The 111534-nt window shown below is 63.2% G+C and carries 100 protein-coding genes, 1 tRNA gene and 1 pseudogene; 38 read left to right on the top strand and 64 right to left on the bottom strand.

The window, feature by feature from the left end:
- Positions 1-72: 72 nt before the first annotated feature.
- Together KKP04_RS07515 and KKP04_RS07510 are read right to left on the bottom strand one after the other, a co-directional pair.
- Positions 73-2244, bottom strand: a complete 2172-nt coding sequence (locus tag KKP04_RS07515) for a TonB-dependent receptor (RefSeq protein WP_215028665.1) — start codon at positions 2242-2244, stop codon at positions 73-75.
- A 366-nt stretch (positions 2245-2610) separates the two neighbouring features.
- Positions 2611-3018 carry a biopolymer transporter ExbD gene (locus KKP04_RS07510; protein WP_215028662.1) on the bottom strand — a complete coding sequence of 136 codons (408 nt, stop codon included), beginning with the start codon at positions 3016-3018 and terminating at the stop codon, positions 2611-2613.
- A gap of 578 nt (positions 3019-3596) precedes the next feature.
- On the opposite strand from KKP04_RS07510, the gene KKP04_RS07505 reads away from it, so the two are divergent.
- Both KKP04_RS07505 and KKP04_RS07500 read left to right on the top strand, forming a co-directional pair.
- Positions 3597-5624 (top strand): ATP-binding protein, encoded by a 2028-nt coding sequence (locus KKP04_RS07505; protein WP_215028660.1) that lies wholly within the window; start codon positions 3597-3599, stop codon positions 5622-5624.
- A gap of 7 nt (positions 5625-5631) precedes the next feature.
- On the top strand, positions 5632-6006 hold the full coding sequence (locus KKP04_RS07500) for a hypothetical protein (protein ID WP_215028658.1): 375 nt from the start codon (positions 5632-5634) through the stop codon (positions 6004-6006).
- A 44-nt stretch (positions 6007-6050) separates the two neighbouring features.
- On the opposite strand, the gene KKP04_RS07495 is transcribed toward KKP04_RS07500, so the two are convergent.
- On the bottom strand, positions 6051-7310 hold the full coding sequence (locus KKP04_RS07495) for a type II CAAX prenyl endopeptidase Rce1 family protein (protein WP_251133964.1): 1260 nt from the start codon (positions 7308-7310) through the stop codon (positions 6051-6053).
- A gap of 330 nt (positions 7311-7640) precedes the next feature.
- Here KKP04_RS07495 and KKP04_RS07490 point away from each other — a divergent pair, with 330 nt between their 5' ends.
- On the top strand, positions 7641-9668 hold the full coding sequence (locus KKP04_RS07490) for an acyltransferase family protein (RefSeq protein WP_215028648.1): 2028 nt from the start codon (positions 7641-7643) through the stop codon (positions 9666-9668).
- Positions 9669-9737: 69 nt separating this feature from the next.
- Here KKP04_RS07490 and thrS read toward each other — a convergent pair whose 3' ends face one another.
- Complete coding sequence (gene thrS, locus KKP04_RS07485; protein WP_215028647.1) at positions 9738-11660, bottom strand: threonine--tRNA ligase; 1923 nt, start codon at positions 11658-11660, stop codon at positions 9738-9740.
- A 213-nt stretch (positions 11661-11873) separates the two neighbouring features.
- Between thrS and KKP04_RS07480 the strand changes: the two genes are divergently transcribed.
- From KKP04_RS07480 to KKP04_RS07470, 4 genes and pseudogenes are all read left to right on the top strand, one after another.
- Positions 11874-12272: an NADH:ubiquinone oxidoreductase subunit NDUFA12 gene (locus tag KKP04_RS07480; RefSeq protein ID WP_215028644.1), complete on the top strand. Its 399-nt coding sequence runs from the start codon at positions 11874-11876 to the stop codon at positions 12270-12272.
- Positions 12262-12483, top strand: a pseudogene (locus KKP04_RS15500) (class I SAM-dependent methyltransferase); the annotation flags it as partial. The gene KKP04_RS07480 and the pseudogene KKP04_RS15500, both read left to right, overlap by 11 nt.
- 43 nt (positions 12484-12526) lie before the next feature.
- Positions 12527-13048 (top strand): trans-aconitate 2-methyltransferase, encoded by a 522-nt coding sequence (locus KKP04_RS07475; protein WP_251133963.1) that lies wholly within the window; start codon positions 12527-12529, stop codon positions 13046-13048.
- 253 nt (positions 13049-13301) lie between these two features.
- On the top strand, positions 13302-13739 hold the full coding sequence (locus KKP04_RS07470; RefSeq protein ID WP_215028642.1) for a DUF2155 domain-containing protein: 438 nt from the start codon (positions 13302-13304) through the stop codon (positions 13737-13739).
- Here KKP04_RS07470 and aat read toward each other — a convergent pair.
- The 6 genes from aat to KKP04_RS07440 form a co-directional block, all read right to left on the bottom strand.
- Entirely contained in the window at positions 13637-14329 is a 693-nt protein-coding gene (aat, locus tag KKP04_RS07465; RefSeq protein WP_215028640.1) for a leucyl/phenylalanyl-tRNA--protein transferase, read from the bottom strand. The two genes, KKP04_RS07470 and aat, sit on opposite strands and share 103 nt — an antisense overlap.
- 47 nt (positions 14330-14376) lie before the next feature.
- Positions 14377-15717: an acetyl-CoA carboxylase biotin carboxylase subunit gene (gene accC, locus KKP04_RS07460; protein ID WP_215028633.1), complete on the bottom strand. Its 1341-nt coding sequence runs from the start codon at positions 15715-15717 to the stop codon at positions 14377-14379.
- Between the two features lie 12 nt (positions 15718-15729).
- Entirely contained in the window at positions 15730-16194 is a 465-nt protein-coding gene (gene accB, locus KKP04_RS07455) for an acetyl-CoA carboxylase biotin carboxyl carrier protein (RefSeq protein WP_215028631.1), read from the bottom strand.
- Positions 16187-16654 carry a type II 3-dehydroquinate dehydratase gene (gene aroQ / locus KKP04_RS07450; protein WP_215028629.1) on the bottom strand — a complete coding sequence of 156 codons (468 nt, stop codon included), beginning with the start codon at positions 16652-16654 and terminating at the stop codon, positions 16187-16189. Before aroQ ends, accB begins: the two co-directional genes overlap by 8 nt.
- 99 nt (positions 16655-16753) lie before the next feature.
- Positions 16754-17581: a DsbA family protein gene (locus KKP04_RS07445; RefSeq protein ID WP_215028627.1), complete on the bottom strand. Its 828-nt coding sequence runs from the start codon at positions 17579-17581 to the stop codon at positions 16754-16756.
- A gap of 35 nt (positions 17582-17616) precedes the next feature.
- The gene (locus tag KKP04_RS07440; RefSeq protein ID WP_215028625.1) at positions 17617-18990 is read right to left on the bottom strand and encodes a M48 family metalloprotease; all 1374 of its coding nucleotides are present in this window, start codon (positions 18988-18990) and stop codon (positions 17617-17619) included.
- 171 nt (positions 18991-19161) lie between these two features.
- Between KKP04_RS07440 and KKP04_RS07435 the strand changes: the two genes are divergently transcribed.
- Positions 19162-20358, top strand: coding sequence for a pyridoxal phosphate-dependent aminotransferase (locus tag KKP04_RS07435; RefSeq protein WP_215028622.1), 1197 nt, complete (start codon positions 19162-19164; stop codon positions 20356-20358).
- A gap of 93 nt (positions 20359-20451) precedes the next feature.
- Here the strand turns inward: KKP04_RS07435 and KKP04_RS07430 are convergent, their stop codons facing one another.
- Positions 20452-20898 (bottom strand): hypothetical protein, encoded by a 447-nt coding sequence (locus tag KKP04_RS07430; RefSeq protein ID WP_215028619.1) that lies wholly within the window; start codon positions 20896-20898, stop codon positions 20452-20454.
- 408 nt (positions 20899-21306) lie between these two features.
- Here KKP04_RS07430 and KKP04_RS07425 point away from each other — a divergent pair, with 408 nt between their 5' ends.
- Positions 21307-21849 carry a hypothetical protein gene (locus KKP04_RS07425; RefSeq protein WP_215028617.1) on the top strand — a complete coding sequence of 181 codons (543 nt, stop codon included), beginning with the start codon at positions 21307-21309 and terminating at the stop codon, positions 21847-21849.
- A gap of 224 nt (positions 21850-22073) precedes the next feature.
- Here the strand turns inward: KKP04_RS07425 and rpsO are convergent, their stop codons facing one another.
- The 4 genes from rpsO to KKP04_RS07405 form a co-directional block, all read right to left on the bottom strand.
- Entirely contained in the window at positions 22074-22343 is a 270-nt protein-coding gene (gene rpsO / locus KKP04_RS07420) for a 30S ribosomal protein S15 (RefSeq protein ID WP_215028615.1), read from the bottom strand.
- A gap of 36 nt (positions 22344-22379) precedes the next feature.
- Complete coding sequence (gene truB / locus KKP04_RS07415; RefSeq protein WP_215028613.1) at positions 22380-23306, bottom strand: tRNA pseudouridine(55) synthase TruB; 927 nt, start codon at positions 23304-23306, stop codon at positions 22380-22382.
- A gap of 23 nt (positions 23307-23329) precedes the next feature.
- Positions 23330-23716, bottom strand: a complete 387-nt coding sequence (rbfA, locus tag KKP04_RS07410) for a 30S ribosome-binding factor RbfA (protein WP_215028611.1) — start codon at positions 23714-23716, stop codon at positions 23330-23332.
- An 83-nt stretch (positions 23717-23799) separates the two neighbouring features.
- Positions 23800-24930 carry an anhydro-N-acetylmuramic acid kinase gene (locus KKP04_RS07405; RefSeq protein ID WP_215028609.1) on the bottom strand — a complete coding sequence of 377 codons (1131 nt, stop codon included), beginning with the start codon at positions 24928-24930 and terminating at the stop codon, positions 23800-23802.
- A gap of 128 nt (positions 24931-25058) precedes the next feature.
- On the opposite strand from KKP04_RS07405, the gene tyrS reads away from it, so the two are divergent.
- The gene (gene tyrS / locus KKP04_RS07400) at positions 25059-26321 is read left to right on the top strand and encodes a tyrosine--tRNA ligase (RefSeq protein ID WP_215028607.1); all 1263 of its coding nucleotides are present in this window, start codon (positions 25059-25061) and stop codon (positions 26319-26321) included.
- A gap of 166 nt (positions 26322-26487) precedes the next feature.
- Here the strand turns inward: tyrS and KKP04_RS07395 are convergent, their stop codons facing one another.
- Entirely contained in the window at positions 26488-30156 is a 3669-nt protein-coding gene (locus tag KKP04_RS07395) for a DUF3971 domain-containing protein (RefSeq protein ID WP_215028605.1), read from the bottom strand.
- 270 nt (positions 30157-30426) lie between these two features.
- Between KKP04_RS07395 and KKP04_RS07390 the strand changes: the two genes are divergently transcribed.
- Both KKP04_RS07390 and KKP04_RS07385 read left to right on the top strand, forming a co-directional pair.
- Entirely contained in the window at positions 30427-30915 is a 489-nt protein-coding gene (locus KKP04_RS07390) for a peroxiredoxin (RefSeq protein WP_215028603.1), read from the top strand.
- 321 nt (positions 30916-31236) lie between these two features.
- Positions 31237-31608 (top strand): polymer-forming cytoskeletal protein, encoded by a 372-nt coding sequence (locus tag KKP04_RS07385; protein WP_215028601.1) that lies wholly within the window; start codon positions 31237-31239, stop codon positions 31606-31608.
- Positions 31609-31870: 262 nt separating this feature from the next.
- On the opposite strand, the gene KKP04_RS07380 is transcribed toward KKP04_RS07385, so the two are convergent.
- From KKP04_RS07380 to KKP04_RS07340, 9 genes are all read right to left on the bottom strand, one after another.
- The gene (locus tag KKP04_RS07380) at positions 31871-32221 is read right to left on the bottom strand and encodes a YbjQ family protein (RefSeq protein ID WP_215028599.1); all 351 of its coding nucleotides are present in this window, start codon (positions 32219-32221) and stop codon (positions 31871-31873) included.
- A gap of 125 nt (positions 32222-32346) precedes the next feature.
- Positions 32347-34782 carry a DNA topoisomerase (ATP-hydrolyzing) subunit B gene (gene gyrB / locus KKP04_RS07375; protein WP_215028598.1) on the bottom strand — a complete coding sequence of 812 codons (2436 nt, stop codon included), beginning with the start codon at positions 34780-34782 and terminating at the stop codon, positions 32347-32349.
- Positions 34783-34831: 49 nt separating this feature from the next.
- Complete coding sequence (gene recF, locus KKP04_RS07370; protein WP_215028687.1) at positions 34832-36022, bottom strand: DNA replication/repair protein RecF; 1191 nt, start codon at positions 36020-36022, stop codon at positions 34832-34834.
- Between the two features lie 249 nt (positions 36023-36271).
- Positions 36272-37393, bottom strand: a complete 1122-nt coding sequence (gene dnaN / locus KKP04_RS07365; RefSeq protein ID WP_215028596.1) for a DNA polymerase III subunit beta — start codon at positions 37391-37393, stop codon at positions 36272-36274.
- 91 nt (positions 37394-37484) lie between these two features.
- Positions 37485-38984: a chromosomal replication initiator protein DnaA gene (gene dnaA, locus KKP04_RS07360; RefSeq protein ID WP_215028595.1), complete on the bottom strand. Its 1500-nt coding sequence runs from the start codon at positions 38982-38984 to the stop codon at positions 37485-37487.
- Between the two features lie 74 nt (positions 38985-39058).
- On the bottom strand, positions 39059-39292 hold the full coding sequence (locus tag KKP04_RS07355; protein WP_215028593.1) for a hypothetical protein: 234 nt from the start codon (positions 39290-39292) through the stop codon (positions 39059-39061).
- Positions 39293-40039: 747 nt separating this feature from the next.
- Positions 40040-40312 (bottom strand): 30S ribosomal protein S20, encoded by a 273-nt coding sequence (gene rpsT, locus KKP04_RS07350; protein ID WP_215028591.1) that lies wholly within the window; start codon positions 40310-40312, stop codon positions 40040-40042.
- A 231-nt stretch (positions 40313-40543) separates the two neighbouring features.
- Complete coding sequence (locus KKP04_RS07345; RefSeq protein WP_215028584.1) at positions 40544-41815, bottom strand: CCA tRNA nucleotidyltransferase; 1272 nt, start codon at positions 41813-41815, stop codon at positions 40544-40546.
- On the bottom strand, positions 41802-42545 hold the full coding sequence (locus tag KKP04_RS07340) for a CoA pyrophosphatase (RefSeq protein ID WP_215028582.1): 744 nt from the start codon (positions 42543-42545) through the stop codon (positions 41802-41804). The genes KKP04_RS07345 and KKP04_RS07340 overlap by 14 nt, the downstream gene beginning before the upstream one ends.
- Positions 42546-42713: 168 nt before the next feature.
- On the opposite strand from KKP04_RS07340, the gene KKP04_RS07335 reads away from it, so the two are divergent.
- The 4 genes from KKP04_RS07335 to KKP04_RS07320 are packed head-to-tail and all read left to right on the top strand — an operon-like array spanning position 42714 to position 49650.
- A complete protein-coding gene (locus KKP04_RS07335; RefSeq protein WP_215028580.1) occupies positions 42714-43706 on the top strand; it encodes a MoxR family ATPase in 993 nt (330 codons plus the stop codon).
- A gap of 16 nt (positions 43707-43722) precedes the next feature.
- Positions 43723-44679 (top strand): DUF58 domain-containing protein, encoded by a 957-nt coding sequence (locus KKP04_RS07330; protein WP_215028578.1) that lies wholly within the window; start codon positions 43723-43725, stop codon positions 44677-44679.
- Complete coding sequence (locus tag KKP04_RS07325; RefSeq protein WP_215028576.1) at positions 44676-47552, top strand: DUF4159 domain-containing protein; 2877 nt, start codon at positions 44676-44678, stop codon at positions 47550-47552. Before KKP04_RS07330 ends, KKP04_RS07325 begins: the two co-directional genes overlap by 4 nt.
- Positions 47553-47559: 7 nt before the next feature.
- Complete coding sequence (locus KKP04_RS07320) at positions 47560-49650, top strand: hypothetical protein (RefSeq protein ID WP_215028574.1); 2091 nt, start codon at positions 47560-47562, stop codon at positions 49648-49650.
- A gap of 17 nt (positions 49651-49667) precedes the next feature.
- On the opposite strand, the gene KKP04_RS07315 is transcribed toward KKP04_RS07320, so the two are convergent.
- The 11 genes from KKP04_RS07315 to KKP04_RS07265 form a co-directional block, all read right to left on the bottom strand.
- Positions 49668-50249 carry a plasmid pRiA4b ORF-3 family protein gene (locus tag KKP04_RS07315; protein WP_215028572.1) on the bottom strand — a complete coding sequence of 194 codons (582 nt, stop codon included), beginning with the start codon at positions 50247-50249 and terminating at the stop codon, positions 49668-49670.
- 19 nt (positions 50250-50268) lie between these two features.
- Positions 50269-51561: an NADH-quinone oxidoreductase subunit NuoF gene (nuoF, locus tag KKP04_RS07310; RefSeq protein ID WP_215028570.1), complete on the bottom strand. Its 1293-nt coding sequence runs from the start codon at positions 51559-51561 to the stop codon at positions 50269-50271.
- A 2-nt stretch (positions 51562-51563) separates the two neighbouring features.
- Complete coding sequence (gene nuoE, locus KKP04_RS07305; protein ID WP_215028568.1) at positions 51564-52589, bottom strand: NADH-quinone oxidoreductase subunit NuoE; 1026 nt, start codon at positions 52587-52589, stop codon at positions 51564-51566.
- Positions 52590-52688: 99 nt separating this feature from the next.
- The gene (locus tag KKP04_RS07300; RefSeq protein WP_215028566.1) at positions 52689-53174 is read right to left on the bottom strand and encodes a hypothetical protein; all 486 of its coding nucleotides are present in this window, start codon (positions 53172-53174) and stop codon (positions 52689-52691) included.
- A gap of 251 nt (positions 53175-53425) precedes the next feature.
- The gene (locus KKP04_RS07295; RefSeq protein ID WP_215028563.1) at positions 53426-53704 is read right to left on the bottom strand and encodes a hypothetical protein; all 279 of its coding nucleotides are present in this window, start codon (positions 53702-53704) and stop codon (positions 53426-53428) included.
- A gap of 119 nt (positions 53705-53823) precedes the next feature.
- A complete protein-coding gene (locus KKP04_RS07290; RefSeq protein WP_251133961.1) occupies positions 53824-55071 on the bottom strand; it encodes an NADH-quinone oxidoreductase subunit D in 1248 nt (415 codons plus the stop codon).
- A gap of 41 nt (positions 55072-55112) precedes the next feature.
- A complete protein-coding gene (locus KKP04_RS07285) occupies positions 55113-55766 on the bottom strand; it encodes a class I SAM-dependent methyltransferase (RefSeq protein WP_215028561.1) in 654 nt (217 codons plus the stop codon).
- Between the two features lie 113 nt (positions 55767-55879).
- A complete protein-coding gene (locus KKP04_RS07280) occupies positions 55880-56497 on the bottom strand; it encodes an NADH-quinone oxidoreductase subunit C (protein WP_215028560.1) in 618 nt (205 codons plus the stop codon).
- Between the two features lie 8 nt (positions 56498-56505).
- Complete coding sequence (locus KKP04_RS07275; protein WP_251133960.1) at positions 56506-57060, bottom strand: NADH-quinone oxidoreductase subunit B family protein; 555 nt, start codon at positions 57058-57060, stop codon at positions 56506-56508.
- A gap of 95 nt (positions 57061-57155) precedes the next feature.
- Positions 57156-57521 carry an NADH-quinone oxidoreductase subunit A gene (locus KKP04_RS07270; RefSeq protein ID WP_215028558.1) on the bottom strand — a complete coding sequence of 122 codons (366 nt, stop codon included), beginning with the start codon at positions 57519-57521 and terminating at the stop codon, positions 57156-57158.
- Between the two features lie 97 nt (positions 57522-57618).
- Complete coding sequence (locus KKP04_RS07265; protein ID WP_215028556.1) at positions 57619-59553, bottom strand: ATP-binding protein; 1935 nt, start codon at positions 59551-59553, stop codon at positions 57619-57621.
- Between the two features lie 482 nt (positions 59554-60035).
- On the opposite strand from KKP04_RS07265, the gene KKP04_RS07260 reads away from it, so the two are divergent.
- The 3 genes from KKP04_RS07260 (at position 60036) to KKP04_RS07250 (ending at position 63516) form a co-directional block, all read left to right on the top strand.
- Positions 60036-60218: a hypothetical protein gene (locus KKP04_RS07260; RefSeq protein WP_215028554.1), complete on the top strand. Its 183-nt coding sequence runs from the start codon at positions 60036-60038 to the stop codon at positions 60216-60218.
- A gap of 3 nt (positions 60219-60221) precedes the next feature.
- Complete coding sequence (locus KKP04_RS07255) at positions 60222-60833, top strand: GNAT family N-acetyltransferase (RefSeq protein ID WP_215028552.1); 612 nt, start codon at positions 60222-60224, stop codon at positions 60831-60833.
- Positions 60834-61119: 286 nt separating this feature from the next.
- Complete coding sequence (locus tag KKP04_RS07250; protein ID WP_215028549.1) at positions 61120-63516, top strand: hypothetical protein; 2397 nt, start codon at positions 61120-61122, stop codon at positions 63514-63516.
- Here the strand turns inward: KKP04_RS07250 and KKP04_RS07245 are convergent.
- The 5 genes from KKP04_RS07245 to KKP04_RS07225 form a co-directional block, all read right to left on the bottom strand.
- Entirely contained in the window at positions 63470-64273 is an 804-nt protein-coding gene (locus tag KKP04_RS07245) for a ChbG/HpnK family deacetylase (RefSeq protein WP_215028548.1), read from the bottom strand. The two genes, KKP04_RS07250 and KKP04_RS07245, sit on opposite strands and share 47 nt — an antisense overlap.
- 5 nt (positions 64274-64278) lie before the next feature.
- Complete coding sequence (locus tag KKP04_RS07240; protein WP_215028546.1) at positions 64279-64662, bottom strand: GtrA family protein; 384 nt, start codon at positions 64660-64662, stop codon at positions 64279-64281.
- Entirely contained in the window at positions 64662-65705 is a 1044-nt protein-coding gene (locus KKP04_RS07235) for a glycosyltransferase family 2 protein (protein ID WP_251133959.1), read from the bottom strand. Before KKP04_RS07235 ends, KKP04_RS07240 begins: the two co-directional genes overlap by 1 nt.
- Before the next feature lie 214 nt (positions 65706-65919).
- Positions 65920-66522: a superoxide dismutase gene (locus KKP04_RS07230; protein WP_215028545.1), complete on the bottom strand. Its 603-nt coding sequence runs from the start codon at positions 66520-66522 to the stop codon at positions 65920-65922.
- Positions 66523-66815: 293 nt separating this feature from the next.
- Positions 66816-67238: a DUF1489 family protein gene (locus tag KKP04_RS07225; RefSeq protein ID WP_215028543.1), complete on the bottom strand. Its 423-nt coding sequence runs from the start codon at positions 67236-67238 to the stop codon at positions 66816-66818.
- 158 nt (positions 67239-67396) lie between these two features.
- Here KKP04_RS07225 and KKP04_RS07220 point away from each other — a divergent pair, with 158 nt between their 5' ends.
- The gene (locus KKP04_RS07220) at positions 67397-67630 is read left to right on the top strand and encodes a hypothetical protein (RefSeq protein WP_215028541.1); all 234 of its coding nucleotides are present in this window, start codon (positions 67397-67399) and stop codon (positions 67628-67630) included.
- 19 nt (positions 67631-67649) lie between these two features.
- On the opposite strand, the gene cysK is transcribed toward KKP04_RS07220, so the two are convergent.
- From cysK to ppdK, 4 genes are all read right to left on the bottom strand, one after another.
- Positions 67650-68618: a cysteine synthase A gene (cysK, locus tag KKP04_RS07215; RefSeq protein WP_215028539.1), complete on the bottom strand. Its 969-nt coding sequence runs from the start codon at positions 68616-68618 to the stop codon at positions 67650-67652.
- A 332-nt stretch (positions 68619-68950) separates the two neighbouring features.
- Entirely contained in the window at positions 68951-70054 is a 1104-nt protein-coding gene (locus KKP04_RS07210) for a cell wall hydrolase (RefSeq protein WP_215028537.1), read from the bottom strand.
- A gap of 130 nt (positions 70055-70184) precedes the next feature.
- A complete protein-coding gene (locus tag KKP04_RS07205; protein ID WP_215028535.1) occupies positions 70185-71147 on the bottom strand; it encodes an ArgK/MeaB family GTPase in 963 nt (320 codons plus the stop codon).
- 122 nt (positions 71148-71269) lie between these two features.
- Positions 71270-73972, bottom strand: a complete 2703-nt coding sequence (ppdK, locus tag KKP04_RS07200) for a pyruvate, phosphate dikinase (RefSeq protein ID WP_215028533.1) — start codon at positions 73970-73972, stop codon at positions 71270-71272.
- A gap of 803 nt (positions 73973-74775) precedes the next feature.
- Here ppdK and KKP04_RS07195 point away from each other — a divergent pair.
- The 6 genes from KKP04_RS07195 (at position 74776) to hemN (ending at position 81419) form a co-directional block, all read left to right on the top strand.
- Positions 74776-75075 carry a hypothetical protein gene (locus KKP04_RS07195; protein WP_215028530.1) on the top strand — a complete coding sequence of 100 codons (300 nt, stop codon included), beginning with the start codon at positions 74776-74778 and terminating at the stop codon, positions 75073-75075.
- 22 nt (positions 75076-75097) lie between these two features.
- The gene (locus tag KKP04_RS07190; RefSeq protein WP_215028527.1) at positions 75098-75487 is read left to right on the top strand and encodes a hypothetical protein; all 390 of its coding nucleotides are present in this window, start codon (positions 75098-75100) and stop codon (positions 75485-75487) included.
- A 79-nt stretch (positions 75488-75566) separates the two neighbouring features.
- Positions 75567-76121, top strand: coding sequence for a hypothetical protein (locus KKP04_RS07185; RefSeq protein WP_215028525.1), 555 nt, complete (start codon positions 75567-75569; stop codon positions 76119-76121).
- 229 nt (positions 76122-76350) lie between these two features.
- Entirely contained in the window at positions 76351-78483 is a 2133-nt protein-coding gene (locus KKP04_RS07180) for a heavy metal translocating P-type ATPase (RefSeq protein ID WP_215028524.1), read from the top strand.
- Positions 78484-79407: 924 nt separating this feature from the next.
- Positions 79408-80067 (top strand): bacteriochlorophyll 4-vinyl reductase, encoded by a 660-nt coding sequence (gene bchJ / locus KKP04_RS07175; RefSeq protein WP_215028522.1) that lies wholly within the window; start codon positions 79408-79410, stop codon positions 80065-80067.
- Positions 80064-81419, top strand: coding sequence for an oxygen-independent coproporphyrinogen III oxidase (hemN, locus tag KKP04_RS07170; RefSeq protein ID WP_215028520.1), 1356 nt, complete (start codon positions 80064-80066; stop codon positions 81417-81419). Before bchJ ends, hemN begins: the two co-directional genes overlap by 4 nt.
- 153 nt (positions 81420-81572) lie before the next feature.
- Here hemN and KKP04_RS07165 read toward each other — a convergent pair whose 3' ends face one another.
- The 12 genes from KKP04_RS07165 to KKP04_RS07110 form a co-directional block, all read right to left on the bottom strand.
- The gene (locus KKP04_RS07165) at positions 81573-82031 is read right to left on the bottom strand and encodes a GFA family protein (RefSeq protein WP_215028518.1); all 459 of its coding nucleotides are present in this window, start codon (positions 82029-82031) and stop codon (positions 81573-81575) included.
- A 150-nt stretch (positions 82032-82181) separates the two neighbouring features.
- Positions 82182-82790, bottom strand: coding sequence for an RNA 2',3'-cyclic phosphodiesterase (gene thpR, locus KKP04_RS07160; RefSeq protein WP_215028516.1), 609 nt, complete (start codon positions 82788-82790; stop codon positions 82182-82184).
- 160 nt (positions 82791-82950) lie between these two features.
- A complete protein-coding gene (locus tag KKP04_RS07155) occupies positions 82951-83754 on the bottom strand; it encodes an alpha/beta hydrolase (protein ID WP_215028514.1) in 804 nt (267 codons plus the stop codon).
- A 108-nt stretch (positions 83755-83862) separates the two neighbouring features.
- Positions 83863-84882, bottom strand: a complete 1020-nt coding sequence (thiL, locus tag KKP04_RS07150) for a thiamine-phosphate kinase (protein WP_215028512.1) — start codon at positions 84880-84882, stop codon at positions 83863-83865.
- A gap of 53 nt (positions 84883-84935) precedes the next feature.
- A complete protein-coding gene (nusB, locus tag KKP04_RS07145) occupies positions 84936-85493 on the bottom strand; it encodes a transcription antitermination factor NusB (RefSeq protein ID WP_215028509.1) in 558 nt (185 codons plus the stop codon).
- 96 nt (positions 85494-85589) lie between these two features.
- The gene (gene ribH / locus KKP04_RS07140; protein ID WP_215028507.1) at positions 85590-86054 is read right to left on the bottom strand and encodes a 6,7-dimethyl-8-ribityllumazine synthase; all 465 of its coding nucleotides are present in this window, start codon (positions 86052-86054) and stop codon (positions 85590-85592) included.
- The gene (gene ribB, locus KKP04_RS07135) at positions 86051-87211 is read right to left on the bottom strand and encodes a 3,4-dihydroxy-2-butanone-4-phosphate synthase (protein ID WP_215028505.1); all 1161 of its coding nucleotides are present in this window, start codon (positions 87209-87211) and stop codon (positions 86051-86053) included. Before ribB ends, ribH begins: the two co-directional genes overlap by 4 nt.
- Positions 87208-87810 carry a riboflavin synthase gene (locus tag KKP04_RS07130; protein WP_215028503.1) on the bottom strand — a complete coding sequence of 201 codons (603 nt, stop codon included), beginning with the start codon at positions 87808-87810 and terminating at the stop codon, positions 87208-87210. Before KKP04_RS07130 ends, ribB begins: the two co-directional genes overlap by 4 nt.
- A gap of 3 nt (positions 87811-87813) precedes the next feature.
- Entirely contained in the window at positions 87814-89007 is a 1194-nt protein-coding gene (ribD, locus tag KKP04_RS07125; protein WP_215028501.1) for a bifunctional diaminohydroxyphosphoribosylaminopyrimidine deaminase/5-amino-6-(5-phosphoribosylamino)uracil reductase RibD, read from the bottom strand.
- Positions 89004-89483 (bottom strand): transcriptional regulator NrdR, encoded by a 480-nt coding sequence (gene nrdR, locus KKP04_RS07120; protein WP_215028499.1) that lies wholly within the window; start codon positions 89481-89483, stop codon positions 89004-89006. The genes ribD and nrdR overlap by 4 nt, the downstream gene beginning before the upstream one ends.
- A 38-nt stretch (positions 89484-89521) precedes the next feature.
- Positions 89522-90823 carry a serine hydroxymethyltransferase gene (gene glyA / locus KKP04_RS07115; protein WP_215028490.1) on the bottom strand — a complete coding sequence of 434 codons (1302 nt, stop codon included), beginning with the start codon at positions 90821-90823 and terminating at the stop codon, positions 89522-89524.
- Positions 90824-91003: 180 nt separating this feature from the next.
- Positions 91004-92539 (bottom strand): hypothetical protein, encoded by a 1536-nt coding sequence (locus tag KKP04_RS07110; RefSeq protein ID WP_215028481.1) that lies wholly within the window; start codon positions 92537-92539, stop codon positions 91004-91006.
- Between the two features lie 510 nt (positions 92540-93049).
- On the opposite strand from KKP04_RS07110, the gene KKP04_RS07105 reads away from it, so the two are divergent.
- The 4 genes from KKP04_RS07105 (at position 93050) to KKP04_RS07090 (ending at position 95580) form a co-directional block, all read left to right on the top strand.
- Positions 93050-93580, top strand: coding sequence for a septal ring lytic transglycosylase RlpA family protein (locus KKP04_RS07105; protein WP_215028479.1), 531 nt, complete (start codon positions 93050-93052; stop codon positions 93578-93580).
- 358 nt (positions 93581-93938) lie between these two features.
- Positions 93939-94331, top strand: coding sequence for a hypothetical protein (locus KKP04_RS07100; protein ID WP_215028477.1), 393 nt, complete (start codon positions 93939-93941; stop codon positions 94329-94331).
- Between the two features lie 158 nt (positions 94332-94489).
- On the top strand, positions 94490-95329 hold the full coding sequence (locus KKP04_RS07095) for a DNA/RNA non-specific endonuclease (protein ID WP_215028475.1): 840 nt from the start codon (positions 94490-94492) through the stop codon (positions 95327-95329).
- The gene (locus KKP04_RS07090; protein ID WP_215028473.1) at positions 95329-95580 is read left to right on the top strand and encodes a hypothetical protein; all 252 of its coding nucleotides are present in this window, start codon (positions 95329-95331) and stop codon (positions 95578-95580) included. The genes KKP04_RS07095 and KKP04_RS07090 overlap by 1 nt, the downstream gene beginning before the upstream one ends.
- Before the next feature lie 72 nt (positions 95581-95652).
- On the opposite strand, the gene KKP04_RS07085 is transcribed toward KKP04_RS07090, so the two are convergent.
- Positions 95653-96912 carry a hypothetical protein gene (locus KKP04_RS07085; protein ID WP_215028471.1) on the bottom strand — a complete coding sequence of 420 codons (1260 nt, stop codon included), beginning with the start codon at positions 96910-96912 and terminating at the stop codon, positions 95653-95655.
- A gap of 283 nt (positions 96913-97195) precedes the next feature.
- Between KKP04_RS07085 and KKP04_RS07080 the strand changes: the two genes are divergently transcribed.
- The gene (locus tag KKP04_RS07080; protein ID WP_215028469.1) at positions 97196-98659 is read left to right on the top strand and encodes a patatin-like phospholipase family protein; all 1464 of its coding nucleotides are present in this window, start codon (positions 97196-97198) and stop codon (positions 98657-98659) included.
- Between the two features lie 232 nt (positions 98660-98891).
- On the opposite strand, the gene KKP04_RS07075 is transcribed toward KKP04_RS07080, so the two are convergent.
- The 3 genes from KKP04_RS07075 to mog form a co-directional block, all read right to left on the bottom strand.
- Positions 98892-99602, bottom strand: coding sequence for a lactate utilization protein (locus KKP04_RS07075; RefSeq protein WP_251133958.1), 711 nt, complete (start codon positions 99600-99602; stop codon positions 98892-98894).
- Complete coding sequence (locus KKP04_RS07070) at positions 99595-101037, bottom strand: LutB/LldF family L-lactate oxidation iron-sulfur protein (protein WP_215028466.1); 1443 nt, start codon at positions 101035-101037, stop codon at positions 99595-99597. The genes KKP04_RS07075 and KKP04_RS07070 overlap by 8 nt, the downstream gene beginning before the upstream one ends.
- A 190-nt stretch (positions 101038-101227) precedes the next feature.
- Complete coding sequence (gene mog / locus KKP04_RS07065; protein ID WP_215028464.1) at positions 101228-101749, bottom strand: molybdopterin adenylyltransferase; 522 nt, start codon at positions 101747-101749, stop codon at positions 101228-101230.
- A 122-nt stretch (positions 101750-101871) separates the two neighbouring features.
- Between mog and KKP04_RS07060 the strand changes: the two genes are divergently transcribed.
- On the top strand, positions 101872-102309 hold the full coding sequence (locus tag KKP04_RS07060) for a molybdenum cofactor biosynthesis protein MoaE (RefSeq protein ID WP_215028462.1): 438 nt from the start codon (positions 101872-101874) through the stop codon (positions 102307-102309).
- Between the two features lie 55 nt (positions 102310-102364).
- Here the strand turns inward: KKP04_RS07060 and KKP04_RS07055 are convergent.
- Positions 102365-102440, bottom strand: a tRNA-Asn gene (locus KKP04_RS07055).
- 261 nt (positions 102441-102701) lie between these two features.
- On the opposite strand from KKP04_RS07055, the gene KKP04_RS07050 reads away from it, so the two are divergent.
- Positions 102702-103919 (top strand): DUF563 domain-containing protein, encoded by a 1218-nt coding sequence (locus KKP04_RS07050; RefSeq protein WP_215028460.1) that lies wholly within the window; start codon positions 102702-102704, stop codon positions 103917-103919.
- A complete protein-coding gene (locus tag KKP04_RS07045) occupies positions 103919-104563 on the top strand; it encodes a DNA-3-methyladenine glycosylase (RefSeq protein WP_215028458.1) in 645 nt (214 codons plus the stop codon). Before KKP04_RS07050 ends, KKP04_RS07045 begins: the two co-directional genes overlap by 1 nt.
- A 126-nt stretch (positions 104564-104689) precedes the next feature.
- Here KKP04_RS07045 and KKP04_RS07040 read toward each other — a convergent pair whose 3' ends face one another.
- Positions 104690-105208, bottom strand: a complete 519-nt coding sequence (locus KKP04_RS07040) for a ferritin-like domain-containing protein (protein ID WP_215028456.1) — start codon at positions 105206-105208, stop codon at positions 104690-104692.
- 108 nt (positions 105209-105316) lie between these two features.
- Positions 105317-106378, bottom strand: coding sequence for a class I SAM-dependent methyltransferase (locus tag KKP04_RS07035; protein ID WP_215028454.1), 1062 nt, complete (start codon positions 106376-106378; stop codon positions 105317-105319).
- Positions 106379-106484: 106 nt separating this feature from the next.
- Here KKP04_RS07035 and KKP04_RS07030 point away from each other — a divergent pair, with 106 nt between their 5' ends.
- The 4 genes from KKP04_RS07030 to KKP04_RS07015 all read left to right on the top strand — a co-directional run bounded on the left by KKP04_RS07030 (position 106485) and on the right by KKP04_RS07015 (position 111516).
- A complete protein-coding gene (locus KKP04_RS07030) occupies positions 106485-107198 on the top strand; it encodes an NAD-dependent deacylase (protein WP_251133957.1) in 714 nt (237 codons plus the stop codon).
- Positions 107199-107277: 79 nt separating this feature from the next.
- Positions 107278-109623 carry a heavy metal translocating P-type ATPase gene (locus KKP04_RS07025; RefSeq protein WP_215028451.1) on the top strand — a complete coding sequence of 782 codons (2346 nt, stop codon included), beginning with the start codon at positions 107278-107280 and terminating at the stop codon, positions 109621-109623.
- Between the two features lie 219 nt (positions 109624-109842).
- Complete coding sequence (locus KKP04_RS07020; RefSeq protein ID WP_215028449.1) at positions 109843-110211, top strand: hypothetical protein; 369 nt, start codon at positions 109843-109845, stop codon at positions 110209-110211.
- A 189-nt stretch (positions 110212-110400) separates the two neighbouring features.
- Positions 110401-111516, top strand: a complete 1116-nt coding sequence (locus tag KKP04_RS07015) for a beta-ketoacyl-ACP synthase III (RefSeq protein WP_215028447.1) — start codon at positions 110401-110403, stop codon at positions 111514-111516.
- The last annotated feature ends 18 nt before the right edge of the window (positions 111517-111534 follow it).

The following is a 111534-nucleotide window of genomic DNA, read 5'->3' as shown; positions in this document are numbered from 1 at the left end:
TGCGATCCGCCCCGCGCACAAAGCTCGTCATCGAATCCTCCTCGCCGCCTTGCGAGGAGAGTCTAGGCAGATTCACTGTTCCAAAGCTGGACTTCTCACACAACCTCGGCCGAAACCGAACGAGTAGTTCGGCGCGCCGGGAAGCTGTTTCCCGCTGGTGCGAAGGTAGTCGTTCACCTTGCTGCCATTCTTCGTGCCGTATGCCTCAAGCGAGTTGTCGAGCATCTCGGTGCGGATCAATTCGGCGGAAATATACGGCCGGAGGTTGTAGATCGGCCGCAGCCCAAGCTCTGCGTTGATGCCGTAGTTAATGACATCGCCCGCATTAACGGTAACTTGCTGACTGGCGCCGTTCACATCGTAAATGTTGGTCGAAACCTGGTAGTTCTGGAACGTGCCATAGAACGCAGTGACAGACGTCGCGAACGTCGTGCCCTGATAGCGATGGCCGATTTCGAAGGACTTGCCCTCTTCCATCGGGACCGTCGAGTTGAGGATGTAGTTGCCGGCCGGCGTCAGCGTGTAGTTCGGCGGCGAGCGGAAGGAGGTCGCGAAGTTCGCGAAAACCGTGTTGTCCTTGTCGATCTTGTAGCGGACGCCCGCGGTCGGGAGCGTCGCCGTGTCGTAGAGGCTCTGCTCGACGCCACCCGGCAGCCGGTTGTCAACGGTGCGGTCGACCCAGACCTGCTTCACGCCGTACATGACCGTCAGCTTTTCCGTCGCCTTCCAGGTGTCGCCGAGGAAGACCATGTTGGTCATGGTATCCGTCTGCCAGTTGCGCTTCTGTATCTGGCCGTTCGGGCAGGTGGTGCCGAGACCGGTCACGAGATTTGTGCAGGCCGCGCCCGTGATGTCCGAGACGCTGATCCCGCCCGCATCCGCGAAGTAGTCAGAAACAGTTCCGTTCGCATTCAGTCTGGCATAAGGCCCCCACTGGTGGTGCATCGCATATTCGAACCAGTGGCCTGCCACAATCTGGTGGTTGCCGTAGTCATATGTAAACTTATTGATGACACCGGGGCGATGCGTCTCGGTGATCGACGGGTTGTAGAAACGGATGTTGTCGGTCGTGCCGCCGCCGTTGATGTCGCCCGTTACGTTGATATTGCCCCAGGGGGCGAATGAGGGGAGGCCGGTTGTCTCCGAAATCGTCTGGGTGCCGCCGCCACTGCCGTAGCCGTACCAGTAGTACGGAATCGTGTCGAACTTCAAATTTGATGAGAGAGTGAAGTTTGATGGCGCGCTCAAGATCAAGTTCTTGAACGGGTTCATAGCATAGCCATAGTAGTTCGAGACAAATCCGGGAGCAACCCCAGGAGAGGTCTTGTAGCCCCAAGCGCTATAGGGCTGGCCTGACTGCGCTTTCGTCGGGTTCCTGTAAAAGTTGTTCAGCGCATCGTTGTAGATCGCCGCGAAGCGGATCGTGTTGCCGGGCGACAACTCCCACTTCGCTTTGAAGTCAATGTGCTCGCGGTCGTCGCTGCCTGGCCCGATCCAGTGATCCTTCGAGAGTTTCGAGTAGCTGACATAGGCGCTGACGCCGTTGATCTCGCCCGACTCGATGCGGGTGAAGGTGCGCAACAGGGCGTCGGAACCGGCCGAGAAGGAAGCATAAGCGCCTGCGTCCTTCGACGGATCGCGCATGTAGATGTTGATCACGCCGCCTGCGGAGCCGACATGCGGCGAGTCGAGATCCGGCGACCCTTGCGCGATGGAGATTTGCTGGATGTTCTCGGAGTCGACGTATTCCTGCGGGTAAAGAGCGTAGTTACCCGAGTCGTTCACCGGCATGCCTTCGATGGTCATGCCGACGTGGTCCGAGTTGAAACCGCGCAGGCGGATGTTGCCGCCGTTGAGGCCCGTGTTATCCGAACTCGACTGGATGACGCCCGGCAGAAGATTGATCATCTGATAGGGGTTCGAGGTCGGCGACTGCTTGTCGATGGCGTCGCGCGTCACGGTGGAGCGCGTCTTCGTCGCCTGTTCGAGGATCATGTAACCGCCGCCGATGTCCTGGCGCGTCACGCCGCCGGGCGTAACCTTGACTTCGGTGCTGGTGCCGGTGCCGCCCGGAGCGGTCGCGGATGCCGTGGTCTGGAGAAGCGCGCCGTAGTCGGTCGGCGACGCGGTGAGGCCCGGCTGTGCGAGCGCAACGGTCGGACGTCTGAAGGCAGGAGCGGAAGGCCGATGCCTCCTTTTCGCGCGCTGCCTCGCGTGCTTGTTGCTGCGCCGCGGCCACTCCATCGGGATCGATGAGCGGCTCCGGTGGCACAGGCGACTCCTCTTCCGTCGGTGTGGCGGCTGGAGTGTCCGCAATGGGTGCCGTTTCCTCGGGCGGCGGCGGAGGAGGAGGCGGCGGCGGGGGAGGTGGCGTGACCTCCTCGGGCGGCTTGACCTCTTCCGATGGCGGCGGCGCGGCCGCGCTCTCCTCCTTCGGTTCCTCTTTCGGCTCTTCCGGCGCTGCTTCGAGAGAAATCTCCACCGGCTCGCCTGCCCCCAGAACCGGGCCGGGAAGCGCCGGCCGCGAATGAAGAACGAGCCCGATCGGGACCGCAGCGATTACGATCCCCGAAGTGTTGCTGATGATTTCGGTGCGCTCTCTCATCCATATCACTTTGGCCGCGCAACGATCTGAGCGCTGGCGACGCCTGCCAGCTTCAGGGCGTCGAGAACACTGACAACGTTTTGCAATGCGGCGCCCTCGTCGCCTGCGATGACGACGGCAAGTTTCTTGTTTGGCTCTTCGAGGGCTCGCAGGCGGTCAGGGAGGTCGGCAATGTCGATCGGCTCCCCATCAAGGAAGATCTTGCCGTCGCGGTCGATACCGACCATCGAGCGTTGGCGCTCCGTCACTTGATCTGGGGAAGCAGAACTTGGCGGCTTTATCTTAAGGCCGAGCGCCGGAAGAACGTTGATGCTTATGAGAACAAAGAACACAAGGAGAAACATCATCACATCGATCATCGGAATGATCTCGATGCGTGCATGTTGACGCCGTTTTTCTGGCCAGTTTCTCATGCCCATTGCCGGTAAACCGGTCCCCACCTTTGCCCGACTGTAAAACAGCCTGAGGGGCATGACAGAGGTGTGAACGATTTTTAACAGGCCAATGACGTGGCCGAATTGTCATAGCTTGGAGAAGGCGTGAAGCGGCACGTCGGCCCGCCGACCGAGCTTGGTATGCAAGCAAGCGGCGCCTTTTGGAGGGGACCGCGTGGGTCTACCCGGGTTAACTCGCGTATTGCCTGATGCGAGAAGGAGGTCGATCCGCTGTGGAAAGCGGCAGGCGCGCGGAACTGCGCACCTCCTTGTTGAGCGCACTCCAAGAGAGGAAATGCGCGACGCCCATCCGATCTATGGCGACACACGGGTTTCCCGCTAACTCGACCCCGGCCCAGCACCCACGGCAGCGCGATTAACCCATTTGTCAGCGTGCATGAACCCTCGCGCGGTCTTATGCTAAACAAAGACCGAGGTGATTCATGCAGCCGTCCGCGAGACGCTTCCTGTCCGGGTTCGAAGAAAAGTCTGCGATTCAGCAAGACCATGCGATGCCGTCTATCCTTGAGGAACTGATGGCCTCTGCACGGAACTGCATGGCTTTACTCAATGAATGCGGCGCTATTCTTTCCATCAATCAGTGGGCCTGCGACGCGATGGCCCTTGGCGCAACCGGGGAGATCGAAGGCCAGCCGTGGCACAGGCTCTGGCCGGAAGACGTTCAGGCGCAGGCGGAGCAGTTGCTTGCAAACGCACGTGGAGGCAAGCGCGCAACCGCGATATTGTTTCGCTCTGCCGGGAGGATTTCGACGACACGCGATGCGCCTTCGCTGTCATGGTGGGCCGTTACGGTCTGCCCCATATCCGACGCGTCATGGACAACGGCACGCTTCCTTGTCTTCGCCCACAGCCTCGGCGGAGGCCCCGTCTCGCAGGCCGATGAGTCTTCCGCTCTGATCGCGGAGCACCGCGCGACGCTCATAGGCCTTTCACGCCAGCTCTCGGAGGAGTCGAAGCGACTCGCCGAAACGCGGAAACAGGTGACGCAATCGGAGAAGCTGACGCTTCTCGGGCAATTCGTCGGCAGCGTGGTTCATGACATCAATAACGTTCTCACCGTCATGGCGAGTGCCTCGCGCTTCATGAAAAAGGGCGACCCGACGAAAGCGGCGGCGGCGCTCGAACATGTCGACGCCGCCATCGCCCGCGGCGCGACGCTCGTGCGGGAACTGCTCGACTTTTCCAGAGCCGATCCGGAATCCTCGGAACTCGTCCATCTCGACGGCATCCTTTTCGAAGATGCGGACCTTCTCCGCCATCTCGCAGGCGCCGGCGTTACCATCGATTTCACTTGCGAAGACGATCCGTGGCCCGTTCTCACATCGCGGGGAAGACTTCAGGCGGCGGTCTTCAACCTCGTCGCCAACGCGCGCGATGCCATGCAAGACGGCGGCCGTTTGAGCATTTCGGTCGCGAATTGCCGCGCCAACGAAAGACCGCTCGGGCTTGCCGCAAACGACTACGTCGTGATTTCGATCGCCGACACCGGAAAGGGCATGACGCCGGAAGCCCTTGCACGGGCAGGCGAGCCTTTCTTCACGACAAAGGCCAAGGGCAAGGGCAGCGGACTTGGCCTCGCCTCGGCCTACAGTCTCGCGGAACAGGCGGGCGGCAGCGTCCGCATCGACAGCGCGCCGGGCCTCGGAACACGGGTCTCCCTCTATATGCCGCGCGCCGCCCTATGTGACGCCAAACCCGCGGCGAAGTCGGGGCTCGAAGCCGATCTCCATGGCGACGCTCACATCCTTCTTGTCGAAAGCGACGGCTCCGCCAGGGCAACGCTCGCCTCCTTGCTCCGACGACTGCGATACACCGTGTCCGAGGCCGGGGGGCCGGATCAGGCTGCGGCCGAAATGATGGCGAACAGGCCCGATCTCGTCGTATGGTCGCTCGATCCCGCCTTGCGAAAAAGCCTCGATCTGCTGGAGTCGCACGAAGGCGGCGCGCCGCCGTTCATTTACACCGCAGAGGCGCGGGCGACCGCCCGCATTCCATCGGGCGGAATCCTTTTGCGCAAGCCCCTGCCGGAAGACTTGTTCGGCCGCGCCGTGCTGGAGAAGCTCGCACGCATTCCGCCCGCTATCGTGCCCGATGAAGCGCTCAGGCTCGCTGACAGGGTTCGAGAGAGGGTCCGCGGCGCGCGCGTTCGAACGATTTACGAACTCTGGCGCACGGTTCTCGCCGAAAAGGCCCGCCTTCCTTTGCTGGCCGAAGCACGCATTTTCGAAGCGCGGGATATGGCCGACACGTTTCTCGTTGAAGTTCTGGGCGAGTGGTCCAGCCCATCCTTCCGCTTTTTGCGCGTTGGAAGCGCGTTGAGCCAAAGATATGGCGCTCCCCTTGAAGGTTTAATGCTGGGCGATGACGCTGAACACGCCTTCAGTCCGATCGCGCGCGCGTACAAGAGATGCCTTAAGGGCGTCGCCTATTTCGATTACGCGCGTGTCTCGCTTGCCGAGGGCAAATTGACGCTTTTCGAACGATTGGTCTTGCCTGTTTCCGACAACAATCAGACTATTACTCATCTTTTCGGCATCGCAACCTTCGCCGACTTGGACCCTTGAGGCCACCATGCCCGTTTCGTTCGCCGATCCGAAGATCGCCCGAAAGCTCGAAGCGCTCTCCGACGAGGAGCGGCATGACCTACCCTTCGGCGTGATAAAACTGGATACAAGCGGACTCGTCGTTTTCTTCAGCCGGACGGAGGCACGGCAATCGGGGTGGAAGAAGCGGCCAGCGATCGGCATTGACTTTTTCGTCAACATCGCGCCGTGCATGGCTACGCCCGAGTTCAAGGGCCGCATCGACGAAGCCGCCCGTCATGGCGTGGTGGATTTCGAACTGGGTTGGGTCGGCGATTTCGACGATCCGAACGGCGAAATGACTGTTCGTATTCAGTCGGCGGCGGATGGCGGCCTCTGGATCTGTCTCGAGCGGCCGGAATAAGGCCGTCGCCATCGTTCAGCGTGGAAGAAACGTTCGCGACCCGCTCAGGGCGAAAGCCTCTCGACCATTGTTTCCACCCCGAACAGAAACATACCCGAGCCGCCGATGAGAATATGCGACACCGTGGCCGCCATCAGCGAATTGGTGCGCGCGAAGATCCAGCCCCACAACATGCCGGGCAGGAACGCGGCGAGAGCGAAGGCGAGACTGATATGCGCATGCGCGGCAGCGAAAACGAGGTTCGAAGCGAGGATCGACGCCCAGCGGCGCTTGAATTCGCTGCCATGCAGGAAGGCGTAGAGCGGTGCCTGAATGCCGGAGCGCGCAACGAACTCCTGCATCGGCGTCAGCAACAGATAAACCGTGAGCGCGATCCAGTACCATGCCGAATCCGTCTCGGTCTGCCCGCCGACCTGGACATTCGCGCCATCGATCAGCGACACGTCGGCGAAGCTCTCCGTCGTGTGGATCAGAACCCACTTGATCCCTATGAAGAACACGATAAAAAGCAGCGACATTCGCAATGAATAAGCCAGCGCCGGGCGCCAGTTGCGGAGCTGGAGACCGAAGAAGCTCAAAGGAAAGCCGCTGGTGGCGATTATAGGAATGAAAGACAGGCTGAAAAGCAGGATGATCAGCGGCGACAGCGCGAAATTTGCATGCGCCAGGCTCTTGAAGCCCGGCAGGAAACTGAGCGTCAGCGTGTAGCAGGACAGGAGGCACAGTGTCGTCACGACGATATGTCCGACGCCATTGCGGTAGGCCGAGAACTCGTTTTCCAGTTGCAGCGTGCTGACGCGCAGCGACACCGACTCATCTGCATGCCGCGCCATGTGATGGCGAAGTTTGCTCGTCACGATCTCCCGAAGGCGCCTCGTGGTTCGTCGCCGGGCCGAACCGCTGAGGTCGAGCACGGCGACCGTTGCCTCAACCGTAGCCGTGAACGACAGGGCGCTCGGCTTTCCATCGACAAAGGATAGCTCGCCGAAAAGATCGCCGCGGCGCATGAGCCCGATTTCGTAGGATGTGGGCTGTCCTTCGATAGGCGAAAGGCCGAGTTTCGTGGCGGCCACCTGACCTTCGATGACAATGAAAAGTTTACCGGGGTTTCTTTGCCCCTCGGAAAGGATTTCCCGGCCTGGCTTCAAGCGTTTGAACTTGATGTGCGGAAGGATGAGCCTGATTTGTTGCCGCGTAAGGCTCGAAAACAGAGGATTTCGGGGAATCTCTATAGAGTTGTTCTTGACCTTCGCGTGAAGGCGAGGCAGGGCCGGAGCGGCCAGAGTGTTTGCCAATTCAACCATATGCTCCCAAAACCGTTCTTCAGATCCAGTCTATCGATTTCTCCAGTGTATGCTCTTCAAAACCACGCAATGATAAAACGATCCCCGCGCATGCCTGTTATGCTTGGTATCCTACCAAGAGTAGCTGAACCGGACGGCCTTCGCGTTCACATTTCATTGCAATTTGACCGATGACGCGCGCGGCGCGCAGGCTTACGTCTTATTGCGATGCGTAACATTGCGTGTCGCGCAAGACACTTGTTCGGCACAAGCTTCGCTTCGTTGCGCTTCGCCGCTTGTTTGAAGCCCCAAGGCTTCATAGGCTTCCCCGCGTTTTGGGGGAGCTTTTTTATGATCACCTATCGTTCGGAGATTGACGGTTTGCGTGCCATCGCAATCGCGTCAGTCGTGCTACACCATTCAGGAAGCCAGCTTTTTTCAGGCGGCTATGTCGGGGTCGATGTCTTCTTTGTGATCTCCGGCTTTCTCATCACTTCGATCATTGCGAAAGCGAGGGCCGAAGGAGACTTTTCTTGGGTGGGATTCTACGCCCGGCGCGCTCGGCGGATTTTGCCTGCACTTTTCGCGCTGTTGGCGGCAGTGGCCGTGGCAAGCCTCGTTATTCTTGCGCCAACCGACCTGATCCAATATGGCCGTATGCTCATTTATACGATCCTATTTGTCTCGAATTTTCGGCTTGCTGCGGAACAAAACTATTTCAACCCAACATCACAAGATAATCCGCTCCTCCACATGTGGTCGCTATCGGTGGAAGAGCAGTTTTACCTGTTCTGGCCAATCATTTTAGTCGCTGCGGTCTCTCTCTCGCCACGCAGAGAGAGACTGATTGTGTGGTCACTGGCAGCGTTGTCGCTCGTCACGGCCATCTTGCTGTTGCACTTCATGCCGAAGTCCGCGTTTTATCACCTGCCTTCACGGGGTTGGGAGTTGCTCGCGGGCGCCCTGATCGCACTCGGGCATCTGCCGAGGATTGGATCGAAAGCGGTTGCTACGACCCTTTCGGTTCTTGGTGTTGTGCTCATTGCCGTGCCGGTCGTGGCATACGACGCCTCCACTCCGTTCCCGGGATTTTTTGCCGTTCCGCCAGTCCTTGGTTGCGCCCTCGTCATCTTCGCGGAAGGTCAGCATCGCAGTCTCATCGGGAAAATACTCAGTCTCCGCCCGATCGTGGCTCTTGGCCTGATTTCTTATTCCCTCTATCTCTGGCATTGGCCGATCCTCGCCTTTCCACACTATCTCCTGAAGCGCGAGTTGACGGGCCAGGAAACCGCTATCCTGGTCGCGATTGCTACGCTGATCGCCTTTCTTTCCTGGCGATATGTCGAGCAGCCCTTCCGAAAAGCCCAGGGAGGCGCCCTCATCGCGTCTGAGCCCGCAAGCGGGTTCAGATGGTCGTTCAACCGCTCTGCCTACGGCGGCGGAGCCATTGCCGTCGCGCTGATCGCCTTTGGCAGTTACGTGCAGGAATCGCGGGGAGCGCTGTGGCGTTTTCCAGCCGACATCGAACGCTTGGTGAAGGCAATTCCTCAACGGAACGGGCGAGATTGCACGCATGTAGAAGCCATTGAGCCTCGGCTGTCGAGGTGCGAGTTAGGCGCGCCGGCTTCCACGGTCAGCACCGGCGTCATTATATGGGGCGACTCGCACGCAGAACATTTCCGACCGCTCTTGAAGGCAGTTTACGGCGATGCAGCGGCTTATACCCACCGCGGATGCCAACCTTTACTCGACGTTTATGTGGCATCGGATGAAGATCGTGGAAGAGGCTGTTTTAAAAGAAAAAAAATCGCTTTCAATCGCATTCTTGCCGAAAATCCTAGAGTTGTGGTGATAGCGGGATACTGGCTGTATGCGAGCCGTTATCCTGTCGTCAGAACTTTGGACCAAGCGGTCGATGCTACATCTTCCCGCCTGAATTTCGAAGCGAGCCTGAAAGAAGAAATCAGGCGTCTCACCGACAGAGGAACCAAGGTCATCCTTATGGGCCAGGTTCCCGTTTTGAGGTTTGGCCTCAGGGAATGCCCGCCCGTTTTTCGCTTTTTCGGACGCGAGATCGAGAAGTGCCTCTACGTTCGTCGGCGGGACGCGGAGCGGGATTTGAACTATGTAAACCGAGTTTTGGCATCATTGGCGGTCGAGAACCCAATGGTAAAAGTGTTCTGGCCCGTGCCGGGTCTTTGTAAGGAAGACAAATGTCGTGTCGCGAAGGATGCTAAACCATTGTACGTAGACAGCAACCACTTGACGCCCATTGGTGCAATGTCTCTTGTCGACCTTTTCAAATCAACGATCCCGCCCGATTTCATCCAGCTGAAAAATACAAACGCCGCTTCGCTCACTCACCCGGTCGCGAATTGATCGGGGTTTGTGCGACGCACAAAAAAGGCCGGGGCGACCCGGCCTTTTCGCTCAATTTCCTGTTCGACGCTACCGCCGCAGATCCGGCGGCACGGCCTCGGCCGCGATCCGAGCGACGGCCTCGTCGAGCGGCAGCGTCTCCTGCGCCTGCGATCCGAGCCTGCGCACGGACACGGTCCGCTCCTCCGCTTCGCGCTTGCCGACGACGAACATCACCGGCACCTTCGCGAGGCTGTGCTCGCGCACCTTGTAGTTGATCTTCTCGTTGCGAAGATCGGTCTCGGCGCGAACGCCCGCCGCAGCAAGCGCCGCTTCGACGTCGCCCGCATAGGCGTCTGCGTCGGAAACGATGGTCGCGACCATCGTCTGCACCGGCGAGAGCCACAGCGGCAGATGCCCGGCGTAGTTCTCGATCAGGATGCCGATGAAGCGCTCAAGGCTGCCGAACAGCGCGCGATGGATCATCACCGGCGTATGTTTCGCGCCATCCTCGCCGATGTAGAACGCCCCGAGCCGTACCGGCAGGTTGAAGTCCAGCTGAATCGTGCCGCACTGCCATTCGCGGCCGATGGCGTCGCGCAGCGTATATTCCAGCTTCGGCCCATAGAAAGCGCCTTCGCCGGGGTTGAGCGTATAGGGCTCGCCCGCCGCTTCTACAGCGGCCTTCAATGCAGCTTCCGCCTTGTCCCACACCTCGTCCGAGCCGACGCGCTTCTCGGGCCGCGTCGATAGCTTGATAACGACATCCTCGAAGCCGAAGTCGCGATAGATCGACAGCAGCAGCTCGTTGAGATGCACGCATTCTTCGGTGATCTGCGCCGGCGTGCAGAAGATGTGTGCGTCGTCCTGCGTGAAGTGGCGTACGCGCATGATGCCGTGGAGCGCGCCCGACGGCTCGTAGCGGTGCACCTTGCCGAACTCGGCGATGCGCAGCGGCAAATCGCGGTAGCTCTTCAGCCCGTTCTTGAAGATCTGGATGTGGCCGGGGCAGTTCATCGGCTTGCAGCAGAACACGCGCTCGTCGGGCGTTTCGGTCGTGAACATGTTCTCGCCGAACTTCTCCCAATGGCCGGACTGCTCCCAGAGCTTCCGTTCCATCATGTCGGGCGAGTTCACCTCGACATGGCCGCTCGCATGCTGGCGGCGGCGCATGAACGCGATGAGCGCCTGAAACACCGTCCAGCCCTTCGGGTGCCAGAACACCGAGCCCGGCGCTTCTTCCTGAAGGTGGAACAGGTCCATCTCGCGGCCAAGGCGGCGATGGTCGCGCTTCTCGGCTTCCTCAAGCATCGTAAGATAGGACTTGAGCTGCTCGTCGCTCGCCCACGCCGTTCCGTAGATGCGCTGAAGCTGCTCGCGGCTTGAATCGCCGCGCCAGTAGCTGCCCGCCAGCCGCATCAGCTTGAACGCCTTGCCGACCTTGCCGGTGGACGGCAGATGCGGGCCGCGGCACAGGTCGAGCCAGTCGCCCTGCCGGTAGATCTTGAGTTCCTGATCCTCGGGGATCGCGTCGATCAGTTCGACCTTGAAGCCCTCGCCTTCCGCCGCGAAGAAGTCCTGCGCCTTGGCGCGCGACCACACTTCCTTCACGAAGGGCTTATCGGCCGCGATGATGTCGCGCATCTTCGCCTCGATCTTTTCGAGGTCGTCGGGCGTGAAGCTTTCTTCACGGTAGAAATCGTAATAGAAGCCGTTCTCGATGACGGGGCCGATGGTGACCTGAGTGCCGGGGAAAAGCTCCTGCACGGCCTCGGCCATCACATGGGCGGCGTCGTGGCGGATGAGTTCCAGCGCTTCCGCGTCGTCGCGTGTCACGATCCTGACGCGCGCGTCGGCCGCGATCGGGTCGGCGAGGTCGGCAAGCTGCCCGTCGAGGGCAACCGCGACGGCCTTTTTCGCCAGCGATTTCGAGATGGATGCGGCGAGGTCCGCGCCGGTGATGGCGGCGTCGAATGAACGTGCGGAACCGTCGGGGAAAGTCAGCGTAATCATGGTGCCTCTCACTCCCGCCTACATGCGCGGGTAAGATGTTGGGATGGCCTCGTATTGGCGTTTGCGCCGCGCGATGTCAAGACCGGGCGGTGGGGGAGGGGGCTTGCACAACCTTTCGGGACAGCCCGGAGCGATGCGTCGCTTCTCGAAGCGAATAGGTAGACGCCCGCGCGTGATTCGCGTAAAAGGCACGGTCAAAGACCGAGGGTACGCATGGGCTGGTTCAGCGATATTTTTACCTGGTGGAACGGCGCGACGCTGTCTACGAAGCTCTACACGAATGCGCGCGGACTCTTCGTTGGCGAAGACGAGCAGGGCAATCGCTATTACCAGGACGCAAGCGGCACAGGCACGGCAGGCAAGCCGCGCCGCTGGGTGATCTACAAGGGCTATGCCGAACCGAGCAAGGTTCCGCCCGGCTGGTTCGGCTGGCTACACTATATCGTCGACACGCCGCCGACCGAGGAAACCTATCACGCGCGCCCTTGGCAGAAGCCGCATGAGCCGAACCTGACCGGGACGCCGGCGGCCTATCGTCCGCAGGGAAGCCTCGTCGGCGAGATGCGCCGGCCGAAGGGCGACGGCGATTACCAGCCCTGGAATGCCGAGTAAGACACCAAGCCATGCGCGCGCGGCCGTCGGCGAGCAGAGCTGGAGCGCGGCGGGATATGAAGAAAACGCGCGCTTCGTCTCCGACCTCGGCGCGGACATCCTGTCGTGGCTCGATCCGAAGCCGGGCGAGCGCGTGCTCGACATCGGCTGCGGCGACGGCGCGCTGACCGAGAAGATTGCAAAGCGCGGCGCGTCGGTTCTCGGCATCGACACAAGCGCAGAGCTACGCGCCGCCGCCGCTGCGCGGGGCCTCGATGTGCGCGCCATGGACGGGCATCGACCTCCCCCGCGAATTCGACGCCGTGTTCTCGAATGCGGCGCTTCACTGGATGACCCGCGCCGAGGTTGCCGTTCAAGGCGTCAGCGGCGTACTCAAGCCCGGCGGGCGCTTCGTCGCGGAGTTCGGCGGCTTAGGTAACGTTGCCGCCATCGTGACCGCGCTTCGCTCGGCGGCGCGTTTCTTCGGAGGGAATGCAGAGCTTGCGCATCCCTGGTATTTTCCGAGCCCGCGCGCTTATGAAGCGCTTCTCTACAAGAACGGCCTCATGTGCGAGCGCATCGAACTCGTGCCGCGCCCCACGCCGCTCCCGACGGGTGTCGAGGGCTGGCTCATCACCTTCCGCAAGCCGTTCTTCGACCAGTTCGAGGGGAAGATTCGCGACGCAGCGCTGGCGCATGCGGTCGAGTTGCTGCGGCCGAGCTTGCGTGACGAAGAAGGGCGCTGGTGGGCCGATTATGTGCGCCTGCGCGTCGCCGCCAGACTTTTGCCGCGATAGGGCGCTTGTGTCGCTTGCCGCATCCCACTTGAACGCGATTGGACACCGGCTCGACGCGGAAGGATGCGGCTTCGATCGGCCTTCAGGCGTCAAATCGATTTGGATTTAACGCGAGCTGATCTATTGGTGAACGTGGCCGCCACACCGCTGGCGGTTCGGAAGATCGATCGCGCCCGGAAATGCCGGACGCCGATCACAACAAGAACTCAAGGTGTCGGCGCGCGCCGATGCTTCAACTTTCCAGGCTATCCGGATGACCATGAATGCGCGGCAGATAGCTGTTTCGACCGTCCTCGCCGGTTTTGCTTTCGTGGCATCTGGCGCTCCGGCGTCCGCCGACAGGATCACCAATTCAATCGCGGTGTTCGCGGCGCTCGACAAGGTGACGGGCCGCGTTCAGCCGCTCGAAATACCGATGGGGCGAACGGCGAGGTTCGGCGCTCTGACGATCACGCCGCGCGCCTGCTACACGCGGCCTTCCACCGAACCGCCGCTCACAAGCGCCTTCATCGAGGTCGAGGAGGTCGTTCTCGACGGATCCTCGCATCGCATTTTCACGGGATGGACGTTCGCGGAAAGCCCTGGGCTTCACGCGGTCGAGCATCCCACCTTCGACGTGTGGCTGACGAGTTGTAAAACACCCTCGGCAGACATATCGGACGGAAGGCGGTCGAACGCGCCGAAGCCCTGAAGCGCCTGCTCCAGCCGCCGGTGGAACGCCGCGCGACTGATTTCCTGAGCGCCGAATTGCCGCAGGTGATCGGTGACGAATTGCGTGTCCAGCAGGCAGAAATCGCCATAGCGCAGCCTCGCCGCGAGATAGACGAGCGCCACCTTCGACGCGTCGGTTTCGTAGGAGAACATGCTCTCGCCGAAGAAGGATCGCCCGAGCGCCACGCCGTACAATCCGCCGACTAACTTGCCATCGCGCCATGTCTCGATGGTGTGGCAGTAACCCATGTCGAAGAGATCGGCGTAAAGGTCGCGGATGCGCCTGTTGATCCAGGTGGTGCGGCGGCCCGCGCGCGAGGACGCGCAGCCTTCGATCACCCCGTGATAGTCGCTGTCGACGCGGACCTCGAACTTGCCTTGCTTGATAATGCGGGCAAGCCGGCGCGGCACGTGCAGCGCATCGAGGGCAAGGATGCCGCGCCGCTCCGGTTCGATCCAGTAGAGCGTCGTATCGTCGGCGCTCTCAGCCATTGGAAAGATACCGCAGGCATAAGCCTTGAGCAGAACCTGCGGCGTTATTTCGATACTGAGATTAGAGGGCGATCCCATGGTCCGCGAACCTGCCTTTTCGTCGCGTAAGAACCCGTCCCTTTAATCTAGTGCTTGTGGAGATATTTTTCGAGCCAATGAATATCGTACACCCCGTCGACGATGTCCGATTGCTGAATCAAGGTTGAAAACAGCGGGATCGTCGTCTCGATACCGTCGATCACGAATTCGCCGAGCGCGCGGCGCAGCCGCATGAGGCATTCATTGCGGTTCTTGCCGTGAACGATCAGCTTGCCGATGAGGCTGTCGTAATAAGCCGGGATCGTGTAGCCCGCATAGACGCCGGAATCGACGCGCACGCCCAGGCCCCCCGGCGGGTGGAAGTAGGATATCTTGCCGGGCGACGGCCGGAAGGTGGACGGGTTTTCCGCGTTGATGCGGCATTCGATGGCGTGACCGTCGAAGCGGACTTCCTCCTGCGTGAAGGAGAGGCCAGCGCCCGCCGCGATCTGGATCTGTTCGATCACGATGTCGATGCCCGTGACCATCTCCGTCACCGGATGCTCCACCTGAAGGCGGGTGTTCATCTCGATGAAGAAAAATTCTCCGTCCTCGTAGAGGAATTCGACCGTACCGGCGTTGCGGTACTTCAGCTTGCGCATCGCGCGCGCGACCGTCTCGCCGATCTCCTTGCGCTGCGCTTCATTGAGCGCGGGCGAGGGCGTTTCTTCGAAGATTTTCTGGTGGCGGCGCTGAAGCGAGCAATCGCGTTCGCCGAGATAGACGGCGTTGCCCTTGCCATCGCCGATCACCTGAATTTCGATATGGCGCGGCTTCGAAAGGTAGCGTTCGAGATAAAGCGCATCGTCTCCGAAAGCGGCCTTGGATTCAGCGCGCGCGGTCGAGAGCGCAATCGGCAGCTCCGCTTCCGTGCGCGCGACCTTCATGCCGCGTCCGCCGCCGCCCGCCGCTGCCTTGACGAGGACCGGAAAGCCGATTTCGCGGGCGATGGCGATGGCTTGCTCGTTCGTCGTGACAGCGCCGCCGGACCCGGGCACGACCGGGATGCCGAGGGCTTTCGCGGTTTCCTTCGCGCGGATCTTGTCGCCCATGAGCCGAATATGCTCGGGCGTGGGACCGATGAATGCGATACCGTGCTCTTCGAGGATCTCGGCGAAGCGCGCGTTCTCGGACAAAAAGCCGTAGCCCGGATGCAGCGCGTCGGCACCCGTGATCTCGCAGGCCGCGAGGAGGCGTGGAATGTTGAGGTAGCTTTCGCTCGCCGCCGGCGGGCCGATGCATACACTTTCGTCGGCGAGACGCACATGCATGGCGTCGGCATCGGCCGTGGAATGCACGGCGACCGTCTTGATGCCGAGTTCCTTGCAGGCGCGCTCGATGCGAAGTGCGATCTCTCCGCGATTGGCGATCAGGATCTTGTCGAACATGAGCCTGCCGCCTTATTCTATGATCATGAGCGGTTCGCCGTATTCGACGGGCTGCCCGTTCTCCACCAGTATGCGCTTGACAGTGCCCGAGCGGGGTGCGGCGATCTGGTTCATCGTCTTCATGGCCTCGACGATGAGAAGCGTATCGCCCTCGCGCACCTGCGAGCCGACCTCGACAAAGGTCGATGCGCCCGGCTCCGGGGACCGGTAAGCGGTGCCGACCATCGGGGACGTCACGACGCCCGGATGATTTTCGAGATTGGACGCTGGCGCGCCGCCTCCGGGGCCGACGCCGGCAGTGGCGGGCGGCGCGTAGCCGGAAGGGACGAGATGCGTCGGCACACTGAGCGTGCGCGCGACGCGGACGCGAAGGTTGTTTTCCTCGATCTCGATTTCGGTCAGGCCCGTTTCGGTCAAAAGCAGGGCGAGGTTACGAATCAGATCTTCATTCGGATATTTGCTGGCCGTCTCAGGCATGGGGACTCCGGTTGATTGGAGCGGAGGATTTCAGGATCTCCGCCACCGCGTCGAGCGCGAGCCCGTACCCTTGCGCGCCAAGTCCGCAGATGACCCCGGTTGCGGCCGAAGACACATGGGAGTGATGGCGAAAGGCTTCGCGCTTGTAAATGTTGCTCAGGTGCACCTCGATGATCGGGAGCGAAAGCGCACGCAAAGCGTCATGAATTGCGATCGATGTATGCGTGTATGCGCCCGCGTTCAGAATGAGGCCAGACGCCGCATGGCGCGCCTCCTGAACCTGGTCGACCAGCACGCCTTCATGGTTCGTCTGCCGAAAATCGATGGATAGATCCAGCGCGGCCGCGCGGTTGCGCAAGTCTTCCTCGATGGTCGCAAGCGTCCTGCCGCCATAAATCTCCGGCTCGCGTTCGCCGAGGAGATTGAGGTTCGGGCCGTTGAGGATGAAGATCGGCTTCAAGGCAACAGGTCCAACGATTTGGAAAAAGGAAAAGGCGCTCAAGCCGGGCGAACCCGGCCGCGCTCTTGTTAACAGCTTTCGTATCCGAGCGCAAAAGCGTCAGGACTTTTTCTCGCCCTTTTCACCGGTGGTGGAGGCGGCTTCGGCGCAGGCCTTGCAGCCATCCTTGCGCGTATCGTCGACGCTCCGCTTCAGCGTGTCGAAATCGGCGGCGCCCGGTGTGACCTTGTCGCCGACGACGAAGGTCGGCGTTCCATCAACGAACATGCGCTTGCCGATCTCGCCGATCTTTGCAACGAGCGCTTCCGTTTCGGGAGATGCACTATCCGCCTTTACCTTCTCCATGTCGAGGCCGATCTGTTCTGCGACCTTGAGCGCGCTTTCCTTGTTGGCGCGGCCAGCGGCGAGCATCGCCTTGTGGAAGTCGAAATATTTGCCCTGCTTCGCGGCGGCGAGGGCGATCTTGGTGGCCTCGGTCGAACCTTGCGACAGGATGGGATATTCCATGAACACCACCTTCACCTTCGTGTCGGCGTCGAGAAGCTTCATGATCTGCGGCAGGGCGTGGCGACAGTAGCCGCAATTGTAGTCGAAAAACTCGACGAGCGTGACATCGCCCTCGCCGATCGTGAGCGGCGCGAGTTCGGATTTCAGGCTCGCGAGGCTCCGATAAAACTCGGGCATGCGCGAACGCGTGGCTTCGCCGCGCTTGGCTTCGGCCTTCTTTTCGAAGGCGTCCTGAACTTCGAGCAGGATTTCCGGGTGTGAAACGAGATAGTCCTTCACGATTTTTTCGATGGACCGCGTCTGTCCCTCAGTGAAATTGTCCGACTGCGCGAAGGCCGCGATCGGGCCCGCGACGGAAAGGGACAGGGCCACGGCCGCCGGGATGGCAAGCGCGGCGGCTCTTTTCATGATCGTTTTCATCAATGTCTCCGGGATTTCCGTTCTCGTGGTAGCGGCTAACCACGTACCTTTTCCATCTTGAAGTTCACGATGTCATCAGCCTTGATCCATCCGGGCGACCCGGCGGCAAGACCGTTCTTCGCGCGCTCCGCCATCATCTTCGCCACCTTCACATCGCCCCTGTGAAACGCGGCCTGCGCCGAGGCGAGGTCGGCTTCCGCGAAGCGTCTGAGCTTGCTGTAAGCCTGTGCCTGAAGGCGATAACCGAGATAGGACTGCTCCTCCGCTACCATTCCGACGCGCAACAGTTGAAGCGCTTCCTCAGCGCTGCCGCTGCCGCTTTCGAGGATCGCCTGCGCAAGCTCGATGCGCATGAAAGCAGACTTCGGAGCGAGGGACACCGCCTTGCGGAACGGCCCGACAGCTTCCTTCGCCCTTCCGCTTTCGAGGAGAAATGTGCCTTTGAGTTCGTGAAACCAAGGGTTCCGAGGATGCTGGGCGATAAGTTGGTCGAGTGCGGGCGCGGCCGCCGGATAGCCACCGGTGTGAAATTTCATGATGGCGCGCGCGTAGCGAGCAGGCAAGCCGTTGTCATTATACTGGCGCAAGACCGCCTGCGGATTGTTCTTCCATGTATAAGCCGCGATCTTCGCCCGCACGAGATCGTGCCGAAGCTGGAGTTGCGCGGAATCCTTCCGGTCGAAGTAAGGGCTTTTCTTCGCGATTTCCTCAAGCTGCGCGATACGTTCGGCGGGCACCGGATGCGTCTGGATATAGGGATCGACGCGGGTGTTGCCGAGCGACTGGTTCGCGAAATGACGGAAGGTCTTCAGCATGCCCGCGGGCGATTGCTGAGACTTGGTCAGATACTCGACACCGGCCTGGTCGGCGGCGGATTCCTGCGCCCGCCGATAGGAGAGGATCGAGCGCATCAGCACCTGCGAGCCGCCCATCATCATCGCGGAGCCGCCCTGCGTTACCTCGCTGCTGCCGCTCGCCGCGCCTCCGACCATGGTGCCGATACTCAGCACCTGCAACATGAGCGCCGCCGTCTGCATCTTGGCGATCTGCTGCCTCAGGCCGGTAATGTGGCCGCCCTTGATGTGCCCGGTTTCATGGGCGATGACCCCGATGATCTGGTTCGGCGTCTCGGATTGCAGGATCGCGCCGGTGTTGATGAACATGTTGCGCCCGTCGACGACGAACGCATTGAAGCTCCCGTCGTTGACGAGATGAACCTTGATATTGTTGCCGGAGACGCCGGCCGCGCGGAAGATCGGCGCGGTGTAATCGGCGACAAGCGCCTCGGTTTCGGCGTCGCGGATGAGGCTGATCTGTTGCGCGGAGGCCGGAGCGCTCGCAACCGCCGCGAGAATTGTCGCTGACGCGGCCAATTTTCTCAGGCGTGAAATCGTTTGTGGTAAAGCCATGGAATTTCCACCCCGGTGGCGCCGCTTCCGAAAGTTACCGAGCCGGCGGATCTGCATCGAATGAAAATTTTTGCGGAAGAATCGCGGTGAAATTCGGGCGTAAGGATGACGCGGGCGCGGCTCGCGCTTGCGGCTCCTGGCCAAGAGAGGTTCGCGAAAGGATGGAGAACGATGGCGGACGAAAATCAGACCATCAAAGAAACGCTCGTTCGAGACGCGCTTTCGTCGTCGCGTCGCAGCGCCATCGGCGCTTTCGTCGTCATGGACGTGATGCGCGAGGCGAACCGGCTTCAAGCGGCGGGAGGCGACATCATCCACATGGAGGTTGGCCAGCCGGGCACGCCCGCGCCGCGCCGCGTGCGCGAGGCCGTCAAGCGCGCGATTGATGAAGGCCCACTCGGCTACACGGACGCGCTCGGGCTTCCGGCGCTTCGCGAGCGCATCGCGCGGCATTATGCCGATGCCTACGGCGTCGACGTTTCGCCGTCGCGCATCGTGGTGACGACAGGTTCGTCGGCGGCCTTCGTGCTGGCGTTTCTCGCGCTTCTCAACCCCGGCGAGGGGCTTGCGCTGCCGCGTCCCGGCTATCCGTGCTATCGCCAGATCGCGCGCGTGCTCGACCTCGTGCCGGTGCCTGTCGCGGCGGGCGCGGCGACAGGCTACGCGCCGACGCCGGATGCGCTTGCCGCCGCCTTCCGCGATCGCGGCGCGCGCGCCGTGGTTCTGGCAAGCCCCGCAAATCCGACAGGCGCGGCCCTTGCTCCGGCCGATCTCGGCTGCCTCGTCGAGACCGCGCGCGAGGCGGGTTCGTGGTACGTCTCGGACGAAATCTACCACGGACTGACCTATGGCGCTCCGGCCGCGACCGCACTCGCCTTCTCGGACGACGCCATCGTCATCAACAGCTTCTCGAAATATTACTCCATGACCGGCTGGCGTGTCGGCTGGATGGTGGTGCCGGAGCGCCTCGTGCGGGTGTTCGAGCGCGTCGCGCAGAACCTCTACATTTCGACGCCCGCCGTTTCGCAAGTGGGCGCAATTGCCGCCTTCGACGCGGTCGAAGAACTGGAAGCATACAAGGCCGTGTATGCAAGGAGCCGCGACCTGCTTCTGGAAGAACTGCCGCGCGCAGGCTTCGGCCACCTCGCGCCCGCCGACGGGGCCTTTTACCTGTATGCGGACGCAAGCGGCATTACCGACGATTCAGCCGCTTTCGTGCGCCGCATGCTGGCAGAGACGGGTGTCGCGGCGACCCCCGGCGTCGATTTCGACGAGGAAGACGGGCGGCGCTTCATCCGCTTCAGCTATGCAGGGCCGTTCGAGCGCATGCGCGAGGCGGCGGCGCGGCTTAAGGCGTGGGGGCGCTGACGGCATGGAGGGCTGAAAGCAGGCCGCCGAAAAATGAAAACTCGAAAGAAGGGCCGCGCGGGCGTCGGGCGTGCCTCGCGGCCCCTCTCGCTGTCACCGGGCCCAGGCCGGGCCGGTGTTTTCGAGCGCGACCACGCATGGCTGCGCAAGCTCCGCTTTTTTCTGCGTCAGGCATTGGCGCACTTGTCCCTGCACATGCTCGATCTCGGAGCAGAATTTCGCGATTTCCGTCATGCAGAGGCTCGCCACCGGGCCGCTCCCCGGACCGCGATCCGAGCCTGTCGACTCGACTGCCGTAAGGCAGGGCTCGGCCAACTCCCTGATCTTGCCCGCGAGGCAATCGCGCTGACCGGCGGCAGGGACTTCGGCGCAGTGCTTTTCGATATCGGGGGAACAGAGCTTCGTGACGATCCCCTGCCACATACCCATACCGCCACCCATACCCATTCCGCCGCCCCTGCCCATGCCACCTTGTGCCGCTGCCCCGGTCGCAAGGGCGAGGCCGAGCGCCGCCAAAAGTGCTGTCTTTGCGAATTTCATGGAAACCCTCCTGTCGCTGCAACGCCGAGAGCGTGCGCCCCAGACTGTGAGGCTTTGCTGATCGGGGATGTCAGCGATTTGTCAGTTTTGAGCATGCGGGCTCGAAAACCCGCTTCATGCAACCGGCGCGTTTGCGTAAACCCGCCTTGTTGAATTGAACACCTCACCGCGCCTTTACCTGTGCAGCGTGGGCTGCGGCGTTTCGAAGCGCCGGGTGCGAGGGAGACCGCGTTCCGCCGCGAAGCGCGGACAGGTCCGGATGGCCGCGCCGAAGCGACGCGCCTTTTCACTCTTCGGACGCTTCGGCCTTGAATGGATGGGCTTTCCCGCCTTTATGGTGAGCGATCAGGCTCGGCGAACAGCCCCTGCTGCGACCGGGCCACGGCGTTCCGAGATGAGGCACACACGTTGAATTTTCAGGATCGCTTTTCGCGGCCGGGCGCGATTGCCGCCCTGATCGAAAGGCTGAACGCAGAGCTTCTTTCCCATCCGAGCGCGACCGATACGCTCGACCGCTGGTGCCGGTCGTCGGGGCGGCTGCCGGACGCGGCGCTCGCGGCCGAAGTGCATCGCGATGGCGCGCGGCGGGAGCTGACCGGCGAAGAATGCGCGCGCCTCGCCGTCTCGTCGGGCGATGCGGTGCGCTATCGCCTCGTCCGCATCTTCTTCGGCGACAAGTTCCTGTCCGAAGCGGAAAACTGGTACATTCCCGCGCGGCTTTCCGCGGAGATGAACCGCCTTCTCGAAGAAACGGAGACGCCGTTCGGGCGCGTGGTCGAGGATCTCGATTTCCAGCGCGAAACGCTGTCGTCGGATGTGCTCTGGACGCCCGAGGCCGACGCGCCCGCGCCGATTCTTCGCCACTGCGCGATCTTGTCGAACGGCGCCACGCCGATTTCGCTCGTCGTGGAGACCTACCAGCCGGACGTCCTGTTCTTCCATCGACCATGAGGGCGATTTTGCGGAACTCGACGCACGCAACTCATAAGGTCATGGATACGGCGCGCAGGCCAGCGGTTGAAGAGCTGGCGGGGTGGCAACCCGGGCTGTAGCAGGGATGTTCCTTGTTCGGCTGACCGGCGACGGTGCGGATGGTTTCCGACCGTGACCCATACAGAAAAATGGCCGGGCGCTGAACCCGGCCGTGGCTTCGGTAGCCGACTCTGGCGTCGCCCCTAACGGCGGATACCGACGCGGCCGATGATTTCGCGATAGCGCGCTTCGTCCTTGCCCTTCACATAGTCGAGCAACCGGCGGCGCTGGCTGACGAGCTTCAGAAGCCCGCGGCGCGAGTGGTTGTCCTTCTTGTGGGTCTTGAAGTGTTCGGTCAGGTTCGAAATCCGCTCGGAAAGAACGGCGATCTGAACTTCCGGCGAACCGGTGTCGCCCGGCTTCGTGGCGTATTCGGTTATCAGCGCGGACTTGCGCTCTGCGGTAATCGACATCGGTGATCTCCGTTGTTTTTGTGTGCCTGAAAAGGCTTATGCGGGGATGTTGAAGACCCTGATCGGATGCATTTCGCCGCGCTCCACCTCGCCAATGGCGATGAGAACCCCGCGAGAGGTTGCAAAGATCGGGCCTGTCAGGATTGGTGCCGTCGCCCCTCTGATGAGGATGGACTGCCCCCGCTTCAGCCTGGCCGCATCGTCTCCGTTCACGGCGAGCGCCGGGATGCCGTCCAGCGCCGTCTCGACAGGAGCGATCGTGCCCATGAGAGCACCGAAGCCGTCGGCACTATTGCTCAGGTTTTCGAGCGTTTCCAGCGAAATCGCATTCTCTTCGTGGAATGGGCCGACGCTCGTGCGCCGGAGCGCCGCGATGTGCCCGAAGCAGCCGAGCGCGCGGCCCAGATCGCGCGCGATGGAGCGCACATAGGTACCCTTGCCGCAGTCGCAGTAAAGGCGCGTGAGATCGGGCGAAATCGTCTCCTCGATTTCAAGCTCGTAGACGGAAATCTGCCGCGGCTGAAGCTCAACCACTTCGCCGTCGCGCGCGAGGTCGTAGGCGCGCTCGCCATCCACCTTGATGGCCGAATAGCAGGGCGGCGTCTGCATGATGTCGCCGATGAACTGCGGCAACGCCGCCTGCACCTGTTCTGCGGTCGGGCGAGCATCGCTCGTGCGCACGGGCTTGCCTTCGGCGTCGTCGGTGTCGGTCTCGATGCCCCAGCGGATCGTGAAGTCGTAGGACTTTTCGCAATCGACCACATGCGCGACCGTCTTCGTGGCCTCGCCGAACGCGATGGGCAGTACGCCCGTCGCCAGCGGGTCGAGCGTGCCGGCATGGCCGACCTTCCTCGGGTGGAACAGCCGCTTGAGGCGCGAGAGCGCCTGATTCGACGTAAGCCCTTGCGGCTTGTCGAGAATGAGCCAGCCGTTAATCTCGTTGCCCTTGTTGCGGCGCGCCATCGCTTTTCGCTTCTCTTGAAATTCTATTTGAGATCGCGGGCGACGTCAGGGGAGCGCAGCAGTTCGTCGATGCGCTCCGCCGCATCGAGTGCGTGATCGGCCCGAAATACAAGCTCCGGGACATATTTCAACTCGATGCGCCTTGCAAGCTCGCCACGCAAAAAACGCGTATGACGGTTGAGCGCCTTGGCGATGACATCGCCCGGCTTGCCGCCGAGCGCGCTTGTGAACACGGTGGCATGCTTCAGGTCGGGGCTAACCCGCACTTCGGCGACGGTGATGATCTGGCCCTTAAGCTCGGCGTCATCGATGTCTTCCAGACGGAAGATTTCGGCCAGCGCATGGCGCAGCAACTCGCCCGCGCGGAGCTGGCGCTGCGACGGGCCTTTTGAATCGTTTGTCGGTTTCATGACGGGAAAGTACGCGATTTTTGCCGTGAAACAAGCGGGTGCAGGCGGGGCTTTCCGCCGATTGTGTTCGGCGCCGTCCGCGATCAGCCCTTCGGTGATCCGGATTCGGCGACAACGCCCCCAACAACCGGCCCGCTCGCGCCCGTCGTCTTCGGAAAGCTCGCGGGCAGGCCCTTGAGGCGGCGCACGGCGAGGAAGGCGAACGCCTGCGCCTCCATGAAGTTCGTGCTGAACCCGGCGTCGTCGGCGGTCTGGACGAGAGGTGCTGGATCGACCGCGCCGAGCACCCGGCGCAGGCCCGCCATGATGTAGGGGTTGTGTGCGCCGCCGCCCGAGATGATCCATGTCTTCGCGCGTTCGGGCATGAAATGGCGCGCTGCCGCGATGCAGGCGACAGTGAAAGCTGTAAGCGTGGCCGCGCCATCGGCGGGACTGAGCCCCTCGACCTCGGTGAGCTTGAAGGAAAGGCGGTCGAGCGATTTCGGCACCGGCTTCGTGAGGAACGGATCGCGCAGCAGCTTCTGCAACACGTCCGCATTCACCTTGCCTGACAGCGCGAGTTTGGCATCCTCGTCGTAGGGCTTGCCCTTATGGCGCAGCGTCCAGTCGTCGATGAGGCAATTGCCCGGTCCGGCATCGAAGGCGATCATGTCTTCTTCGCCGCCTTCGGGGATATAGCTGATGTTGGAAATGCCGCCGATGTTGACGAACACGGCGGGAAGCGGCAATCCGGCTTTGAGCGCAAGCGCGCGGTGATAGATCGGCACGAACGGCGCGCCTTCGCCGCCCGCTTCCACATCCGCCGCGCGAAAATCGTAAACCACCGGAATGCCGAGCGATTCGGCCATGCCGCGGCCGTCGCCGATCTGGATCGTCAGGCCTTTCTCGGGCTTGTGAACGACTGTCTGACCGTGGAAGCCGATGACGTCGATCTCGCGCAAGTTCAGCCCGCGAATGGACGCGAACGCCTTCACGCAGGCGATGTGCTTCTGCGTGACCATGATTTCGGCGACGGACAGCACGCCGCTGCGGTCGCTGCGGTTGGCGATGCCGACGGCGGAGGCGAGAGCCTCGCGCAGAAGCTGGCCTTCCACCGTGTCGTAGGAGAATTCGTTGCCCGGCCCGAAAGCCTCGACCGTCTCGCCGTCCGTGTCGATCAGCGCGACGTCAACGCCATCGAGCGAGGTGCCGCTCATCAGCCCGATCGCCTTCATTTCCCACCGCCTCGTTGCTTCGCCAGTCAACCGAATGTTGACGCCCCGCCTCAATGCCTTACATGGTTCTGCCTTGCTAGCACGCATGAAAAGCGCCTGTCGAGGTGGGCAGCGCGGAGGAGATGACCATGGCCGCATCCGCAACTCACACGGACTTCGTAGAGATCCTGAAGGGGCGCGGCTATCTTCATCAGGTCTCCGATGAAGAGGGGCTGCGGAAGCGCGCGGCCGAGGGGCGGATCACAGCCTATATCGGCTTCGATTGCACCGCGCCGAGCTTGCATGTCGGTCATCTCATCTCGATCATGATGCTGCGTATCTTGCAGAAGAGCGGCCATCGCCCGATCGTGCTGCTCGGCGGCGGAACGACGAAGGTCGGCGATCCGTCGGGCAAGGACGAGCAACGCAAGATTCTCTCTCAGGCCGATATCGACTTCAACAAGGCGAGCCTCAAGACCGTTTACGAGCGCTTCCTCACCTTCGGCGACGGCCCCGCCGACGCGATCATGGCGGACAATGACGAGTGGCTGTCCGGCCTGCGATACATCGAATTCCTGCGCGACTATGGGCGGCATTTCACCATCAATCGCATGCTCACCTTCGATTCCGTGAAGCTCCGGCTCGACCGCGAGCAGCCGCTGACCTTCCTCGAATTCAACTACATGCTGCTTCAGGCTTACGACTTCCTGGAATTGTCGCGCCGCTACGGCTGCGCGCTCCAGATGGGCGGCTCGGACCAGTGGGGCAATATCGTCAACGGCATGGAGCTTGGGCGGCGCGTGGACGGCCGCGAGCTGTTCGCGCTGACGACGCCGCTTCTGACAACGTCGTCGGGCGCCAAGATGGGCAAGTCGGCGGGCGGCGCGGTCTGGCTCAACGCCGACCTTCTGAGCCCTTACGAATACTGGCAATATTGGCGTAATACCGAGGACGGCGACGTGGGCCGCTTCCTGAAGCTGTTCACGGAAATGCCGCTCGACGAGATCGCTCGGCTTGAGGCGCTTCAGGGCGCGGAAATCAACGAGGCGAAGAAGATCCTCGCAACCGAGGTGACGGCGCTGCTGCACGGTCGCGAGGCGGCGGAGGCTGCCGCCGATACGGCGCGGCGCGCTTTCGAGGAAGGCGCGGCGGCGGAGGGGCTTCCGACGGTGGAAATACCGCGTGGCGAACTCGCCGAGGGCGTCGGCATCCTCAACGCGGCGGTGAAGGCCGGGCTTGTCGCCTCCACCAGCGATGCGCGGCGGCAGATCAAGGGCGGCGCGCTGAAGGTGAACGATGTCACCGTTACCGACGACCGCGCGAGCTTGTCGCTTGCCAATCTGGATGCGGAGGGCGTCATCAAGCTGTCGCTCGGCAAGAAGCGCCACGTGCTGTTGAAACCCACGCAATAGGCGGTCGCACCCGAAACGGGGAAGATCTTTCCAGCAAGCCGCAACAGCGCGCGCCGGCGGCGGCCTACCGCCTCGTACCGCAAATCAGACGCGGCACGAGGCTGTAGGTTTCTGTTGTCGATCAGCTTTTCTGCGTCGAATCGAGTCCGGTTAAACGCAGGCTGATCTACCGCACTTTCGCCGGGGTCCGCTGCTGCGTCTGAGCCTGCGGCGTTTGCGGCTGTGGCTGCACCGGCTGCGCGGGCGCGTTCTCGAATTCGAAAATCTGGCGCAGGAAGCCGGGAGCGAGCATCGACACCGGGTTCACGATCACGTCCGGGTTCGAAGTCCGCCCCTGCACGGCGAAGGTGATGCCGAACACGCCCTCGTTTTCGCGTCCCTTGAGGAGGTCGCCCAGAACCGGCACGACGCCCAGCACGGCATTGAAGCCATAGAGCGGGACATAGGTGCCGGAAAGCGCGAGTATCTCCCGCGAAAAATCGATCCGCCCGCGCATCGTCGCACCGATCACCGGGCCGTTGATCGCCGCATCGTGCAGTTGGAACTGGCTTTGCGCGATGGAGAACGGCACCACCATACGGTCGAACTGGAACACGTCGCCTGCGTAGACCTGCTGCGGCTGCTTCGCATCCGGCCTGTAGCGCGCGCCTTCCTTTGCCGCTTGCGACACCACACGACCCACAACCTGGTCGCCCACAACAGCGAAGCGGCGGACTTCCAGCGTGCCGCTCTTGTCCGCGCCCCCGCCGCCATCGAGGCTCATGCGAAGGCTCATCGTTCCGCCTCGCATCGCGCCGTAGAAGCCGACAAGCCGGAAAGCGGAACCGGCATCGGTCGCATCCGACGACAGGATGCGGGCGTCGCGGGTGCGCTGGTCCACATGCACCGCCACCGGCGACTCCCCGTTGAGCCTGCCCGCCGCTTCGATATAGGTGAACTTGCCGCCCCGCCGTCTGGCGTCGACGATGACGGATTTCACGTTCGTGTCGTAGTAGCCGAACACCGTCTCGATTTCGACGTTCAGGTCGAGGCCGGGCTCGTCCTTCAGCGGCGGCGGTTCCTTGTCGGCGATCTTGCCTGCACTCAGCAGCGCCTTGAAGAACTGCCGACCGTCGAACGACGCACCCTTCGCCTGCACCTTCAGGATATTCTGCGGCGTGAGTTCGCCAGCGATGGAAAGGTGGGTGAGGGCGTTCGTTGAAAAGTCGGGAAAGCTGAACGACGAGAGCCGATGCTTGTCATTCATGACGGCGCGGCCGTTGATGGCGATGCCGTCGCCTGTCATCGTGAAATTGTCGAACAGCATGGAATTGTCGTTGCGTCGAATGACGTCGCAGGCGACGGTCGCCTTCTGGCCGGGGGGCTTGCGCCAGCCGATGGCCGTGAGAAACAGGTCAGCGTTGGTGAGGTTCGCTTCCATCATGATTTTCGGCGGGCCGTCGCGCTGCATCGCGATCGCGAGCGCCACGGGCAGATCGCCTTTCACCATGTGATTGACGTTCAGGCCAAGCTCGTGGCGCGCCTTCTCGTTGAGGATCGAGGCGAGGCGAAGCGTCGGCTGTTTCTCCGGCGGGGCGTCGAAAATACGCTGCCACACGAGAGTGACCGGAACGCCGTTCACGCGGATCTCGCCGTTGGCGCCGATGGCCTTTTCCGAGATATCGAAATTCACCGCGCCGCCATTGACGGCCACGCCACCGGGAATCGCGCCGGAGCGAATGTCGGACACGCGGCTTTTCCCGGTGATGGACATCTGTTCGAACTTGAGATCCATCAAGAGCGGAAATTTGACATCGAACGACGCCTGCATCTGGCCGTTGACGAGCGATGGCTTGAAACCGACTGCTTTCACGTAGCCGAGCGGCGGCTGGTCGAGGAGTTCCAGCACGGCCGCAACTTCGCCGCCTCCCTTGAAGCGGATGTCGGCGTCGGGAAACTCGGGGCGCAGATCGTCGATGAGGAGTTGGCCGTCCGTGAATGTGACGACCTTGCCGCTCGGCACTTCGATGCGCGCCTCGCCGGGAATGTCGTAGATGAATCGGCGCCCCTTGACACGCAGTTGCGTGTCCCGCGTTTCGATGGGGGGCAGCCCCTTGATGTGGTAGATTTTTGCGCCGGAAAGCCCCATGCGCATCGAAACCCCGCTCTCCGGGACATCCCCGCCGTCGTCCAGCGCGGCGATTTCGTCTGCCGAAAGGTTTACGGCAACGGTTCCGCCCGTGACCTGCGCGACGGGCAGGTTCGTGCCGGCCCACTCCCGCGCGCCGTTTGCCATGAAGACGGGCCAGATCGCTTTCAGGAAGGAGAACGGCATCGGCGATATGTCGCCGACGAGCGAAATCGGCCCCCCCGATCTGACGCGCGAAGCCCGCCCCGAAAACGCCAGCCGCGACGCACCACTGCCAAGTTCAAAGCGGTTCAGCGCGACCGAGTCTGTTGCCTCGTCATAAGCAGCCTCGATCTTGAAAACGTCGAGCGCCACGGGTGCCACCGCGTATTGCGGTGCGGAAAGCCGCGTACCCCGGCCGTCGAAATCGGCGCGCCACAGAGCTTTTCCCGTGCCGGGATCGGTTTCCCGCGCTATTCGCCCGGAAACGGTCAACAGGCTTTCGTCCCAGCGCATCTCCATGGGACGGACGATGACCGCTTCGCTCGCCTTGTCATATGAGACGCGCAAGGTGCCGCCATCGATAATGGCCGGATGCTTCTGGTCGAACGGCGCAAAGAAACGACCCGCGCCGAGCCGGATTTCCGCCTCGCCCCCGGTGAGCCCGCCATCATATCCGATGTCGAAATGCGCATCGCCGCTGACGGGAAGCTCGATAAGCTTCAATGCATCGAGAGACGGCCAGCTATCCCAGATCGTCTTCGGCACGACATCGCGGACCGAGGCAGTCACCTTGTAGCGTTTCTCGTTCGGGCGGTTTTCGGCGGTGAACGACGCATGCCACACCGCGCCGTTGCGTTCGAGCGCCAGCTTGCCGTCGACAATGCTCTTGCTGCCGCGTTCGTTCAGGTTGAGCTGGAAATCCGCGACACGCCATGTCGACACGCTGTTTTCATTGGCGAAGTAAACGATAGCATCTTGAAGACCGATGCTCTTCAACGCTTGGGACGATGCGCCTCGCTTGCCGATGGCGGCAAACAGGCGCCGGAGAATGGGTTCCGGATCCAGGGCAAACGGACGCGGCTCGGCGAGGTGGAGGCCCTGACGCGCGAGTTGATGAACGCCCGCCACTTCGGGAGATTGCGGCGCGATTTCGGAGGTTTGCCACCCGTCGCCCAAGCCGGCCTGGCTTGCGCCCCAGCCCTGGCCGGAGGCAGGAGTCGTTTCGGGTGTCAGCGTCAGCCCTCTGCCCGGGAGATTGAATATCAGGATCTTGGGGCCGAGCAGTTTGATCTGCGAGGGTGCGAGGGCGAGCTTGAGAAGGGATGTCTCGCTCAGATCGACAGAGGCGAGCGGAGCCTTGGCGATTTCCTGATTGTTCTCGTCGACGACGCTGACGTCGGCGAGGCGGAATTCGAGCCCCCAGCTCGAAGACAGCCGCAGGATCGCGTCGCCGACACGCAGCGAATAGCCGTCGAGCTGCGCGTTGAGCCGGTCCTGCACGGCGGGCACGAGAAAGGCGAACGAGATCGGCCCGGTCAGAAGCTTTGCGTAGAGCGCCCCGACCGCTAGAGAAAACATGAGCGCGAACACGGCGGACAAGCGCCATCCCACACGAAAGGAATGCCGTGAGGCTGTCTTGACCGAGCCCGGTATGGCGTCGGCGAGCACCTTGCCGCCTTTCGACAGACGAGAAAGCTGGACCTGCGCTTTGAAAGGTATCGCCAAATTGCGTCCTCGCCTTTCGGGGACGAGTTCATGGTGCGGCTTTTTCGATGAAAAACGGTCATCCATCGTGTTTCGACTGGATCATGCGAAGAGACCATACCGCCCGCATGCCGCTTCTCCCCCAATTAGCTTCAAACGGGGGTGTTGCCCCGCGTGTATCTTTCGCATCCCCCACGTGTCCGGCGACAATCCGGCAGGATGCGGCGAGACTTTTCTTTTTGGCATTTCGCCTCTATAGACCGGGAAAAGAGACGAAAGGAAGGCCCGCCCATGCTTCAGAATGGTGATTTGGCTCCTGATTTCGCGCTGCCCGACGCCGAGGGCATGACCGTGACGCTACACGGTCTGAAGGCACCCTATAAAGTTGTGTATTTCTATCCGAAGGATAATACGAGCGGCTGCACCGCCGAGGCGCGAAGTTTCACCGAGTTGAAGGATGCGTTCGACGCTGCGGGCGCGGAGATCGTCGGCATCTCGCCCGACAGCGTGAAGAGCCACGCGAATTTTCGCGACAAGCACGGGCTTCGCGTGATGCTTCTGTCGGATCAGGAGAAGGCCGCGATCGAGGCGTTCGGCGTCTGGGTCGAGAAGAAGATGTACGGGCGTGCCTATATGGGCGTCGAACGCGCCACATTCCTGATCGGCCCGGAGGGGAAAATCCTCGCAAGCTGGGGAAAGGTGAAGGTGCCGGGGCATGCCGAGGCCGTGCTCGATGCGGTGCGCAAGGCGGCTGACATGCAGCAAAAAAACTTTGCCTGAGTCAAAAAAGGCACGATTTCGCCGCGAAGTCCGTGCCGTCTGCAACGAAGCCATGATCGGCGTTGAAATGGTGAAGATGCCGCTCTAAAAGGTTAAGCGCCCGCCGCGCATCGCCTCGGAGTCGCGTTGATGTTCAGTAAAAAGCCAGAGACCGATATGAGCAATTTCGATTCGCAAAAGCCGATAACGAAAACAACGAGCAAAGCCATTGGCGGTCAACCCGCGCAAGGATTGGCGCCGCTCGGAAGCCCGGCCTCCCAGGTTTCCGCCGGACAGCCCGTCTATGCGCCCAAGCCGCCGATCTTCAGGGGACCAGACCGCATGGCACCATCCATCATCGGAGAAGACCTGACCGTCACGGGCAACGTGCTCTCGCGTGGCGAGGTTCAGGTCGACGGCCAGATTCAGGGCGACGTTCATTGCTCTTCGCTGATCGTCGGCGAAAAGGCGCAGATCACGGGCGGCATCGTGGCGGAAGACGTGATCGTGCGCGGTCGCGTCATGGGCTCGGTGCGCGGCAACCGCGTGACGCTCCAGGCTTCGAGCCATGTCGAAGGCGACGTTTTCCACAAGTCGCTCGCCATTGAGCAGGGCGCCTTCTTTGAAGGCAAGTCGCGCCGGTCGGAAGATCCGATCGCCACGGCTCCGCGTCTCGAAGGCATGAATTCGCCGACCTCGCAGGCCGCCGAGTAAAATCGGGCTTATCTCTCTGGCATCGGCGCGCGGGCTAGCTCCGCGTGCCCTTTCGCGTTTCGGCGCGGCCATGAACTGGCGGTGGTGGAGTTATTCGGCTCGCCGCCATCGCGCGCCTGCTCACGGGCGTGGCTGGCCGACCGCAAACGTCGCAAGCGCCACGCCTTGCGCTCCCACATCACGACAGTCACGCGCTTTTGGAGCTGCGGCGAGGCTCAGGCACCGGTGCGCCTCCCCTCCCCCGCCACTCTTCGGGCTTTGGTTAAGCAATCTCCCGAGAGCCGTCATCCGAACCGACGTCGGAAAGAAATGTGAAACCCGTCCCGTACACGGTGACAGCGGCGCTGCCCTGAACGATGAACGGGTTCGAAATGCGGACGGCGAGCACCCCATCGTAGCCCTTTGCGGCGGCCTTCTCTTTCAGAAGCTCCAGCGCGTCCGTCGTCGCACGGTCTAGAAGCCGCTCATAGCGCAGCATTTTACCGCCCACTGCGTTGGTCACCGCCTCGCGCGCATCGCGTAAAATGTTCGCGGCAAGCACGATGGTCGCGTGCAGGAATTCGCCTTCCGCGATGCGCCGCCCGGAAAGAGCTTCCACCGTATAAACTTGCATGCATCCCCCGAGCATTATTACGAGAACTACACTTGCACAACGGGAGTCGGACCAAGCGGCGCCGGGGGAAGATGTGGGCACGCTGACCATCGTCACCGTGTTCGCGCCCTCCTCCGCCGCCGTCGTCAAATGTCCAGATTCGACACCGACAGCGCGTTTTGCTGGATGAACTCGCGGCGCGGCTCCACCACGTCGCCCATAAGCTTGGCGAAAATCTCGTCCGCGTCCGCAAGTTCGCCGAGCTTCACCTGAAGGAGGGTGCGCACGTTCGGATCGAGCGTCGTCTCGCGAAGCTGCTCCGGGTTCATCTCGCCGAGGCCCTTGTAGCGCTGCATGGTGATGCCTGCGCGACCGGCTGCGAACACGGCGTTCAAAAGGTCGCGCGGCCCGTGCAGCGGCGTTTCCGTGCCCTTGCGCTCCAGCACGGTCTTGCCGGAAAAAAGCTCCGCGAATTCCGGGTGATAGGAGTGCAGCTTGCGTGCGTCGGCCGAATGCGACAACGCGCTGTCGATGGCGTGTGCCTCGCGGACGCTTCTCACTTCGCGCTCGAACACGAAGCCGTTGTCCGCGCCGCGCCTCCACGACCAGCCCTGTTCCGCCTCCTCGGACAGCGCTTTCATTCGCTCGACCACCGTGTCGGCGAGCCGCGCGGCCTCGTCTGCGTCCTCATCGAGAAGCTTCGGATTGAGAAGGCCCGCGATGGCCGCCTGTTCCACCACGGCGCGCGAATAGCGCATATGCATCCCGTCGAGCACATGGCTGAAAGAGCGCGCGCGCTCCACGGCCTGACGCAGGTCGCGGCCAGAGCGGCGCTCGCCGTTGTTGCTCACGAACACCGAGCCTTCCAGCCCGCCGTCGATCAGGAAGTCTTCGAACGCGCGCTGATCCTTGAGATAATTCTCGGAACTGCCGCGCTTCACCTTATACAGCGGTGGTTGAGCGATGTAGATGTGCCCCGACTCGATAAGTTGCGGCATCTGCCGATAGAAGAACGTGAGCAGCAACGTTCGGATATGCGCGCCGTCGACATCGGCGTCGGTCATGATGATGATCCGATGATAGCGCAGCTTCGCAATGTCGAAGTCGTCGCGGCCGATGCCGGTTCCGAGCGCGGTGATCAGCGTGCCGATTTCCTGGCTCGACAGCATCTTGTCGAAGCGCGCGCGCTCCACGTTGAGGATTTTACCGCGAAGCGGCAGCACGGCCTGATTAGAACGGTCGCGGCCTTGCTTGGCCGAGCCGCCCGCGCTGTCGCCCTCGACGAGGAACACCTCAGATTTCGCGGGATCGCGCTCCTGACAGTCGGCCAGCTTGCCGGGCAGGTTCGCCACATCAAGCACGCCCTTGCGGCGCGTGAGTTCGCGCGCCTTCCGGGCCGCTTCGCGCGCCGCCGCCGCTTCCGCCACCTTCAGCAGGATCAGCTTGCCTTCGACCGGGTGCTCCTCGAACCATGTGCCGAGGATGTCCGTCATGGTGCCCTCGACGGCGGGGCGCACCTCGGACGACACGAGCTTGTCCTTGGTCTGGCTCGAAAATTTCGGGTCCGCCACCTTCACCGACAGCACACAGGTCAAGCCTTCGCGCGCGTCGTCGCCGGTAAGCTGCACCTTCTCCTTCTTGGCCACGCCGGTCGCTGCGGCATAAGTGTTGATGGTGCGGGTGAGCGCGGCGCGGAAGCCCGCAAGGTGAGTGCCACCGTCGCGCTGCGGGATGTTGTTCGTGAAGCAGAGCACGTTCTCGTGGTAGCCGTCGTTCCACCAGAGCGCGGCTTCCACGGCGACGCCTTCGCGATCCGCCTGGACGAAAACGGGCACGGGAAAAAGCGGCGTTCTCGCGCGGTCGAGATATTGCACGAAGGCCTTGAGGCCGCCCTCATATTTGAACTCGCTCTTGACCGGCTCGACGCCGCGCAGATCGGTGAGCCGGATGTAGACGCCGGAATTGAGGAAGGCGAGTTCGCGCAGCCGGAATTCGAGCGTCGCATAGTCGAAGTCGACCATCGTGAACGTCGCCGGGCTCGGCGTGAAGGTTACGCGCGTGCCGCGACGGTCGGGAGCCGGGCCGACGATCTTCAGCGGTTCGACCGGCACGCCGTCCGCGAATGCGATGAAATGCTCGAGGCCGCTGCGCCAGATCGTGAGTTCGAGCCGCGTCGACAGCGCATTCACCACGGACACGCCCACGCCGTGCAGCCCGCCCGACACCTTGTAGGAATTCTGGTCGAATTTGCCGCCGGCGTGGAGCTGCGTCATGATGACTTCGGCGGCGGAAACGCCTTCCTGCGAATGGATTTCCGTCGGGATGCCGCGCCCGTTGTCTTCGACCGTGACGGAGCCGTCGGCGTTCAGCGTAACCGACACATAATCCGCATAGCCGCCCAGCGCCTCGTCGATGGCGTTGTCCACCACCTCGTAAACCATGTGGTGGAGGCCCGAGCCGTCGTCCGTATCGCCGATATACATGCCGGGGCGCTTGCGCACCGCATCGAGGCCCTTGAGAACCTTGATGCTCTCTGCGCCATAGGCTTCCACCTCAGCGTCCCTGCGTCTTGCTGCTTCCATCAATGCACCTGGTTGGGCCGCGCGGTGGGCGGCGAAGACATTCTCTTATTTAGTGTTTCGCAGCGCGTTCTGCATCATTCGCGGGCATTATAGTGCCGTTTGAAACAACGAAAAGCTGCGTTTCTGTGGCATTTCGCAAGGGAGTGAAGGTGGCGAGGTCCGTCCCCGTCATCCACACCTGGGCGTTCAGCGCGACAATAGACGAAAACAGCGCCTCGCGGCGGCTAATGTCGAGATGCGCGGCAATTTCATCGAGCAAAATCAGGGGCGCGGTTCCACCCGCGGCGCGCTTGATGAGCCGCGCCTGAGCGAGGACGAGACCGACGAGCAGGGCCTTCTGTTCGCCGGTCGAGCACATCCGCGCGGGCATCGCCTTCGGTCCGTGGGTCACGTGGAGGTCGGAGCGGTGCGGGCCGGACAGCGTGCGCCCCGCCGCGCGGTCCCGGTCGCGGCCTTGCGCTAGCGCGCGGGCATATCCGTCGCGCATCGCATCTTCCGAAAGCGTGGCCGCCTGGTCTTCCAGCATGCCGTTGAGGGTAAGCGCCGCCCACGGGAAAAGCGAGTCCGGGTCGCGCGCGCGCTCCGCCTCGATCTCGCCGGAAAGCGCCGCGATGGCCCGTGCCCGCGCGACCGCCATCGCCACGGCGGCTTCTGCCATCTGCGCTTCGATGGCGGTCAGCATCGGCGGCGAATCGAACTCTTCGAGCGCCTTGTTACGCTGCCGCATTGCGCGCTCGAATGCGGCCGCCGCCGCGCCATAGCCGGGGTCGAGGCTCAACACCAGCCGGTCGAGGAAGCGGCGGCGGTCGGCGGCCGGGCCGGTGAACAGCCCGTCCATCGATGGCGTAAGCCACAGCATGCGGATGCGCGCCAGCGAACCCGAACTCTTTGCAAGAGCGTGGTCGATCTTGACGGTACGTGCCGTTCTGGCCGTCAGCATGCCATCGGGCGGAAGCTGAATGCCGGTGCCGATATGCATCTCCTCGCCCGCCGCGCCAAGCTCGGCCGCGACGGCCCAGCCCCCCGATCCGCCGCTTCGTGCAAGCTCGGGGAAGGGCAGCGAGCGAAGTCCGCGCCCCGCTGTCAACAGCGACACCGCTTCGAGACAATTCGTCTTGCCCGCGCCGTTCGCCCCCGCGAGCACGACCGGACCCGCCCCGGTAAGGAGGGTCACCGCTTCGTAATTGCGGAAGTCTTTGAGCGTGAGCCTGGCAATGGCTATGCGGTCGGTTGCGGGCATCGGGGTCCGGAAGGGTGCCGCCACGCTTGGCGCGGTCAGTTGGCTTGAATTGTTCAGAGCATGGCCCGCAAAATGGACGCCGTTTTTCATGAAGATCATGGTTCGGACGAAACTAAGGCGGGCTGCTCTAGGCGCCTAGTCGCCATAGCCGCCGAGCCATGCCTGCCCCGCGCCGGTTCCATTACCCGCAATCAGAGCCACTCTCAGCCGATGCGCGGGCCGCCGGTCCGGCGCCCTTCGCCGCCAGCCTCAGACGCGCATCGGCATGAGCACATAGAGCGCGGATGCGTCGGCCTCGTCCGAAATCAGCGTTGGCGATGAGCCATCGGCAAGCTTGAACAGCGATTTCGTTCCGTCGATCTGGCTGGCGATGTCAAGCAGGTAGCGCGCATTGAAACCAATTTCGAGCGGCTCGTCTTGATACTCGGCCGAGATTTCCTCCGTCGCCGAACCCGATTCGGGGTTGTTGGCCGAAACGACGAGGCGCCCTTCGGCCGCATTGAGCTTCACGGCCCGCCCCTTCTCGGAAGAGAGGGTCGACACGCGGTCGACCGCCTTCACGAGATCGGCGTTTTCGAGCAGGAGAAATTTCTTGTTGTTCGTCGGTATGACGCGCCCATAATCGGGGAACGAACCGTCGATCAGCTTCGAAGTGAGCACAAGATCGCCCACCGCGAACCGGATTTTCGCCGGTGACAGCGTCACTTCGACTGGCGCGGCGCCCGCTTCGAGCAGCTTGATCACCTCGCCGACCGCCTTGCGCGGCACGATAACGCCGGGCATTCCGCTTGCACCGGCGGGGCTTTCCGTCTCGACCTGCGCAAGACGATGACCGTCTGTCGCGACCGCGCGGAGTTTCGCGCCCTCGGGTCCATCGACCGCGTGGAGATAGATTCCGTTCAGATAATAGCGCGTCTCTTCGGTGGAAATGGCGAAGCGCGCCTTTTCGAACAGGCGCTTGAGTTCGCCGCTGTCGACGGAGAAGCGTGTCGGCAGTTCGGTCTGCCCCATGTCGGGGAAGTCGTCGGCGGGCAGGATCGCCAGCTCGAAACTCGCGCGGCCGGCAGCGACCTTGAGGCGGCCTTCGTTGCCCTTGCGCTCGATACGGATTTCCGCACCCTCGGGGAGTTTGCGAACGATGTCGTGCAACGTATGCGCGGGCACCGTTACAGCGCCCGCCACGTCGACCTTCGCGGGCACGGCCTCGACCGCCTCCATGTCAAGGTCCGTCGCCTTGAACGTGAGCCCGCCGTCACGATCCGCACCGATGAGGATGTTGCTCAGGATCGGAATGGTGTTCCGCCGCTCGACGATGCCCGTGATATGCCCCAGCGCGCGGAGCATTGCGTTCCGATCGACAACAAAGCGCATTAAAACTACCCCGCTGAAGCGGTGTTCTCCTTGTTAGGCAAGCATTTGAAGGCTGCGGCGACGAAGAGTCAAGCGCAGCCGGAGCGGGTCGTCAGACGTTGCCGTCCTTCAGCATGCGAGACAGCGAATCGAGTTCGTCCTTCAGCACGCCATCCGCCTGTTTCAGCGACTCGATCTTGCGGATCGCGTGCAGGACGGTCGTATGGTCTCGTCCGCCGAAGCGACGACCGATTTCCGGAAGCGAGCGCGAGGTCAGCGTTTTCGCGAGGTACATGCCGATCTGGCGAGGCCGCACGATGGACTGGTTGCGGCGGCTGGAAAGCAGATCCCCGCGCTGCACGCCGTAATGCTTGGCGACGATGCGAAGGATGTCGTCGATCTTGACGCGCTTCGGCTCCTTCGAGCGGATCAGGTCGCCGATGGTGTTTTCGGCCGCGTCCACCGTTACCTTTTCGCCGGTGAGCTGCCACGTCGCATGAAGACGCGTGATCGCGCCCTCAAGCTCGCGGCCGTTTTCGGTGAGTTGGGTCGCGAGATATTCGAGCACGTCGGCGGGCACTTCGAATCCGCGCGAGAGCGCCATCTTTTCCGCCGCGCGGCGCTGGAGGATCTTGAGCCGCAGGTCGAAATCGAGCGCCGACATTTCCGCGACGAGGCCGCCGGACAGGCGCGAGCGCATCCGCGCATCGAAGCTTTCCAGCAGCAGGGGTGCGCAGTCCGCTGCGACCACAACCTGCTTGCCGCCATCGATGAGCGAATTCAGCGTGTGGCAGAATTCCTGCTGGAAGGTGCGGCCTTGCAGGAACTCCATATCGTCGATGATGAGGAGATCGATGGTGCGCAGCTTTTCCTTGAACGCAGGCGCGTCGCGGGTCTGAAGCGCTTCCGCGAAGCTGTACATGAAGCGCTCGGCGGTGAGGTACAGCACCTTCGCATTCGGATTGCGCGCCTTCATCTCCCACGCAATGGCGTGGAGAAGATGCGTCTTGCCCATGCCGACGCGCGCGTGGATGTAGAGCGGATTATACTTCAGAGGCTGATCGGGGGTGCTTTCGGCGACCTGAAAGGAAGCCGCATGCGCGAGACGGTTCGGTGAGCCGACGACGAAGGACTGAAAGGTGTAACGCGGATCGAGCGGAGATCCCTCGAAGCCTTCAAGCCCGGTGCGCCCGTCTCGCACGGGTGCGTTGACGATGCGAAGCGGCACCGCCGAGGATGGCGTGGCCTGCGACGCCTTCGGCATTGCGGGCTCCACGACGGCGGCGACCGGCGACGGCTTCATTTTATCGACGGGAGCGAGATGCGGCTGGCGAACGCGGAATTCGAGACGGTTCACGCCGTTCAGTTCAGTGCCGCAGCAGGCAAGCAGCTTGTCGGAATAATGCGATTGCAGCCAGTTGCGCAGAAACTTGGTCGGAACGGAAACATGCACCACGCGTCCATCGCAGGAGTCCAGCTCGACGCGACCAAACCAGCTCGTAAAGACGTCTTCGCCGAGTTCGGCGCGCAGGCGGCTCTGGATACGCCGCCATTTGTGTTCGATCGACGTCTGTTCGACCGAAGAGGTTGTCGAGATATTCAGGGCTTCCATTTCAACATCCTCGCGGCCCGCTCGGGGCCTCAGCGTTTCATTGGATATGTTTTGTTCGGCCTTGGAAATACGCGCTACGCCGCGAAGGCGAGCGCCCGGCCGTCGTCAATATCGAGCAAGGCGTCCCGGCAGTCTGGAATGATCGGGGCCAGAATGCGATGCGACCGCGCGCCTTTTTCGGGACGCCGTCGCGAGATCAGGCTGGAAGGACGATCCGGCTTATGCTGGGAAGGATGGTTGGCCGAGGCGGACGCGAACACCGCGTCGGCGAGATCGGATGCCAGATTCTGGAACTCCCTCGACGCCACATAGGCCTTCCAGGGAAGGGAAGGGTGCTCGGCGTTCGAGACTTCGGTCCGAAGGCGACCGTGCCGCCGCGAAACGGATCCGCGCGCATGATCGGGAAGAACCGGACGCATATGGCGCGTCGACGGGAGCTTCCACGCATAAACACATAGAGATTGCGGCAGAGCCGCGATGCAGTCACTTCGCATACGTCTTCCTCCCGCCCAATGCCTTGCGGACAGAAGGTGAACACGATTCCGGACAGAATCCGGCGCGCACCGACTATCCATTGCCTGATCATGGACATCGCGCTTGCAGCCGTGGAGGCCACCCCACTTGGCTTCAGCTCGGTACGCATTACAAGGTTACAAATTCAGGAGGGGAACACCCCCGTTCGGAGAGCCAACAATACAAAGGCCGGGGCACCTGCGCAAGTGGCCTCCCCCTACGAACGAGATGCAAATCCACACGCCAGGGTTGCAGAGCCTGCTTCGAACGAGAGCGCGAATCGACTCGCAAGCTACGGGAATCCCTTAAGATTCGGTTACCTTTGCGCGGACAAAAAAAATGCGGGGCTGCCCGTTGGCGGCTCCCGCATTGGTTGCTGTTTTTCATTGACTGAGGAAGCGTGCCTGGCCCAGCCCTATCGGTGCTTCCGCACTAAAAGTGCTTAAGCATCTGAAACCATTATAAAAGTGGCTCCGACTCGCAAGCGGGGGCGAAACTCCCGCTTAAGCCACTGATGCAATTCCGCATCAGTCATCAGGATTCTAGGCCGCCTGGCCAAGAGCCTTGATGCGAGCCGACAGCCGGGAAATCTTGCGGGACGCGGTATTCTTGTGAAGGATGCCCTTCGAAGCCGAGCGCATGATCTCGGGTTGCGCCTCGCGCAGCGCCAGATTCGCGGCTTCCTTGTTACCGGATGCGATCGCTTCCTCGACCTTGCGCACGAAAGTGCGCACGCGGCTCTTGCGCGCCTTGTTGACCAGCGTGCGGCGTTCCGCCTGACGGGCGGCTTTCTTGGCCGATTTCGTATTTGCCATATGACGTAGTCCTCTCGCGAGCGAACAACCCGCGCTTCAAGCTTATTTCGGGAATAAAAAACCGTGTCCGCTTGCCCCATGGGCAGCAACCTGCCCTGCATATACAAGCGAAGCAAGCAAGCGTCAATGTGGGCGGCGAGCCTGACGCCGCGATCCCCCTCATAAAGGAGGGCTTTATCCCGCCGCGGACAAGGTTCGTGCGGGGAGCCTTGCGGCGGCGGGGATCGCGTTTCAACCGCCGTGCGATCCCGCGACGCCGTTCGGTCGCGCGTTCCTGTCCTCAAGCGCAAGCAGCGTCTCGCGGTCGAGCGTGAAGCCGCTGGCAATGAACTGCTCTTCGAGGTAGCGCAAATGCGCGCCGAGTCCCGGGCCGGGCAGCCAGCCCTCGTTCAGAAGATCCGCGCCGTTGACCGGGAATTTGGGGCGCTGCCATTCGCGCGGCAACTCGGCCGCGAATCGCCATGCCTCATCGTCGAGAGGCGCGCCGGACGCGGCCCAGCCGATCAGCACACTGCCAAGATAGGTGCGCACGCCGATTCGATAGAGCAGCGTTTCGAGATCCCGCTTGGCGAGCGGCGCGCGGAACCACGGCGCCACGGAAGCGAGCCCCATCAGGTCGTTTCGTTCGTCGTTCGACAGACGCAGCCTGCGCGCGAGCCGCTCCGCATCCTCCTCGACGAAAATCGAAAGCGCGGCGAGCCGGTACATCGGATCGGGCATCAGTTCAAGCTTTGCCTCGATGGCGGCGATGCGGTCGAAACGGCTGCGCCTCGCGATACCGCCGAGCACGATGAGAAGCAGCCCGCTCTCGTCCATGACGCGAATCGCTTCATCCGCGCGCACCGTGACAAGGATGCGCAGCATTTCCGCGCGAACGCGCTCCGCCGAGAGGCGCCTCAGCCCATGGCGCTCGCGAATCGAGGCAGCCACGCCGTCGGCATCGAACTCGCCCTTGGCATAGTCGGCGCTGAAGCGGAAGAACCGCAGGATGCGCAGATAATCCTCGCGGATGCGCGTGTCCGCGTCGCCGACGAAGCGCACGCGCCGCGTCAGAAGATCGGGCAGGCCGTCGAGCGGGTCGTGAACCGCGCCGCCCGCGTCCGCGTAAAGCGCGTTCAGCGTGAAGTCGCGGCGGCGGGCGTCCTCGGCCCAGTCGTCGCCGAATGCCACCGTCGCGCGTCGACCGTCCGTGTCGAGATCGCGGCGCAGCGTCGTCACCTCGAAGGGGACGCTGTCCACCACCAGCGTGATCGTGCCGTGGTCGATGCCGGTCGGCACCGTCTTTATGCGGGCGGCAGCCGCCAGACGCAGCGTATCCTCGGGCTTTGCCGTCGTCGCGAAATCGACGTCCATCACCGGCTCGTTAAGAAGCGCGTTACGCACCGCTCCGCCCACAGCGCGCACCTCGAACCCTTCGCGGTTGAGGCAGTCGAACACGGCCCGCACCTCGGGCGCGCGGAACCACGCCGCATCCGCCACCGTCACATTTTCAAGCTTGGTCATGAATCTGGCCCTCGTCACGCGGGGCATACAGCCTTTCGTAAAGGTTGCGCAACATCGCCGCCGTCGCGCCCCAGATGAACCGCTCCTCGAACTGCATCGCATGGAACAGGATGCGGTAGTCCTGCCAGTCGAGCAAATGCCGCAGGTGATTCCGTTCGTTCATGAGAAAGGAGAGCGGCACCTCGAAAACGTCCGCCACCTCGTTCGGCTCCGGCTGAGGCACGAAGGACGGGTCCACCAGCGCCACCACCGGAATGACGCGAAAGCCGGTCCCTGTATTGTGCAGGTCGAGCAGCGCGAGGGGCTTCACCAACTCCGGGACAAGGCCGATTTCCTCATGCGCCTCACGGAGCGCGCTTTGGATAGGCGTCGGATCGGACGTCTCGACCTTGCCGCCGGGGAAGGCCACCTGCCCCGCATGGGCGGAGAGATGAGCGGTGCGCAGCGTCAGCAGCACCGTCACCTCGGGCTCGCGCGCCACGATGGGCACGAGCACCGCCGCCATGCGCCATTTCTCGGGCGGGATGAGAATTTCCAGCCTTAAATTTGCGTTAGGATTACCGGTCTCGTCGAGCCGCCGTCCCGCATCGATGCCGTATGTCGCCGGCTGGTTCGCCATCCAGGCGGCCTTTTCGAGGTCAATTCCGCGCGAGTATGCCAGCGCGGTAAAACCCGTTGGCGAAAAAGGACTTATGTCAAGCTCGGGCACGTGCGCCGAAAGCCCCGCCATGGGCACCGTCTCCACAAAACGAACAAATTGATGCAGCGCTCTCTCAAAGGAAGCCCGCCGCAAGGGCGTGCCGCCCGCATTAAGACTGCCGCCCGTCGGTTGTATCACCGGAACGCGGCAGCATATAAACTCTTATGGACGTGCGTCTCAACCAGCAGGTTTCAATCGATGCTGCATCCCTCCGAGCCGGATATCGTTTCCCGCGTCGACGACATTCGCGCCAAGGTCTCGCGCGTCAAGGATTCGATCTCCCGCGTCATCTTCGGGCAGGATGCCGTCATCGAGCTTGTGCTCGTCAATATTCTGTCCGGCGGTCATGCGCTCCTGATCGGCGTGCCCGGCCTCGCGAAGACCTCGCTTGTCGAGGCGCTCGGCGCGGCGCTCGGACTTGACGCGAAGCGCATCCAGTTTACGCCCGACCTCATGCCGTCCGACATCGTCGGCACCGAAGTTCTGGAGGACAAGGACGGCCGCCGCACCTTCCGCTTCGTGCCGGGGCCGGTCTTCGCGCAGCTTCTGATGGCGGACGAGATCAACCGCGCCAGCCCGAAGACGCAATCCGCTCTCCTTCAGGCGATGCAGGAACAGCAAGTCACCTACGCCGGACAGACCTATGCGCTGCCCGCGCCCTTCTTCGTGCTCGCGACGCAAAACCCGCTTGAGCAGGAAGGCACTTATCCGCTGCCCGAAGCGCAACTCGACCGCTTCCTTTTGCAGGTGGACATTTCGTATCCCGACGCAACCGCCGAGCGCCGCATGCTCTATTCCACCACCGGCACCGAAGACCGCACCGTGCAGCCCGTGCTGACGGCGGCGGAAGTTATCGCCGCGCAACAACTCGTGCGCCAGATCCCGGCGGGCGACAGCGTGGTCGACGCGATCCTCACCCTCGTCCGCTCCGCGCGTCCGAATACGCCGGAAGCCGGGCCGCGCGTGAACGAACTCGTCGCCTGGGGGCCCGGTCCGCGCGCCAGCCAGTCGCTCATGCTTACCGTCCGCGCTCGCGCGCTGCTCGACGGCCGCTTCGCACCCTCCGTCGACGACGTGATCGCGCTCGCGAAGCCCGTGCTGCGCCACCGCATGGCGCTGACTTTCGGGGCGCGCACGGAAAACGTCACCGTCGACGAAGTCATCGACTCCCTTCTCGCAAAATTGAAATAGGCGAGGCCCACACCCTTTGACGTCGGCGTCGGAACTTCTTTCGCGGCCATCGGCCCTTGCCCTTGAAGGCGCATCGCAGGATCTCGTGGCCAAATTGCCCGCGCTTCTGATGGAGGCGCGGCGCGTGGCGATCACCGTCGCGCAAGGCACGCACGGGCGGCGGCGCGCCGGGCCGGGGGAAACCTTCTGGCAATACCGCACCTTCGAGGCGGGCGACCCGTCTGCGCTCATCGATTGGCGCCGCTCCGCCAGTTCGAGCCATCTCTATGTTCGCGAACGCGAATGGGAGGCGGCGCACACGGTCTGGATCTGGATCGACCTTTCGCCCTCCATGATGTTCCGCTCGCACCTCGCGACGCAGTCCAAGGCCGAGCGCGCGGTCGTTCTCGCGCTGGCGCTGGCGACGCTTCTCTCCGAGGCAGGCGAACGCGTCGGGATACCCGGCCTCATGGAGCCGAAGACGAGGCGCAACGCCGCCACCGCGATGGTCGAGGCGATCGCGCGCGGCATCGGCGCGCTCGGCGGCCTGCCGGAAGGCGGGCGGCGAGTCAGCCGACATTCGGAAATCGTGATCTTCAGCGATTTTCTTGAGCCGGAAGCATCGCTCGCGACGCGGTTCGCGCTCATCGCCCGGCAGGGTGCGCGCGGCCACCTCATGCGCATCCTCGATCCCGCCGAGGAAAGCCTTCCCTATCAGGGCCGCGTGGACTTCGTGGACGCCGAAAACGGCGAGCACTACGTCGCCGAGCGCGCCGAAAGCCTGCGCGACGACTACCGCGCCCGGCTCGCCGCTCACAAGGCCGCCATCGCCCAGCACGCCCGCGCCGTCGACTGGTCGCCTTTCCTGCATCACACCGACCGCGCCGCGACGGAAGCGCTGCTCGCGCTGCACATGCATCTGTCGGGCCTCGAAAAAGCCTACCATGCGACAGGCTTCGTGAAAGGCCAACCGCAGGCTGGGAACGATCCATGATCGCCGCGCTTCAATCGCTGAGTTTTTCCGCGCCGTGGATGCTGGCGGGGCTGGCCGCGCTGCCGCTGATCTGGTGGTTGCTGCGCGCGACACCGCCGCGTCCCGACACGGTGGCATTCCCGCCGACCTCCATCCTGATCGGGCTGAAACATCGCGAGAAGACGCCGGTTCGCAGCCCATGGTGGCTGACGGCCCTTCGCATGCTGGTCGCCGCCGCCGTGATCGGCGCGCTCGCCGGTCCGCATATCAAGCCGCCCGCGACCGCCGACGCCACGCTCGCGCAGCCGCTCCTCGTCGTCGTCGATAATGGCTGGCAAAGCGCGAGCCGCTGGGCCGCGCGCCGCGCCTTCGCCGAGCAACTCGCCGTGCTCGCGGAAGAAAGCGGGCAGACAATGTATCTTGCCGCGACGGCCGGGCCATCCGCGCCGCTTCAGCCGCTGACGCCGGTGGAGTTTCGCCAGCGCTTCGCCTCGCTCCTCCCGCAGCCGTACCCCGGCGACCGCGCGGCGCTGGCGGCGCAGGTCGAGCGCGAGCTTGGCGCGCAACGCGGCAAGCTGTCCGTGGCCTGGCTCGCGGACGGCGTGGATGACAGCGGCACGGCGGCGCTCAACAAGGCACTGGCAAGCGCTGCAACGGGCGGCGTCATCGACCTTTACAGCGATCCGGGCGGCACAGGGGCGCTCGCGCTCACGCGTCCGGCCTCCGCCAATGCCGGACCGATCACGGCCAAGGTCTTGAAGGCCGAAGCCTCGCAGCGGGTCGGTCAGGTTGCGGCCGTGACGGCGCGCGGCGAGCGGCTGGCCGTCGCATCGTTCGATCTCAAGAGCGGCCCCTCCTCGGCGGACGTCGCCTTCGACCTGCCGCTCGACTTGCGCAATCAGGTCGCGCGGCTCGAAATCGTGGGCGAGGCGTCCGCGGGCGGCGTATTCCTGCTCGACGGGCGGTCACAGCGCCGCCGCGTGGGCCTCGTCGCGACCGAAGGCAACGACGACGCGCAGCCGCTTCTGTCGCCGACCTATTATCTCGAACGCGCGCTGACACCCTTCGCGGAGATCGTTCGCCCGCGCACGGCCAATCTCGACGTGGCGACCACCGATCTCGTCGCGGCGAAGCCTTCGGTGATCATCCTCTCCGACGTAGGCCGCCTTTCCGGTGCTGTCGGCGAACGCCTGAAAGCCTTCGTGGAAGAAGGCGGGATGCTGATCCGCTTTGCCGGCCCGAGGCTCGAACAGGGCGGCGATACGCTTCTCCCCGTGCCGCTGCGCGAAGGCGGACGCACGCTCGGCGGCGCGATGACCTGGACATCGCCCCAGACGCCAGCGGCTTTCGAGGAGAAGTCTCCCTTCAATCGGCTGGCGATTCCGAAAGATGTCGCCATATCGCGGCAAGTGCTGGCGGACCCGGCAAAAATGCCGCGAGAAACGAAGGTCTGGGCACGGCTCTCCGACGGGACGCCTCTCGTCACGGCGGCAAGGCGAGGGGCCGGGACTTTAGTCTTTTTTCACATTACCGCGAACCCGGATTGGTCTAATCTACCTATTTCGGGTCTTTTCGTGGAGATGATGCGTAAAACTCTTGAAGCGTCGCCGTTACAGCTTTCGCGAAGCACGAACGCAGATGCCCTTTCGGGCGAGATGCAGGCTGCTGCTCTCAACCGGGAAGCGCCGCTAAAGCCTTGGCGAGCGCTCGACGGGTTCGGCAAGCTCGGCGTTCCGGGCGAACGCGCGCAGCCGATCCCGGCGGGCGATGCCGACACGGCCCGCGTCAGCGCCGCCAACCCGCCCGGTCTTTACGGCCCGCAAAACGCGGTCCGCGCCTTCAACGTCGTTCAGGACGGCGACGCCTTCGCCGCGCTCAAGGGGGTCGACGGCGCCCGCGTCGCCGTGTTTACCGAGGCGAAAACCATCGCGCTCGCGCCTTGGCTGTTTCTCGCCGCGCTCTGCCTGTTCCTGCTCGACGGCATCGCATGCGCGCTTTTACTCGGACGAAGCGCGCCACGCTGGCGGAAGCCCGCAGCCGCCGTGCTCGCGCTCGGCCTCGCTTTCGGCCTCGGCGCCGAATCGCACGCCGAAACCCGCGCGGTCGCGCCCAAACCCGCCGCAAGCGCATCGGGGCTTTCGAAGGAAGCCGCCGACTTCGCCATGGCTGCCTCCCTCGAAACGCGCTTCGCCTATATTCTCACCGGCGATTCCGAGGCCGACCGCGTGAGTCAGGCCGGGCTGGCCGGTCTGTCCCGCATCCTGTCGGCGCGCACGGCGGTGGAACCCGGCGAGCCGATCGCGGTCAATCCGGCGAAGGACGAACTCGTGTTCTTCCCACTGATCTACTGGCCCGTACTTCCGAACGCGGAGCCGCTGCCGGATCATGTGCTTGCGAAAGTGGACGCCTACATGAAGCAGGGCGGACTCATCATTTTCGACACCAGAAACGAAGAAGCGAGCCCGGAAAGCCTGCTCGCGCGCGGCGGCCGAACGCCGCTCGCGCAGCTTCTCGGCAAGCTCGACATCCCGCCGCTCCAGCGCGCGCCCGAGGATCACGTACTGACGCGATCCTTCTATCTGCTGCAATCCTTCCCCGGCCGCTGGGATAATGGCGACCCATGGGTTGAGGCGCGCCAGGAATCGGCCGATGCGGCGCGGCGCGGCGTCAAGTCTGACGGCGTCAGTTCCATCATCGTCACGTCGAACGATCTCGCCTCCGCCTGGGCGATGGACGACAGCGACCGCCCGATGTTCGCAGTCGTGCCCGGCGGCGAGGACCAGCGCGAAATGTCCTATCGCGTCGGCGTCAACATCGCGATGTACGCGCTGACGGGGAACTACAAGGCCGATCAGGTTCACGTACCCGCTATCCTCGAACGGTTGGGGCACTAGTACAGAAATGAACTGGTCGTTCGAGTTCTTCCCCTTTTTCCCGCGCGAGGTGCTGATCGCGCTCGGCATCGCCTGCCTTCTTGTGCTCGCGCTCTCCGCCTGGCGGAACCGGCGCGGCCTGTTCCTGCGCGCGCTCGCGCTTGCGTGCCTCCTTCTCGCGCTCGCCAATCCCAATCTCAAGAACGAGGTGCGTCAGCCTTTGTCGAACATCGCCGTGGTGGTGGTGGACGAAAGCTCCAGCATGCAGCTTGCCGGTCGCGCCGACCGCGCCCGCGACATCGAAGCCGCGCTGAAGGAGAAATTCGCGGGAGTTCCCGATCTCGAAGTGCGCTGGGTCCATGCCACGCCGACCGATCAGCAAGGCGGCGAATCGACCGAGCTTTTCGCCGCGCTGGACAAGGCCATGGGCGACATCCCGCCGGGACGCGTGGCGGGGGCAGTGTTCATCACCGACGGGCAAATCCACGATGTGCCGCAGGACAAGGCGCGGCTCGGCTTCGATGCGCCGGTTCATGCGCTGATCGCGGGCGCGCCGAACGAAAAGGACAACCGCATCGAGGTGGTGTCCGCGCCGCGCTTCGGTCTCGTCGGCTCCGAGCAGACGGCCGAAATTCGCGCGGAGAAAAGCGGCAAGGACGGCTCAGGGCTTGCGACCATCCTGATACACCGCGCCTCAGGCCCGGTGGAGACCATCACCGCACCCTACGGCAAGACCGTGCCGATCAGGATGCGCTTCGACCGCGCCGGGCCGAACATCGTCGAAGTGGATCTGAAGCCGGAACCGGGCGAACTCACCACGATCAACAACAAGACGGTTATTCAGGCGCAGGGTGTGCGCGAGAATCTGCGCGTGCTGCTGGTGTCGGGCGAGCCGCATGCGGGCGAACGCACCTGGCGCAACCTGCTGCGCTCCGACGCGGCGGTCGACCTCGTGCATTTCACTATCCTTCGGCCGCCGGAAAAGCACGACGGCACGCCCATCGACCAGCTTTCGCTCATCGCCTTTCCGACGCGCGAGCTTTTTTCCGAGAAGCTGAACCAGTTCGATCTCATCATCTTCGACCGTTATCAACGCCGCGCCGTCCTGCCGATGATCTATCTCGACAACGTCGCGCGGTACGTCGAACAGGGCGGCGCTGTGCTGGTGGCGGCGGGAACGGATTACGCCTCGCCCGTGAGTCTGGCCCGGACGCCGCTTGGCGCGGTGCTGCCCGCGCGGCCCACGGGCCGCGTGGTGGAGGAGCCGTTCCGCCCGGCGATCACGAAGGAAGGCGAGAAGCATCCGGTCACGGCCCGGCTTCCCGGCGCACCGCAGAAGGACGGGCAGGAGCCGAAATGGGGCCACTGGTTCCGCGTGGTGGACAGTCATGCCGAGCGCGGCGAGGTGGTGATGAGCGGCGCGGAAGGCAAGCCGCTGCTCGTACTCGACCGGCGCGGCGAGGGCCGCGTGGCGCTGCTGCTGTCCGATCACGCCTGGCTCTGGGCGCGCGGCTATGAAGGCGGCGGCCCGCATGTCGATTTGCTGCGTCGCCTCGCGCACTGGCTGATGAAGGAGCCGGACCTCGAAGAAGAGGCGCTGGCCGCGCGCGCGGGCCGCAACGACATCACTGTCGAGCGCCGCACGATAAAGGGTGAAATCGGCGAGGCGACCCTGACGTTGCCTTCGGGCAAGGAAGTGAAGGTCGCGCTCGACGAAACCGCGCCGGGGCGCTTTTCCAAGACGGTTGCGACGAACGAGGCGGGCGTGCATCGCATCGCGATGGACGGGCTGACAGCAGTCGCCATCGCGGGCGACCTCAACGCGCCCGAATTTCGCAAGGTGATCGCCACCGACGAGCCGATGCGGCCGATCCTCGACAAGTCGGGCGGCGGCGCTTTTTACCTCGGCGGCACGATGGATGCCCCCGCGAAGGACGTGCCCTCTATATCGGTTGTGAAGTCAGGCCATCGATTCGCGGGCGGCACATGGATGGGGCTCAAGTCGCAGGACGCGTTCGAGGTCAAGGCCGTGTCCTATACGCCTCTCATGGCAGGCTTCGCCGCGCTCGGGTTCGTACTCGGCCTGCTTGCGCTGACCTGGTATCGCGAAGGGCGTTAGGCTGCTCCACCGGCGCCTTATTTTTTCGAGCGGCGTCTGGCGGCAAGCCGGGCCATCTGTATCTTGATGACATCCGGCTCGATGTCCTCGCGGTCGAAGGTGTCGGCGCCATACCAGTCGACCAGATCGTCGTGCTCCTCGTGCGAGGGATCGGCGAGAGCTTCGAGGAAGGCCTCGAAACCGGGAGCGCCGCCGACGTCCTCCGGGGGCCTGCGCCACTGTCCGGCGATGAAAGCGGGCAGGCGAGAGTCCGAGGGGGCCTCGAACAAAGAGACGACTTCGATATGGTGCTCCCAATTGTCGCCCATGTCGTAGGTATAGAGCAACTCCGCTATCCCCTCGTCGCGCAACTTGACCAGACGCGCGGTCGTAGCGTCCTTGATGTCGTCATCGCCATCGAGCGGCAGCCCGTACCGCCGGTCTCCGACCTCGAACTCCCACAGATGGCTGTTGTGCCACAGGAAGGCGGCCTGAATGGTGTCGTGCAGCCCCTTGAAGGTCATCGACAGCGGCACCTCGACTTCGCGCCACGGCGCGGGGTCGAGATCGAGCAGCGTGATCTTCAGGCGGGCGGAATCGGGAACGGCGGTTGTCGTCATTGGCACCCCATCAAAACACCTACTCCGCCGCGACGCGCGCCTTGTGCTTGGCTTGGAACGCGTCGATCCGCGCTTCCATCTCGTGGCGGAAATGCCTGATCAGGCCCTGCACCGGCCACGCGGCGGCATCGCCGAGCGCGCAGATGGTGTGCCCTTCGATCTGCTTCGAGACATCCCACAGCATATCGATCTCGGCGTGCTCCGCGCGGCCTTCGACCATGCGTTCCATCACGCGCCACATCCAGCCCGTGCCCTCGCGGCAGGGCGTACACTGGCCGCAACTTTCGTGCTTGTAGAAGTACGACAGGCGCGAGATGGCCTTCACGATGTCGGTTGACTTGTCCATGACGATCACCGCCGCCGTGCCGAGACCGGAGCCGACGTTGCGGAGGCTGTCGAAATCCATGCCGAGGTCGTTGCACATATGCGCGGGCACGCACGGCACCGACGAGCCGCCGGGGATGATGGCAAGCAGATTGTCCCAGCCGCCGCTAACGCCGCCCGCGTGCTTCTCAACGAGTTCGCGGAAGGAGATGCCCATTTCCTCTTCGACATTGCAGGGCCGCTCGACGTGGCCCGAGATGCAGAAGAGCTTGGTGCCCGTGTTGTTCGGCTTGCCGAGGCCTGCAAACCATGCCGCACCGCGCCGGAGGATGTCGGGCACAACGGCGATCGACTCGACATTGTTGACCGTCGTCGGCGCACCCCACAGGCCCGCATTGGCCGGGAACGGCGGCTTCAGGCGCGGCTGGCCCTTCTTGCCTTCGATGCTTTCCAGGAGCGCCGTTTCCTCGCCGCAGATATAGGCGCCCGCGCCATGGTGGACATAAATATCGCAGTCCCACCCATGGATGTTGTTCTTGCCAATGAGGCGCGCCTCGTAAGCCTGATCGATGGCCGCTTGCAGGCGCTCGCGCTCGCGGATGAATTCGCCGCGAATGTAGATGTAGACGACGTGCGCCTGCATCGCGAAAGCGCCGATGAGCGCGCCCTCGATGAGGAGGTGCGGATCGTGGCGGATGATTTCGCGGTCCTTGCAGGTGCCGGGCTCGGACTCGTCGGCGTTCACCACGAGGTAATGCGGGCGGTCGTCCGGCTTTTTGGGCATGAAAGACCATTTCATGCCGGTGGAGAAGCCCGCGCCGCCGCGACCGCGCAGCCCGCTCGCCTTCATCTCCTCGATGATCCAGTCCTGGCCCTTTTCGAGGAGCGCCTTCGTGTTGTCCCACGCGCCGCGCTCGCGCGCGCCCTTCAGGCCCCAGTCGTGCTGTCCGTAAAGGTTCTTGAAGATGCGGTCTTTATCGGAAAGCATGCTCAGTCCTTGTCCTTCGGCTCGGTTTCGCGTCCAGCCGCATCGGGGGCAGCGCCGCCCGGCGTATTCGTCTCGTCAAGAGCCTTCGCGGCAGTGAGCCACTGCGATGTCTTGCCCTTGAACCGAGGATAGCGCGTTTCGATCCACTCCACATCCTCGGCAGTGAGGCGGCCGACCTGCCCGTAACGGGTGATGCCGATGGCATTCAGCGCGTGCTGCGCGTCGGGATCGAGGTCTGCGAGCCTGGTAAAATCGTCGGGGTCGCCGTCCGGCCGCTCGAAGCGCGCGCGCTCTTCCTCGACGCGGCCGACATCGCCCGATTTTGCTTCGGGCGGCTGAACCGGCGATGCGGCTTCGACCGCGCCCTGTACCTCCGCCTGAGTCTGCGCTTCCTCTGCTGCGCGCTCCGGCTGCGGCTCCTGCTTCTCTTCGTCGCGGAAAAGAAGCGTCGTCGGGCCGCCTTCCGGGGCCGAGAACTGACGCCCTGTCTGCGGGCCGGGTTTCACGTCGCGGCCGCGCCGAAGCCCTGACAGCACGGCTTCGAAATTCTCCGGCGTCAGGTCTTCGTAATAGTCGTCATTGATTTGCACCATGGGCGCATTCACGCACGCGCCGAGGCATTCGACCTCGATCCATGAGAACACGCCTTCGGGCGTCACCTCGCGCTCGGCGCCGATCTCGCGCTTGCAGACCTTCTTGATGTCTTCCGCGCCGCGAAGCATGCACGGCGTCGTGCCGCACACCTGCACATGGTAGCGACCGACCGGCGACAGGTTGAACATCGAGTAGAAGGTCGCGATCTCGTACACCCGGATATAGGGCATGCCGAGAAGATCGCCGACATAGCGGATCGCGGGCTCCGGCAGCCAGCGGTCGTGCTGCTCCTGCGCGCGCCAGAGAAGCGGGATGACGGCGGCCTGATGGCGGCCTTCGGGGTATTTCTTGATCTGCTCTTTCGCCCACGCCAGATTTTCGGGCGTGAATTCGAAGTCGCTCGGCTGGTTCGGATCGAGGCGTCGGACGGACATGCGGGTTCCCAGAAGTTCTTGCTGGTTAATAACCGAGATACGCCGCTTTCGCCAGAGGTTAAGCGAGCGCATCCCGTAGGAATATCGACGGGTAAGCGCTCAGGATGGCAGCATGTTCGTGTATCCCAGTGCGACGAGCACGAGCGAGACGAGCGTCGTGAAGAAACTCGCCGCGAAACAGTAGGTGCCGCGCCGGAAAGAGCGGATGACGCGCAGAAGCGTCTCTTCCATCTCGTTTTCGCCGAGCGTCGAGAGAAGATGATAATTCGTCTTCGGATTTCTGATCGCGCTCCATCCGACCGACAGCGTCAGACAGCGAAGGTAGAAGAAGCAGGCGGCCACGATAAGCGTGGCGTTCAAGGCGAGCATCACGGCGTAAAGCGTGCGGTTCGGCGAGGCCGGATAGACGAGCGCGTTGAAGAAGTAGATGCAGACCGCGAACAGGATCGCGACGAATTGCAGGAGCGAGCCGGAATTGTTCTGGATGCGCCCGATTTCGAGGAGGTGAAGGCCGAGGCGCTCCGGGGAGGAAAAACCGTTGTCGGGCGCCGCGGCTGCTCGCTCCGTCACTGCCAGATCCGTCATTCGCCCCATCCCTCGAACTGCGCATTTGTCTTGACACTTAGCGCGGGCGGGACGCTCCGGCAATTGTTTCGAAAACGCTGTTGCCCGTCGATCCCGATCTGGTTGTTTCCGACGCGGGCATTCGAGGGGTGGGATGTGAAGATCGCATTTTTGCGCGAACCCGGCGCGTGCCGGAACGCAAGCCGTTCATGCAGGCGCAGAAGCGCTGGAGGTTGCAAACCCCACATAGCGCGCTTCCCCCGCCGCCGCGATCAGATATTCTGCATCGCCGTAAGCGCGGCCGCAAAGAAGATCGCCGCCTCGATCATGATATCCGGCGAGGGGGGCGCAATCCTGAGGCCGCGGCCATCGCCCCTGTCGCGCATATTGACGCGAAACTGGAAGATGAGCGAGATCAGCACCAGCGACAGGAACATGAAGACGACCGAAAACGGCCCGGCGTCGATGCCGAGTATGCCGGTAGACTTGGCAAACGCACCGAAGCCAGCGCCAATTACCGCCGCCAACACCCCGGCAATCACGTTCCACATCGCGCCGACCCCCTTTATTTATCGCGCATCGAAGCGCCGCCGCGCGCCCCGTCACCGACTCGTCGTCTAATTCGCCTCGAAGCACGCGTGCGACGCCGGTTTGCGCGCCGCAACAGCGATCAGCGGTCGATCTCGCCGAAAACGATATCGATGCTGCCGAGGATGGCCGCCACGTCCGCCAGCATGTGCCCCTTGCACAGAAAGTCCATCGCGGCGAGATGCGGGAAGCCGGGCGCGCGGATCTTGCAGCGATATGGCTGGTTGGTGCCGTCCGCCACGAGATAGACGCCGAACTCGCCCTTCGGTGCTTCGACGGCGGCGTAAACCTCGCCTTCCGGCACGCGAAAGCCTTCGGTATAAAGCTTGAAGTGATGGATGAGCGCCTCCATCGAGCGCTTCATCTCCTCGCGGCGCGGCGGCGCCACCTTGTTGTTCCGGATCAGCACCGGCCCCTTGCCGGCGGGCGAATTCATGCGTTCGATGCACTGCTTCATGATGCGGACGGACTGGCGCATTTCTTCCATGCGGATGAGATAGCGGTCCCAGTTGTCGCCGTTCTTGCCGATCGGGATGTCGAAGTCGAGATCGGCGTAGCATTCGTATGGCTGGCTCTTGCGCAAGTCCCAGGCAGCGCCGGAGCCGCGCAGCATCGTGCCGGTAAAGCCGTAGGCCATCGCATCTTCGAGGCTGACGACGCCGATATCCACCGTGCGCTGCTTGAAGATGCGGTTATCGGTCAGAAGCGTATCGAGGTCGCCCAGCACCTTGAGGAAGCTGTCGCACCACGCCTCGATATCGTCGACAAGCGCCTGCGGCAGATCCTGATGAACGCCGCCGGGCCGGAAATAATTGGCGTGAAGCCGCGAACCGCTCGCGCGCTCATAGAATACCATCAGCTTTTCGCGCTCTTCGAAGCCCCAAAGGGGCGGCGTCAGCGCGCCGAGGTCGAGCGCGAACGTGGTGACGTTCAGAAGATGGTTGAGGATGCGGCCGATTTCCGAATAGAGCACGCGGATAAGCTGGCCGCGAATCGGCGGCGTCACGCCGAGCAGCTTCTCGATCGCGAGGCAGAAAGCGTGCTCCTGATTCATCGGTGCGACGTAGTCGAGCCGGTCGAAATAGGGGATCGCCTGAAGATAGGTCTTGTGCTCGATCAGCTTCTCGGTGCCGCGATGGAGCAGTCCGATATGCGGATCGACGCGATGCACGACCTCGCCGTCGAGTTCGAGGATCAGCCGGAGCACGCCGTGCGCGGCCGGATGCTGCGGCCCGAAATTGATCGTGAAGTTACGGTTCTCCGGCGGACGCTCCTGGCTTTTCGTTTCCACCTTGTAGGCCTCGCTTACCGCGCCGCTGCCGTCAGCCATCTCTCTCAGCTCGTCTTGAAGTGGGGTTCTTAACCTGACACTTATGCAAGCCGCCGGGGCATCATGTCCAGCCCAAAAAACTTCATTAAAATATACTCCTGCGGACGGAGATATCTTAAATATATTTTTGTCGTAGACGGGAGAACACTGTGGCATGCCTCGCCAAGTCCTAAAGTCCCTGAGAACAAAACGCGGCGGCGATAGACTATAATTGGAGTTAGATTGCGGATATAAGGCGAAAACAAATAGACAGCGCTTTCCAACGTGCCGATCTCTGGATGAGAGAGGCCCGGCGTGTTCTTTTTGCTTGGCCACAGGTCGTAGGTAAAAATGAAGAACTTGCCGTCTGCCAGCTTGCAGAGGCGCGAAAGAAAGCGCTGCGGATCGTCCAGCCAGTTGATCAAGCCTAATGCTGTCAGCACGTTATACGGCGCATCAGGAAGCGCGAACGCCGATTGGTTGAAATCCGCGACATAAGTGCCGGGGATGGCATCAACGCAATCAACAGGGACATATCCGACTCCTGCCGGCAAGACCTGTTTGAACGATTGCGAACCGGCACCGAGGTCGCAGACGACATCTCCGGCACGGAGGAGACGAGCCGCAAAAATGCTTCTGTCATGCCAGCTTTGACGATGTCGGCTTTGCGGCCCCCAGCCCGTGTTTTTCGGCATGCTCGTTTCGCCAATCGCCATCACACCCTCCAAGCCCGCAACAATGACGTTCTAAGGGGCCAGAGCGGAAATGTAAACAAGATGGAAACTTCAGCCTTTCAGCGTTATACAGGCCAACGCCTTGGCGAAACATCTCATCGCACGTCTTTTGTCGCCTTCTCGTCGCCCGGGAGCGGATAGTCCGCCCCTTCCCACGGCGAGAGGAAGTCGAAGCTGCGGAATTCCTGCGGAAGCTTCACCGGCTCGTAGACGACGCGCTTCTGCTCTTCGTCGTAGCGCACTTCGACAAAACCGGTAAGGGGGAAGTCCTTGCGCAGCGGATGGCCGCGGAAACCGTAGTCGGTGAGGATGCGTCGAAGGTCGGGATGGCCTTCGAACAGGATGCCGTAGAGATCGTAGGCTTCGCGCTCGAACCAGTTCGCGGCGGGAAACACCCCGACGAGGCTCGGCACCGGAGAAGCCGCATCAGTTGCGGTTTTCAGCCTCACGCGCAAATTCTGGTAGACGCTCAGGAAGTGGTAGACCACCTCGAAGCGCTCGGATCGCTCCGGGTAATCCGCGCCGCAGATGTCGATAAGGATGGTGAAGCGCCACGCGGGATCGTCGCGCAGGAACTCGGCGATGGCGGGAATGCCGGCGCGATCCACGATCGCCGTCAACTCGCCGAACGCGAACCGCGTCTCCGTGACGCCTTCGGGGAAAGCGCCTTTCAGGGCTTCGGCCAGCGCTTCGAGCTTCGCCGTGTTCGTCATCGATTCGCCTATCGTTCAATCGTGCCGGTGCGGCGGATTTTCTTCTGAAGCAGCATGATGCCGTAAAGCAGCGCTTCGGCCGACGGCGGGCAGCCGGGAATGTAGACATCCACCGGCACGATGCGGTCGCAGCCGCGCACCACCGAATAGGAATAGTGATAATAGCCGCCGCCATTGGCGCAGGAGCCCATCGAGATCACGTAGCGCGGCTCCGGCATCTGGTCGTAGACCTTACGGAGCGCGGGCGCCATCTTGTTGCACAGCGTGCCCGCCACGATCATCAGATCGGACTGGCGCGGGCTTGCACGCGGAGCCGTGCCGAAACGCTCCAGATCGTAGCGCGGCATCGACACCTGGATCATTTCCACGGCACAGCAGGCGAGGCCGAACGTCATCCACATGAGCGAGCCGGTGCGCGCCCAGTTGATGACGTCTTCCGTGCTTGTGACGAGGAACCCCTTGTCCGCAAGCTGCGCGTTCAATCCGTCGAAATCGACGGCCGCTCCGGCTTGGGCGCGACCGGGCGTGTCATAAAAGGGCTGGGGAAATCCGGGCGTGATCATCGATCCAACGTTGAGCGCTTAACCATGAGCGATATATGGCGAGATGGAGGCAAACGCCAAGCGGTTTTTGACACAAGGCGAAATGACGCGGCGGCTCAGTCCCAGTCGAGGGCGCCCTTCTTCCATTCGTAGATGAAGCCGATGGTGAGCACCGCAAGAAACACCATCATCGCCCAGAAACCGGCGACACCGGCCTCCTTGAACGCGACCGCCCAAGGGAACAGGAAGGCCACTTCGAGGTCGAAGATAATGAACAGGATCGCCACCAGATAGAACCGCACGTCAAACTTCATGCGCGCGTCGTCGAAAGCCGGGAAGCCGCATTCATACGCGGCGACCTTCTCCGGGTCCGGGTTGTTCGGTGCGACAAAAAACGGCGCGACGAGCAGGCCAAGCCCGATGATGAGCGAAACGCCAAGGAAGATGACAAGCGGAAAATATTGCTGAAGCAGTTCGGTCATGAGGGCTCGTTCGCGGATAAGGAGCGGCTGCGCTTTCGCTACGTTTCTCCTTTTTGCACGATTTTCGCACTGTGCGCAACGGCGGTTCGTCGATCCGTCAGGCGGCCTTCTCCTGATTGCGAAGACGAAGATCGCGGCCCCGCTCCGCCAGTCGCTTAACCGTCGAGATGAAACAATCGCTTTTCAGCGGTTTGGCCATATACCCGTCCGCCCCTGCGGACGCGTGATATGCTTCAGCTCCCTTCATCGCATCGGCGGTGAGCGACAGGATCGGGATGTCCCGCTTCCAGTCGAGCCGGTGACGGATGATCCTGATGGCTTCGACGCCATTCATGATGGGCATCTGGCTATCCATGATAATGAGATCGTAATCGCGCTTTTCGAGCTTCAGGAGCACCTGCTGACCGTTCTCGGCCGAGTGAGTCTCGCATCCGGCCGCTTGCAGAAGCGCGAGCGCAAGCTTGAGATTGATCGGGTGGTCTTCCGCAACGAGCACGTCGTAGACGCACGGCGTGAGTCGCGCCGACTCCTCCGCGCCCGCGCCGCCCAGCGCGGCGGGTAATTGCGCCTGATCGTTGTCGAGCCAGAGCGGCAGCCACACCCGGAACGTCGCCCCTTGTCCGCGCTCGCTCGCGACCGTGATTGTGCCCCCCATCAGTTCGGTGAGTTCCTTCGCGATGGCAAGGCCGAGGCCGCTGCCCTGAACCTTGCCGGAGCAAAGGTTATCGTCCTGATAGAAGCGATTGAAAATCTTGCGAACCCGATCGGCGGCGATGCCAGGCCCCGTATCGCTGACGGTAAGGGCCAACCCATTGTCATCGCCCGCGATCGATAGCGTCACCTCGCCCGTTTCGGTGAACTTGATCGCGTTGCCGAGCAGGTTGACGAGGATCTGGCGAATACGCTCCGCGTCGCCGATGGCGATCGTCTGCGACGGCAGGGAACTGCAAATCTTCAAGCCGAGCGCCTTTTCCTCGGCCAGCGCCTGAAGCGAGCGCGCAGCGGAAATCAGCTCATTCAGCTTGAACGGCGCGCTCTGGATTTCGAGCGTGCCACGCTCGATCTTGCCGAGATCGAGGATCTCGTCGATGAGCGACATGAGCGACTTGGACGACGATTGGATCAGCGTCGCGTAGTCGCGCTGCGTGTCGCTCAAATTGCCCTGAAGCAGCAGCTCGTTGAAGCCGATGATGCCGTTCATGGGCGTCCGCATTTCATGGCTCATGTTCGTGAGGAACTGGCTTTTCGCCCTGTCGGCCGACTCGGCGCGCACGCGCGCGTCCTCAAGCTCGGCCTGTTGACGTTTCAGCGAGCTGATATCGGTCCATATGCGAACGGTTTCGTTGTTCTCCATCCGCTTGTGGCGACGCGACATCCAGCAGCCGTTGGCGAACCGCATGTGCATTTCTGAAAAAGCGTGTCTGGAGGCCGCAAGCTGACGGTCGAGCCAGCGCTGGGGACTTTCATCGCCGATATCGATCAACCCTTCCGCTAGCGTGCTTCGCAACAATTCTTCGAACGACGCTCCAGGGCCGAGAGCGTCTTCGATGCCTTCATGAAGCTTGCTGAACGCCTCGTTGGCGATGAGCAGTCGATCGTTTTCATCGTAAATGGCAAATCCGTCCGAGATGGCCTCGACCGCGGCGCGCAAGCGTCCCTCGGCCTTGCTGCTTCCGAGCACGGCCCTGGTGACATCGCAATCCCTGCCGACGCAAAAAGTTATGTCGCGCTGGATGGCGACGAACCCGCGAATACGCGCGTCCGCGTCCAGAAGCGGCATCACTTCGAGGTCGAACCAGACGGGAACGCCCCGTCTTTCGCCCAGAACCTGCGTCTTGACCGGCTCTTGCGCTTCGAGCGCATGCAGAAGCGCGGCCGCCACCGCATTGCTGTTCATGCCGGGCGACAGCAGCAGCGACGATGGTGTGCGCGCGGCAATTTCGTGCGGGGGAACTCCGGTGAGCCGCGCGAAGCCCGCGTTGGCCCAGAGGAATTTGCCTGTCTCGTCCGTCACGACGACAGCATCTTGCATGCTGTCATCCGGCGGAGCGCACAGGTCTTCCCTTGCAAGGGTTTGCAGGATCATCACCTCTCGAAATCCATACAGGAGAGTTGAACAACTCGGTGAGCTATCAGACGCTATAAACCGATAAGCCCGATCAATTACGCATCAAACTGCGCGCTTGCGCGTCAGGGTCAAGTGAAATGCCGTAGAGGGATAAGCCACTGCTTTCACGCTGCTAAGACCCGCGGTTCAATTTGAATAAACCGCGACGCGGCAACACGATAACTCATTGAAGAAAAACAAGTTATCCCGATGAAATAAGGACATATTCCATGTGGAGCAAGATGGAGCGAGGCAGGCGAACTGGCACGATTTGACCCGGCCCAGACAGGCAGTCGGCAGACGAACGCCTTTTCTTCGCCGGTGCAGGGGAAAACGGCATCACTGAGACGCGAGTTCTTTGCTACGGTTCAAGACAGCGTCACAATGCCGGGTGTCCGGCGTTCGAGGTGCGAATCCTTTATGCGGCATTGATCGAGGCAGGCAAGGCCGCCTTCACCCAAACGCACACGGTCCTCCTGACGACGGCTGCCGGGGTGATCGCGATGCTGGCGGTCGTGGTATTCCTCACCCTCGCCGGGTATCGTAGCCTTTCCCGTGCGTCATCATTGACAGCCTTTTCCAGAGTATAGGACATGCAGATCATTGAGACCGAGCGCCTGATCCTCAGGCCGTTCCGGGAGGGCGATGCAGCGGACCTCTTCGCTTATCTGCGCGCGCCTACCGCCCCCTGCTTCCTCTCGCTCAAGCTCGCAGACCTGGCTGAGGCGGAGATCGAGGTCAGGAAACGCGCCCTCGACGAGGGCTGCGTGGCGATATGCCTGAAGCAGGCCGGTCAGGTCATCGGCGATCTGTTCGGCGGCGCCGGAGAAGATGAGGAAGACGAGACGGCCTCGGTCGGCTGGAACCTCAATCCGCAATTCGGTGGTCGCGGATATGCGTTCGAAGCTGCAAGGGCCCTGCTCGACCATCTTTTCCGGGCAAAGGGATTTCGCCGGCTTTATGCCTATGTCGAAGACCACAACAAGCCCTCGCAGCGCCTCTGCGAAAAGCTGGGCATGCGCCGGGAAGGTGTGTTCGTCGAGTTCGTATCGTTCACCAAGGACGATGCGGGCAATCCGATCTACGAAAACACCATGCAATACGCCATCCTGCGCCGCGAGTGGATGTCTGGTGCATCAGCAATTTGGCAACCGCTTGGCAAGACCGGCGTCGCAGGCGCCGAGACGTCGGGCGATGGCGTATAAACGGCGGTGGAGCCCTCCGAGGCAAATCGAGTCGGTTCAACCCAGCTGAATTCATTCGACGTAATGGCTAAAGCCGGATCCGATCTGATTGAATCGAAATCAGATCGGAACGGGCTCTCGTGGAGCGAATTTGGCATTGTCTCCGGTTTCTGAGAGCTTTCGCTCAAACGTCGAATTCGAAAGCTACACCCGCCGCCAGACCATTCGCGAGGCGCAAGCTTTCACAAAAAAGAACAAATTGAGGTTGCATAGAAGCGCGCATCTTTCATTTCGGGATCGGCAGTCAATGAAGTTACGGCATCTCGGCGGCTACATCGGGGCGCTCATCGCGGTGGCGATCGGCTGGCTCGCGTTCTCATGGCCTTGGCTGTCGGGGGAGGTGACCATCCCCTATGACGCAAAGGCGCATTTCCAGCCTCAGCTTCAGTTTCTGGCCAACGCTCTCCATACGGGGCAGTCGCCGTTCTGGGCACCGAACGTCTTCGGCGGATCGCCACAGATCGCCGATCCGCAGTCGCTGATTTTTTCGCCCGCCTTCCTTCTCGCCTATCTTGACCCCGCCCCGAGCTTCCGGCAACTCGATTTCTATTGCTTTCTGTTGCTGGGGCTCGCCGCTTTTTCGGTTCTGATGCTGTTCCGCGACCGGGGCTGGCATCCGGCGGCGGCGACGGTGGCGGCGCTAGGGGCAGCGTTTGGCGGCTCGGCGATCTGGCGCATCCAGCACATCGCGCAGATCGAAGCCTTCGCGTTCTTCATGCTCTGCCTGTGGCTTCTGGCGCGCGCGCTCGACCGCAAATCGATCCTGTACGGCACGCTCGCCGGTGTCGCGGCTTCGGGAATGATCATCCAGCCCGGACAGATCGCGCTGATCGGCGCCTATGTGCTGCTCGGCTATACCGTCCATTACTGGGCGACGGCGCCGCGCTTTTGGCAGTCGGTGCGCCAGAGCATCCTGCCGCTAGCCGGGGGAACCATCGCGGCCACGCTCATCGCGGCGGGGCCTATCGTGCTTGCCTTCCTTTTCGTGGAGCATTCGAACCGCCCTGAAATCCCGTTCGACGAGGCCGCGCGCGGTGCTCTGCATCCGGCGTCGCTCCTGACGACGCTCATTCCCGATCTTTTCGGCGTCAAGATCGAGGAGCCTTATTGGGGCCCGGCGAGCATCGAATGGCCCGCCGATTGGCTTGCGATGACGGAAAACATGGGCCAGCTCTATATCGGCGCGCTGCCCGTGCTTTTGCTGCTTGGCGTCGGCTTTATCAAGGGGCGCATCTTCGAGCGCGAAATCCGCTTCTTCAGCCTCGCCATCCTGGGCCTGCTGCTTTACGCGCTCGGCCGCTACACGGGCGTTTTTACGCTTCTCTATCACTATCTGCCCGGCGTGGACATGTTCCGCAGGCCCGCCGACGCCACCTATGCGCTCTGTGCCATGACGGCGATCCTTGGCGGCTACATGCTGCACCGTGTCCTTTCCGGCGCGGATGAGTTCACGCGCGAGCAGGCGAAGTGGCTCGCGTTGGGGATCGGGGCCTTGTGCCTTTCGGGCCTCGGTGTCGCGGCCTTTCATCAGCACTTCTTCGACGCGCTGGAGCCGGTTGCGCTGGCGCTCGCCGTCTTCGCGCTTGCCTGGGGCACGCTCGTCTTCGCGCGCCGATATGCCGTTGCAGGGCAGGGCGCGCTGGCGGTCCTCGCGCTTGGCGGTTTCATGACGGCCGATCTCGTCCTTAACAACGGCCCGAATCGTTCGACCGCGCTGCCGCCGTCCACCTATGACGAGTTGCGCGTCGATACGAAGAACGAGACGCTCGCGCTTCTGAAGGAGCGGTTGGCGCAGCCGCCGGGATCGGCACGGCGCGACCGGGTGGAACTTGTCGGCCTCGGCTTCGAATGGCCCAACACGAGCCTCGTACACAACTTCGACCATTCGCTTGGTTACAACCCGCTTCGCATCGCGGAATTCGTGGAAGCGATGGGCGATGTCGAAACGACCGCCGAAACCTATCAGCGCGAGTTCACGCCGCTGTTCCCGTCCTACCGTTCGACGCTCGCCGACATGATGGGCATTCGCTACATCGCTATCGATGCGCCCATCGAGCACCTCGACAAGCAGTTGAAGCCGGGCGATCTGAAGCTCGTCGGGCACACGAAAGACGCCTACATTTACGAGAACCCGCGCGCCATGCCGCGCGTGCTTTTCGCCTTCGACTGGCAGCCCGCGAACTTCACCCAGCTCAAGAAGGATGGCCGCTGGCCGGTCTTCGATCTACGGCGCACGGTGCTTTTCCACGCGGAACGGCCGCAAATGGTCGTGCTGCCGCCCAAACCCGTGTCGATGCCGGAGGCGCGGACGTCGCTCAAGTCCTATCGGAATACGGTCGTCGAGGTGGAAGTGGAAACGCCCGCCCCCGGCTTTGTCGTCCTGAACGACAACTGGCATCCTTGGTGGTTCGGCACGGTCGACGGCAAACCGGCCGACATCTACCGCGCGAATGTGCTGTTCCGGGCGATACAGGTGCCCGCGGGCAGGCATCTCGTGCGGTTCGAATTCAAACCTGTGGAAGGCGCGATCAGGGAAATCCGCGCGCGGCTAGAAGGGAAATCGCTTGAGCCGGGCCTGCCGCTCCGTCCGCCGCGGATCAGGCCTGAGGCCAGCCTGCCGGTTTCGCCGAAACCCGCTGGTTGAGAGCGGCGAAGGCCGGGCTTCGCAGCCAGTCGTATTCCCGGATGCGGGCGGCTCTGATGGGATCGCTTTCCCCATCGGCCCCGCCCGGCTTGGCGACGTGGCACATGATGAGAGGCCATGCGCCGGACGCGCTTTCGAGCCATCCCTGCCAAAGCTGCGGAAGGCTCGCTTTTTCGGAGAAGTCGTAAACGCCCGCGAAATCCGTGTTGGTGATGTGGCCGTGCTCCTCGGCGAGCTTCGACAGCCGCTCCGCCCCCGTTCGCGCGATCACCGCCGCCTTCGTGCCGCGCTTGATCTTAGGCGTGCAGATGCGAAGGCCGATGAGCCGCGCATTGCCCGCGTAACGGTCGGACAGGACGTCGACGAGAACCTCCGCCACACCGGGAAGATGATGCACGTGCTGGTGGCCGTCGACGAAGTGCGGCGCGGCGCCCATGCCCTCCTCGTAAATGAGGAGTTGCTTCGCGATGGCCTGACGCACGAGCTTGAGGTCGAGGCGGCGTGCGTGCGCCAACGCGATCAGCGTCGAAAGACGATGGTTCGGCTTTGCGCCTTCCGCGAACGGACTGGTGAGGTCGAGATGGAGACCGCCGGACAGCGGCGCGGTCCTCAATGAGCGAGCCGCGACCATCCATCGCGGCGAAAGCACCATGGCGCTCGCAGCGGTGACGACATCGTTGTCGGCCAGTTCGAGGATCGCGGCATCCACGCGTTCGTCCAGCGCGTAGTCGTCCGCGTTAATGATGATGTTTTTCATGAGAGCTAGCCTTGCGGCTGAGCGAAGGCCCAGAGCTTCGAGAGGAGGAACGTGGCGACAGCGACACCCAAGATCACGGCCGCAAGCATTGGAAGATAATAGGTTGGGCCGAATACGCGCAAGAGTTCCGCGTAGGCGGCCTGATTGATCGCGAACCCGGCAAAGGCGACGGCGAAGAAGCGACGCCTGGCCGTCGCGAGGCTGTCATGAGACACGGGAAAGGTAAAGCGCGAATGCCCCCCGAAACTGACGAAAAAGGCGATGCCGAAGCCGATTACGTTCGCGGCGAGCGGCGACAGGCCGAAAAGTTCCACCACGAGCGCCACGACGCCGAGATGCGTGAGCGCGGCGGCGCAGCCGACGGCGACGAAAATCGCGATCTGCCGCATCACGAGAGCCCGTCTTTAGCGGAGGCCCGCGCCTCTGCCACACATGGCGTCCCGTCGTGGACGGGGGAAGGCGCGTGTGGCGGAGACTTCGCGCGGTTATCCTCGGCGACGATGTAGATCGGGCGCTGCTTGGCCTCCTCGAAGGTGCGTCCGAGATACTCCGCGATGACGCCAAGCGCCAGAAGCTGCACCCCCGAGAGGAACATCATGCCGACGGCGAGCGTCGGCCAGCCCGGCACGCGGCTGCCTTGCACGTAGTGCTCGAACAGGAGGTAGCATCCGTAAAGGAATGCGATGCTCGATATGAGAAGTCCGGTCAGCGAAACGAGCCGCAGCGGCACGACGCTGAACGAGGTGAGGCCCGTAAAGGCGAGCTTGATAAGCTGCCGCCATGTGAATTTCGTAACGCCCGCAACGCGTTGCTCAGGCTGAAACGGCACGAAAACCGTGCGAAAGCCGACCCAGGCGAAAAGCCCCTTCATCTGCCGGTTGCGTTCCGGCAGGGCGTTGATGGCGTCGACAACCTTGCGGTCGATGAGTCGGAAATCGCCCGCGTCCGGCGGGATCACGACATTGCTGCCCGCCTGCATCAGCCAGTAATACCCGGCCTTGAAACAGCGTTTCAGCCAGCTTTCGAGGCGCTCGTTCTGAACGCCCGCGACGACCTCGGCGCCCTCGCGCCATTTGTCGAGGAACAGCGAGATAAGGGCAGGGGGATGTTGCCCGTCGGAATCCATCAGGATGACGGCATCGCCTTCCGCCGTCCGAAGCCCGGCCGATAGCGCGGCCTCCTTGCCGAAATTGCGGGAGAAGCGGACGTAGCGCAGCGAGGGCTGCTTCGCGCACAGGTCGAGCATCACCTCGCGCGTGCCGTCGGTGCTGCCGTCGTCGATGACAAGGATCTCGTGCGCCAAGCCGGTATTTGCCAGCGCATGGAAAATCGAGGAGACGACGATGGGCAGCCCTTCGCTTTCATTATAGGCGGGAAGGACGACCGAAATCAGTGGGGGGCGGCGCGTATCCATGAATACTCTGACAAGCATGCGCTTCTCGTGGCCCGATCCGACATCTGCATCGTTTGCGGCATCTCCGCGCGCAAATGTCAAACTCGCTCCACCAACGCAACTCACTTAGCTCATGACGCGCTCGCCCGCAATCAATGGGGCGGCGTCGCCGCGCCGGTTGCCTGAAGCGCGCGCGAGACAAACGGCCGGGGAAATCCCCGGCCGTTCCATGCAATCGGTATCTCGGCGGGCGTCAGCCGTGGGCCTTGTCGAACAACTCCTCGACATACTCCCAGTTGACGAGATTATCGACGAACGCTTCGAGATATTTCGGCCGCGCGTTGCGATAGTCGATGTAGTAGGAGTGTTCCCAGACATCGACGCCCAGAAGCGGCACGCCGCCATGCACGAGCGGGTTTTCGCCGTTCGGCGTCTTCGTGACTTCGAGCTTGCCGTCCTTCCACGTCAGCCAAGCCCAGCCGGAGCCGAACTGCGTCTTGCCCGCCTCGATGAACGCCTCGCGGAACTTGTCGTAGCCGCCGAGATCGCTGTCGATCTTCGCCGCGAGCTTGCCGGGCAGCGATTTGCCGCCGCCGTTCGGCTTCATCCACTTCCAGAAGTGCAGATGATTGTAATGCTGGCCGGCGTTGTTGAACAGCGGCTGGTTCTTGCCGTAGGCCGCCTTGACGATGTCCTCGAGGCTCTTGTCTTCGAGGCCGGATCCCTTGAGCAGGTTGTTGCCCGTGTCGACGTAGGCCTGATGGTGCTTGTCGTGGTGATATTGCAGCGTCTCCGCCGACATATAGGGCTGCAAGGCCTCGTACGCGTAGGGGAGGGCGGGAAGTTCGAATGCCACGTGCTTCTCCTTTTTGTTGAACCTGCTTTTGATCTTGCTTCAAAAACTAGGTTCCCGAGGAAAGGTTCACAAGCGCCGGCGGACGAGCTTCAGGTAAAAAGAAAGAGAGGTATGCAGCCCCTGAACTGCATACCTCCCGTGTGGGCCGAGGAAAGGTTCGTGATGGTTAACCGTCAGGGATCGGATGAATGGGAGATTGCGCTTTTCCACCTGAACGGCACATGAATGTTTCGTTCAGTTTCATTAACCATACGCGAAGCGGAATACGCGTCTGCGGGGTGCGCGATCCATGGTCAGATCAGCGCAAGCTCGGCGAGCGCGGCGCGCATCTCCGGCGGCATCGCGCCTTCTTCGGCGGCCGCTTTGGCATTCAGGTCGCGCGGCGCTTCGCTCTCGGCGAGATAGCGCCAGCCTTGAAACGCGCGGCGCGGTACCGGCTCCGTCGGCACGAGTTGCGGGTCCAGTTCGAAGCCGCAGCGCATGATGCCGTCCGCGCCGCGAATTTCATGCAGCGTCACGATCCCCTGGCGGACGCGGACAAAGCCGCCCATCACCCAATAGAGCGATGACCCCTCGCCGAAGCCGTCGCGGCGGGGCGTCTGGCGCGTCGTGTGGATGAGCGCATCTCCGGCCGCGAGGCGCTGCTTCTGCCAGTCGGCGAGCGCTTCGACGCTGTCGCGGCCCACGCAGAGCTTCAGGATGTGTACGGTGGACATGCGGCGCGGTGAGTGTGTGCGGGCGAACGGCGGAGTTATGCGGTAGACGCCCGATCATACGGAGGCGGCTGGACAAACACAATCGCCCCTTCAGCGGCACGAGACCCGCGCAAGCTTGCATGGCGATAAGTCTCGCGTGCTCATGCTCGCGAGGAAAAATGATCGAAGTTTGCGTACTGGAGCGATGCTTTTTATGCGGCTTCGACAGGAGGTTCGGTCCGAACGCCTATCGAGCACGCTATTGCAAAAGCTGGGACGTCATTATCTGCAACGTCTGCCGGAACTCGCTTGCAGACGGCATTGTGCCGACGCCTGTGCTTCTGGACCGTCTTGCGTCCCTTGGCATCGAGCCGAAGCCCAACGCCAGGGGGTTGATCGACATTCCCGATTAGGCAGGGGGAGCGCGGAAGCTTAGGCAAGCCCATCGAAAAGCGCCGTCGACAGATAGCGCTCGGCGAAGCTCGGCACGATGATGACGATGTTCTTGCCTGCGTTCTCGGGCCGCGAGCCGACCTCAATCGCCGCCGCGATGGCCGCGCCCGAGGAGATGCCGACCGGAATGCCTTCGAGCCGCGCGACGTGACGCGCCGTCTCCAGCGCCGTCGCGCTGTTGACCTTCACGATCTCGTCGATCACATCGCGATCCAGCACGCCCGGCACGAAACCCGCGCCGATGCCCTGAATCTTGTGCGGACCGGGGTTGCCGCCCGACAGCACCGGCGATTCCTCCGGCTCCACCGCGATGATTTTCAGGCTCGGCTTGCGCGGCTTGAGCACCTGGCCCACGCCCGTGATCGTGCCGCCCGTGCCGATACCGGACACGACGATGTCGACCTTGTGCTCGGTGTCGTTCCAGATTTCCTCGGCGGTCGTGCGGCGATGGATTTCCGGGTTGGCCGGGTTTTCGAATTGCTGCGGAACCACGGCGTCCGGATATTCCGCGAGAAGCTCGTTCGCCTTCGCCACCGCGCCCTTCATTCCTTGCGCGCCCGGCGTCAGCACGAGTTCCGCGCCAAGCAGCGCCAGCATCTTGCGCCGCTCGATGGACATCGTTTCCGGCATGACGAGGATGAGCTTGTAGCCGCGCGCGGCGGCGACGAAGGCGAGGGCGATGCCGGTATTGCCGGAGGTCGGCTCGATCAGCGTGCTCTTGCCCGGCTCGATCTTGCCCTGCTTTTCGAGCGAGTCGATGAGCGACACGCCGATACGATCCTTCACGCTGGCGATGGGGTTGAAGAATTCGAGCTTCGCGAGGAGGTGCGCCTTGACGCCTTTTTCCTTCGCAAGCTTGTCGAGTCGGACGATGGGCGTGTCGCCGATGGTCTCGGTGATGGACCCGTAGACGCGCCCCCGTCCTGGTGTGTGGTTCTTCTCAGCCATGACACTCTCCCGGTTTCGATGTGACGCGCCCCTGCGCGCCCGGATTTCGACAAGACACACGGAACCATAACCCTCGGCATCGCGCGCCGACGCAATGCCCGGCGTTACGCATTCGTGAACGCTCCTTGCGAATACTTACGCTTCGGTGAGATTTTGACCAGATGAACATGGCTGCACTGACAAAAAAGGAATTACGCCTGTGCAGATCGACTGGATTCCGTTTTATTTTGTTACGGGCGAACCCAATCGCAAAACGGACATTGCGCCGATAGCCTTGTTTCTGTAAAGCGCGTGCGAAACGAAGGTGGTGCTTGCGTCGCGTTTGCCGACGATCAAAGGCCTTCTTTCAGAAGCGCCAGTTGCACGGTGCCCGGCTTCATCCTGTAAAAGATGTGGCCGCCGATTTGTGTCACCTTGATCAACTCATGCCGCCAAGAAGGATGAACATAGGTCGCGTGGTAATGCGTGGCATAGCTCACTTCGTCGAGCCAAACCTCGCCCGCGATCACCTGCTTCGCGAGCTTCACCGCCGTTGCCCATTCCTTGCGTTCCTTAACGGAATTTCGCTTGCCGGTGCAGGTGAACGAGAACTGGCAGCCGGTGCGCCGCCGCTCGCCCTGATAGACGACGCCGCAAATGGTCTTCGGGTAGAACGGGCTTCTGATGCGGTTCATCACAACCTGCGCGACGGCGATCTGGCCCTTCGCCGGTTCGTCGCGCGCCTCGAAATAGATCGCGGTGGCCATGCAGCGCAGCTCGCGCGCGCGAAATTCGTCTTCGGTCAAGCCGCCGAACAACGTCTTCGGCTGCTCCGGCGAAAGGCTCGCGTTCCTGAGCAGCCCGGCCCATTCCGGCTCGCGCGATTCCGGCGGGGTCGGTGCGTCCAGCGCTTCGTCGCGCGGTGCGAATGCGGTCATGAACAGCGAGGCGCTCGCCAGCGCCGCGGTTTGCGTCGGATCGAAGGCAGCCTTCGCGGGATCGAGGCGCAAAGGATTGGCCTTCATGCGGCGCGCGATCGTGTCCGTGCCGACGACTTTCAGCGCGTAGGCGAACTTGTCGGCGCGAGGGCCTTTCTGGCTGTCGTAAAAGAGGTGCGCGACCTGCGGTGTAAGCGGCTCCGCCACTTCGGCCGTTTCGACGAGGGTGGGAGAGACCTGCGAAACGCCTGTCGTGGTCAGCAGCGTGACGCGGTAATCGATGGCGCGGCGGATGTCGGGATCGCGCCACGCATAACCGCCGATGGCAAAAATACCGGCGAGCATCGTATAGCCGGCAAGTTTAACGAAAGACCGGCGTGCTTTCAGTGTGAGTGGAACGGCATGCGGCGCTTCGACCGCGAACGTCGGCTTCCGGATGACCTCGAATTGCTGCCGGGGTCGCGAAACGAGCGCCCTGCTTTGCCCCTGATCCCCGGTCATCGGACGACTGCTTCTCATCGACACTCCTACGCAACGCAGACCATAACGCCCGACGGTTAACAGCCGGTTAGGCGACGCCAAACAATTCGAGCTATCCAGCTATAGCTTCGTTGGTGTCAAAATTACGGAAGTGCTTTACGGCGGGCGTTCAGGCGCTGCGAGACGGTGTGCGCGAAACGCGGAACTCGGCGGCGGCGCGCCGGATCGTGGTAAACGGACGGTTATTCCAGTCGTTAAAGAATTCGCGTTCTGCGAGGGCAAGACCCTTGCGGCCGAACTCCGAAGCGATTTCGGTTTCGACCCAGTTGCGCGCCTTGACGGCGCGAAGTCGCGCGAGGCGGCCGTCCTCGCGTAGCCATGCCTCATGCCGGGCGAATGCCTCGAACAGCGGCGACAGGCCCGCGCCGCTCGTGACCGATACGGCAAGGCATTCCGGGGTCCACACATCCGCGTCGCGATGGGCCAGCGACAACGCGCCTTTGAGGTCGGACAGCGCGCGCGTGGCGGCGGCGCCGATATCGGCCTTCGTGACGACGGCGACATCGGGGATTTCGGCGATGCCCGCCTTCATGAACTGGAGCGAATCCCCCGAAGCGGGCTGAATGCACAGCACCACGGTATCTGACACGGACGTGATGTCCGTCTCGGACTGGCCGACGCCGACACTTTCGATGATGACGCGGTCGTAGACGGCACGGAGCAGGATCGCGGCGGGGTAGGCGATGTCGGCGAGGCCGCCGAGGCGGTTGCGCGCGGCGACCGAGCGGATGAACACGCCGTTATCCTCGGGGTCGCTTCGCATGCGCACGCGGTCGCCCAGCAACGCGCCGCCACTCGCGCGTGACGACGGATCTACCGCGAGCACGGCAACCGTCTGCCCCGCCTTGCGCCATCCCGCGATGAGCGCGTTGATCATGGTGGACTTGCCCGCGCCGGGCGGCCCGGTGATGCCAAGGGCGATGCCCTTCGGCTCTTCATAGGCTTGGTCGAGCAGGCTCGCTGCCGGTCCGGGATTGGCCTCGATAGAAGACAACGCCGCAGCGACCGTTCCCTTGCCGCCTTCGCGGATGGCGTCGAGCGTGGGAAAGAGTGAAGGCGCGTTCGCTGTCATGCGCTCGTCCGGCGAAGTATTTTGCGTTAGCGTGCGCCGATCAGCGCTCGTCCGCTACCGAGTTAACTCCCGCGCTGTCCCATCGTCCATTGGCCGAAAGAGCAAGCGCGGGCTTTTTTCGGTCAGCGGTCTTCGAGGCTCCGGTTTGCGGCCTTCTTGCTCGCGATGGCTGCCTGCGCGGCCGCCAGGCGTGCCACCGGCACGCGGAACGGCGAGCAGGACACATAGTCGAGGCCGATGGTCTCGCAAAACGCGATGGACGCGGGGTCGCCGCCGTGCTCGCCGCAGATCCCGAGCTTCAGCTCGTCGCGCGTGGCGCGCCCGCGCTCGGCCGCAAGCTTGACGAGTTCGCCGACGCCGACCGTGTCGATCGAAACGAACGGATCGGCCGAGTAGATGCCCGCCTTCAGATAATCGCCCAGGAACGCGCCCGAATCGTCGCGGCTGATGCCGTAGGTCGTCTGCGTGAGGTCGTTCGTGCCGAAGGAGAAGAACTCCGCCGCTTCCGCGATCTCGCCCGCCCGAAGCGCGGCGCGCGGCAGTTCGATCATGGTGCCGACCTGATAGTCGATCTTCGTGCCGGTGTGCTGCTGGACGTCGTTGGCCACGCGGACGATGATGTCCTTGATGATGTCGAGTTCTTTCTTCGTGGCGATCAGCGGCACCATGATTTCCGGAACGACAGGCTTCCCGGTACGCTTCCCGGCTTCGACGGCGGCCTCGAAGATGGCGGCCGCCTGCATTTCAGCGATTTCGGGATAGGTGATCGCGAGGCGGCAGCCGCGATGGCCGAGCATCGGGTTCTGCTCGGTCAACTGGTTGACGCGCGCGCGAAGCGTCGCCGGATCGATGTCGAGCGACTGCGCAAGCTCTGTGATTTCCGTGTGGCCGTGCGGCAGGAACTCGTGGAGCGGCGGGTCGAGAAGCCGGATCGTGACCGGCAGGCCCTGCATGATCTCGAACAGGTCGATGAAGTCCTGACGCTGCATGGGCAAAATCTTCGCGAGCGCGGCGCGGCGGCCTTGGGTATCGGTCGCCACGATCATCTCGCGCATCGCCATGATGCGGTCGGTGTCGAAGAACATGTGCTCTGTGCGGCAAAGGCCGATGCCCTCCGCGCCGAACTTGCGTGCCTGCTCGGCATCGCGCGGGGTGTCGGCGTTGGTGCGCACCTTCATGCGGCGCACGCCATCGGCCCATTCCATGAGCTTGGCGAAGTCGCCCGTAAGCTCCGGCTGGCGCATCGCGATTTCGCCCACCATAACCTGACCGGTCGAGCCGTCGACCGTGATGATGTCGCCTTCCTTGAGCGTGACGCCCGAGGCCGATACGGTCTTCAATTCGGCGTTGATGCGAAGCGCCGATGCCCCCGACACGCAAGGCCGTCCCATGCCGCGCGCGACCACCGCCGCGTGGCTCGTCATGCCACCGCGCGCGGTGAGAATGCCTGCCGCCGCATGCATGCCGTGGATGTCTTCGGGGCTCGTCTCGTTGCGGACGAGGATGACGCTCTTGCCGAGCGCCTTCAGCTTCTCGGCGTCGTCAGGCGAGAACACGATTTCGCCCGAAGCCGCACCCGGCGAGGCGGGCAGGCCGATGGTGAGGATGTTGCGCGTCGCCTTGGGGTCGATGGTCGGATGCAGAAGCTGGTCGAGTTGCGCCGCCTCGATGCGGCCGATGGCGTCCTCGCGGCTGATGAGGCCCTCGTTCGCCATATCGACGGCAATCTTGAGCGCGGCGGGCGTCGTGCGCTTGCCGTTACGGCATTGCAGCATCCAGAGCTTGCCTTCCTGGATGGTGAATTCGATGTCCTGCATGTCTCGATAATGGTTTTCGAGCGTCTGGCAGATCGCCACGAACTCATCGAAAGCCTCCGGCATCACGGTTTCGAGCGAGGGCTTGTCGCTGCCGGCCTCGACGCGTGCGACTTCGGTGATGTTCTGCGGTGTACGGATACCCGCCACCACGTCCTCGCCCTGCGCGTTCACGAGAAACTCGCCGTAGAGCCGCGCCTCGCCGGTGGACGGGTTGCGCGTGAAGGCGACGCCGGTCGCGCTGGTGTCGCCGCGATTGCCGAACACCATGGCCTGAACGTTAACGGCAGTGCCCCAGCTTTCCGGGATGTGGTTCAACTCACGATATTTTATGGCGCGGGCGTTGTGCCAGCTGTCGAAAACGGCCGAGATGGCGCCCCAGAGCTGCTCCTCGATGTTCTGCGGGAACGGTTTGCCGAGCTTCCTCTCCACCACGGACTTGTATTGCTCGATCAGCGATCGCCAATCTTCGGCGGTGATGTCGGTGTCGAGGTCGTAGCCGTTCTGATGCTTGTAGTGTTCGAGGATTTCCTCGAAGTTCTCGTGCTTCACGTCGAGAACGACGTTTGAATACATCTGGATGAAGCGGCGGTAGCTGTCATAGGCGAAGCGGGGGTCGCCGGAGCGGGCGGCGAGCCCTTCAACCGTCTCGTCGTTGAGGCCGAGATTGAGGATCGTGTCCATCATGCCGGGCATCGACGCGCGGCTGCCCGAGCGCACCGAAACGAGAAGCGGGTTCGTGGCATCGCCGAGCACCATGCCGACAGTCTCGCCGATATGGCGCACCGACTGATCGACCTGAGCCACGAGGCCTTCCGGCATCTGCTTGCCGTTCGCGTAATAGGCGTTGCAGACCTCGGTCGTGATCGTGAAGCCGGGCGGCACCGGGAGGCCGAGATTCGACATCTCCGCGAGATTGGCACCCTTTCCGCCCAGAAGCTCGCGCATCTCGGCCGAGCCATCGGCCTTGCCGGCTCCAAAGCGGTAAACGAATTTTTGCGCGCCCGACATTTCATTGCTCCGATTTTCGCCGGCGGCTGCGCCCGAGCCGTCGCCAGATTGTCCTTCGCGGGAGCCTGCCGCAGCCGTTTCCCGGGGGTTCCGTCGCCCGTTCATGATCGTGGCGAAACTTTCTGCAAGACGCAGATTGGTTTCAAGGATTTTGACGGTCATGTCTAAGGCAAGGCTGAGGGGATGGAAGCTGGCCATGGATCAGCTCACGTCTCACATATAAATGGTACGGCTCTGGTGCCCCGATAGGCTTGCTCGCATGATCGGCGCTCCTGACGGACGCAGGTGAGCCGACTCAAGAGTGTGTGTAACGGGGACATAGCGCATTCTCAAGCGTGGTAACACTCGAAGGGCGCCACCGCAAATGGTTAGCCTCGTTTTTGGCGGAGGCGCGGAAATCGTGAACGGAATTTCCGCCGCTCTTGCCCGGCGACGGGTGATCGGGAGCGGCCGACGGCGCCACATCCGAAACCGCGCGACCAATGGCGCGAAACGGTTACCTTGCGCCGTATACGCCGGCCGACGTGCTTTGGAGTCGGCCCGTTGCTTGCAATTGGAAGCAGGCAGGGGAGCCTATCGATAAAAGAACGCTATAATTAGAATAGTTCTAGTCTTAATATTTAATTCTGCATTGACTTTTGGTTTTGTTCTTATGTAGCTGTATAAGGGGGGCGCATATTATTAACGCTTGCGTTGCACAATTCAGCGAAGAGGCCTGCGTTAACCGGTGTTTGGAAGAGAACCTTTAGCCTCGTGCAGTATCTTCCCCCGCGGCGTCGGCGCAAATCATATCCGGAGCCATCATGTCCTACGATGACACGCTTTCCAATCTGCTTCACGCAATGCGTCACGGCGACAAGGTTGCCGAGCAGCTTCTGCATGGCTCAAACGGTTCGCTTTTCGATCCGATGGCTCAGGTTGGCCTGCTCGATCGTGCCACCGTCTCCGATCGCCGCTTCTGGACGGGTGCCGCCATCGGAGCGGCGGCCGTGCTCGTGGCGGTGGCCGTTCGGAACAGGAAAGCGCTGACGATTGTGAAGGATGATGGGGATGCGCCGCTCACGAACGGCGAAGGACTGCGGAGGTCCAACGGACGCTATTAAGAAAATACCCAAGGAGAAAAAAATGTCGCACAAGCACCATCTTTCCGGCGAGGCTGCGGATGCGGCACTTCGCTTCGGAGCTTTCGGCGCCCTCATAAGCGGCGGTATCGTTGCGGGCCAGTCCATTTCGGCCGCGCAGCAGGGAGACAAGTCGGCTCCGCAGGCGGTGACCGATACGCTCGCCGCTGCGACGAAAGCCGGTATCGCGGCCGCAGTCGGCGGCGCCGCCGCGGCGGCAATCGGCGGCCACGGTTTCTCGCGCGTGGCGTCCTTTCTCGCAGGCGCCGCGGCGGCGGCCTGGGTCATGTCGCCTCCGACGCGACCGGACAACCGGGGGAAGCCTTCGCAAAAGCCCGGCGACGATATCATCCTCGCGTCATCGACACAGGGGGCGAACCCGAAGACGGTCTGATATCGCGCACGAGATCGCGCATCGCACAGGAAATCGAGCCCCGGACGTCAGTCGACGGGCTACCATGCAGGAGATAGTCATGAGCGACCACAACAACGAAAACAAGACGTATTCCGCGCAGGGGCCGAACACGGCTCAGGCTCCGCAAGGATGGTATCCGGGCTATCCGGCGGCGGGATATGGCGCGCCTTATGGTCATCAGGGCTGGGGGCCTGCCGCGCAGCCGCAGCCGCAGCCGCAGGAACAAGGCGGCCAGCCGCAGGCGCCGGGCTGGTACGGTCCCGCTCCCGTCTACGGCCCTCATCCCTGGTTCGGGCATCACCACCACCCGCATTTCCAGCCTTACGGTTACGGTTATGGTCCGCAGCCGTCGCCCCAGGCGGAAGCTCAGGCCCAGCAGAAAGCGAACAGCGGCTTTTTCTCGTCGGGCTTCGACATTCATAACGACGCGCTGGTCAAGGGCGTCGTGATCGGCGCCGGCCTGACCTATCTTCTGACAAACGAGACGGTGCAGAAAAACCTTATCGGGGCGGCGGTGAAGCTCTGGTCGACGCTTCAAGGCGGGGTGGAAGAAGTGAAGGAGCGGTTCCGCGATGCGGAAGCCGAGATTCATACCGACGGACACCAGCAATAGCCCTCGGCAGCAGCGCACGGAGCGAAGGGTAAAGCCAGCTTCGCGCCTTGCGCGTGCCGTGATTTCGCATTCGATACTCCCGCTGGTGGCGCACATGATCGAATGCAAAATCGGACTTACTGGAAACAAATAGCGGGTGCTGTTCGAGCGCCTCGGCTTGCTTGCGAGTGCGTCTCCGGGGGTAGTCAGATTTTAATGCGCCATAGCGCTTTGGCGGGGGAAACGACGCATGACGATTCGCATTGTCCACGAGACGCCGACACGCCTGCGGTTTCGGCTCGCCGACGCCGCGTCGATGGGGCAGCGTATCGCGGCCAGCATCGAAACGCTGCCGGGTGTCGCGTCGGTTCGCCTCAATGCGCCTGCGAAAAGCCTCGTCGTGCATCATGACGGAGACCGGCGCACGCGCCTCGGCATCCTGAGCGCCGTCAACCACCCCGCTCCGCTGGACGCCGTCCCGGCGGCAAGCGAGGACGAAGGCCCCGACCTCGGTCATGTGTTTGTTTCGGGCGGCATCCTTCTGGGGAGTTTCATCCTGCCGCCGCCGCTGCGCGCGCTTGTCTCGGCGGCGAATGTCGCGCCCGTCGTGGTGCGCGGCGCGCGCAAGCTCGCCAATCGCGGCGTCACCGTCGAGGTGCTCGATGCCATCGCAATCACGCTGCCCGCAACCCGGCGGGACTGGCGCACCGCGAACTTCACCCGTTTCCTGCTCGACCTCGGCAGTTACATCGAGGCCAGCACGTCGAAACGGTCGGACGCGCTGCTGCGCAACCTTCTCAAGGCCCGTCCGGAAGCTGTCACGGTGGAGACCGACGACGGCGCGCTTCGAACTATCCCCTATGACGAGGTGACCGAAGGCATGCGCGTGGTCGTCAATACGGGCGACCGCATTCCGGTGGACGGCGTCGTCCTCTCGGGCAATGCCTGGGTGAACCAGTCCGCCGTCACGGGTGAGAGCCTGCCGATCCCGCGTGAGGAGGGCGGCGAGGTGCTGTCCGGTTCGGTCGTGACCGAAGGCCGTCTTGTCATCGTGGCCGAGCGTGTCGGCGACACCACGACCACGGCGCGGATCTCGCGCTATATCCTCGACGGCTTGACCGATCCGACCGGCATCCAGAGCGAGAGCCATCGCCTCGCCGATCGCCGCGTGTTCATAACCCTCGCTTCGGGGGCTGGCGTCTTCGCCGCGACGGGCGACTGGCGGCGGCTTGAATCGGTGTTTCTTGTCGACTATTCCTGCGCGGTGAAATTCGGAACGCCCATCGCGCTCAAGTCCGCCATGTATCGCGCCGCGAAAGAGGGCTGTCTCATCAAGAACGGGCACGCGCTCGAAACGATCGGCACCGTCGATACCGTCGTATTCGACAAGACGGGTACGCTCACGCACAACACGCTCGAAGTGACGGACATCCATCATCCGACCGACTCGGATCTCGACGACGAGGCTCTTCTCGCGCTTGTCGCCTCGCTTGCCGAGCATACAACGCATCCCGTTGCCGCCGCTGTCGTCGACGTCGCCCGCCGCCACCGTCTGGCGCATATCAGTCACGAAGAGGTGGATTTTCTCGTCGGCCACGGCATCGGCTCGCATGTCCACGGGCAATCGATCCGTATCGGCTCGCGTCATTATCTCGAAGAGCATGAGGGCGTTTCGTTCGCGAGCGCGGAAGCGATCATCGAGCGGCTGGCCGCAGCGGGCAAGTCCATGCTGTTCGTGTCGGCGGAAGGCCGGCTCATCGGCGTCATCGGTCTGCGCGACCGGCTTCGCGAGGAAGCGCTGCCCGTGCTGCGCCAGCTTCGCGAGAACGGCGTGAAGTCGATCATCATGATCACCGGCGACCACGAGGCGAAGGCGAAGCAGATCGGCCAGATCCTCGAACTCGACCGCGTCTATCACGACCAGAAGCCGGAGGACAAGGCGAGCATCATCGAAGCGCTGAAGGCGGAGGGCCGCGTTGTGGCATTCGTCGGCGACGGCGTGAACGACGGCCCGGCGCTCATGGCCGCCCATGTGGGCATCGCCATGCCGCGCGCCGCCGATATCGCGCGGGCGACCGCCGACATCCTGCTTCTCGACGACAGGCTCGACGGTCTCGCCAAGCTTCGTGGCCTCTCCGGCGAGACCCTGAAGCTCATCCGCTCGAATTTCCGCGCGTCGGTGGGCATCAACTCCGCGATCATGGCGCTCGCCGTTCTCGGCAGGCTGTCGCCCATCGCGACGGCCTTCCTTCACAACGGCACCACCATCGGCATCCTCTTGCGCGCGCTCGCCGCGAACAGACTGCCATCGAAGCGAGAGACCGCCCGCATCGCACCGCCGCGCAGCCTGCCGGTGCCGTCACGCCATCCGAGGATGAACTGAGGCGCGCAAAAGGGCATATACTCGTCGTTAAGGAACAACGCTGGAGCGGTACTACTTGGGCCGCAATCGGTAAAGCCCACGAAACGACGACGAGGATCAATATGAGAAAGCGAAATTTAAGTCATTTTTTGACGAAGCCGCGAGGAAGGCTCGAAAACACGGATACGAACATGACGTTTTCGATGCCGCGCGCGACCGCCGCACGCTTGCGGGACGCAGCGGTGGCAAGAGGGACGGATATGCAGGGGGTCATCGAACTGGCTGTCGACGAATGGCTTGCACGCCAGACGCAAGTTTCAGAGGCTTCGCGATAGCAACGCAACGTAATCCCGCCCTTCGACGCAGCGGTCTGAGGTCCAGGTCGAAACAGGCCGGTTGCGGTCATTTTAGCCCGCCGAGCGCGGGTCCGCATTCTTTCCGCATTCTTAAGGTCAGGCACCGGACAATTCTCCGGCGTCAGCTTGGGGTAAGCCCTCCCGGTCAGCGTCGGCCCGCACTGGCTCAAAGCCGTACTTGATTTTGCAATGAAAATGCGCGATTGCTAGATCAGCCTGCGTTTAATAGGACTCGATTTGACGCAGAAAAGCTGATCGACAACAGAAATTTACAGCGTTGTGCCGCGTCTGATTTACGGCACGAGGCTGGTGAAATGGGCGCTGCCGCTCGGACGAAGAGAACGCGCCGGAGCCTCACGGACGCTTCCCGGACTTGAGACCGTCGGTGCCGTAAGGCGAGGCTGCTGAAGACTCACCCTGTTTCAAACTATTCTCGAAAAAACCTTGATCCAGATCAGAACGCTGCTATTCAGTAGGAGTAAGGATAGCTTGACACATGCCTTGTCAAGCTAGACTGACATAAGAGGTGCCCAGCGCCGCGCGCCGCTTGCGGCCGCGCCGGGGTGCCATAGAACAGAAGGCGCGCTTTATGGCGCATGCGAATGCGGGCCTCATCGGTCCCAATGCGATAATCCGGGTTGCCGAAACGCTTCGCGAGCGGTTGGGCGACGATACGGCTCGGGATATCTTCGCTCGCGCGAAGCTTGAGGAGCGGCTTGCGACGCCGCCCGAAAGCATGGTCCCGGAAACGGAAGTCTGCGCGCTGCAAACGGCTCTTTTCGATGGGCTCGCCGGAGAAGACGCGAAAAGGATATCCTTCGAAGCCGGGCTCCGCACGGGAGACTATCTCCTGGCGCGCCGCATTCCGAAATTCGCGCAGTTCGTCCTGAAGCGCCTGCCGCCGCGCATGGCCGCCCGCACGCTCCTTTCGGCCATCGGCAAGCACGCCTGGACGTTCGCCGGAAGCGGCACCTTCGAGTCGAAGGCCGGCTACCCGGTGCTGGTTTCCATCGCCAATTGTCCGCTCTGCCGTGGCCGTCACAGCACCGAGCCGCAATGCGACTTCTACACCGGTACGTTTCAACGCCTGTTCGAGACGCTCGTCAGCCGCAATACCACTGTCCGCGAGATCGAATGCGAAGCGGCGGGCGGCAAAGCCTGCGTCTTTGAAATTGCGTGGCCGAAGACCGCGGCCCAAAAAGCAGAACACGCCCCCGCAGCCCATCGTCAACGGGAATTAGCATCATGATTCCAGGTATCGCGAAATACTTCCACGCACGGGTTCCCCGCTATACGAGCTATCCGACCGCGCCGCATTTTACGGGCGAAGTGGACGCGAAGCGCTACGGCACGTGGCTGTCGCGGCTCGACCCCGACATGGACCTTTCGCTTTACCTCCACATCCCGTTCTGCCGCCGCATGTGCTGGTATTGCGGCTGCAACATGCGCGTGATCGCGCGTTATGCCCCCGTCACGGAATACGTCGAGACGCTTATCAAGGAAATCGACCTCGCCTGCGAAAAGCTCCCGAAGGGCGGCATGAAGGTGCGCCACATTCATTGGGGTGGCGGCACGCCGACGGCGCTGAACGGCGAAGACATGGTCCGCATCCATGAAGCGGTTGCGAGCCGCTTCGACATTCTGCCGAACGCCGAAATCGCGGTCGAGATCGATCCGCGCACCTTCACGCAGGACAACGCGGACGCGCTCGGCAAGATCGGCTGCACCCGCGCCAGCCTCGGCATTCAGGAATTCGACACCACGGTTCAGGAGGCGATCAACCGCGTCCAGCCGATGGAAGTCATCGAAGATACGATCCGCATGCTGCACGAGCAGAATGTGAGGGGGCTCAACTTCGACCTCATGTACGGCCTGCCGCACCAGACGGCCGAGATGCTCACCCGCACGGTCGAGCAGGCCGCCACGCTCAACCCGGATCGCATCGCTCTGTTCGGCTATGCGCATGTGCCGTGGATGGCGAAGAACCAGCGCATGATCCCGGAAGACGCGCTGCCGACAGCGTTGATGCGCTTCGAGCAGGCGACGGCGGCGGGCGACGCGCTGGAAGCGGCGGGCTACATCCGCATCGGCCTCGACCACTTCGCGAGGCCGGAGGACAGCATGGCGATCGCGCTGCGCGAGGGCCGTCTGTACCGCAATTTCCAGGGCTACACAGACGACCTCGCGGGCGCCATCGTGGCCTTTGGAGCGAGCGCCATCTCGGAGACCCCGGACGGCTTCATGCAGAATATCGTCGAGACGGGCGCCTACTCGCGCGCGGTGAACTCGGGCGAGCTTCCCGTGGCGAAGGGCGTCACGTTCCGTGGCGAGGACAAGCTGCGCTCGGCGATCATCGAGCGCCTGATGTGCGATATGGAAGTCGACCTCGACGAGATGCGCCGCCTTCACGCGCCGAACCGCGACGAATTCTACGACGAGCTTGCCCAGCTTCGCGCGCTCCAGGATGAAGGGCTTTGCGAACTCGACGGCAGCAAGGTGCGCGTGCCGGATGGGGCGCGGCCTGCGCTTCGCGTGGTTTGCTCCGTTTTCGACGACTACCTTCAGCAGAACCAGGAGATGCGGCACGCCGCTGCCGTTTGACGTTCTTGAAACGCCTCTGTCGCGTGCCACGCTCTGCGCGGCACGCTTTCAGCCTTCGCATCCGTGAAGAAAGCTTGCCGCAGGCTTTTGCGTGCCACGCTTGCGCGGCACGCTGCGGGGGCCCGTTTTTCAGCGGTCGAAGCGGTTGACCCTTCAAACAGCGCGGGCGACCTTGACAGGCATGTCCGCCGTCTCCGGCGTGTGGATCGCACCGTCCTCGTGCCACTCCTCGTAAGCCGGGATGTCGCTCTCGGCCTCCGCCCATGGCACGGCGTGCGACATCCACATGCGCTGGCTCGGACGCTCGCCCGGATCCTCGTCGAGGGTGGCGACCCGCAGCGTCACATAAGGCTTGTCTGGATATTCGGCGACGATTTGCGAACCGCAGATCGAGCAGAAGCGCCGGAATTTTCCCGGCGAGGATTCATAGCAGGTGAGCTTGTCCTCGCCCGCGATCCAGTGAAAATGTTCCCGCGCCACCTTGGCGGAAACATTGAACGCCGATCCATGCGCCTTTCGGCAACTCCGGCAGTGGCAGACGCGGATCGGCGCGTCGAGACGCTCGACCTCATAGCGTACGCTGCCGCAGAGACAACTCCCATTCACGCTCATCGCACCGTCCTCGTAGCTAGACGCGCCTTTTTCACGCGCGCTGTTTCCACCTTCGCCCGCTCTTGTTTTTTCTGCAAAGTTGGCGGCGCGGCCCAAGGTTCCATCCCGTGGTGTATATTTCGCTGACGCTCCCGCGCCAACCCGCCCGCTTCAGCGCGACTGCGTGCTCGGGAACACGCTGCCATGCACATGAAAGGCTGCGTCTTCGTCGTCGGCGAAGTGCGCGTCCCAAGCTGAATAAGCCTCCTCGACGATGTACGGGCCGCCTCCCTGATTGGGCCGCGACGAGAATAGCACGAATCGGCTCACGGTGAACGGATCGCAGGCGAAGCCGCCATGCCGCGCGAGGTAGTCGGCGGCGGCAAAGGGACTGACATTGCGCAGCCGGGCGAGCGTCACATGCGGGGTGAAGTTGCGCGGCTCCGGTGGCAGACCCGCTACGCGTGCCGCGCGTTCATGCGCCCTTTGCAGCGTTTCCAGCGCGGGCGATGGCTTTACACCCGCCCAGAGAGAACGCGGCTTGTTTCCGCCGAAGCTGCCGAGCCCCGAAATCGCGGCGTCGAAGCTTTCGAAACGGATGTCCGCCAGCGCGTCGGCGAAATCGTTGGCCTGCGCATCGGTTATGTCGCCCACGAAGCGCAGCGTGATGTGATAATTCTCCGCGTCGATCCAGCTTGCGCCTGAGAGGCCCGCTCTGAGACCGGACAGGTGTCCGACCACATCGCGAGGCAGTTCAAGTCCGGTGAAAAGTCTAGGCATGGGGGGCCTCCTATGCGGGAAGGAGCGACGGGCGGTGCCTGTCAGCCTAGCAGCATAGGGTTGTGGCGGTTCGTGTTTTATTCAAGGCGTGCATGAGCGCGAATCAAGGCTAACGGCGCATTACGGGTGCCTGAAGCGGCTCGCGGAGACGCGCGGCGGCTTACGCAGCGCTGCCGAACTCGCGCGTGAGCCAGCCGGCGATCGGTTCCGCCGCGTCGCGCCAGTTCGTATCCATCATGATGGCGTGGCCGCCGCCCTTCACGATCACGGATCGCGCGCCGTAGTAGATCGCGGTGAGACGCACATCGGCGGGCGGCACGAACTCGTCCTTCTCGCAGCCGAGAACCATGAGCTTCGGCATGCCCCACGGCAGCGGCGCGAAGGGCGTAAACCCGTAAAGCTGGCGGCTCGCGGCCTCCGCGATGTCGTCCATGCGCTCGAAAAAGAGGCGGCGCAGGGCCGGCGAGGGCGGCTCCGCGAACAGCCCGTCCTCGATGATGTCGATGTTGGCATTGCGGATGCCGCGTTCGAGCACGCGCTGCAACTCGCGGAAGAGCGCGGGGTTCCGGATGAAAAGCTCCGCGGATGAACGCATCAGGCCATGGGGCGGCGCGGCGCACATCAGCACCACGCCTGCGGCGCGTCCGCCGCGCTTCACATAATTCTGCACCACGCCGCCGCCGAGCGAATGGCCGACGATCACGACGGGGCCGCCGATTTCCTTAACGGCCCATTCCACATCGTTCGCGAAATCGCCGAGACCGAAGCTGCGCACGCGATCGCGGCCTTCGCTCTCGCCATGTCCGCGCAGCGAAAGCGCGGACGCGTTGTAGCCGAGGTTCGCGAAATAGGGCAGGAAGCTTTGCCGCCACACCCACGCGCCGGTACAGATGCCGTGGACGAACAGAAGGCGCACCGGCTTTTCGGGAGCGGCGGGCGGCAGGCGAACGAGTTCGAGAGTCATGGGGGGCCGGGGCGCGGTTGAAACGAAAGGCGGATACAGCTGCGATAGATCGGCTCAGGAAGACCGAGCCTAAGCGGCACTTTGACGCGAAAGCGCGTCCGAGAAAACTCAAAGTGCGAAATGTTCGAAGCCTTTGGCCGAAAGGATGAGCGATTCGCCCGACGGGCCGAGGAAGGAAGGGGAGGTTGTGCCTTCCGCGAGCGACCCGATGCGGGAGACGGGGCAACCGGCGACCCGGGCAGCGGCTTCGAAGGCGAGCGAGCGAGCGTCTGGTCCAAAACAGGATGCGGTGTCGGGCGGCACGGCGGCGAGGATCTCGTAATCGTCGCCGCCTGTTAGAATCGTTTCGATGAGGGCGGGGTGGGCGACGAGAGCCGTGTGCGCCGCCTCTGACAAAGGAAGCGCGGACGTATCGACCGTCGCGGTCACGCCGGAGGCGGCGCAAAGCCGCGCAAGGTCGAGCGCAAGCCCGTCCGAGAGGTCCATTGAGGCGGATGCGTGCGCGGCAAGCGCATGGCTGAGTGACATGCGCGGCTCGGGATAAAGATAACGGCGCGCGAGATGGTCCCTTTCATCCGGAGAAAGCGCTTCGGCGAAGTCCGCGAGGCCGAGCCGCAGCTTGAGGCCGAGCGCCGCGTCGCCGAGCGTGCCTGTGACATAGAGGACGTCGCCGGGGCTGCCGCCGCCGCGCACGAGCGGGCGCGCGGGCGCCTCGCCGAGCGCCGTTACCGAAAGCCACCATTGGCCTCTCGCCGTGACGGTATCCCCGCCGATGAGGCTTACGCCGAATGCCGCCTGCGCGCGGGCGAGCCCGCCCGCGAAAATATGCGCCCATTCTTCGGTGGGCGCGGCCGGAAGCGCGAGCGTCAGCAGATAGGCGAACGGCTTTGCAGCCTTGGCGGCGAGGTCGGACACGTTCACCGCGACGGCCTTGTAGGCCGCATCGCCCGGATCGTCGTTCTCGAAGAAATGCACGCCCGACACAAGCGCGTCGGTGGTGATCACAAGCCCGCTCGGCGGTAGCGCTGACAGGTGCGCGGCGTCGTCCGAAAGGCCGAAAGTTCCGGGATGCGTCGCGAGCGGAGCCAGAATCTCGGCTATCAGCGCGTTTTCACTCAGTTTGCGCATGCCACCATACCGTTCGAGGCCGTGCCGCGCCGGACCGCCAAGGGCCTTGCGTCTCAGGTCTTGCTCGTATCATCCCCGAACCTGGGCGCGGCCTTCGCCGGGCCGCTCTTGCCGCCCGCCTTCCGTCCGAATTCACGCGATCGTCTGGCTCGCGCCACGCGGTCGAGAACGCCGTTCACCACGCCCGGTTCCTCGCCGCCGAAGAAATCCTTGGCGATTTCCACATACTCGTTAATGACGGCGCGTGCGGGTACATCGTCGCGGTCGGTGAGTTCGTAAACGCCGGAGCGCAAGATCGCCCTGAGAATGCTGTCGATGCGCGACAATTTCCAGCTCGCGGCGAGATATCCCGCGATCTCGGAATCGATCTTTGCCTGTCCGCGCGCGACGCCCTCGACGATATCGCGGAAGAACGAACGGTCCGCACCCGCATAGATGTCCACGGTCTCGAAACGGCGGCCGAGGAATTCCTGAAGCACAAGACTGAGGTCGCGCTGCGTCATTTCCATCTGGTAGAGCGCCTGCACGGCGGCGAGACGCGCGCGCGTTCGAGGCTGCCCTGCCGGCAGGTCCGCTTTCGGGCCTGCGTCGCGACCGTCGTCCAAGTCCATCGTTCAAGCTTTCGTTTCAAGGCGGCGAGTCGCCCGCGCAACTCGCGTCGATCATAGCATACAGCCGCCAATTAACGCGGCGCTGGAATGCGGGCGTCACGCCAACCGGCGAAACGCCCGTTTCAGGCGGAGGACTGCAAGGCACGCGAGAACGGCTTCGCGGCCCTTGTTCTTGCGGTTCACGTCGGCCCGTGCAAGCGCCTGCGCCTCGTTCTCGACGGTCAGGATCGCATTTCCGAACGGAATGCCATGCCCGATCGCGAGCGAAAGAAGCTGATGCGCCGATTCGTTCGCAACGATGTCGTAATGCGAGGTCTCGCCCCGGATCACGCAGCCGAGCGCCACGCAGCCGTGAAAAGGCCGGTCGCCGCCCTCGTCGAAGAGATCCGCGTCCTTGGCGAGCGCCAGAACCTGCGGAATTTCGAGCGCGCCCGGAACCGTTCTCACTTCCCAGGTCGCGCCCGCTTCATCGAGAGCGCGCGTTGCGCCCTCAAGCAGCGCATCCGCGATATGGCTATAATAGCGGCCTTCGATGATGAGGATATGAACGGGCTTTGTCATTGGTCCTCGATGGGGCGTCGCGCGATGATGTTGAGGCCGTAGCCTTCGAGGCCGACGACTTTCGGCGTCGGTGAGTTTGACAGAAGGATCATGTTCCTGACGCCGAGATCAAGCAGGATCTGCGCGCCGATGCCGTAATCGACAAGCCTGTTGTCGGGCGTCTTCCCTTCGGCGATGGCGGCGACGTTCGACAGTCGCGAACGGATCGCGCCTTCGCGCACGTCGCGGATGACGACGACGACGCCGCGTTCCTCCTCGCCGATGCGGCGCATCGCGCGCTCGACGAGCGAGCGGCGATTGTCGTCGCCGCGGCCAACGCCGAACAAATCTTCGAGGATGTTCACTGCGTGCATGCGCACCAGCACCGGCTCGACGCCGGAAACGTCGCCCTTGATAAGGGCAAGATGCTCGGTGTTGTCGACCTCGTTCACATAGACGCGGAGCTTGAACGCGCCGCCGTAAGGGCTCGTGATGTCGCGCTCGTCCACCTTCTTGACGAAGCTTTCGGTGCGGCGGCGATGGGCGATAAGGTCGGCGATGGTGCCGATCCTGAGGCCGTGCCGTTGCGCGAAGGCGAGCAGATCCGGCATGCGCGCCATCGTGCCGTCGTCGTTCATCACCTCGCAGATAACGCCCGCCGGCAGCAGCCCCGCGAGCCGCGCAAGATCGACGGCCGCTTCGGTATGGCCTGCGCGGACGAGCACGCCGCCTTCCTGCGCGATGAGCGGGAAGACGTGGCCGGGGCTGACGATGTCCTGGAAATCCTTCTCGGGATTGATGGCGACAGAGACCGTATGCGCGCGGTCGAAGGCGGAAATTCCGGTGGTGATGCCTTCCTTCGCCTCGATGGAGACGGTGAACGCGGTGCGATTGCGCGAGCGGTTCGAGCGCGCCATGTGCTCAAGATGCAGCACGTCCGCGCGTTCCGGCGTGATGGCGAGGCAGATCAGCCCGCGCCCGAAGCGCGCCATGAAGTTGATCGCGTCGGGCGTTGCCATCTGCGCCGGGATGACGAGGTCGCCTTCGTTCTCGCGGTCCTCGGCATCGACGAGGATGAACATGCGCCCCTGACGCGCGTCTTCGAGGATTTCATCGATCGAGGCGAGTTGCTCGCGGATGGCGGCGGGATCGAGAACGCGCAACTGGTCGGGTTTCATGAGTTTTCAGCCTGTTGTCCGAGCAGCCGCGCCACATAGCGCGCGATGAGGTCGACTTCCATGTTGATGGCGTCGCCCGGCTGCTTCTCGCCGAATATGGTGACTTCGAGCGTGGTCGGAATGAGATTGATGGTGAAAAGCGAGCCGTTCACATTGTTGATGGTGAGCGATACGCCGTCGAGCGCGACCGATCCCTTTGGCGCGATGAACTTCGCGAGCGCGTCCGGCGCGCGGATGGCGAAGATCTTCGAGAAGCCTTCCGGCGTGATGCTCTCGATACGGGCCACGCCATCGACATGGCCCGAGACGAGATGGCCACCCATTTCGTCGCCGAAGCGAAGGGAGCGTTCGAGATTGATCTTTCGGCCGTTGCCCCATTCGCCCAGCGTCGTCTTCGACAGCGTCTCGTTCGAGACGTCGACGCGGAAGATCGAGCCGCCGCCGAAGGACTCGACACCGGTGACGGTGAGGCAGCAGCCGTCGCAGGCGATGGACGCGCCATGCGCGATGCCCGTGGCCTCCCACGGACAGGCGATGGCGAAACGGCCGCTATCGGCCTCAAGGACGGTGCCTTGTGCGGTGATGATCCCGGTGAACATGCGTCAATTCTGCCAGTGTGCGGTTGAGCGATAAATGGAAATCGTGTCCGCGCCCGCTTTTCTTTTTTCGAACAGGGTGAATTGAGGCGAGGCGGCAACGAGGGCGAGGCCGGCGTCCCCGAAAGGCGGCATGCCCGCCTGTGGGTCGAGCGTCTGCGTGCCTTGCATGATGACGACTTCGTCGGCAAGCCCTGCGTCGATGAAGCCGCGCGCGGTCGACGGTCCGCCCTCGACGAGGAGGCGCGTGATGCCTTCGGCCGCGAGCCGCATCATGGCAAGTCTGAGGTTGAGGCGGCCCGTGAGCGACGCGCCGATGTCGAGGACACGCACGCCGGGGCGGCCGAAGAACGCCGTGCCTTCCGATGAATCGCCGCAGACGATCCAGACCGGCGGGCGCTCAACGGCGAACAGCTTTGCGGCGGGCGGCACATTGCAGCGTGAGGCGAGCACCACGCGAACCGGCGAGCGGTCGGCGAGGCCCGGCAGGCGGCATGTGAGTTCGGGGTCGTCGGCTTCGACCGTCTTGCGGCCGACGAGGATGGCATCGGCACGGGCGCGCAGCAGATGGGCCGCCGCGCGCGCCACATCGCCGGTTATGAACACGGGCTTGCCGTTCCCGCGCGGTACGAAGCCCGCCGCGTCGACCGCAAGCTTCACCTGCACGAACGGCCGCCGCTCGGTGACGCGCAAAGAGTGGCCGAGGTTCAGCCAGTCGCAATCGCGGACGAAAGCGGGCGTCCCCCGCGTCGCGCGGACACCGTGCTGCGCCACATAGGTCAGACCACGGCCCGCGACGCGCGTGTCGGGGTCGAGCGAGGCGTAGATCAGATGCGAAATGCCAGCGCCAACGATGCTGTGCGCGCAAGGCGGCGTCGCGCCGAAATGGCTGCACGGTTCGAGCGTGGTGATGATCAGCGCGCCTTTCGCCCGCTCGCCCGCCTCGCGAAGGGCCAGCACTTCGGCATGAGGACGCCCGCCGCGCGCGGTGGCCGCGCTTGCGATGATCTCGCCGGTGCGCGCGTCGGCCACAACCGCGCCGACGCTCGGGTTGGGAGATGTCGCGCCGATATTGGTTTGCGCGACGAAAAGAGCGCGGCGGCAAAGGGCGTCTATGACGGACGCGGGCAACGGCAAGCGCGCGGCATCAGCCGATGCCTTCGCGGTCGTTTCGCTGGAGGAAGCGGCAGGATCGCTCATTTCTCGTCCGAGGCGCGCACGAATGCGGCGCTGTCAAGCTCGCCCAGCACGCGGTGAAAGTCCTTCGCCTCGCTGAAATCGCGGTAGACGCTCGCGTAACGGACATAGGCCACGCCATCGAGCGCCTTCAGCCCCTCCATGACATGGCAGCCCACGATCTCGGAGGGGATTTCCGACTCGTTCGAGATTTCGAGCTTGCGCACGATTTCGCTCACCAACTGCTCGATGCGATCCTCGCCGATGGAGCGCTTGCGGGTCGCGATCTCGATCGAGCGCCTGAGCTTCTCGCGGTCGAACGGCACGCGCCGCCCGCTCCGCTTGATGATCGTCAGTTCACGAAGCTGAACGCGCTCGAAGGTGGTGAAGCGCGCCCCGCATTCGGCGCATGAACGCCGCCGCCGGATCGCCGTGTGATCCTCCGACGGGCGGCTGTCGCGCACCTGGGTATCAAGCGCACCGCAAATAGGGCACCGCATGGTATGGCCTGCTCTGGCGGATCGACCGCCGCTTGTCTCTACGCCTTGATACCCGGATAGATCGGGAAGCGCTCGCACAGCGCCAGCGCCTCGGCCTTGACATTTTCCTGCGCCTTGGTGGCTGCGTCTCCGCCAGCCTTCAGACCTTCCAGCACGTCGACCATGAGCCCGCCGATCTTCGCGAACTCGGCGACGCCGAAGCCGCGCGTGGTTCCAGCAGGCGAACCGACGCGGATGCCGGAGGTAACGGTCGGCTTCTCGGGATCGTAGGGAACGCCGTTCTTGTTGACGGTGATGTGGGCATGGCCGAGGGCAGCTTCCACAGCCTTGCCGGTCAGCCCCTTGGGGCGCAGGTCGACGAGAAGCAGGTGGTTGTCGGTGCCGCCGGAGACGAGGTCGACGCCGCCTTCCTTCAGGCTCGCGCCGAGCGCCTTCGCGTTTTCGACCACGGCCTTCGCGTATTGCTTGAATTCCGGCTTCAGCGCCTCGCCGAACGCGACCGCCTTCGCCGCGATGATGTGCATCAGCGGGCCGCCCTGAAGGCCGGGGAAGATCGCGGAATTGACCTTTTTCGCGAGGTCGCCGTCATTTGTCAGGATGATCGCGCCGCGCGGGCCGCGCAGCGTCTTGTGCGTGGTGGAGGTGGCGAAATGGGCGTGCGGGAACGGGCTCGGATGCTGGCCGCCCGCGACGAGCCCCGCGAAATGCGCCATGTCGACGAGGAGCAGCGCGCCCACTTCGTCCGCGATCTCACGGAAGCGCTTGAAATCGAACTGCCGCGCATAGGCCGAGCCGCCGGCGATGAGCATCTTCGGCCTGTGCTCCTTCGCGAGGCGCTCGACCTGTTCGTAGTCGATATAGTCGTCCTCGCGGCGCACGCCGTAATGAATGGCGTTGAACCATTTGCCCGACTGGTTCGGCGCGGCGCCGTGGGTGAGATGGCCGCCCATGTCGATGCCCATGCCGAGGATGGTGTCGCCGGGCTTCAGCATGGCGAGGAACACGCCCTGATTGGCCTGGCTGCCGGAGTGCGGCTGCACATTCGCGAAGTCGCAGCCGAAAAGCTGCTTGGCGCGGTCGATGGCGAGTTGTTCGGCGACGTCGACTTCCTGGCAGCCGCCGTAATAGCGTTTGCCGGGATAGCCTTCCGCATATTTGTTGGTGAGAACCGATCCCGCCGCCTCAAGTACGGCGCGAGACACATAGTTCTCGGACGCGATCAACTCGATTTCATCGCGCTGCCGTTCGAGTTCGCGGCCGAGCACTTTATGAATGTCTGGATCGGCGTCGGAAAGCGGCGCGGAAAAAAACGATGCAACTGCGGAAGATGCGGCGGACATACGGCCTCTATCGGGGGTCATGAAGCAATCTCAGGCGCGCAGTATAAAAACTTCCGCCGAGATTGCAATCAATGGGGGCCGATTTCGCGGGAGTCCTGCGGTCCGGGATCGCGGACAGGGGTTTGGCCGCGCCGCGCTCGCGGTTAGCGAGACAGACTTTATATATTATCCCTCACGCGGTCATTCCGACACGTGGGAATATTCGCGGTCGTCGCGGTGGCCGTTCGCGTGTCCGTTGGACCGTGGCGGCGGGGCCGATGCCGGGATCTTGAGCTGTGGACGGGGCTGCTCGGCGCGCGGCTCGAGATGCATCGACGCCTCGATGTCCTGCCTGATCTGGCGCAGGCGCTGAACGTGAAGATCGTCAAGGATCACGTGGACGAGATGTTCGACGACCTCGATGTTGACCCAGGATGCAAGCGCCTTGTCGAAGTCGCGATAAGTTGCTTCGAGGGGGCGGATGCCGTAGTCGCGCATGATGCTGGTCTTGCCGTCGTTCGCAAGCAGGACAGAGCCGACCATGTGCTTCAGTCCCATTGGAGCCGCCGGATCGAGGACCGCGTGTTCGAGATCGAAAATGGTCCTAAGGTTGAGCTTCCTCAAAAGAAGGAAGCGCTGCGGACCGACTGCGGCGCAGAGCTGCGCCTGTGCGATCCAGTCCATTATAATGAAGACGCAGAACGGCGTCTCGACATGCAGCATGATGGGATTGGCGGCTGCAAGGTTCTGGACGTTCGAGATGCGGCGTTCGTCGAGCCGGTACGACGTCATGAAGTCGATCCCGTCGATGACGGTGAGCGGCGTTACCGCGCTTAACTTCGATCCCGAATAGCGTCGGTCGAGCGTCAGACGCGCCTTCCGCGCCGCCCAGGTGAAGGCTCCGTCCGGCACGAAGCCGATGGCGAAGGCGAACAGAAGCCAGATCTTCGGCATGGGCGCGGGCGCTGGGAGTGTCGCCGCTTCGGTAATAAATTGCGCTTTCGGCTCGGCAGCAATCTGTTGCGGCGATGCAAGCAGCGACGTCACCGCTTTCGTCTCCGGCGCGATGCGCCAGACGACCACCGCGAGCATCACGGCGACGAGGATGTGAAAGAAGGCGCGCAGCGGCGTCATCACAGAAAAATCGAATGAAAGCAGAGACTTGATAAAAAGACGGACACTGTAGAGATAGGCCCCCGCAAAAGCGAGCGAGGCAATGGTGACGACGTTTTCATAATCCTTCGGCGAGGGCGCGCTGAGGCCGCCGATGCTGAAGACATTGGCGCCGAGCGAGCCTCCGAGCACATCCGGAAGCTGTCCGGCGGGCAGGAAGAGAACGAAGAATCCGCCGGCGGTGAAAAGCACGAATGGAAGGCAAGCCACCCCGATCAGGCAGTCATGGACCGTGGTGAAAGGATAGCGCGCGGGCGCGGCGCTGGCTGCCTGCTGCGCTTCGTCCTCGCGTGTCAGGTATTTGCGCTTCAGGAACTCGAAATAGAGGTCGGTGCGGGGGCCTGGATCGAGGGTTTCGCGGATGAGGCCCGCCGTGCGCAGCCGATTGAGGCGCGTCTGATGACGAACGATCATGAAGACCGCAGGGAGAAGCAGCGCAAAAAACAGGGCGAGGATCAACGCGACGCTTACCGGCACCGGGTGTTGCTGGATTACCAGCCACAGGGCTAGGATCGAGAGCAGGCCGAGTGAGAGGGCGCTCATGCTCGCGGGTGAGTACTTCATACAAGTTCTCCCGGCTTTTATTTGATTATTATTTTACGGAAGCCGAAACCCCCTGTTATTCGTCACAGCCCGCAAGTTATGTTCGTGTATTTCTTACGCCGCTCGTGCGGTCTTTCGTGCCCCGAAGGAGGTGTGTCCTGCGGGTCACTTTCCGGGGCATTTCGATCAGCGTATTTTTTTGTGAGCACAATCGAAATTTCGTCGAAAGCGCCTTGGAAAAGGATGCCGTTTAAGTCTTAAACATTCGTGCGCTGGTTTGACGCACAAACCGTTGAAGTCCAGTCTTTCAAATGGTGAAAACTTTTTACAGATTCTGACATAACCCGTTACATTTAAAAAGATTAACGAGGGTCGTTGCAAATTTAACAACCTGTTTCCGTTCACGGATAATGCGTCTCTACGCCGTGGTATGCAATTTATGCATGCCAGCCCACCGCAAGGTGCTTCCCAATTTACGCCTCATTTACCCTCTCAATCGCGCCGGTCCGAAGTTGACAAGGAAAGGTTGTGATGAACAACGTGAAGCGTATCCGTGCGGTTGTCCTGATGGCGGCGATGGCTCTCACCGGCCAGCAAGCGTTTGCCGAGTGCGGCATCGCCTCCCACTACTCCACCGGTTCGCGTACCGCGAACGGGGAGTCCTACAATCACATGGGCATTTCCGCAGCTCACAAGACCCTGCCGTTCGGCACACGTGTCGTCGTTCGCAATCAGCGGACGGGGCGCAGTATCACCGTGCGCATCAACGACCGCGGCCCGTTCATTGCCGGTCGCATCATCGACCTCTCGACCGGCGCCAAGAACGCGCTCGGGTTCAACGGTCTTGCGCCGGTCTGCCTCGAAGTCGTGAGCTACGGCAGCAGCCGCACCGTGAAAAGTGCGGAATTGCGCGAGCCCATTAAAATGGTCCGGTCCAGCACGACGACCCGCACCGTGCGGGTTCGCAACACCCGTTCCGCCAAGTCGAAGGGGAAGGCGCGTTACGCGAAGTCCGGCAAGCGCTCGCGGTATGCGGGGAAACATCGGCGCAGGGCACGCTAGCGGTCCGATTCCGATCTGATTGAATCGCAATCAGATCGGTACCGGCTCTGGCGCGCTCGCTCGCACAGCCCGTTAAGCAGGCGTCCGGAGAAAGCGGCAGCGCGAAAGTTCTCGGCGCGCCGCTTTCTCCGCTCCTTTTGTGGCTTAAGCTGGCTTCCCGCGCGCCCCCACCGGGCGCTTTATTCGGGCGACGAAATGGTTTTCGGCGCGCGAGGTGATGTGGGAAAGTTGAGAAGAATTCATTATGGGAGTCGCGAAATCGCCGCCATTTCTTGGCAAGGATCGGGCCGGTCGATAACCTGAACTCCAGCTTCGATCTCGCCGCACCCCAGAACCATCCCGTTTTCAGGAGTTTTTCATGACCACGAAATTCGCTGTAGCCGTCGCGGTTTTGACGGCTTTTGTTTCCACGTCCGTCATCGCGCAGCAAAAGGAAGCGCCCGCGAAGGAACCGGCCCAGAAGGAAGAGCCCGCGGCGCCGAAGGCGACCAAGGCCGACATTCAGAAGGTCGTCGACGGCATCAAGGCCGACAAGGCCAAGACGGCCCAGTTCTGCAAGCTCGTCAAGCTTCAGGACGACTTCACGGCCGCCGCCGAGAAGAAGGACGAGAAGAAGCTTGAAGCTCTCGACAAGGAAATGCAGGACGGTGCCAAGAAGCTCGGCGCGGACTTCGAAAAGTACGTCATGGATTCCGAGATGGACGAAGACGCCTCGAATGTGCTGGACGGGCTTGCCAAATCCTGCAAGTAGCGGCTTCGACAAATCCCGACGAAGATGGCCGGATCACCGGCCATTTTTTTGCTCGCGCTAAGGTCGGGATAAGTGGGCGCCGCTCGCGCTACCCTTAGGGCGTCTCTTGCGAATCGCGTACCCCGGAAAGGGCTTATGCTCTTGTTCCGGGGAAATCCATGGCTTTGCTTCGCCGCGCGCGGGCGCTTCTGATAGCCCTTGTCACCGTTATCGCCTCCTTTCAACACGCCACACAAGGGCGGGCGCAGGATAGAGCCTGCGAAACGCAGCTTTATCGCGGCGGGTTTCCCGCCATCAAAAGCGAGCAACTCGCGCGGGAGACCTACGGCCTGTGTTACTCCGAGGTCGCACTCCTCTACTCGGGCGTGTCGCGGACGCCTCTCTGGGCCGCCGAGATGCTCACCCCCGCGCGCATCGCCGCCGCGAGGACGCTGACGCGTATCGGCTCGCACAGCTTCCACGATGAGACGAGGCTTCCAACGGAGGTTCGTTCGCAGCTTTCGGACTTCAAGCGGAGCGGTTTCGACCGTGGCCACATGGCTCCCAACGGTGATATGTCGACGCGCAAGGCGCAGGAAGAGTCGTTCTCGCTCGCGAACATGATCCCGCAGCATCCCTGCAACAACGAGGTGCTTTGGGAAGGCATCGAATCGGCGGTGCGCGATGTCGCGGAAAGCACGACGGTCTATGTCGTCACCGGCCCTGCCTTCCTCGGCGCGGAGCTTGAGAGCCTGAAGGGCCGCGTGCTCGTGCCGACGCATGTCTTCAAGGCTGTCTACGTGCCGTCGCGGAACGCGGCCGCCGCCTATTTTGCGCCGAACGATGACAGCCAGTCGTGGGAGACGCTTTCCATCGACGAACTGGAAGCCAAGGTTGGTGTCGACGTTTTCCCGCAACTTGACGGCGTGGCGCGGCGGCGTGCTATGATCCTGCCAAGGCCCACGCCGCATTACGGATGCCGGCTCCAGACCTCCGAGGCGGTCGGCGGGAGGAGATAATGAATTTTTCGCCTTTCAGGAATGAGACGGACGCGATCACGCTCGGTGGCCTCACCATCGAGAACCGCGAGGATCGCGTTTCGATGTACGGCACGCTGGCGATCACCCGCGACCGCGCCGGGCTTCAGGCCGCGAAAGTGCTGAAGGAGGCCGTGGACCGGATCGTGAAGGAGCTTGAGACGGGCGGAGATCTGCCGACCGTGGTTGCCTCCGCCGAGCCGACCGCGAAGGTGAAGAACCCCTTCGCGTGACGACCCGATGCCGGTGGTTAACCCGTAAAGCCCCCGACGCGGGAAGGGGTGAGTATCGAGAGCGGAGACGGCTCAGTGGCGCGAATGCTCGCCCTGCGAGCGCCCGCCCGCAGCGAGACGCCGCTGAATGCGGTCGAAGATGGCGGCGAATCTCCGCGCGCCCGGCTTCTGGACGTTGCGATCCATGATCTCGTCGAGCTTCGCCAGCAATTCCGCGCCGGTCCTTTCATGCACGACCGGGTTCCGCTCGTAGCCGCCGCGCTCGAAAAAATTCGCAGTGGGCATATCGCGGCCGGGTGGAACCAGCATCTCGAAGCCGCTGCCCGGACCGGCGAGGTTCATGAGTTCAAGCTGTCCGCCTGTCAGCCTGACGAAGCCTCTCTTGCGCGCGAATTCGACCACGCTGCGGAGCTTGATCACCTGCAGCCAGGGGCCGATATGGCCGTCGAGGTTAAGCGCGTGCATCGCAAGCCCCTTCGGCGTCATTGCGTATTTCACATGCGCGGACCAGCCGTCCCGCACGCGCCGGGCGTCGGCGGTCATGCGGCGGACAAGCGCGGCCTTGCGAAGCAGCGCCTGCGCCCTGTCGCGCGGCATGCCGGGGTCTTGCGCGAGCCGTTCGAGCCGCGAGGCGAACTCTTTGCCTTCCTTGCGGACCTGCTCGATGGAATTGGCCGCCAGAAGCTGCGCGTAGCCGATCGCCGTCGACGCGGCTCGCCCGGTTCTCGGATTATAGCCGGATTGCAGATCGTGCGTGCCCATCCCGCCCGTCTCCAGCGCGTAGACGCGCACGACCTGATCGCGGCCGAGGCCGAGCTTCACGGCTTCAAGCGCGTAGGCGATCATGAAGTCGTCTTCAGGCACGCGATCGGGGCGAAAACCATAAGTCGCCTCCGCCTCGCGCAGAAAATCGGAAACCACCGGGATCGGCGGCGACGCTTTCGTGACGGGCGGCTTTGGCGGCTTCGGCAGCATCGCCATGATGTCGGCCGGACGCTTCGGGCCTTTATAAACGGGGGGGTGTTCTGCGACATAGTCGTCGAGCGTCAGGGGAAGCGAGCGCGCGATTTTCGTCTTGCGGCGCTTGCGCTTCAGTTCCACGCGCTTCCAGTAGGTGTTCACCGATTTCGCGTGAGCGACCCGCGCCGACTCATAGGCGCGAAGGATCGCCTGCTGCTGCGGGGAAAGCCGCGCAATGGCCTCCTGAAGCGGCGTCTGCGCATGAGTTGCGGCGGCGAATGGCAGCAAGAGCCCCAGCGCGAGCGTGAAATTGCGCGCGCAGGAAGACCATCGCGGCCACGAAAGAGTTAACCGTTGAAAAGGTTTAGACATCGGCCCCACTATACTCGAAAGGGTGTTCCGAGACATCCGAAAATGCCCGCCTTTGTATAACCTGCCAGCCCTGCCTCGCGCTGACCGAATTTGTGCGACGCCACATTTTGGACGTGTCGATGATGCACCTCCCTTGGCTGATGATTTCGTTTCCGTCGCGCATAGGCGCGGGGTCCGGAGACGGTGACGCCGGTCGGCGAGACCTTGCGATTCCGACATTTGCTCGCGAGTGTGCTGCAAAAAGGAAGCAAATGTCGGATCGGACCACCAGAGGGTAGCGATTTTGCCGCCGTTTTTTGCCTTTCGTGCCGGAGTAACCGGGCGGGTTCGCACCCTTGCCGCGGCCGCCGCATGTCTTGGAGCAGCCGTCGCTCTTTCGGGCTGCGCGGGGCTCACCATACGCAACGCCCCGATCAACTCGGCCCTGACCGACAGCGCCGAAGCCGCCGAGACAGGCGATTTCATCCAGACCACAAGTTCCGCCGGGGGCGGCGAAGCGTCCGACACGGTGATCGGCCTCAGCTTCTCGGGCGGCGGTACGCGCGCGAGCGCGTTCGCGTTCGGCGTCCTTCAGGAACTCGCCCGCACGAATGCGCGCGGGAAGGCCGGACCGCAGCCGCTCCTCGATCAGGTTTCGCTCGTTTCGGGCGTATCCGGCGGCTCCGTCACGGCGGCCTATTTCGCGCTCAAGGGCCGCGACACGCTCGCCGACTTCCGCAAGCGCTTTCTGGTGCAGGATGTCGAGGCTTCGCTTTCGACCTCCGTCAACCTGCCGAACCTGATGCTGCTGGCCAAGGGCGGCGTCAACGACCGTTCCGGCCTGCCGACATGGCTCGAAAAGAACCTCTTCCGCGGCGCGACCTTCGCCGACGTGATGCGGCCGGGACGCCCGCAACTGTGGATCAACGCGTCCGACATCTACAATCGCACGACGTTCATCTATAACCCGACGAATTTCGGCGCGCTGTGCTCTGACCTTCGCCGCTATCCGCTGTCCGAGGCCGTGGCCGCATCGGCGGCGGTGCCCTTCGTGTTCGCGCCGATCGTGATCGAGAATTACGCCGACCGCTGCCGCTTCGACATGCCGGACTGGACCTATTCGGCGGATCGGCCGGGCGCGCCCGCGATCCTTCGCGCGTCGGCGGGTGCTCTGAAGCGCTATCGCGAGAAGACTGACGTGCAGTTCGTGAAGCTTCTCGACGGCGGTATGACGGACAATCTCGGCCTCTCGGGTTTCGTGCTCGAACTTGCCGCCGCGACGAAGCCTTACGAGCCGCTGACGCCGAAGCAGGTGGTGAACCTGAAGCGCTTCCTGTTCGTGGTGGTCGACGCAGGCCGCCCGCCCGGAGGCGATCTCGCGAAAAGCGCCGATTCGCCCGAGTTGATGGATCTGATTCAGGCCGTGTCCGATACGGCGGTGGATGCAAACGTGCGCGCGGCCTACGACGCCTTCGTCGCGCAGATGGAAAACTGGCGCGACCGCATGATCGAATATCGCTGCGGGCTGACGCCGCCCGAGGTGGTCTCGTTCCGTGGGACGACCGAGGGGTGGAATTGCCGCGACCTCACGCTGACGGTGTCCAAGGTGAGCTTCGACCAGATGCGCGAGCCGTCCGTGCGAACGCGCCTCGAAAAGATCCCGACGCGCTTCAAGCTGCCGAAGGACGATGTCGATCTGCTGATCTCGTCGGCGGGGAGCCTGCTTAGGCAGAACCCCGGCTATCGCGAGTTCATGGCGACGTTTTGAAATGCAACGCGACGAGGGCGCATCGACCGATAAGCCCCTTCATCGCATCAGGGCGATCCCAAGCAGGGGGAAGGGCCCGGTGCGGGGTTTGGCCGTGCCCTTCCCGGAGGTAATCTGAGCCTCCAGCATCACAGCATCGCGATGTCTCATGACAGGTGTGTGGCAGCGGCGCAGCAAAAGGCACGCGAGCGGCTCACAGCCGCGCCCGCAAAGAGGCGACCGCGCATCTCGCCTACTCGCGCGCCGAGCCGACGATGAACACGACGAGGGTTTTCGGGCCGTGCGCGCCCTTGACGATGGTCTGCTCGATGTCGGCGGTGCGTGACGCGCCGCTGATAAGGTTGACCGTGCGCGGCATGATGCCCGCGCCATGGATGCCGCGCAGCTTCGTCCAGCACTCCTCATACGAGCCGAAGACGTCGCCCGCGTCGATCAGCACGAAATGATGCTCGGGGAGAAAGTTAAGCGTCGACGGGTTGTCCGGCCCGGACGCGAGGAACAGCGTGCCGGTTTCCGCCGCGCCCGCGAAGGCGTGACTGAGGCCGACGAGATCCGCAGGATCCGCCGCGCCGCCGAGGATTTCGAGGAGGCCCGGTTCCGCCTCGAATATCTTGAAGAATGGGTCGGTGCCGAGGCGCACCCGGCTCGGCAGGTTGCGCTCGCGAAGCGTGGCGGCCACCGCTTCGGGCACGCCCTTGTACGTGCGGACGCGGACGACGCCCGTACCGCCGTTTTCGAGCATGGTCTGGAACTTTTTCACGAGTTCCGGCTTCGTGCCTTTGGCGCGCTCCGGAATGAGGTTCGGCGCCGGGTTGCGAAGCCTCGTTTGAACGACGCCGCGCCGCCCCGGCTCGTCGCCGCGCACGCCAAGCCCCTTGCGCACACGGGCCATGATCGCGTCGCGCGCGCTCACCGTTTTCTCGGCCGAGATCTTTTCAGCCATGACGGAGCCTCCCAAGACGCGCCTTTTCTTGCTCCCGCGCGTGCCATTGCGCCAGGAAGGGACGCGATGCGGGCTTCGGTGGCACGCGGAAGGCCGTCCAGCCCTTCGCAAGCGGCAGTCTGGCCAGCATCGACCGAGGGAAAAGCGAGAGCAGGCGCCCCTGAGCGGCCGTGGCGAAACGGTAAAGCCCCGCCCGCTTCGCAAAAAAGGCCCAGGCCCTGAGCGCGAGTTTCGGGGCGGCAAGCGCGGACTGGCTGGCAAAATAGCGCTCGCGCCAGCGGCGCATCATGTTCGGCAGCGGGATGTGCACCGGGCACACAGCCTGACAGCGTCCGCAGAAGGTCGACGCGTTCGGGAGATGCGCTGCGTCGTGGATGCCCATGAGTTGCGGCGTCAGCACCGCGCCCATGGGGCCGGGATAGACCGAGCCATAGGCATGGCCGCCCACCGCCGCGTAAACCGGGCAGTGGTTGAGGCACGCGCCGCAGCGGATGCAACGCAGCATGTCCTGAAAATCGGTGCCGAGCATGTCCGAGCGGCCATTGTCGAGCAGCACGACGTGATAGGCGTCCGGGCCGTCGGGGTCTTCGTCGCGGCGCGGGCCCGTGGAGAATGTGGTGTAGCTCGTCATCTCCTGGCCGGTGGCGGAGCGCGCGAGCACGCGAAGGAGTGTGGACGCGTCTTCGAGCGTCGGCACGAGCTTTTCGAGGCTGGCGATCACGATATGCGTGCGCGGCAGAAGCTGAGTAAGGTCGCCATTGCCCTCGTTCGTCACGATCACGGAGCTGCCTGTCTCCGCAATGAGGAAATTTGCGCCGGTTATGCCCACGTCGGCGGCGAGAAACTGCTGGCGGAGCACGGTGCGCGCCTCGCCCACGAGTTCCGGGATCGCCGACAGGTCGCGCTCGGGCGGCAGGTGCGCGTGCGCGACGCGGAAGTCGCCCTCGATCTGGTCGCGGTTCAGATGCACGGCGGGCGCTATGATGTGGCTCGGCGTCTCCCGGCGAAGCTGGATGATGTATTCGCCGAGGTCGGTTTCCACCGGCCGGATGTCCGCCGCTTCGAGCGCGGCGTTCAGGCCGATTTCTTCCGACACCATTGATTTGCCCTTGGTGACGGTCTTCGCGCCCGCCTCGCGGCAAATGGAGAGCACGATGTCGCGCGCCTCGGCCGCGTCACTCGCCCAATGGACGTGACCGCCGGACGCCAGCACGCGGCGCTCGTATTCTTCGAGGTAAATGTCGAGATGGTCGATGACGTGCGTCTTGATCGCGGCGGCCTCGTCGCGCAGCGCGTCGAACTCCGGGAGCGCGGCGCGGGCGGCCGCGCGCTTCAGGATGAAGCCCGTTTTCACGTTGCGAAGCGCGCGCTGAAGCTGGGGATCGGAGAGGGCGCGCGCCGCGTTCTCCCTGAATTGCAGGCTCGTTTGTTCCATGACAACCGTTTATCAGACCGTCTCATAACAGCCAAAAGTCATTCAGCGGCAAGACATATCTGCCGTCAGGCTCAATCAATTTTCGTTTTCGTACGCAGGCAAATCATTGCCGCCATGCGCGCAAGCCCAAGCTCGCGCCGGAACATGGATCCCGAAAGGCGGGCGCTGGCGACCCGCTTTGTCGCGTCCGTCAGCGCGGACGAAAGGTCCCGCAGACGGCGGGGTCCGTTTCGAGGCGTCCGCCGCCGATGAGATCGATGCAGTAGGGGATCGCCGGCATGACGGCGCGCAGGCACACATCGATCGCGGCGGGTTTGCCGGGCAGGTTCACGATCAGCGAGCGCCCACGGATGCCCGCGGTTTGTCGCGAAAGGATCGCGGTCGGCACGGCGTTGAGGCTTTCGCGGCGCATGAGTTCGCCGAAGCCGGGCAGCATTTTTTCGCAGACGGCTGTCGTCGCTTCCGGGGTCACGTCGCGCGGAGCGGGGCCGGTGCCGCCCGTGGTCACGACAAGCGCACACCCTTCGTCGTCGCAGAGCGCTCGCAGCGCCGCTTCGATGAGCGGTTGTTCGTCGGGGACGAGGCGCGCTGCGGGCCGCCACGGGGAGACCAGCGCACGCGACAGCCACGCCTCGATGGCGGGGCCGCCTTCGTCGCGATAGACGCCCCGCGAAGCCCTGTCCGAAACGGTGACGATGCCGATGGGGATCATTGAACCAGCCCGCGTTGCCTGCCTTTGCCTATGATATAAACGTCTCGTAAGCGGCGGTGTTCGCATTTTCGCGAGCGGTCGCCGGACGGCAGGCGCCTCCATATGCCACGCGAGGAGTCGAGATGATAAGGGTCCAAACGGGCATCGTCGATCCGGGCGAGGAAATCGGGCAACTCGCCCGCGCGGCGGGAGCAGGTGCCGTGACGACGTTTGTGGGCGTCGTTCGCGACGAAGGCGGCGCGCTCTTGGCGCTCACGCTGGAACACTATCCAGGCATGACGGAGCGCGCGCTGGAGGCTCTGGAGGCGGAGGCGCGGGCGCGCTGGCCGGTGGGGGATATTCGCATCGTGCATCGCGTCGGGCGCATGGTGCCCGGCGATGTCATCGTCTTTGTCGGCGTGTCGGCGATACATCGCGCGGAAGCATTCGCCGCGTGCGAGTTTCTCATCGACCGGCTCAAGACGGACGCGCCGTTCTGGAAATTCGAGGAAGGGAGGGAGGGTGCGCGATGGGTGGACGCACGCGACGGGGACGATGCCCGCGCCAAGCGCTGGCGGTGATCTCGAAGCCGACCTTGTCGAAGCCACTCCCGAAACATCAACGAAAACAGGAAGGTGGCTCCCCGGGCCGGACTCGAACCAGCGACCCAGCGGTTAACAGCCGCTTGCTCTACCGACTGAGCTACCGGGGAATAGCGAACAGCGCGAGTGGCGTCCGCATTCCGCTTACATAACACATGACGACGGCGGCACAAGCAGATTTTCCGGTTTTCGGCCGGGAATTTCCGGTCGCGGTAGCGATGGGCGTCGGTGCACCGCAGCGGCGGGGGAAAGGCGGAGAAGCTTGCGATCCATCCCGTCGGACTCTTTCGGGACGAGGCCTCTTGGCTGGAAATCGCTTGCGTGCCAGCACCTGCCGTGCTTATGCACCACAAAAATGCGGAGCCCTGACGATGGTTTCCTTCCAGTACAAAGGCCGCATCCACCGTGGAAAGTTTACGGCGCGAAGCGTGCGCTACATGCTGTCGGATCAGGCCGCTCGCCTCTTCCCGACGCTCCAGCGCCGCTGGCTCCTGCCGGTCGAGTCCCGGCCGATCCGGGAGGTCGCGGTCGACGATGTCGCGTTGCCGTCGGTCCATGTCGAAGCGGCACTCCCCGACGCATACCGGACGCTGCGCCTCATCCCATCGACGCCGCTGCAACTGACCGACCATATCTACACGCTCGAAGATGTCGTCGTGACCGGTTGGGCGGGAGCGATGATCAAGGACGGGCTGCTGCTGACCGTGCGGCCGCAGCATAATTGGGTGAGCGGCCTTCGCGCCCGTCCGCACCGCATGCGCGCCCTGTCCGCCGAACGCCCGTGGTTCAACCTCATGACGCCGGTGCCTGCGCGCGGGCACATCTTCCACTGGCTGTGCAATTACATCCTGCCGCTGATCGCCTTCCTTGAAAGTGGACAGGCAGGACGGGCGCCGGGGCTTCTCGTGAACGCGAATCCGAGCCCGTTTCAAGAGCGCACCGTCGCCTATCTGAAGGAGCGCTACGGCATTGACGCGGTGGAAGCGCTCGGGCCGGACGAGGCGGCGACGGTGCCGCGCCTTCTGGCGGACGTTCCCGTTCCCCATAATCCGCGCGGTCTTCAGTCGCCGCTGGCGCTTGCACGGCTCGATGATCTCGGGCGGTTCGTCGCGGGTGGTTCTGCGCGGCCCGACGATCCGAAGCGCCTTTACATCAGCCGCAACGATGCGCGCTTGCGACGCGTGCTGAACGAAGACGATTTGCTGCCGGTCCTCAAGAGCTTCGGTTTCGAGCGGGTTCTGCTTGGAAAGCTTCCCATCGAACGGCAGGTTGCGCTGTTCCGAAACGCTGAAGCCGTCGTCGCGCCGCACGGAGCCGGGCTTGCGCATATCGCCTGGGCGAAGCCTGGGGCGAAAGTTCGGGAGTTATTCCCAGATGTCGACGCGCGCGGGCGGCGAGTCGGGAACGCAACCTTCAATTTCTGGTTGATGTCGCAGCTCATCGGGCACGATTACTCGGCCCATCTTGCCGGACCGATCGAAAATAGCGCCGACGGGTTCGTCATCGGTGAAGACCTCCTCGCCGCCGCTCTGGCGAGTGCGTCGGCAGCGGTGCCGACTTCGGAAAGCGAGAGGACAGCCCCCGCCTGATGCCTTTCATTCGCTCGGATGAAGACCTTGCAGGACACATCGCGGAACTGGTGCGGGCGCATCCATCCTTCGCGCCGCTTCAGGCGGCGGCGGGAGCGGTTCCGGTCCGCTGGCTCGACAGGGGCTTCAAGGGGCTCGTCTTCGTCATCACCGGGCAGCAGATTTCGGTCGCGGCGGGGCGCGCGATCTTCGGCAGGCTTGAGGGCGCGCTCGGCGACATCACGGCCGAAACGCTCGCGGCGGCCGACGACGATGTTCTGCGCGCGGCGGGATATTCGAGGCCGAAGATGCGCACGTTGCGTGCGCTTCAGGAGGCGGCGCTGGCAGGCGGCCTGAACCTCGCCGCCATCGAGGCGATGGACGCCGAACGCGCCATTATCGAGCTTTCGGCGATCAGAGGTATCGGGCCGTGGACCGCCGAAGTCTACCTGCTGTTCGCGGCGGGGCACCCCGACATTTTCCCGGCGGCCGATGTCGCGCTTCAGGAATCGATGCGGCTCGCGTTCGACCTCGACGCGCGGCCCTCCACGCAGGCGCTGCGCGAGATATCGGACGCCTGGACGCCGTGGCGAAGCGCCGCCGCGCGGTTGCTGTGGGCGTATTACAAGGGTCGCAAGGGCGGCAAGCTCGTCACGCCCGTTTGAGCGGCGCCGACATGAGCGCGGTCGGCGCGCGCGGATTCATGAGCAAGCCCCGGTTGCGCCGGGTTGCCCGTCGTGTCGATTACGACACGACGCTCTTCTCAGCCGCTCCGCTTTCGCGGATCAGCCCTACAGCCCGGCCTTCTCGTTCGCGGCATAGCGATGAAGATAGGTCGAGGTCACCTCCGGCAGATGCTGGTCGAGCCATTGCGCCATCTGCTCTTCCTCGCGAAGCGATTGCTCAAGCGGTTGTTTCGCATCCGTCTGGCCGGTCAACTCGGCGAGTTCCAGCAGCGACTTGTAGGACGCAATCTCGAAATTCTCGAAAGCGAAATTGGCGATCGAGTTCTTGATGATCTCATCCTGCGTAAAGGCGTGCGTGAACGCCGCCATATTGCCGGTAATCGAGAGCAGATTGTCTTTCAGAACCGATCTGCTGTGCCCGTGCTGTTCGAGGATCTTCTCCAGCCGCTCGATCTGCCCGTGGGTCTCGTCGATATGCTGCTGTAGCTTGGCCTTGACATCGGGATAGTTTTCGATGCGCTCCACCTGACGATGCATCAGTTCGAGCGCCTGATTCTCCAGCGCATGGGCGTTCTGAAGGCCGGTTATGAACACGTCATTGGCGCGTTCGGCGTCTTCTGCCATGGTAATACCTCCATTTGGGCTTTCCATGACAATGAAGTCTGCGCGCGCATGTTCCGTTAGTCGAATGCGGATAAAATAAATCCCGCCCCTGCGGTTACGGATCACGCTTCAGCTTGCGCTTTTCTTCTTCGTACACACCACGATCTTCGACAGGAAGGCCGGGAAAGCGTCCCGAATTTCGAAGCCCGCTTCTGCGAAGACACCGGTCGCGCCGGTCAGATCGTCGGCGCAATAATCGAGGAAATACGGCTCGTGGAAGCGCTGGGGGAAGGCTTCGAGCAAGCCGTCATAGCCCTCGACATCGCCCCACTGGATCGAGTCGACGAAGACGAACAGCCCTCCCGGCCTCAGAATGCGGGCAATCTCGCCGGCCACGCGGCGGCGCACCTCGCGCGGCAATTCATGGAAGAGATAGATGCACGTCGCGATGTCGTAGCTTGCCGTCTCGAAGGGCAGCGCCTCGGCGTTCGCCTGACGGAAGCCGACGGTTCGCCGGTCGCCGAGGAAGCGCGCGGCCTCGTCGAGATAAGCCTGGCTCATGTCCGTGCCGGTCATCGGCAACGCGGGAAACGCCTGCGCGAGTTGGCCGAGGAATCGGCCGCTGCCGCATGCGACATCCACGAGACGAAGCTGCCGCTGGTCGTGTCCCTTCACGAACTCGGCGATAGGCGGGATCGCCTGCCGACGCATCGCGCCCGCCGCGCCCATGAACAGCGTTTCCACCTGGATGTCGTAGAGCTTTGCCGACTCGCCCGTCAGCCAGCCGCCCGACTGATAATGAAAATTCTGCGTGTAGTAGGCGGGCAGCCCCACCGCTTCGGGCAGCGACGCGGCCTCGTCGAACCGCTTCTCCGCGCGCCGCTCCGCCGATTGCGGCAGGTCGTCGAGCATGCGGCGCACGGCCTCGACCCGCTCGGCGAAGGAGCCGCTTTCCTCCAGCGGAATGGGATAAAGCCCGTCGGCCACCGCCTTCGCGTCCTTCGCCTGAAGCTTCAGCACATCCTGCACGAGCGGGAGAAGCCCCGGCGCCGGTTTCGTAAGCTGCACCTTGCCGACATCCGCGCCGAGCGCCAGCGAACGCCGCGTCGTGTATCGGTAAAGCGCGGCATAACCCACCGTGCGCAGCGTCTGCCCCGCGAGATGCGCGACCCCCTCAAGCCGATTTGACATATCGTCTCCTCCAGAAAATCGGTTATCTCAAATGTCGTAATCGGACAGCTATCGCTTCAGAAGTGGGTTGCGCATGCCGCACAAGTCAAGAGGACAAGCCTCCTCGATGAGCCGCTATAACAGCATCGTCATCCTGACAGGCGCGGGTCTTTCAGCGGAGTCTGGCCTCCACACCTTCCGCGACAAGGACGGAATCTGGGCGCGATACGATTATCGCGAGGTCGCGACGCCCGAGGGCTACAAACGCAATCCGAAGCTTGTGCTGGAGTTCTATAATGAGCGGCGCAGGCAGAATGCGGACGTGCAACCTAACGCGGCGCATCTGGCGCTCGCCCGCCTCGAAGCGGACTATCCGGGCGAAGTGCTGATCGTGACGCAGAACATCGACCCGCTGCATGAGATGGCGGGCGCGAAGAAGCTCATTCACATGCACGGCGAAATCATGAAGGCGCTGTGCGCGGCCTGCGCGTCATGCCACGCCATCGATCACGACATCACGTTGGCAAACGTCTGTCCGTCCTGCGGGCGAACCGGCGTGCTGCGCCCCGATGTGGTCTGGTTCGGAGAGTTGCCCTACCAGATGGAGCGCATCTATCGCGCAATTCTCGGCTGCGACCTGTTCATGTCCATCGGCACGAGTGGAACGGTTTATCCCGCTGCGGGGTTCGTGGAGGAGGCGCTTCGCGTCGGCGCGCATACGGTCGAACTCAATCTTGAGCCGTCGCACGGCATCAGCCGCTTCATCGACGCGATCCACGGCCCGGCGACGGAGGTCGTGCCGAGCTACGTCGAGCGCCTGCTCGCCGCTGCCCGGAGTTGAACGCGTCGGACGCTTCACGTCATTGACGAATACCCCATGGGGGTATTACCTTCGGTGCATGACCGAGGGAGTTCCAGACATGGCCGAGAACGCGGGCACACATTCTTGTTGCGGCGGCAGAAAGAACGCGGAAAGTGTGGGCGCCGTCGATCCCGTCTGCGGCATGAGCGTCGACCCGCACACCGCGCAGCATCGCGCCGTTCACGAAGGCCGCGACTATTACTTCTGCTGCGGCGGCTGCAAGGCGAAGTTCGAGGCCGACCCGCGCCGCTACCTCGAAAAGGACAGCGCCCCGCCGTCCGCGCCGGTGCCGGAAGGCACGGTCTACACCTGCCCGATGCACCTTGAAATCCGCCAGATCGGCCCCGGCACCTGCCCGATCTGCGGCATGGCGCTCGAACCCGAGATGCCCGCCATCGATACCGGCCCCGACCCCGAACTCATCGACATGACGCGCCGCTTCCGGATCGGCCTCGCGCTGACGCTGCCGGTGTTCGTCACCGAAATGGGCGCGCACTTTTTCGGCTGGCACGCGCTCGACCGGCAAAGCTTGAACTCGCTGCAATTCGCGCTCGCAACGCCAGTCGTGCTCTGGTGCGGCTGGCCGTTCTTCGCGCGCGGCTGGCAGTCGGTGCGAACCGGCCACCTCAATATGTTTACGCTCATCGCCATCGGCACCGGCGTAGCCTACGCCTACAGTGTCGTCGCGACGCTCGCCCCCGGCTTGTTCCCGGCCGCTTTCCGCGGGCATGACGGCGCGGTGCCGGTCTATTTCGAGGCGGCGGCGGTCATCACGGTGCTCGTCGCGCTCGGCCAAGTGCTGGAACTGCGCGCCCGCGCGGCAACCGGCGGCGCGATCCGGGCGCTGCTCAATCTTGCGCCGAAGCAGGCGCGCCGCATCCGAGGCGATGGCGGCGAGGAAGACATCGCGCTCGACCTCGTGGGACAGGGCGACCGTTTGCGCGTGCGCCCCGGCGAGGCCGTGCCCGTCGATGGCGAGGTGATCGAAGGTGCCAGCGCCCTGGACGAGTCGCTCGTCACGGGCGAGGCCATGCCGGTCTCGAAGGAGCCGGGCGCAAAGGTCATCGGCGGCACCATCAACAAGAGCGGCAGCTTCGTCATGCGCGCGGAGAAGGTCGGCCGCGAGACGCTGCTCTCGCAGATCGTCGCGATGGTGGCGAACGCGCAGCGGAGCCGCGCGCCGATTCAGCGCCTCGCCGACCGCGTCTCCGGCTGGTTCGTGCCGCTCGTGCTGGCGGCGGCGGCGGCGGCGTTCGCCGCGTGGGCGCTGTTCGGGCCAGAGCCGCGCTTCACCTTCGCGCTGGTCGCCGCCGTATCGGTGCTCATCATCGCGTGCCCCTGCGCGCTCGGCCTTGCGACGCCGATGTCGATCATGGTCGGCGTGGGGCGCGGCGCGCAAGCGGGCGTGCTCGTGAAGAACGCCGAGGCGCTTGAGCGGCTGGAGCGCGTCGACACGCTTGTCGTCGACAAGACCGGCACGCTGACGGAGGGCAGGCCCGCGCTCGCCGCCCTTCATACCGCGCCGGGCTTCGATGAGACAAAGGTGTTGCGCCTCGCGGCCAGCCTCGAACGCGCGAGTCAGCATCCGCTGGGCGAGGCCATCGTGAAGGCGGCGGTTGCGCGCGGGCTGCTGCTCGCCGACGCGACGGATTTCGACGCGCCATCCGGCAAGGGCGTGATCGGTACCGTCGACGGCAAGAACGTCGTCATAGGCAATGCGCGCATGCTGGGCGAAGCCGGCGTCGACGCCGCCACGCTTGAAGCCGAAGCCCAGCGCATGCGCTCCGAAGGAGCAACGGCGGTCTTCATCGCCATCGACGGCGCGCTCGCGGGCGTGGCCGCCATCGCGGACCCGATCAAGGCGAGCACGCCCGAGGCTCTTGCCGCGCTGAAGGCTGACGGCATCCGCGTCGTCATGTTGACGGGCGACAACGCCGCCACCGCGCGCGCCGTCGCCGATAAACTCGGCATCGATGAAGTTGAGGCGGACGTGCTTCCGCAGGACAAGGCGAAGGTGGTGGAGCGGCTGCGCGCTGAAGGCCGCGTCGTCGCGATGGCTGGCGATGGCGTCAACGACGCGCCCGCGCTCGCTGCCGCCGATGTCGGCATCGCCATGGGCACCGGCGCGGACGTTGCGATTGAAAGCGCGGGCATCACGCTGCTCAACGGCGATCCGATGGGGCTCGTGCGCGCAAGGCGGCTGTCGACCGCGACCCTTGCGAACATCCGCCAGAATCTCGGCTTTGCCTTCATCTATAACGCGGCGGGCGTGCCGATAGCGGCGGGCGTGCTCTATCCCGCCTTCGGCATCCTGCTTTCGCCGATGATCGCCGCCGCAGCGATGGCGTTGTCGTCGGTGAGCGTGATCGCGAACGCGCTTCGCCTTCGCCATGCGCGGCTATAGGCACGCGAAAAATTCGCGCTACTCGTCAAAGCTCGGCGGAGTGGTAAGCGCGATACAATTTTTCGCGCAGAGATTGGCGCGGCCAGCTTAAGCTCGTTCGCATTGCCGCGTGTTATGCCTGCGGGCACGGCACGCATAGGCGGTTCCGCCATCGTCGCAGATCTGTTTATCCGGGTCCGCGAGTTTTGCGCAGGCCGAAGTGTTTTCGAGGGGGTCATCATGGCAAAAACGGCGAAACTTCTGGGTGCGTCGCTTCTGGCGCTGACCATGACGGCAGGTGCCGCCGCGCTCGCCGCGACCGATGAGGCGCCCGCCAACGCCACGCCGAAGACCGAAAGCAAATCCTACCTTCCGCCGTGGATGCAGAAAAACGACCGCGCGAGCGCTTCGCCCGCGACAGCCGCAGCCCCGGTTGCGGCTTCCGGCGCGGGCGCAGTTGCCGCAGCCAGAGCCGCCAACACGGCACCGAGGCAGGCCGACGCACAGCGGAGACGAGCGCGGCCGCAACCGCGTTCCCGCCAGACGCGCGGACCCAACGTGCCCTTCTTTCGCGGCGTCGCCTCCATTTTCAAGGGTTTCGCGCGCTAATCGGTTGCACGACGATGGCCCTTCCGGTCACGCTCGCTATCGGTCGCCGCGACCTTTCGCGCGGCGGCATAGATCGGAAGGCTCTCTAGACGACATAGCGATGAGCGCTGTAACGGTGGAGACTGGAACAGCCCGGGGATCGACGGGCGGCATGAGCCGCAGCAGATCCCAACCTCACAGGAGCACGCTTTGCGCTCTGCCGTCATCGCCGCGACCGGCCTTTACACACCGCCCGAAAGCATCTCGAACGACGAACTGGTCGAGGCCTTCAACGCCTATGTAGCGCGGTTCAACGAGGAAAACGCGGCCGCAATCGCGGAGGGGCGCATCGCGGCGCTTCAGCCGTCGTCGGCCGAGTTCATCGAAAAGGCGTCCGGCATCAAGTCGCGCTATGTGATGCAGAAGTCGGGCATTCTCGATCCCGCCGTGATGCGGCCCATCATCCCCGAGCGCTCGAACGAAGAGCTTTCGCTGCTCGCCGAAATGGCCGTGAAGGCTGCCGAGGAGGCGTTAGCCCGCTGGGGCAAGCCGCGCGAACGCATCGGTGCGGTGCTGTGTGCGGCGTCTAACATGCAGCGGTCCTATCCGGCGATGGCGATCGAGGTGCAGAACGCGCTCGGGCTTCACGGCTTCGCCTTCGACATGAACGTCGCGTGTTCGTCGGCCACCTTCGGCATCAAGACCGCTGCGGATTATGTTGCCACCGGGACGGCCGACGCCGTGCTGATGGTGAATCCGGAGATTTGTTCCGGCCACCTGAATTTCCGCGACCGCGACAGCCATTTCATCTTCGGCGATGTCGCCACCGCCGTGATCGTGGAGCGCGGCGACGAGGCGGCGGGCGGCTGGGACATTCTCGGCGCGCGGCTCAAGACGCAATTTTCCAACAATATCCGCAACAATTCGGGTTTCCTTAACCGCGCGTGGCCCGAGGGACGCGACCTGCCGGACAAGCTTTTCGTGCAGCAGGGGCGCAAGGTGTTCAAGGAGGTGGTGCCGATGGTGTCGGCGCTCATCGCGGAGCACGCCGCCGACATCGGCATCGACACGCATCGGCTGAAGCGGCTTTGGCTGCATCAGGCCAACATCAACATGAACCACCTGATCGGCCAGCGCGTGCTGGGCCGCGAGCCAGAGGCGGGCGAGAACGTCATCATCCTCGACGAATATGCGAACACATCGTCGGCGGGCTCGATCATCGCCTTCCACAAGCATTCCGACGATCTCGCACCGGACGATACCGGGCTTATTTGCAGCTTCGGCGCGGGTTATTCGGCGGGCACGGTGTTCGTGCGCAAGCGGTGAGCGCGCGGCCACGGCACG

This window comes from Rhodomicrobium sp. Az07 (genome assembly GCF_018619475.1).
GTDB lineage: Bacteria > Pseudomonadota > Alphaproteobacteria > Rhizobiales > Rhodomicrobiaceae > Rhodomicrobium.
This window is presented reverse-complemented; position numbering and strand designations above follow the sequence as displayed.

Coding starts and splice junctions, on each gene's coding strand:
- ribH (WP_215028507.1), bottom strand. CDS start 86,054: ATGACAAAGCCCGTTCATATCCTCATCATCGAAGGCCGCTATTATAGC.
- gyrB (WP_215028598.1), bottom strand. CDS start 34,782: ATGGAAGCAGCAAGACGCAGGGACGCTGAGGTGGAAGCCTATGGCGCA.
- glyA (WP_215028490.1), bottom strand. CDS start 90,823: ATGTCCGCCGCATCTTCCGCAGTTGCATCGTTTTTTTCCGCGCCGCTT.
- rpsT (WP_215028591.1), bottom strand. CDS start 40,312: ATGGCAAATACGAAATCGGCCAAGAAAGCCGCCCGTCAGGCGGAACGC.
- tyrS (WP_215028607.1), top strand. CDS start 25,059: ATGGCCGCATCCGCAACTCACACGGACTTCGTAGAGATCCTGAAGGGG.
- aat (WP_215028640.1), bottom strand. CDS start 14,329: ATGGGATCGCCCTCTAATCTCAGTATCGAAATAACGCCGCAGGTTCTG.
- nrdR (WP_215028499.1), bottom strand. CDS start 89,483: ATGCGGTGCCCTATTTGCGGTGCGCTTGATACCCAGGTGCGCGACAGC.
- KKP04_RS07490 (WP_215028648.1), top strand. CDS start 7,641: ATGATCACCTATCGTTCGGAGATTGACGGTTTGCGTGCCATCGCAATC.
- KKP04_RS07335 (WP_215028580.1), top strand. CDS start 42,714: ATGCTGCATCCCTCCGAGCCGGATATCGTTTCCCGCGTCGACGACATT.
- nusB (WP_215028509.1), bottom strand. CDS start 85,493: ATGGACTTGGACGACGGTCGCGACGCAGGCCCGAAAGCGGACCTGCCG.
- KKP04_RS07185 (WP_215028525.1), top strand. CDS start 75,567: ATGAGCGACCACAACAACGAAAACAAGACGTATTCCGCGCAGGGGCCG.
- KKP04_RS07030 (WP_251133957.1), top strand. CDS start 106,485: ATGAGCCGCTATAACAGCATCGTCATCCTGACAGGCGCGGGTCTTTCA.
- accB (WP_215028631.1), bottom strand. CDS start 16,194: ATGCCTGAGACGGCCAGCAAATATCCGAATGAAGATCTGATTCGTAAC.
- KKP04_RS07290 (WP_251133961.1), bottom strand. CDS start 55,071: ATGGCTGACGGCAGCGGCGCGGTAAGCGAGGCCTACAAGGTGGAAACG.
- KKP04_RS07110 (WP_215028481.1), bottom strand. CDS start 92,539: ATGAAGTACTCACCCGCGAGCATGAGCGCCCTCTCACTCGGCCTGCTC.
- KKP04_RS07040 (WP_215028456.1), bottom strand. CDS start 105,208: ATGGCAGAAGACGCCGAACGCGCCAATGACGTGTTCATAACCGGCCTT.
- KKP04_RS07495 (WP_251133964.1), bottom strand. CDS start 7,310: ATGGTTGAATTGGCAAACACTCTGGCCGCTCCGGCCCTGCCTCGCCTT.
- KKP04_RS07245 (WP_215028548.1), bottom strand. CDS start 64,273: ATGAAAAACATCATCATTAACGCGGACGACTACGCGCTGGACGAACGC.
- ribB (WP_215028505.1), bottom strand. CDS start 87,211: ATGAAACCCGACCAGTTGCGCGTTCTCGATCCCGCCGCCATCCGCGAG.
- KKP04_RS07325 (WP_215028576.1), top strand. CDS start 44,676: ATGATCGCCGCGCTTCAATCGCTGAGTTTTTCCGCGCCGTGGATGCTG.
- KKP04_RS07510 (WP_215028662.1), bottom strand. CDS start 3,018: ATGAGAAACTGGCCAGAAAAACGGCGTCAACATGCACGCATCGAGATC.
- KKP04_RS07275 (WP_251133960.1), bottom strand. CDS start 57,060: ATGATCACGCCCGGATTTCCCCAGCCCTTTTATGACACGCCCGGTCGC.
- KKP04_RS07165 (WP_215028518.1), bottom strand. CDS start 82,031: ATGAGCGTGAATGGGAGTTGTCTCTGCGGCAGCGTACGCTATGAGGTC.
- nuoE (WP_215028568.1), bottom strand. CDS start 52,589: ATGTCCGTCCGACGCCTCGATCCGAACCAGCCGAGCGACTTCGAATTC.
- thpR (WP_215028516.1), bottom strand. CDS start 82,790: ATGCCTAGACTTTTCACCGGACTTGAACTGCCTCGCGATGTGGTCGGA.
- KKP04_RS07445 (WP_215028627.1), bottom strand. CDS start 17,581: ATGAAAACGATCATGAAAAGAGCCGCCGCGCTTGCCATCCCGGCGGCC.
- KKP04_RS07315 (WP_215028572.1), bottom strand. CDS start 50,249: ATGACGACAACCGCCGTTCCCGATTCCGCCCGCCTGAAGATCACGCTG.
- KKP04_RS07050 (WP_215028460.1), top strand. CDS start 102,702: ATGGTTTCCTTCCAGTACAAAGGCCGCATCCACCGTGGAAAGTTTACG.
- KKP04_RS07405 (WP_215028609.1), bottom strand. CDS start 24,930: ATGAAGGCGATCGGGCTGATGAGCGGCACCTCGCTCGATGGCGTTGAC.
- KKP04_RS07100 (WP_215028477.1), top strand. CDS start 93,939: ATGACCACGAAATTCGCTGTAGCCGTCGCGGTTTTGACGGCTTTTGTT.
- KKP04_RS07255 (WP_215028552.1), top strand. CDS start 60,222: ATGCAGATCATTGAGACCGAGCGCCTGATCCTCAGGCCGTTCCGGGAG.
- KKP04_RS07280 (WP_215028560.1), bottom strand. CDS start 56,497: ATGACGAACACGGCGAAGCTCGAAGCGCTGGCCGAAGCCCTGAAAGGC.
- KKP04_RS07380 (WP_215028599.1), bottom strand. CDS start 32,221: ATGCAAGTTTATACGGTGGAAGCTCTTTCCGGGCGGCGCATCGCGGAA.
- KKP04_RS07180 (WP_215028524.1), top strand. CDS start 76,351: ATGACGATTCGCATTGTCCACGAGACGCCGACACGCCTGCGGTTTCGG.
- KKP04_RS07440 (WP_215028625.1), bottom strand. CDS start 18,990: ATGGCTTTACCACAAACGATTTCACGCCTGAGAAAATTGGCCGCGTCA.
- KKP04_RS07020 (WP_215028449.1), top strand. CDS start 109,843: ATGGCAAAAACGGCGAAACTTCTGGGTGCGTCGCTTCTGGCGCTGACC.
- KKP04_RS07285 (WP_215028561.1), bottom strand. CDS start 55,766: ATGGCGATTGGCGAAACGAGCATGCCGAAAAACACGGGCTGGGGGCCG.
- dnaA (WP_215028595.1), bottom strand. CDS start 38,984: ATGGAAGCCCTGAATATCTCGACAACCTCTTCGGTCGAACAGACGTCG.
- KKP04_RS07270 (WP_215028558.1), bottom strand. CDS start 57,521: ATGACCGAACTGCTTCAGCAATATTTTCCGCTTGTCATCTTCCTTGGC.
- nuoF (WP_215028570.1), bottom strand. CDS start 51,561: ATGCTTTCCGATAAAGACCGCATCTTCAAGAACCTTTACGGACAGCAC.
- rpsO (WP_215028615.1), bottom strand. CDS start 22,343: ATGTCGATTACCGCAGAGCGCAAGTCCGCGCTGATAACCGAATACGCC.
- KKP04_RS07190 (WP_215028527.1), top strand. CDS start 75,098: ATGTCGCACAAGCACCATCTTTCCGGCGAGGCTGCGGATGCGGCACTT.
- KKP04_RS07430 (WP_215028619.1), bottom strand. CDS start 20,898: ATGAAATTCGCAAAGACAGCACTTTTGGCGGCGCTCGGCCTCGCCCTT.
- KKP04_RS07300 (WP_215028566.1), bottom strand. CDS start 53,174: ATGACGGATCTGGCAGTGACGGAGCGAGCAGCCGCGGCGCCCGACAAC.
- KKP04_RS07265 (WP_215028556.1), bottom strand. CDS start 59,553: ATGCAAGATGCTGTCGTCGTGACGGACGAGACAGGCAAATTCCTCTGG.
- KKP04_RS07480 (WP_215028644.1), top strand. CDS start 11,874: ATGGGCTGGTTCAGCGATATTTTTACCTGGTGGAACGGCGCGACGCTG.
- truB (WP_215028613.1), bottom strand. CDS start 23,306: ATGGCGCGCCGCAACAAGGGCAACGAGATTAACGGCTGGCTCATTCTC.
- KKP04_RS07345 (WP_215028584.1), bottom strand. CDS start 41,815: ATGACCAAGCTTGAAAATGTGACGGTGGCGGATGCGGCGTGGTTCCGC.
- KKP04_RS07205 (WP_215028535.1), bottom strand. CDS start 71,147: ATGACAGCGAACGCGCCTTCACTCTTTCCCACGCTCGACGCCATCCGC.
- KKP04_RS07105 (WP_215028479.1), top strand. CDS start 93,050: ATGAACAACGTGAAGCGTATCCGTGCGGTTGTCCTGATGGCGGCGATG.
- KKP04_RS07240 (WP_215028546.1), bottom strand. CDS start 64,662: ATGCGGCAGATCGCGATTTTCGTCGCCGTCGGCTGCGCCGCCGCGCTC.
- KKP04_RS07390 (WP_215028603.1), top strand. CDS start 30,427: ATGCTTCAGAATGGTGATTTGGCTCCTGATTTCGCGCTGCCCGACGCC.
- KKP04_RS07155 (WP_215028514.1), bottom strand. CDS start 83,754: ATGACTCTCGAACTCGTTCGCCTGCCGCCCGCCGCTCCCGAAAAGCCG.
- KKP04_RS07070 (WP_215028466.1), bottom strand. CDS start 101,037: ATGGAACAAACGAGCCTGCAATTCAGGGAGAACGCGGCGCGCGCCCTC.
- KKP04_RS07435 (WP_215028622.1), top strand. CDS start 19,162: ATGGCGGACGAAAATCAGACCATCAAAGAAACGCTCGTTCGAGACGCG.
- KKP04_RS07085 (WP_215028471.1), bottom strand. CDS start 96,912: ATGTCTAAACCTTTTCAACGGTTAACTCTTTCGTGGCCGCGATGGTCT.
- dnaN (WP_215028596.1), bottom strand. CDS start 37,393: ATGCGCTTTGTTGTCGATCGGAACGCAATGCTCCGCGCGCTGGGGCAT.
- KKP04_RS07295 (WP_215028563.1), bottom strand. CDS start 53,704: ATGTGGAACGTGATTGCCGGGGTGTTGGCGGCGGTAATTGGCGCTGGC.
- ribD (WP_215028501.1), bottom strand. CDS start 89,007: ATGAGCGATCCTGCCGCTTCCTCCAGCGAAACGACCGCGAAGGCATCG.
- rbfA (WP_215028611.1), bottom strand. CDS start 23,716: ATGAAACCGACAAACGATTCAAAAGGCCCGTCGCAGCGCCAGCTCCGC.
- KKP04_RS07340 (WP_215028582.1), bottom strand. CDS start 42,545: ATGGCGGGGCTTTCGGCGCACGTGCCCGAGCTTGACATAAGTCCTTTT.
- accC (WP_215028633.1), bottom strand. CDS start 15,717: ATGTTCGACAAGATCCTGATCGCCAATCGCGGAGAGATCGCACTTCGC.
- KKP04_RS07250 (WP_215028549.1), top strand. CDS start 61,120: ATGAAGTTACGGCATCTCGGCGGCTACATCGGGGCGCTCATCGCGGTG.
- thiL (WP_215028512.1), bottom strand. CDS start 84,882: ATGCGCAAACTGAGTGAAAACGCGCTGATAGCCGAGATTCTGGCTCCG.
- KKP04_RS07075 (WP_251133958.1), bottom strand. CDS start 99,602: ATGGCTGAAAAGATCTCGGCCGAGAAAACGGTGAGCGCGCGCGACGCG.
- KKP04_RS07470 (WP_215028642.1), top strand. CDS start 13,302: ATGACCATGAATGCGCGGCAGATAGCTGTTTCGACCGTCCTCGCCGGT.
- KKP04_RS07385 (WP_215028601.1), top strand. CDS start 31,237: ATGGCACCATCCATCATCGGAGAAGACCTGACCGTCACGGGCAACGTG.
- KKP04_RS07195 (WP_215028530.1), top strand. CDS start 74,776: ATGTCCTACGATGACACGCTTTCCAATCTGCTTCACGCAATGCGTCAC.
- KKP04_RS07130 (WP_215028503.1), bottom strand. CDS start 87,810: ATGTTCACCGGGATCATCACCGCACAAGGCACCGTCCTTGAGGCCGAT.
- hemN (WP_215028520.1), top strand. CDS start 80,064: ATGATTCCAGGTATCGCGAAATACTTCCACGCACGGGTTCCCCGCTAT.
- bchJ (WP_215028522.1), top strand. CDS start 79,408: ATGGCGCATGCGAATGCGGGCCTCATCGGTCCCAATGCGATAATCCGG.
- ppdK (WP_215028533.1), bottom strand. CDS start 73,972: ATGTCGGGCGCGCAAAAATTCGTTTACCGCTTTGGAGCCGGCAAGGCC.
- KKP04_RS07035 (WP_215028454.1), bottom strand. CDS start 106,378: ATGTCAAATCGGCTTGAGGGGGTCGCGCATCTCGCGGGGCAGACGCTG.
- KKP04_RS07500 (WP_215028658.1), top strand. CDS start 5,632: ATGCCCGTTTCGTTCGCCGATCCGAAGATCGCCCGAAAGCTCGAAGCG.
- KKP04_RS07505 (WP_215028660.1), top strand. CDS start 3,597: ATGGCTTTACTCAATGAATGCGGCGCTATTCTTTCCATCAATCAGTGG.
- thrS (WP_215028647.1), bottom strand. CDS start 11,660: ATGATTACGCTGACTTTCCCCGACGGTTCCGCACGTTCATTCGACGCC.
- KKP04_RS07515 (WP_215028665.1), bottom strand. CDS start 2,244: ATGGAGTGGCCGCGGCGCAGCAACAAGCACGCGAGGCAGCGCGCGAAA.
- cysK (WP_215028539.1), bottom strand. CDS start 68,618: ATGGCTGAGAAGAACCACACACCAGGACGGGGGCGCGTCTACGGGTCC.
- KKP04_RS07225 (WP_215028543.1), bottom strand. CDS start 67,238: ATGTCCACCGTACACATCCTGAAGCTCTGCGTGGGCCGCGACAGCGTC.
- recF (WP_215028687.1), bottom strand. CDS start 36,022: ATGCCCGCAACCGACCGCATAGCCATTGCCAGGCTCACGCTCAAAGAC.
- KKP04_RS07475 (WP_251133963.1), top strand. CDS start 12,527: ATGTGCGCGCCATGGACGGGCATCGACCTCCCCCGCGAATTCGACGCC.
- KKP04_RS07090 (WP_215028473.1), top strand. CDS start 95,329: ATGAATTTTTCGCCTTTCAGGAATGAGACGGACGCGATCACGCTCGGT.
- KKP04_RS07320 (WP_215028574.1), top strand. CDS start 47,560: ATGAACTGGTCGTTCGAGTTCTTCCCCTTTTTCCCGCGCGAGGTGCTG.
- KKP04_RS07235 (WP_251133959.1), bottom strand. CDS start 65,705: ATGCTTGTCAGAGTATTCATGGATACGCGCCGCCCCCCACTGATTTCG.
- KKP04_RS07220 (WP_215028541.1), top strand. CDS start 67,397: ATGATCGAAGTTTGCGTACTGGAGCGATGCTTTTTATGCGGCTTCGAC.
- KKP04_RS07025 (WP_215028451.1), top strand. CDS start 107,278: ATGGCCGAGAACGCGGGCACACATTCTTGTTGCGGCGGCAGAAAGAAC.
- KKP04_RS07060 (WP_215028462.1), top strand. CDS start 101,872: ATGATAAGGGTCCAAACGGGCATCGTCGATCCGGGCGAGGAAATCGGG.
- KKP04_RS07210 (WP_215028537.1), bottom strand. CDS start 70,054: ATGAGAAGCAGTCGTCCGATGACCGGGGATCAGGGGCAAAGCAGGGCG.
- KKP04_RS07045 (WP_215028458.1), top strand. CDS start 103,919: ATGCCTTTCATTCGCTCGGATGAAGACCTTGCAGGACACATCGCGGAA.
- mog (WP_215028464.1), bottom strand. CDS start 101,749: ATGATCCCCATCGGCATCGTCACCGTTTCGGACAGGGCTTCGCGGGGC.
- KKP04_RS07095 (WP_215028475.1), top strand. CDS start 94,490: ATGGCTTTGCTTCGCCGCGCGCGGGCGCTTCTGATAGCCCTTGTCACC.